This is a genomic window from Rouxiella chamberiensis, assembly GCF_026967475.1.
Lineage (GTDB): Bacteria > Pseudomonadota > Gammaproteobacteria > Enterobacterales > Enterobacteriaceae > Rouxiella > Rouxiella chamberiensis.
The window spans coordinates 3,456,193-3,571,535 of sequence record NZ_CP114058.1 but is presented as its reverse complement, the minus strand read 5'-3'; the positions used below and the strand labels follow the sequence as shown (position 1 = coordinate 3,571,535).

Sequence of the window (115,343 nt, the reverse complement as noted above, 5' to 3'; positions counted from 1 at the left end):
TTCACGCACACCATTCATCGCCTGAGTAAAGTCTTCGGCCGCCATGCGAATAATCTGGACGTTATCCATGTTATTGGCCGCGATGTTGAACTGCGCAGCGGCAACGGAAGGTTTGGCGATTTCTGTAGCCAGTACGCGATTGAAATTACGCGCCAGCGCCACGGAGAAATTGCCGTTTCCGCAATAAAGTTCCAGCAAATCGCCACGAGAACCTTCGGTCACTTCCAGCGCCCATTCAAGCATATGGATGTTCATCGCAGCGTTCGGCTGGGTAAAGCTGTTTTCAACCTGGCGATAAATCATGTCGCGGCCGGCGACCGGCAAGACTTCGTCGACGTAATCCTGGTCGAGCATGATTTTGGTTTTTGCCGCGCGGCCAATCAGCTGGATGTCGAAACCGTCTGCACGCAGCTGGTCGCGCAATGCGGTGGCGGCCTGCTGCCACACGTCATCGAGTTTGCGGTGATACAGCAGCGAGGCGATGATTTTGCCGCTACGCGTTGAGAGATAATCAATCTGGAACAGCTTGTGGCGCAGCGCAGGCTCGGCCTTGACGGCGGCGAGCAGCACCGGCATCAGTCGATTGATCAGTTCGCTTGCTGCAGGAAACCGATCGACGCGGATCCGCGCCTTGGTCTGCTGATCAAACATAATGTGGTACAGGTCGCCCTCGTCATGCCAGACGCGAAACTCGGCGCGCATGCGGTAGTGGCTGACAGGAGAACGGAAAACTTCGGCCGCCGGCGCATTAAATGGCGACATCAGCGCCGTGAGACGGGCGGTCTTTTCCGCCAGTTGGTCGTCGTATTGTTCAATGGGCAGGTTTTCAGGCGTCATCTATTTTCTCGTCTTACGTCTTGTCAGTGGGCGAACTTTACGGATTGTGGTGCATTTTGCCCGCTGATTGTAGGGAATGTCAGGATGATGTCCAGTTTTGTCGTATTTAGTTTGCTCGGGCGTGGTGGAAGTCTAGATTTCCAAATAAGTTGATCGTAGGATTCATCCCAGGCCTCCAACGTTGAGTTAAAAGGGAATCCGGTGTGAATCCGGAGCTGTCGCGCAGCGGTATGGGGAAAGCACGGCGTCCTCGTTATTAGGGTTCCTCCTCGAGCCAATAATGAAAACACTGTCCTTATATAAGGATGGGAAGTTGACGCCCGGTGTTATTTTCTTTTGATAACAAATCCCGAGCCCGAAGACCTGCCTGAAATACATCGCATTTTCATGATCGGCGCGAATAAACGATGATGATTCTCTGCGGTATCCTCCATTAGGTTTGGATGCGCGTTTACATGACAATTAAAAAGCATGCGCTGCTGACAGTTCTTTCTGTCACGGCATTTTCCGGCTGGGCGCAAGATAGCCATTCATCGACAGACAATAGCGACCAGCTGGTGGTCACCGCGAATCGTTTTCCGCAGCCGGTTTCGACAGTTTTGGCGCCGACAACGGTGGTGACTCGCCAGCAGATAGATCTCTGGCAATCTAAAAGCCTGATTGACGTCATGCGTCGTCTACCGGGCGTTGACGTTGCACAGAATGGCGGGCTGGGTCAGCAAAGCTCGCTGTTTATTCGCGGCACCAACTCCAGCCACGTGTTAATTCTTATCGACGGCATTCGTCTTAATCAGGCGGGCGTGTCGGGGTCTTCCGACCTAAGCCAGATCCCGATTTCGCTGGTGCAGAAAATCGAATATATCCGTGGGCCATCTTCGGCGGTTTATGGGTCCGATGCCATTGGCGGCGTGGTCAACATCATTACCACGCGCGACAAGCTGGGCACGACGCTCGGCGCGGGCCTGGGTTCGGACGGATATCAATCCTATGATGCCTCGACTCAGCAGCAGCTGGGCGATAACACCATCGGAACGCTGGCCGGTAATTACACCTATACCCACGGTTACGACGTTGTCGCCGATGGCAACACCGGCGCGCAGTCGCAGCAGGACCGCGACGGCTTCATGAGCAAAACGCTGTACGGCTCCCTCCTGCATAACTTCAATGAAAATATCAGCGGCTTTGTAAGAGGTTACGGGTTTGATAACCGCACCGCCTATGACGGCTATGATTCTCCGGGCAGCGCACTGCTCGACACCCAGCAGTTGTATAGCCAGACCTGGGATACAGGCCTGCGCTATCACGAGGGAATTTACGCCACCCAGTTGATAGGAAGCTACAGCCATACCAAGACCTATAACTACGATCCGCGTTATGGCCGATACGATGCTTCGGCCACGCTGGATGATATCGATCAGTATAATGTGCAGTGGGGCAATACCCTTCAGGCATGGCACGGTACGGTCAGCGGTGGCGTGGACTGGCAGAAGCAGACTACCGAACCGGGTACCAATTATCTGAGCGAAGGATATGAGCAGCGTAATACCGGCGTCTATGCCACGACGCAGCAGTTGTTTGGTCCGGTGACGGTCGAAGGCGCAGTACGCAGCGACGATAACTCGCAGTTTGGTCAGCACACCACCTGGCAGAGCAGCGCGGCGTGGGAGTTTATCGACGGTTACCGCTTTATCGCCTCCTATGGAACGGCTTACAAAGCGCCGAACCTCGGACAGGTGCACAGCGAGTTCTACGGCAATCCGAATCTGCGTCCTGAAGAGAGCAAGCAATGGGAAGGCGCTTTCGAAGGGTTGTCGGGTCCGGTTACCTGGCGCGTCAGTGGTTACAAGAACGAAATTACCGACCTGATTGACAGCGATCCTTCGACCTATCGTTACTACAATATCGGCGAAGCGAAAATCAAGGGCGTAGAAGCCACGGCATCTTTCGATACCGGTCCGTTGAGTCATCAGCTTTCCTATGACTATGTCGATGCGCGTAATGCATTGAGTAACACGCCGCTATTACGTCGCGCCAAACAGCAGGTGAAATACGAGCTGGACTGGCAGGTGGCGCAGATTGACTGGGCGGTGACCTATCACTATCTCGGCCAGCGCTATGATACCGACTACAACACTTATCAGACGGTGAAGCTGGGCGGTGTCAGTCTCTGGGATCTGGCCGCCGCTTATCCTGTTACGTCTCGTCTGACGGTTCGTGGTAGAATTGCCAACCTCTTTAATAAAGATTATGAGACGGCTTATGGCTACGAAACCCCAGGACGTCAGTACTACCTTTCTGGAAGCTATACCTTCTGATAGCGCAGTAGTCCCGGCTCGCCCGACGGCGCTGGTGTTTGACTCGGGCGTCGGCGGGTTATCGGTTTATCACGAGGTTCGGCAACTTCTGCCGGACCTGCACTATATCTATGCCTTCGATAATGTCGCTTTTCCGTATGGCGAGAAATCAGAAGCATTTATTGTCGAGCGCGTGCTGGAGATAGTCAGCGCCGTCGCCCGTCGTCATCCCCTTTCTATTATTATCATTGCCTGCAATACCGCGAGCACAGTTTCGCTTCCGGCATTGCGGGCACGATTTAGTTGTCCGGTGGTGGGCGTTGTCCCTGCCATTAAACCCGCCGCCAAGTTGACGCGTAACGGGATAGTCGGATTACTGGCTACGCGAGCGACCGTTCAGCGTCCTTATACTCACGACTTGATTGCGCGATTCGCCACAGACTGCAAGATTCTGATGCTGGGTTCGGCAGAGCTTGTGGAATTGGCCGAAGCCAAGCTGCATGGCGAAGACGTTTCTCTTCCTCTATTAAAGAAGATTCTGCATCCGTGGCTGAAATTGCGCGAACCGCCGGACACCGTTGTACTCGGATGTACCCATTTCCCGCTGTTAAGTGACGAACTGGCACAGGTTCTGCCCGACGGAACGCGACTAATTGACTCCGGATCGGCGATTGCACGTCGCGCGCACTGGTTAATCGAGACGGCTTTTACTTCTTTACCCGAGAAAAAAGCCGAAACGGAAATAGAAAGCATCGCCTATTGTATGAAGCTCGATGAACAGGCTGCAGGACTGCTGCCTGTTTTGCAGGCATATGGATTTAAAAGCATTCAAAATCTGGCGCTTTAAACCGCTATTGATTAAAGAATCAGCGGTCGGAAAAGTTTTTAAAAATAGGGGTTGCGGCCTTCCGAGAACTCCCTATAATGCGCCTCCACTGACCGGGAACAACGACTCCTCTAACGAGAACCAAGTCGCCGGGTCGGGAAGAGAAAAAGAAAGATTCGAAAGAAAAACTCTTGACTCTTCAGCGGGAAAGCGTATTATGCACCTCCCGCGCCGCATAAGATTCATTGCGAACAGCGGCACTGCTCTTTAACAATTTATCAGACAATCTGTGTGGGCACTCACAAGACGATATCCGCCACCTCGGTGGCAAAAAATATCAAGTCTTAGAGTGACCAAGCAGTAATTCATTATGAATGATGTGAAGTAACTTTGAGCATCGCTGAACTGGTTTCAGCAAATCGAACTTTTAATTGAAGAGTTTGATCATGGCTCAGATTGAACGCTGGCGGCAGGCCTAACACATGCAAGTCGAGCGGTAGCACGGGAGAGCTTGCTCTCTGGGTGACGAGCGGCGGACGGGTGAGTAATGTCTGGGAAACTGCCTGATGGAGGGGGATAACTACTGGAAACGGTAGCTAATACCGCATGATGTCGCAAGACCAAAGTGGGGGACCTTCGGGCCTCACGCCATCGGATGTGCCCAGATGGGATTAGCTAGTAGGTGGGGTAATGGCTCACCTAGGCGACGATCCCTAGCTGGTCTGAGAGGATGACCAGCCACACTGGAACTGAGACACGGTCCAGACTCCTACGGGAGGCAGCAGTGGGGAATATTGCACAATGGGCGCAAGCCTGATGCAGCCATGCCGCGTGTGTGAAGAAGGCCTTAGGGTTGTAAAGCACTTTCAGCGAGGAGGAAGGCGTTGTAGTTAATAGCTGCAGCGATTGACGTTACTCGCAGAAGAAGCACCGGCTAACTCCGTGCCAGCAGCCGCGGTAATACGGAGGGTGCAAGCGTTAATCGGAATTACTGGGCGTAAAGCGCACGCAGGCGGTTTGTTAAGTCAGATGTGAAATCCCCGAGCTTAACTTGGGAACTGCATTTGAAACTGGCAAGCTAGAGTCTTGTAGAGGGGGTAGAATTCCAGGTGTAGCGGTGAAATGCGTAGAGATCTGGAGGAATACCGGTGGCGAAGGCGGCCCCCTGGACAAAGACTGACGCTCAGGTGCGAAAGCGTGGGGAGCAAACAGGATTAGATACCCTGGTAGTCCACGCTGTAAACGATGTCGACTTGGAGGTTGTGCCCTTGAGGCGTGGCTTCCGGAGCTAACGCGTTAAGTCGACCGCCTGGGGAGTACGGCCGCAAGGTTAAAACTCAAATGAATTGACGGGGGCCCGCACAAGCGGTGGAGCATGTGGTTTAATTCGATGCAACGCGAAGAACCTTACCTACTCTTGACATCCAGAGAATTCGCTAGAGATAGCTTAGTGCCTTCGGGAACTCTGAGACAGGTGCTGCATGGCTGTCGTCAGCTCGTGTTGTGAAATGTTGGGTTAAGTCCCGCAACGAGCGCAACCCTTATCCTTTGTTGCCAGCGAGTAATGTCGGGAACTCAAAGGAGACTGCCGGTGATAAACCGGAGGAAGGTGGGGATGACGTCAAGTCATCATGGCCCTTACGAGTAGGGCTACACACGTGCTACAATGGCGCATACAAAGAGAAGCGAACTCGCGAGAGCAAGCGGACCTCATAAAGTGCGTCGTAGTCCGGATTGGAGTCTGCAACTCGACTCCATGAAGTCGGAATCGCTAGTAATCGTAGATCAGAATGCTACGGTGAATACGTTCCCGGGCCTTGTACACACCGCCCGTCACACCATGGGAGTGGGTTGCAAAAGAAGTAGGTAGCTTAACCTTCGGGAGGGCGCTTACCACTTTGTGATTCATGACTGGGGTGAAGTCGTAACAAGGTAACCGTAGGGGAACCTGCGGTTGGATCACCTCCTTACCTCAAGATACGCATTGTGCAGTGTCCACACAGATTGTCTGATGAAATAGTAACGAGCAGAAATACCTTTATAGGCTTGTAGCTCAGGTGGTTAGAGCGCACCCCTGATAAGGGTGAGGTCGGTGGTTCAAGTCCACTCAGGCCTACCAATTCTTTCTCATGCTGCGTTATGCACTCGGTCGTTTACCCAGGTAAACTTCCCTCGCACACGCCTTGCCTGAGTAAGAATAACTCTTTTACGAGTGGTAATCATAAAGGTATCTGTTAGTGACTGTATGGGGCTATAGCTCAGCTGGGAGAGCGCCTGCCTTGCACGCAGGAGGTCAGCGGTTCGATCCCGCTTAGCTCCACCATATCCATACGGTTCACGTAATACTTCAGAGTATACTGGCAACAGTGTGCTGCGAAGTATTTTGCTCTTTAACAATCTGGAACAAGCTGAAAAATTGAAACGCTGCAGCTGAAATCTGCCCCCGTAGAAGTATTGGGCAGTGAGTAACCTGCAGCAGAGTCTCTCAAATAATCACGGCTTCGAACGCGTCTGCAAAGACACCTTCGGGTTGTGAGGTTAAGCGACTAAGCGTACACGGTGGATGCCTAGGCAGTCAGAGGCGATGAAGGGCGTGCTAATCTGCGAAAAGCGTCGGTAAGGTGATATGAACCGTTATACCCGACGATACCCGAATGGGGAAACCCAGTGTGATACGTCACACTATCGCATGGTGAATACATAGCCATGCGAGGCGAACCGGGGGAACTGAAACATCTAAGTACCCCGAGGAAAAGAAATCAACCGAGATTCCCCCAGTAGCGGCGAGCGAACGGGGAACAGCCCAGAACCTGAATCAGTTTGTGCGTTAGTGGAAGCGTCTGGAAGGTCGCAGGGTACAGGGTGATACTCCCGTACACAAAAGCGCACAGATTGTGAGTTCGATGAGTAGGGCGGGACACGTGACATCCTGTCTGAATATGGGGGGACCATCCTCCAAGGCTAAATACTCCTGACTGACCGATAGTGAACCAGTACCGTGAGGGAAAGGCGAAAAGAACCCCGGCGAGGGGAGTGAAATAGAACCTGAAACCGTGTACGTACAAGCAGTGGGAGCACCTTCGTGGTGTGACTGCGTACCTTTTGTATAATGGGTCAGCGACTTATATTTTGTAGCAAGGTTAACCGTATAGGGGAGCCGTAGGGAAACCGAGTCTTAACTGGGCGTCAAGTTGCAAGGTATAGACCCGAAACCCGGTGATCTAGCCATGGGCAGGTTGAAGGTTGGGTAACACTAACTGGAGGACCGAACCGACTAATGTTGAAAAATTAGCGGATGACTTGTGGCTGGGGGTGAAAGGCCAATCAAACCGGGAGATAGCTGGTTCTCCCCGAAAGCTATTTAGGTAGCGCCTCGTGAACTCATCTTCGGGGGTAGAGCACTGTTTCGACTAGGGGGCCATCCCGGCTTACCAACTCGATGCAAACTGCGAATACCGAAGAATGTTATCACGGGAGACACACGGCGGGTGCTAACGTCCGTCGTGAAGAGGGAAACAACCCAGACCGCCAGCTAAGGTCCCAAAGTCATGGTTAAGTGGGAAACGATGTGGGAAGGCATAGACAGCCAGGATGTTGGCTTAGAAGCAGCCATCATTTAAAGAAAGCGTAATAGCTCACTGGTCGAGTCGGCCTGCGCGGAAGATGTAACGGGGCTAAACCATGCACCGAAGCTGCGGCAGCGACGCTTAGGCGTTGTTGGGTAGGGGAGCGTTCTGTAAGCCGTCGAAGGTGGACTGTGAGGTCTGCTGGAGGTATCAGAAGTGCGAATGCTGACATAAGTAACGATAATGCGGGTGAAAAACCCGCACGCCGGAAGACCAAGGGTTCCTGTCCAACGTTAATCGGGGCAGGGTGAGTCGACCCCTAAGGCGAGGCCGAAAGGCGTAGTCGATGGGAAACAGGTTAATATTCCTGTACTCGGTGTTACTGCGAAGGGGGGACGGAGAGGGCTAGGCTGGCCGGGCGACGGTTGTCCCGGTTTAAGCGTGTAGGGGGTGTTCCTGGTAAATCCGGTTCACCTTAACCCCGAGGCGTGATGACGAGTCACTACGGTGATGAAGCAGTTGATGCCGCACTTCCAGGAAAAGCCTCTAAGCATCAGGTAACATTGAATCGTACCCCAAACCGACACAGGTGGTCAGGTAGAGAATACTCAGGCGCTTGAGAGAACTCGGGTGAAGGAACTAGGCAAAATGGTGCCGTAACTTCGGGAGAAGGCACGCTGTCGCTAGGTGGAGGAACTTGCTTCCCGAGCCGAAGACAGTCGAAGATACCAGCTGGCTGCAACTGTTTAATAAAAACACAGCACTGTGCAAACACGAAAGTGGACGTATACGGTGTGACGCCTGCCCGGTGCCGGAAGGTTAATTGATGGGGTTATCCGCAAGGAGAAGCTCTTGATCGAAGCCCCGGTAAACGGCGGCCGTAACTATAACGGTCCTAAGGTAGCGAAATTCCTTGTCGGGTAAGTTCCGACCTGCACGAATGGCGTAATGATGGCCAGGCTGTCTCCACCCGAGACTCAGTGAAATTGAACTCGCTGTGAAGATGCAGTGTACCCGCGGCAAGACGGAAAGACCCCGTGAACCTTTACTATAGCTTGACACTGAACATTGAGCCTTGATGTGTAGGATAGGTGGGAGGCTTTGAAGCGTGGACGCCAGTCTGCGTGGAGCCAACCTTGAAATACCACCCTTTAATGTTTGATGTTCTAACTCGGCCCCGTAATCCGGGGTGAGGACAGTGTCTGGTGGGTAGTTTGACTGGGGCGGTCTCCTCCCAAAGAGTAACGGAGGAGCACGAAGGTTAGCTAATCACGGTCGGACATCGTGAGGTTAGTGCAATGGCATAAGCTAGCTTGACTGCGAGAGTGACGGCTCGAGCAGGTACGAAAGTAGGTCATAGTGATCCGGTGGTTCTGAATGGAAGGGCCATCGCTCAACGGATAAAAGGTACTCCGGGGATAACAGGCTGATACCGCCCAAGAGTTCATATCGACGGCGGTGTTTGGCACCTCGATGTCGGCTCATCACATCCTGGGGCTGAAGTAGGTCCCAAGGGTACGGCTGTTCGCCGTTTAAAGTGGTACGCGAGCTGGGTTTAGAACGTCGTGAGACAGTTCGGTCCCTATCTGCCGTGGGCGTTGGAAGATTGAGAGGGGCTGCTCCTAGTACGAGAGGACCGGAGTGGACGCATCACTGGTGTTCGGGTTGTCATGCCAATGGCATTGCCCGGTAGCTAAATGCGGAAAAGATAAGCGCTGAAAGCATCTAAGCGCGAAACTTGCCTCGAGATGAGTCTTCCCTGGGGCTATAAGCCCCCTGAAGGGACGTTTAAGACCAAGACGTTGATAGGCTGGGTGTGTAAGTGCAGCGATGCATTGAGCTAACCAGTACTAATGACCCGTGAGGCTTAACCTTACAACACCGAAGGTGTTTTGAAGAGACGCAGTTTTAACTATCAGCTTGTTCGAAGATTGGTTTTCATGGCCGGCCCGCAGTAGGGGAAGGCGGTGAAAATAAACAGAATTTGCCTGGCGGCAGTAGCGCGGTGGTCCCACCTGACCCCATGCCGAACTCAGAAGTGAAACGCCGTAGCGCCGATGGTAGTGTGGGGTCTCCCCATGCGAGAGTAGGGAACTGCCAGGCATCAAATTCGTTCTCCTTTCCCCTGACAAGGAAAAATAGCGAGAACAAACTGACAGCGGACCGATTGTCCGTCGTGAGTGAAAGAACCGGTGGAGCGGTAGTTCAGTTGGTTAGAATACCTGCCTGTCACGCAGGGGGTCGCGGGTTCGAGCCCCGTCCGTTCCGCCACTTATTAAAAATTATGCCTGCTAAAATTTAGCAGGCATAATAGTAAGCAGATTTAGGGGCGTAGCTCAGTTGGTAGAGCACCGGTCTCCAAAACCGGGTGTCGCGAGTTCGAGTCTCTCCGCCCCTGCCATATTAAGAACCCTTCGCGAAAGCGAGGGGTTTTTTTTCGTCTCGACATTGTCGCGCCTTCCTTCCTTGCTCATCTTTTCCGCTAAATGACGTAAAACTACGCGGTCGATCGTCAAATAATCCCTATTCGTGAGTCCATTAATGGCTCACCAACACGCATAACCCTAATCTCCCTCCTTTATTTCTCCTTTTTCATGACCGGTTTGTTGTGTTTTTTTAGCTGAATACATGCACGAATCGATTGTTAATCAGCTATGTGACCGTGCTCAAGATACCGTTTCTTCAAACGTCTAAAACTAAGTGTGCCTGGTGAAGCTCTGCTCACCCGTTAAACACGGTTTTAGTGTCTCTCTATGCCGCACCCTACAAGACTCAATTGAAAGTAGCTCAGACTACGCATGAGGAAATAACAATGTATAAACGTTTAATCCTGGCAGCAGCAGTGGCAACGGCATTTTGTGGAGCCGCACAGGCAGCGCCGTTAGTCGTCGGTTTTTCTCAAATCGGTTCTGAATCTGGTTGGCGTTTCTGCGGAAACCAAAGTCTCCAAACTCGAAGCACAAAAACGCGGCGTCACCCTGAAAATTGCCGATGCGCAACAGAAACAAGAGAACCAAATCAAGGCAATACGATCCTTTATTGCGCAGGGTGTCGATGCCATTTTCATCGCGCCTGTGGTCGCTACCGGCTGGGCTCCCGTTCTGACAGAAGCCAAAGAAGCCAAGATCCCCGTCTTCCTGCTGGACCGCACAATTGAAGTCAGCGATCCGTCTCTGTATACCGCCGCCGTAGCATCGGACAGCGTTCACGAAGGTAAGGTTGCAGGGGACTGGCTGGTCAAAGAAGTGGCCGGAAAACCGTGTAACGTCGTCGAACTGCAGGGAACAGTAGGTGCAAGCGTGGCACTGAACCGCAAAAAGGATTTGCCGATGCGCTGACTTCTGCCACCAACGTAAAAATCATTCGTTCGCAATCCGGTGACTTTACCCGCAGTAAAGGTAAAGAGGTCATGGAGAGCTTTATCAAGGCCGAGCAAAACGGCAAAAACATCTGCGCCGTTTATGCCCATAACGACGATATGGCGATCGGTGCCATTCAAGCCATCAAAGAAGCCGGGCTGAAGCCGGGATCGCAAATCAAGGTAGTGTCCATCGATGGCGTACCGGATATCTACAAGGCCATGCTCAATGGTGAAGCCAATGCCTCCGTAGAGTTGACGCCAAACATGGCGGGTCCGGCTCTCGATGCGCTCATCAAGATGAAAAAAGACGGCACACAACCTCCGAAATTTATCCAGACTGAGTCTACCCTCGTCCTGCCCGATATGGCGCAGAAAGAGTACGACATGAAAAAAGACATGGGCTACTAAGCGTATTACCGGCCTGGACCTGATGCCAGGCCGGTTCCATCATCCCATTTTGCACAGACAGCGGTCATGGTGCGGATGCAGTCGGGGTAAAGAATCACATGGATAATCTTCAAACAACTGCCTTACTCGAAGTCCGTGGCTTGTCCGTCGAATTTCCCGGCGTGAAAGCGCTGGAAAAAGTCGATTTCACTCTCAATCGTGGCGAGATAGTCGCCCTTCTCGGCGAGAACGGGGCGGGAAAATCTACGCTTATCAAAGCGTTGACCGGCGTTTATCAACGTTCCGAAGGTAGCGTCTTTTTAAACGGCGAGCCGATTGAGGCTAAAAGCACGGCCCACGCGCAGGCGCTCGGTATCGGAACGGTTTATCAGGAAGTAAACCTGCTGCCCAATATTTCGGTGGCCGCCAATCTGTTTATCGGCCGCGAACCCACCCGTTTCGGTCTGGTCAATCAACGCAAAATGGACCAGCAGGCACGCACTCTGCTGGCAGGTTATGGCCTGACACTTGATGTCAGCCAGCCGCTTTCTACTTATTCGATAGCCATTCAGCAGATTGTCGCCATTGCACGTGCCGTCGATCTCTCTGCTCAAGTGCTGATTCTCGATGAACCTACCGCCAGCCTCGACGCCAAAGAGGTCAGCATGCTGCTCGACATCCTGATGCAGCTCAAGGCCAGCGGCATGGGCATGGTGTTTGTCACCCACTTCCTCGATCAGGTCTATCGCATCAGCGATCGCATTACCGTATTGCGCAATGGCAAGCTGGTCGGCACTTCACTGACCCGCGATCTGCCACGCATCGATCTTGTGCCCATGATGCTGGGGCATAGTTTCGACGAAGCCCTGCTGAAACGCGGTGAACATCGTGCGGTCACCGGCGATCCGCTGGTCGATTTCAAAGACTACGGGCGGCGTGGGCTGGTCGAAAACTTTGATCTTAACGTCAGGCGCGGGGAAATCGTGGGTTTGGCCGGATTGCTCGGCTCGGGCCGTACCGAAACGGCGCAGCTTATTTTCGGCATCAAGAGCCATGATACGGGAACCGCCAAAGTCGATGGCAAAGCGGTCAGCATCCGTACCCCGCGCAAGGCGGCTCATCTCGGATTTGGCTACTGTCCCGAAGACCGCAAAACCGACGGGATTATCGGCGCGGCCACCGTGCGGGAAAATATCATTCTGGCGTTGCAGGCCCAGCGCGGCTGGCTTCGTCCGCTGTCGATGAAAGAGCAAAACCAGATTGCCGATAAATTTATCAAACTGCTGGGCATTCGCACGCCGAGCGCCGAGCAGGAAATTCAATATCTGTCCGGCGGCAATCAGCAGAAGGTATTGCTCTCGCGCTGGCTGGCGACGAATCCCCGTTTTCTTATTCTCGACGAACCTACGCGCGGCATTGACGTCGGCGCGCATGCCGAAATCATCCGCCTGATTGAAAAGCTGTGCGACGAAGGCCTGGCGCTGCTGGTTATCTCCTCCGAACTGGAAGAGCTGGCCGGTTATGCCGACAGAATTGTGGTGCTCCGCGACAGGAAGCACATCACGCAAATCGAGCAGGACCAGATCTCGGTTCCGGCCATCATGACTGCGATTGCGGTCCAATAGGGGGATATCCATGACGAACAGGAGTCTGCCGATGACGGGAAGACCGCGCAAGGTCCGCTGGGTATTCCCCAAAGGGGCCACACAGGTCGGGGCGTTTCTGGCTATTTTGGTAATTGATAGCCTGGTGGCCCCCGGTTTCTTCAACATTCATCTTCAGGACGGCCGACTGTTCGGCAGCCTGGTCGATATTTTCAATCGCGGTGCGCCTGTCGCGATTCTTGCGCTGGGCATGACGCTGGTGATTGCCACGGGCGGGATAGACCTCTCCGTCGGGGCGGTCATGGCGATTGCGGGCGCGACAGCGGCCACCATGACGGTTCACGGTTATCCGTTGACGACGGTGCTGCTAACGGCCGTTGCGGTCGGCGCGGCCTGCGGATTATGGAACGGTTTTCTGGTCGCCGTTCTGCAAATTCAGCCCATCGTCGCCACGCTGATGCTAATGGTGGCCGGTCGCGGTATCGCTCAGCTGATCACCGAAGGGCAAATCGTGACGTTCGAGCATAATGGCCTGTCACAGTTTGGCAGCGGTTCGCTGCTGACCTTGCCCATGCCGATTATTATCGCCGCCGCCATGCTGCTGCTGCTGTGGCTATTAACGCGTAAAACGGCGCTGGGGCTGTTTATCGAGTCGGTAGGCATCAACGTACGCTCATCTTACAACGCGGGTGTCAACGCGCGTCTGGTGCTGATTTCGGTGTATGTCATCTGCGGGATCTGCGCCGCCGTGGCCGGTGTCATCGTGACGGCCGATATTCGCGGAGCCGATGCCAACAACGCCGGTCTGTGGCTGGAGCTGGACGCCATTCTTGCCGTCGTCATCGGTGGCGGATCGTTGCTTGGTGGCCGTTTTAATCTGCTTTTGTCGCTGATTGGTGCGCTGATTATTCAGGGAATGAATACCGGCATTCTGCTTTCGGGCTTCAAGCCGGAGTTTAATCTGGTGCTCAAAGCCGTGGTGGTGTTGGCCGTGCTGGTTGTGCAGTCACCGCGCGTTTCCCTTGGCACGCTGTTTCGGAGAAAAGAATAATGCTTAAACGCAATCTCCCCTGCTCATCACCATTCTGGTTTTTCTGGCCGGTTATGGTTACTGCTTTACCCAGTTTCCGGGCTTCGCATCGACCCGAGTCCTGTTTGACCTGCTGACCGACAACGCCTTTTTGGGCATCGTCGCCGTCGGCATGACCTTTGTGATTCTGTCCGGCGGTATCGATCTCTCCGTGGGCTCGGTGATTGCCTTTACGGGGTTGGCACTGGCCAAGCTGATTGGCGTCTACGGCGTGCCGCCTTTTTACGCCTTCGCAATTGTCCTGGTCATGGGCGCGCTGTTTGGCGGGCTGATGGGCTGGATTATCGATACCTTGAAGCTGCCCGCGTTTATCATCACGCTGGCGGGCATGTTCTTTGTTCGCGGCATGAGTTTTATCGTCTCCGAAGAGTCACTGCCTATCAACCATCCGCTGTATACCACGCTCGCCAACTTTGCCTGGAAAGTGCCGGGCGGCGGACGCTTTACGTTACTGGCGCTGGTGATGCTCTGTGTCGTGTTGATAGGGATGGTGCTGGCGCACAGGACAAAGTTTGGTAACAACGTCTATGCCATTGGCGGCAATATGTTGTCTGCGGGACTCATGGGCGTGCCGGTCAGGAAAACCACGATTTCGATTTACATGCTGTCGAGCACGCTGGCGGTACTGTCGGGGATCGTCTTTTCGCTCTACACCTCGGCCGGTTATGCGCTGGCGGCAAGCGGCGTCGAGCTGGATGCCATTGCCGCCGTAGTCATTGGCGGAACCTTGTTGAGCGGCGGGGTAGGCACGGTGCTGGGTAGCCTGTTTGGGGTAATGATTCAGGGCCTGATTCAGACCTATATCACCTTCGACGGCACCCTGAGTTCATGGTGGACCAAGATTGTAATGGGGATTTTACTGTTTATCTTTATTGCGCTGCAAAAAGGCATGGGCTCCTACTGGACCACACGCCGAGCCCGCCATCCACAGCTGAAAACGACGTGAACTGCCGCGAAAATTCATCAACCTTCTGTTTCGAGGGGAGTTTTAAGCAGTTGACGGATTAATACCTGTTGATCGCTGTTTTGCAGCCAGACGGCATACAGCGGCCTGACCACCGGCGGCACATCGGGATATACCGACAAATGCGGGTAGTCTTTCTCCCAGTGGCTTGGCAGGAAGGCGCATCCGCCCGTCGTTTCAAGCAGCTGGCGTGTCAGATGGGCCGACGTGGTGGTTAATACCGGCTCCTGATCGCTTGCCTGCATTCTGCTCTCCTGCTGCGGAAAATCCGCGCCCCATTCCAGCCTGATGTAAGCACTCTGTGCGGTTTTATCCTGATTCTGCGAACAGTAGAGACGGAGCGAAAAATTACCCAGCAGCTGACTCGACAGTTCATCCATCTTTGGCGGTTCGGTGGTTATCAGTAAATCGAGTTGTCTTTCGTGCAGTTGCTTGACCAGCGAATGTCGTAATGCGACCCGCGCTTCAAGGCGCAATGCCTCGCGCTGCTGATACAAAGCCTGCAACCAGGGAGTGAGGTAGGATTCCCAAAGTGATGCCGTTGCACCAATCGACAATTCTGTGTGCTGGAGTGAACGCACAACCTCTTTTTTGGCAATTTGCCACGTCGACATCAGGTTTTCCGCATAGGGCAGCAGACGCTCTCCGGCGGGCGTCAAACGGATGTTATTTCTATGACGTGTAAACAAATTTGCCCCCAGCTGGGTCTCCAGCTGACGGATGCGAAAGCTCACTGCCGACTGCGTCAAATACAGAGATTCAGCCGCCCGACCAAAGTGACGAGTTCTACTGACCTCCAAAAAGGTTTTCAGTAATTCCGTGTCCACTACCATCTCCAAAATTTTTTGTCGTTAAGATTTAAATGTTTTGTTTTACAGATTGTCAAGCCTATCTAATACTCCGCGCCATAACAGCACGACCATGAGAGAATTAGGAGCGTGTCAGATGGCGGAAAGCTTCACCACGACAAATCGTTTTTTTGACAATAAACATTACCCTCGCGGGTTCTCCCGGCATGGCGATTTCACCATTAAAGAAGCGCAATTGCTAGAACGTCACGGCTATGCTTTCAACGAGCTGGACCTTGGAAAACGCGAACCGGTAACCGAAGAAGAAAAGCTGTTTCTGGATGTTTGCCGCGGGACCCGCGAGCCGGCAACCGACGCTGAAAAAGTGTGGAACAAGTACATCATCCGCACCCGTCGTCCGAAGAAATTCCATACGTTGTCAGGCGGTAAACCGCAGGCTGACGCGGTGGAAGATTACACCGACAGCGACGATTAACGAAACGGGGCTTGTCCCCGTTTTTTTATGCCAGATTTTTGTGCAACGTTAACAATAGCCGATCCATACAGCGATAGCTTAATGCTTCGGCTAATTGCGCCTTTCCAATACCCTCTTGTCCGTCGAGATCGGCCAGCGTTCTGGCGACTTTGAGGATCCGATGCCACGCCCGAACCGACAATCCCAGCTTTTGTAACACACTTTCCAGAAACTCCGCATCCTCTCGCGTCAATTTGCAGAATTGTTGCACCTCGCGGCTGCTCAAATGGGCATTCAACTTTCCGTTACGCACCCGTTGAACCTCACGAGCTGCCACTACCCGCGCTTTCACCTGTTGGCTGCTCTCCCGAGGCTTTTGCGTCTGTTGCCTGTGTTGCTGGCTCAGCAAACCGGGCGGCAACAGCGGGACTTCCAGCGAGAGATCAAAGCGGTCCAGAAAAGGCCCTGAAAGTCGACTGAGATAGCGCAGAATCTGCCGGGGCGGCGTTCTGTTGTGCGGGCCCTGATAATGCCCGGTCGGGCTGGGATTCATCGCCGCAATCAACTGCATTCGCGCCGGAAAATTTACCTTGGCACGGGTGCGCGAAATCGTGATTTCACCAGACTCCATCGGTTGTCGCAGGGCATCCAGCACCTTGCGTTCGAATTCAGGCAGCTCGTCTAGAAACAATACCCCGTTGTGTGCCAGCGAAATCTCGCCGGGACGCGGGATTGAACCCCCGCCTACCAGCGCCGTCAGCGAAACGCTGTGATGCGGCGCGCGAAAAGGGCGCTGCCGCGAGTAGGCCGCCTGATGGGCATCTTGCCCTTGTGGAGCATAAACCAGACTGACTATCGCCGCGGTTTCCAGCGCTTCCTGTTGTGTCAGCGGCGGCAGAATGCCGGGTAGACGACTCGCGAGCATGGTTTTGCCGGTGCCGGGCGGCCCAAGCAGCAACAGGTTGTGCCCGCCTGCCGCCGCCACCTCCAGCGCGCGTTTCGACTGCTCCTGACCGATAATCTCGCACAGGTCGCCAACCGGCGGTTCTGGAAAGGGGCCGGCGTCACGTTTTACCGCCTGCAATTCGCCTGCACCCTGCAAGAAGGCACACACTGCCAGCAGATGCTCGGCCACCCACACGGTGTCTTCTTCCAATAGCGCCATCTCGCGCTCATTATCCACAGGCAGAATCAGCCGCCTTCCGGCTTTCTGCGCCGCCATTGCCGCGGGAATAGCTCCGTTAACGCCGCGTAACGCGCCTGAAAGGCTTAACTCCCCAATAAACTCGTATTGCCCTAGCCTGTCCGTTACAAGCTGCTCAGAGGCCGCGAGAATGGCCAGTGCGATGGGCAGATCATAGCGGCCACCTTCTTTGGGAAGATCGGCAGGGGCGAGGTTCACCGTGATGCGTTTGGGCGGAAAGGTGAACCCGCAGTTGATAAGCGCGCTGCGCACTCTGTCACGCGCCTCCTTGACCGTAGTTTCAGGTAGGCCCACCAGGGTAAGCGCAGGCAGACCATTGCTGATATGCACCTCGATCGAGACACGCGGCGCGTCTATGCCCAGCGAGGCTCGAGTATTGACGACCGACAATGACATGCCGCTTTCCTGTTTGCCCGAAAAACGCAGTATGTCGGAGAAAGAGAGGGGAAAACGACGTCTAAATACTTTTTCTCCGCGAAATGCCGCAAACAATTCCTGCAAATCTCTACGGCATTGCAACGGGCTGCGAAGCCTCTCCACACGAGGCGAAACACAAACTAACACTTCGCCTTTTTTGGATACAAATTAGCCCGCTAATAATCTTGCTGCTTATTTCACCCGCATGTATTACTTAACGTGAGCAATTAACAAAAAATAAACAAAACATCTTCCCTGTCGCAGTTGTTTCCCTGCCTCTTCGAATAAGGTAAATCACATGTTTGGTTGGACCGCCCGACAACGTAATGTCGCCATTGCCAGTTTCCTGAGCTGGACGCTGGATGCCTTCGATTTTTTCCTGCTGGTATTTCTGCTGAGTGATATCGCAACCTCCTATCAGGTTGATATCAAAGAAGTGACCCTGGCTATTTTATTGACCCTTGCCGTCAGACCGATTGGCGCACTGCTGTTTGGTCGTGCCGCGGAAAGGTTTGGCCGCAAGCCTGTGCTGATGGTCAATATCCTGTTCTTTTCGTTTTTGAATTGTGTACGGCGGCCGCGCCGTCCCTCACCGTATTCCTCATCCTGCGCGTGATATACGGCGTGGCAATGGGCGGGGTGTGGGGAGTGGCTTCGTCGCTTGCCATGGAAACCATTCCTGACCGTTCGCGCGGCCTGATGTCCGGTATTTTTCAGGCGGGGTATCCGTTTGGTTATCTGCTGGCGGGCGTGGTTTACGGGTTGCTTTATAGCGTGGTGGGCTGGCGTGGCATGTTCGTGATTGGCGCCGTACCGATTTTCCTGCTGCCGTTTATCTATTACAAAGTGCAGGAATCGCCGGTCTGGCTGGCGGCGCGCGAGCGCAAGGAAAGCACCGCGTTGCTGCCGGTGCTGAAAACGCATTGGAAACTCTGTGTTTATCTGGTGGTGTTGATGGCGGCATTCAACTTCTTCAGCCACGGCACGCAGGATCTTTACCCGACGTTCCTTAAGGTCCAGCACGGCTTCGATGCCCATACCGTCAGCATTATCGCCATCTGCTACAACATTGCCTCCATCATCGGCGGTGTCACTTTCGGCACTCTTTCAGAACGGATTGGCCGCAAGAAGGCCATTATCATTGCCGCGCTGCTCTCTCTGCCGGTGTTGCCGCTGTGGGCGTTTGCGGGCGGTTCTGGACGCTGGGGCTGGGCGCTTTCCTGATGCAGTTCATGGTGCAGGGTGCCTGGGGCGTGATCCCGACCTACCTTACCGAACTTGTTCCTGCAGGAACCCGCGCCGTGCTGCCGGGCTTTGTGTATCAGCTGGGTAATCTGATTGCTTCGGTGAATGCGACCTTGCAGGCTTATATCGCCGAAAGTCATGGTCACAACTATGGCCTGGCGATGGCGATGGTCGCCGGTACGGTCGCGATTATTATTTCGGTACTGGTGTTCTTCGGACGCGATACTCAGGGCAAGGTTATAAATGCAGCATCAAATGCCAATGCCGCCGATGTCCGCTCCAGCGCCTGAAAACCCTGAGTTTTTCATGATTTTTTGTACGAAAACCTGAAATGATAACGCAAGAAAAGTGTTGTCATGCGATATCTAACTGTGATAACTCTGTAGGCAATCGTTCGAAAGAAGAATTTAAGAAACCTAAAAATGAAAGCCCTTCTCCAAGTACTAAGCCTAGTCGTGATTAGCGTGGTGGTGATTATTATCCCACCGTGCGGGGCTGCACTTGGACGAAGAAAGGCTTACTAAACAAGCCTGAACCTGAAAAGAACCCCCGCACCGAAAGGTCCGGGGGTTTTTTTTGGTCAGGTTATTTTCTAGCGGATTAAGGCGGGAGGAATTATGAACAACAGCATAAAATTCTGCGCTGGTAGCCAAAAGGCAGGAGAATAGAGATGAATGGAGCACAGTGGGTAGTACAAGCTTTGCGTTCACACGGGGTAGATAAGGTGTTTGGTTATCCGGGCGGAGCAATCATGCCGGTGTACGATGCACTTTATGACGGCGGCGTGGAACACCTACTGTGCCGCCACGAGCAGGGCGCGGCGATGGCTGCCATCGGCTACGCGCGTTCCACCGGCAAGGTCGGCGTCTGCATCGCCACCTCGGGTCCGGGCGCAACCAATCTGATCACGGGCCTGGCCGACGCCCTGATGGACTCTGTTCCGGTGGTCGCCATCACCGGTCAGGTAGGGTCTGCGATGATAGGCACCGATGCCTTCCAGGAGATTGACGTACTGGGGCTGTCTCTGGCCTGCACCAAACACAGCTTCCTGGTCGAATCTCTGGATGCCCTGCCGGAAATCATGGCCGAGGCTTTTGCCATCGCCACCAGCGGTCGTCCGGGTCCGGTGCTTATCGACATCCCCAAAGATATTCAGCTGGCTGCCGCCGATCTGGTTCCGCACCTGATGCCGGTGGAGCAGGAATTGCCGCATCCTACCGCGGATCTGGCGCAAGCTTATGAAATGATTGCCAACGCGCAGAAGCCGATGCTGTATGTCGGCGGCGGGGTTGGCATGGCTGGGGCTGTCTCCGAGCTGCGGGCGTTTATTCGCGCCACGGGAATCCCGTGCGTTGCTACACTTAAGGGATTGGGCGCACCTGATGCCAACGACCCGTGTTATCTGGGGATGTTGGGCATGCACGGCACCAAGGCCGCCAACATGGCCGTTCAGGCCTGTGACCTGCTGATTGCCGTCGGCGCGCGTTTCGATGACCGCGTGACCGGCAAGCTGAATACCTTCGCGCCACACGCCAGCGTTATCCACATGGATATCGACCCGGCCGAATTAAACAAACTGCGTCAGGCGCACGTCGCGTTGCAGGGATCCTTGTCTGCCATGCTGCCCGCGCTTGAACAGCCGTTGTCCATCAATGCCTGGCGCGACGACGTCATGACATTGAAAGCGGCAGGCGAGTGGCGCTATGACCACCCTGGCGAAGCCATCTATGCCCCGCTGCTGTTAAAACAAATTTCCGATCGCATGGACGCCAACACCGTGGTGACAACCGACGTGGGCCAGCATCAGATGTGGACCGCACAGCACATGACCTTCTCGCGTCCCGAGAATTTCATCACCTCGAGCGGTCTGGGAACGATGGGGTTCGGCGTTCCGGCTGCCGTAGGCGCACAGGTTGCTCGCCCCGATGACACGGTTATCTGTGTTTCTGGTGATGGTTCATTCATGATGAATGTTCAGGAGCTTGGCACCATCAAGCGAAAACAGCTGCCGGTGAAAATCCTGTTGCTGGACAATCAGCGACTGGGCATGGTTCGCCAGTGGCAGGAACTGTTTTTCGATGGACGCTACAGCGAAACCAACCTCTCGGATAACCCCGATTTCATTATGCTGGCCAAGGCATTCGATATTCCTGGCCAGTGTATCAGCCGTAAAGATCAAGTCGACGCTGCTCTGGACGCTTTCTTCAAGAGTGAAGGTCCCTATCTGCTTCAGGTCTCCATCGACGAAAACCAAAATGTCTGGCCGCTGGTGCCACCGGGCGCAGGCAACGAAACCATGTTGGAGAAAATGTCATGATGCAGCACAACGTCTCGATTCAGGCCCGTTTCCGTCCGGAAGTTCTGGAGCGCGTCCTGCGCGTTGTTCGCCACCGTGGATTTCAGGTCTGCGCCATGAACATGCGCTCCGGCGTCGATGACGGGAACATCAGTATCGAACTGACCGTTGCCAGCCAGAGGCCGGTCGATTTACTGTCGGTACAGTTAAGTAAACTCATGGACGTCGGCAGTGTCGAAGTTCAGCAGCAAACATCACAATCGATCAATCAACAAATCTGCGCCAACGCGTAAGTTAAGGAAGAGAACAATGTCTACGAAGAAAGCTGATTTTATTTGGTTCAACGGCGAGATGGTCAAGTGGGAAGACGCCAAAGTCAGCGTCATGTCTCACGCACTGCACTACGGTACCTCCGTTTTCGAAGGCGTCCGTTGCTACGACTCGCACAAGGGCCCGGTAGTTTTCCGCCATCGTGAACATATGCAGCGTCTGCATGATTCTGCAAAGATCTATCGATTCCCGGTAAAACAGTCAGTTGAAGAGTTGATGGAAGCCTGCCGCGACGTGTTGCGTAAAAACAACCTGAAAAGCGCATACATCCGTCCTCTGGTATTCGTAGGCGATGTCGGTCTGGGCGTGAACCCGCCAGACGGTTATGAAACCGACGTGATCATTGCGGCGTTCCCTTGGGGTGCCTACCTCGGCGCCGAAGCGCTGGAAAACGGTATCGATGCAATGGTCTCTTCCTGGAATCGCGTGGCTGCCAACACCATTCCAACGGCGGCAAAAGCCGGCGGTAACTACCTGTCCTCGCTGCTGGTGGGCAGTGAAGCACGTCGTCACGGCTATCAGGAAGGTATCGCGCTGGACGTCAACGGTTACGTTTCCGAAGGCGCAGGCGAGAACCTGTTCGAAGTGAAAGACGGCATTCTGTTTACGCCGCCATTCACCTCTTCCGCGCTGCCGGGCATCACCCGTGACGCTATCATCAAGCTGGCGAAAGACCTGGGTATCGAAGTGCGCGAGCAGGTATTGTCTCGTGAATCCCTGTATCTGGCCGACGAAGTGTTCATGTCCGGCACGGCGGCGGAAATCACCCCGGTTCGCAGCGTAGACGGCATTCAGGTGGGCGCGGGCAAACGCGGTCCGGTCACCGAGAAGATTCAGAGCGCCTTCTTCGGCCTGTTCACCGGCGAAACCGAAGACAAATATGGTTGGCTGGATCAGGTAAACCCACAGTAACGATAAGAATACGATGGGCGGCGGTTTCGCCGTCCACAAACCAGCATTAATTGGAGTGAATAGAGCATGCCTAAGTACCGTTCCGCAACCACGACTCAAGGCCGCAACATGGCCGGCGCCCGCGCATTATGGCGCGCAACCGGGATGACCGATGACGACTTCAACAAGCCTATCATCGCCGTCGTCAACTCCTTCACCCAGTTCGTTCCGGGTCACGTTCACCTGCGCGACATGGGGAAACTGGTCGCCGAGCAGATAGAGGCTTCCGGCGGTGTGGCGAAAGAGTTCAACACCATCGCCGTGGATGACGGGATAGCCATGGGCCATGGCGGCATGCTGTATTCACTGCCTTCGCGCGAGCTTATCGCCGACTCGGTGGAGTACATGGTCAACGCGCACTGCGCCGATGCCATGGTCTGTATCTCCAACTGCGACAAAATCACCCCGGGGATGCTGATGGCGTCCCTGCGTCTGAACATTCCGGTTATCTTCGTGTCCGGCGGTCCGATGGAAGCCGGTAAAACCAAGCTGTCCGACAAAATCATCAAGCTGGACCTGGTCGATGCGATGATTCAGGGCGCAAACCCGAAAGTCAGCGACGCCGACAGCGAGCAGATTGAACGTTCCGCCTGTCCGACCTGCGGTTCGTGTTCCGGGATGTTTACCGCCAACTCGATGAACTGCCTGACCGAAGTGCTGGGTCTGTCCCAGCCGGGCAACGGTTCCCTGCTGGCGACGCACGCCGATCGTAAAGAGCTGTTCCTGTCGGCCGGTACCCGCATCGTGAGTCTGGCAAAACGTTACTACGAGCAGGACGACGAAAGCGTGTTGCCGCGCAGCATCGCCAATAAATCGGCATTCGAAAACGCCATGACGCTGGATATCGCAATGGGCGGCTCGACCAACACCATTCTGCACCTGCTGGCCGCCGCGCAGGAAGGCGAAGTCGATTTCAACATGACCGACATCGACGCACTGTCCCGCAAAGTGCCGCACCTGTGTAAAGTTGCGCCGAGCACGCCGAAATATCATATGGAAGACGTGCACCGCGCCGGTGGCGTGTGGGGCATTCTGGGCGAACTCGACCGCGCAGGCCTGATGAACCGCGACGTAAGCAATGTGCTGGAGATGAAATTCCCGGAAACGCTGCAAAAGTACGACATCATGGTGACCGAAGACGAGAGCATCAAAAAGATGTTCCGCGCCGGTCCTGCCGGTATCCGCACCACCAAGGCGTTCTCGCAGGATTGCCGCTGGGACACGCTGGACGATGATCGCGCCGAAGGCTGTATCCGTTCCATCGACCATGCGTTCAGCACCGAAGGCGGTCTGGCCGTGCTGTACGGCAACATGGCGATTGACGGCAGTATCGTGAAAACGGCGGGCGTCGACAAAGACAACCTGATCTTCCGTGGTCCGGCCAAGGTTTACGAGAGCCAGGATGCGGCGGTTGAAGCCATTCTGGGCGGCAAAGTGGTGTCCGGCGATGTCGTGGTCATTCGCTACGAAGGGCCGAAGGGCGGGCCGGGCATGCAGGAAATGCTCTACCCGACCACCTATCTGAAATCGATGGGACTGGGCAAGGAGTGCGCGCTCATCACCGACGGCCGTTTCTCGGGCGGCACTTCGGGTCTGTCTATCGGCCACGTTTCTCCGGAAGCGGGCAGCGGCGGTCTGATTGCCCTGATTGAAGACGGCGACATGATTGCCATCGATATCCCAAACCGCTCAATGGAACTGGAAGTCGAGGACAGCGAACTGGCGCATCGTCGTGAAATCGAACTGGCTCGCGGCGAAAAGGCCTGGACGCCGAAAAACCGTGTACGTCAGGTCTCCTACGCGCTGCGCGCCTATGCGCTGTTGGCCACCAGTGCCGATAAAGGCGCAATCCGCGACAAGAGCAAGCTGGGAGGCTGAAGGCATGGCGGTATCACAACCTTTGCCCGACCAGCCCGGCGGCGCGGAATATCTGCGCGCGGTGCTGCGAGCGCCCGTTTACGAGGTGGCGCAGGTCACCCCGTTACAGGTCATGGAGAAAATCTCGAGCCGACTGGATAACGTGATTCTGGTTAAGCGAGAAGACCGTCAGGCAGTGCACAGTTTCAAACTGCGCGGTGCCTATGCAATGATTGCCGGACTGAACGAAGAGCAGGCGGCGCGCGGCGTGGTGACGGCTTCTGCCGGTAATCACGCGCAGGGCGTTGCCTTGTCGGCCAGCCGAAAAGGGATTAAGGCGCTGATTGTGATGCCGGTCGCGACCGCCGATATCAAGGTGGATGCCGTGCGTAATTTTGGCGGCGAAGTGCTGCTGCACGGCGCCAATTTTGACGAAGCCAAGGCGCGCGCCATTGAACTGTCGCACACGCAGGGCATGACCTTCGTGCCGCCGTTCGACCATCCGGCGGTGATTGCCGGACAAGGTACGCTGGCGATGGAACTGCTTCAGCAGGACGCGCACCTCGACCGGGTTTTCGTGCCGGTCGGCGGAGGCGGTCTGGCAGCGGGTGTCGCCGTGCTTATCAAACAGCTGATGCCGCAAATCAAGGTGATTGGCGTCGAAGCCGAAGATTCTGCCTGCCTGCGTGCCGCGCTGGACGCGGGTGAGCCGGTAGATCTGGCGCGCGTCGGGCTGTTTGCCGAAGGCGTGGCGGTCAAACGCATCGGTAACGAAACTTTCCGTCTGTGTCGCGAATATCTCGATGACGTGATAACGGTGGACAGCGACGCTATCTGCGCGGCGGTCAAGGATCTGTTCGAAGACGTGCGGGCCATAGCCGAACCTTCCGGTGCGCTGGCGCTGGCGGGATTAAAGAAGTATGTGCAGGAGCATAATATTCAGGGCGAGCGCCTGGCGCACGTGCTGTCGGGGGCGAACGTCAACTTCCACGGCCTGCGCTATGTGTCCGAACGCTGCGAACTGGGCGAACAGCGTGAAGCGCTGCTGGCCGTCACCATTCCCGAGCGCAAGGGCAGCTTCCTGAAATTCTGCCAGCTGCTTGGCGGCCGGTCGGTAACCGAATTCAACTACCGTTATGCGGATGCCGACAACGCCTGCATTTTTGTAGGAGTGCGGTTGACGCGCGGCCACGCGGAGCGCAAGGAAATTATCGACTTGCTGAGCGAAGGCGGTTATCAGGTGGTGGATTTGTCCGACGACGAAATGGCGAAGCTTCACGTGCGCTATATGGTCGGAGGGCGTCCAAGCAAACCGCTGCACGAACGTCTCTACAGCTTTGAATTCCCGGAATCGCCCGGCGCATTGCTGAAATTCCTGCACACGCTCGGCACCCACTGGAATATTTCGCTGTTCCATTATCGCAGTCACGGCACCGATTTTGGCCGCGTGCTGGCGGCTTTCGAATTGACAGAACAGGAACCCGAGTTCGAAAAAATCTTTCGGCGTTGGGCTACGACTGTCATAACGAATCCGATAACCCTGCCTTCCGCTTCTTCTTGCAGGGCTAACCTCTTCGGTCGATCCCGACGATCGTTATACTCGGGATCGATCTTTGTCAGCCTGCATTTCTGTGCAGCAATAACTGCCAGAACGCCTCAATCAGCGGCTCGTTGAGTCTCTTGCGCTGCACGCAAACGCCGAGCGGCAAAGGCACGCCCACCGTCACGTTGTCCAGCACCGAAATACGGTCGCGGATCAGGTCGGGACTGTTTTCCAGCACTACGCCCGGGATAAGCGCTACGCCGCAGCCCAGCGCAACCATTGACACAATCGCCTCATGCCCCGATACAGTGGCGTAAATCAGCGGATTATTCAGTCGATGATGGCGGAACCAGCCGTCGATACGCTTACGCGCGGGTCCGTGTTCCGGAATGATAAACGGAATTTCCGACCAGTTCGGCGAAGGCTGCATCACCTGCGTGCGCACGGCGCAGGGCAGCGAAGGAACAATCAGCACCATCGAAATCTCGCCTATCGGCGTAAAGTCTATACTGGTTGGCAGGGTTTCAGGATGGCCGGCAATGCCGAGATCCGCTTCCGTGGACTGGACTTTGGCGACCGCATCGGCGGCATCACCGGTTGTGAGTTTGATTTCAACCAGCGGATGCTGCGCGCGGAAACGGTCGAGTATCGGCGGCAGATGGCTGTACGCCGCCGTCACCGAGCAAAACAGCCGCAGTTCGCCGGAAAGCGTGGGGCCGTTCTGGCCCATTGCGTGACGCAACTGCTGGTATTGCAGCAGTGTCTGCTGGGCAAAGTCTTTCAGCTGATCGCCCGCCTGAGTCAGCTGCACCGTGCGGTTGTCCCGCTGAAACAGCGCCTGCCCGAGCTCTTCTTCAAGACGCTGGATTTGCCGCGAGAGGGTCGACGGGCTGACGTGCATCGCCTTGGCGGAACGGCCAAAATGGCGGCTTTCGGCCAGATTCAGAAACAGTTTCAGATCGCGTAGGTCCATAGGTTTTTCCAGCATTGTCATGCGCAGGGTAAGGATTCATCGACGTTGCATAAACTGCAATATCATCTTCTTAATATATCAATTTAAGCAATGAAACACTTGTCATATAGTGTCTAAACCAACTCGAAGTATCGGGTTAAACCATTTCTGAAGTACCTAACAACCGCGAACGGAGTTTTATCATGGCTAACTATTTCAACACATTGAACCTGCGTCAGCAGCTGGCGCAATTAGGCAAATGCCGCTTCATGAGCCGCGATGAATTCGCCGACGAAGCCAGCTTCCTAAAAGGTAAAAAAGTGGTGATCGTTGGTTGTGGCGCACAGGGCCTGAACCAGGGTCTGAACATGCGTGACTCCGGTCTGGACGTCTCCTACACCCTGCGTGCCGAAGCCATTGCCGAGAAGCGTGCTTCATGGCGCAAGGCGACCGAAAACGGCTTTAAAGTCGGCACCTACGAAGAACTGATCCCGCAGGCCGATCTGGTGGTTAACCTGACGCCGGACAAGCAGCACAGCGCGGTGGTCAAAGCGGTTCAGCCTCTGATGAAAGACGGCGCGGCGCTGGGTTACTCTCACGGTTTCAACATCGTTGAAGTGGGCGAAGAAATCCGTAAAGACATCACGGTCGTGATGGTGGCGCCAAAATGTCCGGGCACCGAAGTTCGCGAAGAGTACAAACGTGGTTTCGGCGTGCCGACGCTGATTGCGGTACACCCAGAAAACGATCCAAAAGGCGAAGGCATGGCGATTGCCAAAGCCTGGGCGGCAGCAACCGGCGGTCACCGTGCGGGCGTGCTGGAATCCTCTTTCGTTGCGGAAGTGAAATCCGACCTGATGGGCGAGCAGACAATTCTGTGCGGTATGCTGCAAGCCGGTTCTCTGCTGTGCTTCGACAAGCTGGTAGCGGAAGGTGTTGACGCGGCCTATGCAGAAAAACTGCTGCAATTCGGCTGGGAAACCATCACCGAAGCGCTGAAGCAGGGCGGTATCACCCTGATGATGGATCGCCTGTCCAACCCGGCGAAACTGCGTGCCTTCGCGCTGTCCGAAACCAGCTGAAAGAGATCATGGCACCGCTGTTCCAGAAACACATGGATGACATCATCTCCGGCGAGTTCTCAAGCGGCATGATGGCTGACTGGGCGGCGGACGACGTGAAACTGCTGACCTGGCGCGAAGAGACCGGCGCAACCGCATTTGAAAACGCGCCGCAGTTCGAAGGCAAAATCTCCGAGCAGGAGTACTTCGATCACGGCGTTGTCATGATTGCGATGGTGAAAGCAGGCGTTGAGCTGGCCTTCGAAACCATGGTGTCTTCCGGCATCATTGAAGAGTCTGCCTATTACGAATCACTGCACGAGCTGCCGCTGATTGCCAACACCATTGCCCGTAAGCGTCTGTACGAAATGAACGTGGTTATCTCCGATACCGCAGAATACGGTAACTACCTGTTCGCCAACGCCGCCGTGCCGTTGCTGAAAGAGTTCATGACGACGCTGCAAGCCGGTGACCTGGGTAAATCCGTTGCCGCGACAGAAGTCGACAACGCTCAACTGCGTGACGTGAACGAAGCCATTCGTGCCCACGCCATCGAAGCGGTGGGTCACAAACTGCGTGGCTACATGACCGACATGAAACGCATTGCGGTTGCCAGCTAACCGTTAATCCAAAGCAGGCTGTACCCGAGAATAAAAAGAAAACAAAAAGCACCGCGCAGGCGGTGCTTTTCTTTATTACGCAATGGATAATGTCGTAATACGGCTATCACGCGCAACGAGGCGTGATTAGTTGCGGTACAGCACTTTGATCAAGTGGTAACCAAACTGGGTTTTTACCGGGCCCAGCGGTTTCAGCAGTTCGCCGCTGAACACCACTTTATCGAACGCTGGCACCATGTCGCCTTTGCGGAATTCGCCGAGCGATCCGCCGTCACGCTTGGACGGACAGGTAGAGTGCTTGCGCGCCAGTTCCTGAAAATCCGCGCCTTTTTCCAGCTGCGCCAGCAGGTCGTTGGCTTTGCTTTCGTCAGCTACCAGGATGTGTAATGCAGATGCGGTATTCGCCATAATAGTAGAACCTTTATAGAGGATTAATTAAAAACTGCTCAGGCGCGTAATGTAACATCTGCAACGGCAGAAGTGGATTGCGCGATAACGCCCGGCGTTGAACTTGAAAGTTTTGACTGTCATTTCCAGCGAAAGTTTCTGCTACAATCCCCCTCCGCGTCTTTCAAGTGAGCAGAAATAACCCAATGCGATTAAATCCCAGCCAACAACATGCCGTCGAATTCGTTACCGGACCCTGCCTGGTTCTGGCCGGTGCCGGCTCGGGGAAAACGCGGGTCATCACCAATAAAATCGCTCACCTGATCCGCGAATGCGGCTATCAGCCGCGGCATATTGCCGCCGTGACCTTTACCAACAAGGCCGCGCGCGAGATGAAAGAGCGCGTGTCGCAAACGCTGGGCCGTAAAGAGTCGCGGGGATTACTGATTTCGACTTTCCACACGCTGGGTCTTGAAATCATCAAGCGCGAATACGCGGCGCTCGGCATGAAGTCCAACTTTTCGCTCTTTGACGATCAGGACCAGCTGGCGCTGCTCAAAGAGTTGAGTGAAAAGTGGCTGGAAAACGACAAGACGCTGTTGCAGCAGTTGATCTCGACGATCTCCAACTGGAAAAACGATCTGATTGACCCGAGCGGCGCCGCCAAGCTGGCGCGATCCGAACGTGATCAGATCTTCGCGCTGTGCTACGGCCTTTATCATGATCATATGCGTGCCTGTAATATTCTCGACTTCGACGACCTGATCCTCCTGCCGACGCTTCTGTTGCAACGCAATGAAGAAGTGCGCGAACGCTGGCAGAACAAGCTACGCTATCTGCTGGTGGATGAATATCAGGATACCAACACCAGTCAGTACATGATGGTGAAACTGCTGGTGGGCAATCGGGCGCGCTTTACCGTGGTGGGCGACGATGATCAGTCGATTTATTCGTGGCGCGGTGCGCGGCCGCAGAATCTGGTGTTATTGAAGGAAGATTTTCCGGCCTTGCAGGTTATCAAGCTGGAGCAGAATTACCGCTCTTCGCAGCGGATCCTGAAAGCCGCCAATATCCTGATCGCCAATAACCCGCACGTGTTTGAAAAACGGCTGTTTTCCGAGCTGGCTTACGGGCAGCCGCTAAAGGTGATTACGGCCAACAATGAAGACCACGAGGCCGAACGCGTGGTCGGTGAATTGATTGCTCACCGTTTCGTCAACAAGACGCAGCACGGCGATTACGCCATCTTGTATCGCGGAAATCACCAGTCGCGGCTGTTTGAAAAAATGCTGATGCAGAACCGCATTCCGTATCGTATTTCGGGCGGTACCTCGTTCTTCTCGCGTCCCGAGATTAAAGATCTACTGGCCTATCTGCGGGTATTGACCAATCCCGACGACGACAGCGCCTTTTTGCGTATCGTGAATACGCCGCGCCGTGAAATCGGTGCCGCCACGCTGCAAAAGCTCGGCGAGTGGGCCAATCAGCGCAATAAAGGTCTGTTCAAGGCCAGCTCCGATTTTGGGCTGAGCCAAACCCTGACCGGTCGCGGTCTGGAATCGCTGCAACGTTTTACTCACTGGATGGGCAGTATTGCCGAGCAGGTTGAACGCGAGCCAATCGCCGCCGTGCGCGACCTGATTCACGGCATGGATTACGAAAGCTGGTTGTTTGAAACCTCGCCCAGCCCGAAAGCGGCGGAAATGCGCATGAAAAACGTCAATCAGCTGTTTAGCTGGATGACGGAAATGCTGGAAGGCACCGATCTCGACGAGCCGATGACGCTGACGCAGGTCGTCACGCGTTTTACCCTGCGCGACATGATGGAGCGGGGCGAAAACGACGAAGAGCTGGATCAGGTTCAGCTGATGACGCTGCATGCCTCGAAGGGGCTGGAGTTTCCGTATGTCTTTCTGGTGGGCATGGAAGAAGGGCTGTTGCCGCATCAGAGCAGCATGGATGAAGACAACGTCGACGAAGAACGACGTCTGGCGTATGTGGGCATTACCCGCGCGCAGAAAGAGCTGTTTTTCACCCACTGCCGCGAACGCCGTCAATACGGAGAAATGCTGCGCCCCGAGGTGAGCCGATTCCTGCACGAACTGCCGCAGGACGACCTCGCGTGGGAAAGCGAGCGTAAAGTCGTGTCGCCGCAGGAGCGCATGGTGAAAGGGCAGAGCCACCTCGAGAAAATCCGTGCGCAGCTCGCCAGTGCCAAAGCCGCCGGGCAAAACAAGAGCTGATCTCTACGCCCGGCCCGTTTCACACAGCCAATAAAAAAGGGAGCCGATGGCTCCCTTGTTATTTTGCACCCTAAACACCAATTTATGGCGATTAGGCGACTATTTGCTGGCTTCTTCGATATACAGCGGCCAATGCACGTAACTTTGCCAATGGCTTTCCTGTTCCAGCTCTTCGGCCCGCAAAGGATGCTGCTCCAGCCATCCGGTCGGTACCAGCACGTTCAACTCGTCGTCGTTGGCGCGCAGCCGAACCGCAGGCAACGTGTCGTCGCGACGGCGGCTGGCAAAGATAATCGCCAGACGCATGATGCGACAAAGGCGCTCCGCCTGACGTGGCGGCAGCGCGTTTTGCTGATTCAGCAACGGCAAATCAAGATTGCTGCTCTGGTTTTGCAGCAGCGTGGCCAGCAGTTTTTTCTGCGCAGGCGTAAAGCCCGGCAAATCGAGATGGCGAATCAGGTAGGCGGCATGGTTCTGCGCCTGTTTGAAATCGACACTCAGCCCGATTTCATGAATCAGGCAGGCGCTGGTCAGCAACTCGCGGGCGCGAGCATCCAGTTGCCAGGTGCTCGAAACCTGCTGCGAAAAGTTTTCGGCCAGTGCCGCCACGCGGTTTGCCTGCTCGACGTCGAGCAGATAACGGCGTTGCAGATTGTGCAGCGTGCGTTGACGAATATCCTGTTCCACCGGCAGATGCAGCATGCCGTACACCAGACCTTCGCGCAGCGCGCCGCCTGCCAGCATCATCGATTCGATGTTCAGCGTCTTGAAGATGGCGATGAGAATCGACAGTCCGCTCGGGAAAACCAGCGCACGTTCCAGCGTCAGACCTTCGATTTCCAGCTCTTCGAGCTTGCCGCACTGAATGGCGCGCTGTTTAAGCTGTTGCAGTTTGGACAAGGTGATCCGCTCGTCCATGCCCTGCGCGACCATGATTTCCTGCAACGCCTGAACGGTGCCGGACGCGCCGACGCAAACCTGCCAACCCTTGGCAATCAGTTCGGGTGCAACGGGCAGAATCATCTCGATGGCGGCCTGCTCGGCCTGCTCGAAGTTCTCCCGGGCCAGACTGCGGTCGGAGAAATAACGTTCGAGCCAGGTGACACAGCCCATGGATAGGCTAAACAGCGAGTTGGCCTGCGCACCCGTGCCGGTTACCAGCTCGGTGCTGCCGCCGCCAATGTCGACGACCAGACGCTGATCGGGACCGCCGGTAGTATGAGCGACACCGTGGTAGATCAGCCGCGCTTCTTCTTCTCCGCTAATCACCTGAATTTCACAGCCCAGGATCTGTTCGGCCACTGCAAGAAACGCATCGGCATTTTTCGCCAGACGCAGCGTTGCCGTCGCCACCACGCGAATTTGTTCGCGCGGAATATCCTGTAAACGTTCGGAAAATAACTTCAGGCACTGCCATCCGCGCTGCATGGCTTCCGCAGAGAGATGACTGTTTTTATCCAGTCCGGCAGCCAGACGCACTTTACGTTTGATTCTGGCCAGCGTTTGAATACTGCCTGCCACCTCACGGACCACCAGCATATGAAAGCTGTTGGAGCCCAGATCGATCGCTGCATAAAGTGAGGTGGAACTCAGCATAGTTTTCAGCCCGAACGTTTGCGGTTGTTACGTGGTGCATTACCACCGCGTCGTGAAGAAGATGAGGAGGACGAATTACGGCGCGGGCCGTTGCCGTTGCGGGTACGTGCAAGACGTTTCGGCGCAGGCAGGCCGGTCAGCAGGGCATCGCTGTTGTATTTGCTGACAGGAATGCTGTGACCGGTATAGGTTTCGATAGCAGGCAGATTCAGCGCGTACTCTTCACAGGCCAGGCTAATCGAGTGACCGCTCAGGCCGGCACGACCGGTACGGCCGATGCGGTGAACATAGTCTTCGCAGTCGTCAGGCAGGTCATAGTTGAAGACGTGGGTTACTGCAGGAATGTGCAGACCACGGGCAGCGACGTCGGTCGCGACCAGAATGTCGAGATCACCCTTGGTGAAATCTTCCAGCACGCGCAGGCGTTTCTTCTGCGCCACGTCGCCGGTCAGCAGGCCCACGCGGTGTCCGTCGGCAGCCAGATGGCCCCAGACATCTTCACAGCGGTGCTTGGTGTTGGCGAAGATGATGCAGCGGTCTGGCCACTCTTCTTCTATAAGGGTTTGCAGAAGACGCATTTTCTCTTCATTCGAAGGATAGAAAAGTTCTTCCTGAATACGGTGACCCGTTTTCTGTTCCGGTTCGATTTCAATCGACTCGGCATTGTTCATGTTTTCGAACGCCAGCTCTTTAACGCGATATGAAAGCGTTGCGGAGAACCAGCATGTTGAGACGCTGGGTGGCAGGCGGCATCCGGCGGAACAGCCAGCGGATGTCTTTGATAAAGCCGAGATCGAACATGCGATCGGCTTCGTCCAGCACGACGACCTGGATGGCACCCAGATTAACGTGGTTCTGTTTTGCGTAATCGATTAAACGGCCAGTGGTGCCAATCAGGATATCAACGCCGCTTTCCAGCACTTTAAGCTGTTTGTCGTAGCCGTCGCCACCGTAGGCCAGACCGAGTTTCAGTCCGGTTGATTCAGAAAGCGCTTCGGCATCTGAATGAATTTGTACTGCCAATTCGCGCGTCGGTGCCATAATCAAGGCACGCGGCTGATTGGTCTGGCGACCTTCAGCAGGCGGGTTGGAAAGCAGATAATGGAAAGTAGACGCTAAAAAAGCCAGCGTCTTGCCGGTACCGGTTTGCGCCTGACCTGCAACATCACGTCCGGAGAGTGTGATGGGGAGTGCCAATGCCTGGATAGGCGTGCAGTAATGAAACCCTTTCTTTTCAAGGGCTTCGACTGCCAGCGGGTGCAGGGCGAAGTCGGAAAACTTCTGTTCGGTTAAGTGTGTTTTGCTCATAGTGTGGTAGAATATCAGCTAACTATTGCTTTACGAAAGCATATCCGTTGAAATAAACGTGGTGAAATAGAGTCAACCTACTGTTGGTTAATGCTACATCAACAAGGTAAAGATAATCCTTTGGAGTAGAACATGAGCGATAAAATTATTCACCTTTCTGATGACAGTTTCGATGCAGAAGTACTGAAAGCCGATGGACTGGTGCTGGTCGATTTCTGGGCAGAATGGTGTGGTCCTTGCAAGATGATTGCTCCGATCCTGGACGAGATCGCTGTCGAGTTCGAAGGCAAGCTGACTGTTGCCAAACTGAACATCGACGAAAACCCGGGCACCGCACCTAAATACGGTATCCGCGGCATCCCGACCCTGCTGTTGTTCAAGGACGGCGAAGTGGCGGCGACCAAGGTCGGCGCACTGTCCAAAGGTCAGTTGAAAGAGTTCCTCAACGCCAACCTGTAATCGATTGAATGACCAAAATCAGGCGTTTGGCGGGCAACGTGTGTTTTTCACACTGACCGCTAGACGCCTGCAAAGAAGCGTGCTAAGTTTACGCTTACTGCATATTTGAGCTTACCTGTAGTTTGATTCTAGCGTTTTACTCTGTGTCGAAACCATCTGCCTATTAAAGTTGCTTTGATAAAAACTGCTTACATAGAATAAGCCTCGTTGAAAAACAGGTGTAATGGCGATGTGCTTTGACAATCTAACGGTTTCAAAAAAATCGGCTTTGAGACACCTTCAATTTAAGTCTGCCCTCTTTCAAGAAATAGCTCGCGAGCCTCGCCCGTGACCTGTAATCAGAAGCTGCAAATTGAATGTCTTTACCCTAAGTTATTTAAGCTGGCACGGACCACCCTTGCCATCCTCATTCACGACAGTTTTTCGAGACATACCCCGAGTTTAAGAACCCACCATTATGAATCTTACCGAATTAAAGAATACGCCGGTCTCTGAGCTGATTGCCCTCGGCGAAAATATGGGGCTGGAAAACCAGGCCCGCATGCGTAAGCAAGACATCATCTTTTCAATCCTGAAGCAGCACGCCAAGAGCGGAGAAGATATCTTCGGTGACGGTGTTCTGGAGATACTGCAGGACGGATTCGGTTTCCTCCGCTCGGGTGACAGCTCCTACCTCGCCGGTCCAGATGATATCTACGTTTCTCCTAGTCAAATCCGCCGCTTCAACCTCCGTACCGGTGATACCATTTCAGGTAAAATCCGACCGCCAAAAGAAGGCGAGCGCTATTTCGCGCTGTTGAAAGTCAACGAAGTCAACTACGACAAACCAGAAAACGCCCGTAACAAAATCCTGTTTGAAAACCTTACCCCACTGCATGCCAACTCGCGTCTGCGCATGGAACGCGGTAACGGTTCTACCGAAGACCTCACCGCTCGCGTACTCGACCTGGCCTCGCCAATTGGTCGTGGTCAGCGTGGTCTGATTGTGGCACCGCCGAAAGCCGGTAAAACCATGCTGCTGCAAAACATCGCCCAGAGCATTGCCTACAATCACCCTGACTGCGTGCTGATGGTGCTGCTTATCGACGAACGTCCGGAAGAAGTGACCGAGATGCAGCGTCTGGTTAAAGGTGAAGTTATCGCTTCTACCTTCGACGAGCCGGCATCGCGTCACGTGCAGGTTGCCGAGATGGTTATCGAGAAAGCCAAGCGTCTGGTCGAGCACAAGAAAGACGTTATCATCCTTCTGGACTCCATCACTCGTCTGGCGCGTGCCTACAACACCGTTGTGCCTGCGTCGGGTAAAGTGCTGACCGGTGGTGTTGATGCCAACGCCCTGCACCGTCCAAAACGCTTCTTCGGTGCGGCACGTAACGTGGAAGAGGGCGGCAGCCTGACCATCATCGCTACGGCGCTGGTCGACACCGGCTCCAAAATGGATGAAGTCATCTACGAAGAGTTTAAAGGTACAGGTAACATGGAATTGCATCTGGCGCGTAAAATCGCCGAGAAGCGCGTATTCCCGGCTATCGACTACAACCGTTCCGGTACCCGAAAGGAAGAGTTGCTGACATCTTCCGAAGAACTGCAAAAAATGTGGATCCTGCGCAAGATTATTCACCCAATGGGCGAAATCGATGCGATGGAGTTCCTCATCAATAAATTGGCAATGACCAAAACTAATGACGAGTTCTTCGACATGATGAAACGTTCGTAAAGACGAATCGTTGCTTCCTATAAAAAACGCTGCGTGTAGACGTGGCGTTTTTTGCTTTTGGTCGCTACGATGTGTAGTGATACTGCCTCATTCAACTCACAATCAGATAACGCCGGATAGTCAGTGTTGGCAACATTCATTATTTTGTCGCTGTGCAATGGCGGGCAGGAAGGACGTTTCGACATCATCGATTAAAGCTACTATAAATTCGAATCGTCATCATAGGATATGGCATTTATACCGCAAGGTGGTAATGGCTGTTGCCAGATTCACGACCACGCTGCCCGAACAGTCGTGCAGTTTTACCATTAATGCAGAGACGTTTTAACTGTGAATTTACTCAATATGAGTACTGAACTTGTCGTTGTCTTCTTGTTTTCATTTCTCTTTTTATTTTTGGCGAGAAAAATTGCCAAGAAAATTGGATTAGTTGATAAACCGGATTTCCGTAAACGTCATCAAGGATTGATCCCCTTGGTGGGCGGCATTTCTGTTTATGTCGGCGTGTGCTTCGCCTTTCTGACCAGCAATCCCCAAATCCCGCATAAATTTCTCTATCTCGGCTGTGCCGGTTTACTGGTGCTGGTGGGCGCGCTGGACGATAAATTCGATATCAGCGTAAAAATTCGCGCCTGCGTTCAGGCGCTGGTCGCCGTATTGATGATGGTTTACGGGGATATGGTGCTGCATGACCTCGGGCGCATTATCGGTCCGTGGCAGATGGTGCTGGGTCCGTTCGGCTATCTGGTCACCCTGTTTGCGGTGTGGGCCGCCATCAATGCCTTCAATATGGTCGACGGCATCGACGGCCTGCTGGGCGGGTTGTCCTGCGTGACCTTCGGCTCGATGGGCGTTGTGATGCTCTATTCCGGCAACGACTCGCTGGCGCTGTGGTGTTTCGCCATGATAGCCGCCATCATTCCCTACATCATGCTCAACCTTGGCGTTTTTGGCCGCCGCTTCAAAGTCTTCATGGGCGACGCGGGCAGTACGCTTATCGGCTTTACCGTGATCTGGATCCTGCTGCAATGCACCCAGACGTCACGCACCTCGTTCCATCCGCCGATGACTCCCGTGACCGCGCTGTGGCTTATCGCCATTCCGTTGATGGACATGATTGCCATCATGTATCGCCGTTTGCGCAAGGGCATGAGCCCGTTTACCGCCGATCGTCAGCATATACACCATTTGATTATGCGCGCCGGTTTCACCTCGCGTCAGGCTTTCCTGCTTATCACACTCGCCGCGGCCGTACTGGCCTCGATCGGCGTGATAGGCGATCATCTCGGCCTACCCGAGTGGCTGATGCTGGGGCTGTTCCTTCTTGCCTTCATGCTGTACGGCTACTGTATCAAACGTGCCTGGCGTGTGGCGCGTCTGCTCAAGCGAATCAAACGAAGACTGCGTCGACCGGCTGCCTGAGGGCGTGTCCGTTCGAGTGAAAGATTCACCCGGTTATTTCGACAATTAATGAAAAGTTGGTGGGAACGATGAAGTCAGAGACGACGACAAGGAAAGAGCTCGCCCTTGATAACGAGCTGGATATTCGCGGGCTTTGCCGCACGCTGTGGCAGGGCAAGCTGTGGATTATCGGACTGGCGGCAGGTTTTGCCCTCGTTGCCCTGCTGATTTCGCTGTTGATGAAGCAGGCGTGGAGTACGACGGCGGTCACGGACAAGCCTACGGTAAACAATCTGGCGTCCTATTTCTCCCAGGAGCAGTTCCTGCGCAATCTTGATGCCAAAAATACCTTCACGCCCGCAGGCGATCAGGCCTCTATCTCGGACGATGCCTACAGCGAATTCGTCATGCAGCTGGCAGCCTATGACACTCGCCGCGACTTCTGGCTGAATAATCCTTATTACGTACAGCGCAAGCAAGGCGATGCCGCGGCCGATGCCGTGCTGCTCGACAAGCTGATAGCCGGTATCCAGTTCACGCCGCGTGACGACAAGAAGCTGCCGAACGACAGCGTGAAACTGACCGCCGAAACCGCCGCCGACGCCAATCAGCTGCTGCGTCAGTATGTCGATTTCGCGAGCGAGCGCGCATCGGCGCATCTCTATGATGAAATTCAGGGTGCATGGGCCGCGCGTGCGCAGTCGATGAAGGCGCAGGTAAAACGTCAGGAAGCGGTGGCTACCGCAATCTATAACCGCGAGCTGAACAATACCCGTCAGGCGCTGACCATCGCCCAGCAGCAGAATATCGACCATAGCATTACCGATGCCACGCCAGACCGTCTGCCCGATGCCGACATGTTCCTGCTCGGCACGCCGATGTTGCAGGCCCGTCTCAAGCTGCTGCAGGCTTCCGGTCCGAGTTTTGACATCGATTACGATCAGAATAAAGCGATGTTGGCTACGCTTAATGTGGGGCCGGTTTTGAACGCCAAATTCCAGACCTACCGCTATCTCCGCACGCCGGAAGAGCCGGTAAGTCGCGACAGTCCTCGCCGTGCATTGCTGATGGTAATGTGGGGCATTGTCGGGGATTACTGGGTGCAGGCGTTGCTCTGGCCCGTCGCCGCGTCGCGTCATAAAATAAAATAAAAAGCCATGCGTCTCTGACAAGGCGCCTGTTAAAAGAGAGTGCCTCTGTGAAAGTATTAACGATTTTCGGTACCAGGCCGGAAGCAATAAAAATGGCACCCCTGGTACATGCTTTGGCTCAGGATGATGCCTTTGAATCAAAAGTCTGTGTGACTGCCCAGCATCGCGAAATGCTGGATCAGGTATTGCATCTTTTCGCTATCAAGCCGGATTATGACCTCAATATCATGCAACCCGGCCAGGGGCTGAGTGAAATCACCAGCCGTATCCTGCTGGGTCTGCAACCGGTGCTCGAAGACTTCAGGCCCGATGTCGTGCTGGTTCACGGCGACACCACCACGGCGCTGTCGGCAAGCCTTGCCGCGTTCTATCAGCAGATCCCGATTGGTCACGTCGAGGCGGGGCTGCGCACCGGCGATCTGCTGTCGCCGTGGCCGGAAGAGGGCAATCGCCGTCTGACCGGGCATCTCGCAAAATGGCATTTTGCGCCGACCGACATCTCCCGCAGCAATCTGCTGCGCGAAGGCGTGGATGAAACCCGCGTCACCGTCACCGGCAATACGGTCATCGATGCGTTGCTGTGGGTGCGCAATCTGCTTCAGGCCTCGCCCGAACTCAATGCCGACATCGCCCGTCGCTATCATTTTATTCGCCCCGACAAAAAGCTGATTCTGGTCACCGGCCACCGTCGCGAGAGTTTTGGCGGCGGGTTCGAGCGCATTTGCGGCGCGCTGGCCGAAATTGCCACGCGTCACGACGACGTGCAGATCCTCTATCCGGTTCACCTCAATCCGCAGGTGCGGGAGCCGGTAAACCGTATTTTGCAGGGAATAGACAACGTCATCCTGATTGAACCGCAGGACTATCTACCTTTCGTTTATCTGATGGATAAAGCCTATCTGATTCTGACCGATTCCGGCGGAATACAGGAAGAGGCGCCGTCGCTCGGCAAACCGGTGCTGGTGATGCGCGATACCACCGAAAGGCCGGAAGCCGTCGCAGCCGGCACCGTCAAACTGGTCGGCACCGATACCGCCGCCATCGTCGGTGAAGTTTCCCGACTGCTTAACGACGCCGAGGCGTATCACGCCATGACACGGGCGCACAACCCTTACGGTGACGGCCACGCCTGTTGCCGCATCTTGAGTGCATTGAAGAATACTTGAGCAAAATCATGACCGTAACCACGACTTCCGAACAACATACGCCGTTTGCCACCCTTTCCGTCATCGGACTGGGCTACATCGGTCTGCCCACGGCGGCGGCCTTTGCGTCACGCCAGAAAAAGGTCATTGGCGTCGATATCAATCAGCGCGCGGTCGATATCATCAATCGCGGCGGCGTGCATATCGTCGAGCCGGAGCTGGACACGCTGGTGAAACAGGCGGTAGAGGCCGGTTTTCTTACCGCCGTGACAGCGCCACAGCCCGCCGATGCCTTTCTTATTGCCGTGCCGACGCCGTTCAAGGACGGTCATCAGCCGGACATGACTTACGTGCAGAAAGCCGTCACCTCGCTGGCTCCGGTGCTGAAAAAGGGCGACCTAATCATTCTCGAATCGACCTCGCCGGTTGGCGCAACGGAGCAGATGGCGCAGTGGCTGGCCGATCTGCGCCCCGATCTGCGTTTTCCACATCAGGACGCGGTCGCGCCCGACATCAATGTCGCCTATTGTCCCGAGCGCGTGTTGCCGGGCAAGGTGATGGTCGAGCTTATCAAGAACGACCGCGTGATTGGCGGCATGACCGAACAGTGTTCGCAGCGCGCCAGCGACCTGTACAATATTTTCCTGCAGGGTGAATGTGTGGTGACCAACAGCCGCACGGCGGAGATGTGCAAGCTCACCGAAAACAGCTTCCGCGACGTCAATATCGCCTTTGCCAACGAACTGTCGCTGATTTGCGATGCGCAGGGGATTAACGTCTGGGAGCTGATTCGCCTCGCCAACCGCCATCCGCGCGTGAATATCCTGCAACCGGGGCCGGGCGTCGGCGGACACTGTATCGCCGTCGATCCGTGGTTTATTGTGTCTCAGCATCCTGATCTCGCGCGCCTTATTCAAACTGCGCGTGAAGTGAATGACGGCAAGCCGTTCTGGGTGGTCGACAAGGTCAAGGCGGCGGTCGCCGATTGCCTGACCGCGACCGGCAAACGCGCCGCCGACGTTAACATTGCCTGTTTCGGGCTGGCGTTCAAACCGGATATCGATGACCTGCGCGAAAGCCCGGCGGTTCACGTCGCCGCGCTTATCGCCGACTGGCACGCGGGTGAAACCTGGGCCGTCGAGCCGCATGTCGAGCACCTGCCTGCCGCGCTGGAAAACAAGGCCACGCTCAAGACACTGGACACGGCGCTCGAGAAGGCCGACGTGCTGGTGATGCTGGTCGATCACAGCGCATTCAGGCAGAGAGCAGGCCAGCAGATTACGCAGCGTTGGGTCGTCGACACCAAAGGTGTGTGGCGCTAGGTCCATAACAGCACGATATTGGACGTGGAGGAAAAATGAACGACACACTTATCCGCGGGCGAGTTGACTATTTGCAGTGGGAAAGCGATTTTTTCTCCCGACCGAGCGCTAAACTGACCCTTGATTTGGCCGGACCGACTCTGACGCGCGAAGCGTTGAGCCGATATCCTCTGGTGCAGGCCAAGGTTCAGGCCGATGAAAGCGACACGCTGGACGCGCTCTACGCCCTTGGCTTCCGGTTGGTGGAAGGCGAAATCGACTTTACGCTGACCCTGCATGAAAACGCCCGGAACGACGTCGATTATCGACGGGCTTCCGAGGCCGACATTGCGGCAGTAAGGCAGCTTGCTGGCAGCGCCTTTCAGCTCAGCCGGTTTCGTGCGCCGTGGTATGAACGCCATGATTCTGGCCGTTTCTATGCGCTGTGGGCCGAAAAAGCCATTCTCGGCACCTTCGATACCCACTGTTTAACCCTGAACACGCAAGATGGTCAACTGTCTGGATTTGTAACGCTGCGCGGTATCGAACCCGGCGTTGCCCGTATCGGTCTGCTGGCCGTTCAGCCGCAGATGACGGGCCGTGGCATTGGCCGACAACTGCTCAATGCGGCCAAAAGCTGGTGCATCGCGCAAGGTTTCAGCCAGCTGAAAGTCGCAACGCAAACGGGCAACATGGCGGCATTGAATCTTTATCGCGCCAGCGGCGGCATTCTGTCTCATTCAGCCTATTGGCTGTACAGGTAACTTTATGATCCCATTTAACTCTCCTCCTGTCGTTGGCACCGAGCTTGACTATATTCAGGCCGCAATGGGCAGTGGCAAACTCTGTGGCGACGGCGGTTTTACCCGTCGCTGCCAGCAATGGCTGGAAAAAACTTCAACTGCCCGAAAGTGCTGCTGACGCCTTCCTGTACCGCGTCGCTTGAGATGGCCGCCATTCTGCTGGACATCAAGCCTGGTGATGAAGTGATCATGCCGAGCTATACCTTCGTCTCGACCGCCAACGCGTTTGTACTGCGCGGCGCGACCATCGTGTTCGTCGATATCCGGCCGGATACCATGAACATCGACGAAACACTGATTGAAGCGGCGATTACCGACAAGACGAAGGCCATCGTGCCGGTGCATTATGCGGGCGTGGCCTGCGAGATGGACACCATCATGGCGCTGGCCGACAAACATAAGCTGTTTGTGATTGAAGATGCGGCGCAGGGCGTCATGTCGACCTATAAAGGCCGCGCGCTCGGCACGATAGGTCATATCGGCTGTTTCAGTTTCCATGAAACCAAAAACTACACCGCCGGTGGCGAGGGTGGAGCAACGCTGATTAACTCCCAGGCACTGGTCGAACGCGCAGAAATTATCCGCGAGAAAGGCACCAACCGCAGCCAGTTCTTCCGGGGTCAGGTAGACAAATACACCTGGCGTGACATTGGCTCGAGCTACCTGATGGCCGATTTGCAGGCCGCCTATCTCTGGGCCCAGCTTGAAGCCGCGGAAAAAATCAACCAGCGTCGCCTCGAATTGTGGAACGCCTACCATCGCGCCCTCAAACCGCTGGAAGACAAAGGCGAGCTGGTGCTGCCGACAATTGCGCCCGGCTGCGTGCACAACGCCCATATGTTTTATATCAAGTTCAACAGCAGCGAACAGCGCGATGCGTTAATCGACTATATGAAAGAGGCCGAAATCCTGACCGTCTTCCATTACATTCCGCTGCACTCTTCCACGGCGGGCAAAAAGTTCGGCTATTTCTGCGGCGAAGACGTCTTCACCACGCAAGAGAGCAGCAAACTGGTGCGCCTGCCGCTGGTTCTACAACATGAGCAACGTCATGCAACAGGCGGTTATCTCTACGCTGCGGAGTTTCTTCGCCTGATATGTCTCTTGCAAAAGCTTCTCTGTGGACCGCCGGGTCGACGCTGATTAAAATCGGTGCCGGCCTGATTGTCATTAAACTGCTGGCCGTGGCCTTTGGCCCGAGCGGCGTCGGACAGGCGGGGAATTTCCGCCAGCTGATTACCGTACTCGGCGTGCTGTCCGGCGCAGGTATCTACAACGGCGTGACCAAATACGTTGCCGAGCATCAGCAGGATCCCGAGCGCCTCAAGGCTGTGCTGGGAACCGCCTCGGCACTCGTACTCGGCTTCTCGACCCTGCTGGCGCTGGTTTTTCTGTTTGCCGCCGAACCGGTCAGCGTGGCGCTGTTTGGTCATCCTGACTATCAATCGGTGGTGCGGGCCGTCGCGCTGATTCAAATGGGCATCGCCTACGCCAACCTGTTCCAGGCGATTCTCAAAGGGTATCGCGATGCGCAGGGCAATGCGCTGGCGGTCATCGGCGGCAGTCTCGTCGGGCTGCTGGCCTATTGGCTGTGCTTTACGCTGGGCGGTTATCGGGGCGCACTGACGGGTTTTGCGCTGGTGCCTGCGCTGGTCGTGATTCCTGCGGCCATCATGTTGCTGCGCCGCCGCGCGTTTACGCTCGATTTCTTGAAGCCCGCCTGGGACCGCGCCCTCGTGCGGCACTTTGCCAAGTTCACCGTCATGGCGTTGATAACTTCCGTGACACTGCCGGTGGCCTACGTGATGATGCGTAATCTGCTGGCCGAGCACGATGGCTGGCAGGCGGTCGGGATCTGGCAGGGCGTGAGCAGTATTTCGGATGCCTATCTGCAATTTATTACCGCCTCGTTCAGCGTCTATTTACTGCCGACGCTGGCGCGCTTGAAGAGCAAGGCGGAAATCAGCCGCGAAATTCTCAAGGCGCTGAAGTTTGTGATGCCGGTAGTGGCGGCGGTGAGCTTTAGCGTCTGGTTGCTGCGCGATTTTGCCATCTGGCTACTGTTTTCCTCCCAATTTACGGCCATGCGCGATCTTTTTGCCTGGCAACTGGTGGGAGATGTGTTAAAAGTCAGCGCCTATATCTTTGGTTATCTGGTGATTGCCAAGGCGTCGCTGCGGTTTTATCTGCTAACCGAAATCAGCCAGTTTTCGCTGCTGACGCTTTTCTCGCATTGGCTAATCCCGATGCATGGCGCCCTTGGTGCCGCGCAGGCCTACATGGCTACCTACATTCTCTATTTTGCGCTGTGCTGTACCTTTTTTGTTATCTATCGTAGACGAGCATGACAACGCTGATTCACGTTTTGGGATCTGATATCCCGCACCATAATTTAACCGTGCTGCGCTTCTTCAATGACGTGCTGCTGACGCACGTCCCACGGGAAAGGGCGCAACATTTCATGGTCGCCAGTCGCGATGCGGCATCGTGCGCCGAATTTACGTCGCTCGATATCGACGTGCACGGCGACAAGACATCGCTGGCGCAGGCGGTTATCGCCAGGGCGCAGGCCGACAGGCAGTGCCGCTTCTTCTTTCACGGCCAGTTCAATCCGCTGCTGTGGCTGGCGCTTATCAGCGGTAAAATCAAGCCGCATCAGGTTTGCTGGCACGTTTGGGGCGCGGACCTTTACGAGACCTCCACCCGTCTGAAATTCAGAATGTTTTATCTGCTGCGGCGAAGAGCGCAGGGGCGTCTCGGGCATGTTTTTGCGACCCGTGGCGACCTGAGTTATTACCGTCAACGGCACCCGCGCGTACCGGCCTCGCTGCTGTATTTTCCGACCCGAATGGACCCGGCACTCACGCTGCCCGCCGACACGCCTGCGCCCGAAGGGCTGCCTCGCGTGCTGGTCGGCAACTCCGGTGACCCGAGCAATCTGCATCTTGAGGCGCTGCATGCGTTGCATAAACAATGGGGACCCGATATCCAGCTGGTTATCCCGATGGGCTATCCCGCCAATAATCAGACCTATATCGAGCAGGTGCGCCGCGAAGCGCTGTCTCTGTTTCCTGCCGAAAATATCGCGCTGCTGACCGAGTCCATGGGCTTTGCCGACTATTTGCAGATGCTGAAAACCTGCTCGCTCGGTTACTTTATTTTCGAACGCCAGCAGGGGATTGGTACGCTTTGCCTGCTGATTCAGTTTGGCGTGCCGTTTGTGCTGAGTCGCAAGAATCCGTTCTGGCAGGATATGGCCGAGCAGAATCTGCCGGTGCTGTTCACCGACGATGCCCTGGATGCCGCGACGCTCGCCGAAGCGCGTCGTCAGTTGCTGACCGCCGACCGCCAGAAGATAGCCTTCTTTAACCCGAATTATATTCAGGGCTGGGTGCAGGCGCTGGACATCGCCGCAGGAGCTTCGTCATGACGCTGGCTGAGTGGGGCGGTCTGAGCCTCGTCTACGGGTTTTCGCTGCTGTTTATCCTGACCCTGACCTATCTCGAGTTTCGTCGGGTGCGCTTTAGTTTCAACCTGTTTTTTTCGGTGCTGTATCTGCTGACTTTTTATTTCGGATTCCCGCTGACCAGCCTGCTGGTGTTCGATTTCAACGTGACCGTGGTGCCGGTGCCTTATCTGTTGCAGGCCCTGCTGTCGGCGACCTGTTTCTACGCCATCTATTACGTGGTGTATAAAACGCGACTGCGCAAGCCGCGTGACGGGCCTGTGCGCGAAGTCTTCACCATGAATCGGGTGGAAACCAATCTGACCTGGATTCTGATGGCGCTGGTGGCGTTTGTCACCCTCGGGATTTTCTTTGCCCACAACGGCTTCCTGCTGTTCAAGCTGACGTCCTACAGCCAGATTTTCTCCAGCAATGTGTCAGGCGTGGCGCTCAAGCGTTTCTTCTATTTCTTTATTCCGGCGATGCTGGTGGTGTATTTCCTCAAGCAGACCGGCCGTCACTGGCTGCTGTTTCTGGCGAGCACTTTCGCGTTCGGGCTGCTGACCTATGTGATTGTCGGCGGCACGCGCGCCAATATCATTATCGCGGTGGCGCTGTTCCTGTTTATCGGCATCATTCGTGGCTGGATCACGCTGTGGATGCTGCTGATGGCCGGTGTCATGGCGGTGGTCGGCATGTTCTGGCTGGCGCTCAAGCGCTATAACCTCGACGTGAGCGGGCCGGAAGCGTTTTATACCTTCCTGTATCTGACGCGTGACACCTTCTCGCCGTGGGAGAATCTGGCGCTGCTCCTGCAAAACTACGACAAGATTCATTTTCAGGGCCTGATGCCTATCGTGCGTGATTTCTACGTGTTTATTCCGAGCTGGCTGTGGCACGGCAGGCCGTCGGCGGTACTGAATACCGGCAACTACTTTACCTGGGACGTGCTGGACAACCATTCGGGTCTGGCGATTTCGCCCACGCTGATAGGCTCTCTGGTGGTCATGGGCGGCGCAGCGTTTATTCCGCTGGGGGCAGTGGCGGTCGGGCTTATCATCAAATGGTTCGACTGGATCTACGCGCTGGGTAAAAACAATGCCAACCCGTACAAGGCGGCCATTTTGCAGAGCTTTTGTTTCGGCGCGGTATTCAATATGATTGTTTTGGCTCGCGAGGGAGTGGACTCTTTCTTCTCGCGCGTCATATTTTTCGCCGTCGTTTTCGGCCTTTGCCTGGTCGCCGCCAAGCTGCTGTATTGGCTGTTTGATTCGGCTGGATTGATAAGAGTGCGCACCGGACGGGTCGCCGACGGAAAGGCTGTGCCAGCCTCCGTGCCCCTCATGCGCGAAAAAGGATAATAATGAATTCGAACTCACTCGCCTCTTCCATTCCCAAATATCGTATTCGCGATATCGATCTGTGGGGATTTCGCGACATTACGCAGTTTCGCGATCATCTGCTTTCGGAAAAAGGGGTGAGAAAAGGGACGCTGGTCGCCATTAATGCCGAGAAAGTGCTGGCGACCGAGCGTGATGCCCAGCTGCGCGCGCTTATCAGGGAAGCCGATTACAAGTACGCCGACGGCGTCAGCATGGTGGCCTCGATTCGCCGCAAATATCCCGGTGCCCAGATTGAGCGCGTGCCGGGCGCGGATCTGTGGGAAGCCCTGATGCACCGCGCGGGCCAGCTTGGTACTCCCGTTTTCCTGATTGGCGGTCGTCAGGACGTGCTGTCAAAGACGCAGGACACGCTGCGCACACGCTGGAACGTCAATATTGTCGGCAGCCAGAACGGTTACTTTACTCCCGCCGAACGCGAGGCGCTGTTTGAGCGCATCAAGGCCAGCGGCGCGAAGATAGTGACGGTCGCCATGGGATCGCCGCGTCAGGAAATTCTGATGCGCGACTGCCGAAGGATTTATCCCGATGCGCTTTATATGGGCGTGGGCGGCACCTACGACGTCTTTATCGGTGCCGTAAAGCGTGCGCCAAAAGGCTGGCAAAAGCTGGGCCTCGAGTGGCTCTATCGACTGCTGACTCAACCCAGCCGCCTACCGCGCCAGCTCAAGCTTCTCCGCTTCGTTTACTATTACTACGCGCGTCGGTTATAAAATCCTGCTTTCCCGGTGGCCCCGCTTTTTGCGAGGCCCCCGCCTCCCGCTTGGCCACACTTCGCTGCAAATTCGACCTGCCCCGCTAATTTGTACAATCCTGTTTGCAACTGACTGCAAAATACGGAACCATACCGCCGTTTTTATCTGCCCTGACCTTGGGAAATAACAATAATAGTCCGGACCACCCGGAAAAAGAGCAAACACAACATTCGAGAAACAGAGGATTTATGGCGAGTAGCGAAGAGAAGCAAGGGCTTCATAGAGGGTTGGAAGCCCGTCACATCGAGTTGATAGCCCTCGGCGGCACTATCGGTGTGGGGTTGTTTATGGGGGCAGCGAGTACGCTCAAATGGGCAGGGCCTTCAGTGTTACTGGCCTATATTCTGGCTGGCGTGTTTGTGTTTTTCATCATGCGTTCGATGGGCGAAATGCTGCACCTCGAACCGGTTGCCGGCTCCTTTGCCGTCTATGCCCATAAATATCTGGGGCCTTACTTCGGCTATCTGACCGCCTGGGGCTACTGGTTCATGTGGATTGCCGTCGGCATCTCCGAGATAACTGCCATCGGCGTTTATGCGCAGTTCTGGTTCCCCGATTTGCCACAGTGGATCCCGGCACTGGCGGCAGTTGCCATCGTGGCGGCGGCCAATCTGGCGGCGGTCAAGCTGTACGGCGAAATGGAGTTCTGGTTCGCGCTTATCAAAATCACCACCATTATCGTGATGATCGTCGTGGGGCTTGCGGTTATCTTCTTCGGCTTCGGCAATCATGGTCAGGCTATCGGCTTTGACAATCTCACGGTACATGGCGGTTTCTTCGCAGGCGGCTGGAAGGGCTTCCTGTTTGCGCTCTGTATTGTGGTGGCCTCCTATCAGGGCGTCGAGCTGGTCGGTATTACTGCCGGTGAAGCCAAAAACCCGCAGGTTACCCTCAAACGTGCCATCAACAACATCCTGTGGCGTATCCTGATTTTCTACGTCGGCGCCATCTTTGTTGTCATCACCATTTTCCCGTGGAACGAGATGGGCACCCACGGCAGCCCGTTCGTATTGACCTTCGCCAAGGTCGGAATAACCGCCGCCGCCGGTATCATCAACTTCGTGGTACTGACCGCCGCGCTTTCCGGCTGCAACAGCGGCATGTACAGCTGTGGCCGTATGCTTTATGCCTTGTCGCAAAATCGTCAGTTACCGGCTTTCCTGTCGAAAGTCTCGAAGAGCGGCGTACCGGTTTACGGCATTGCGGTGACGATTATCTGTCTGCTGGTCGGTTCGGGCCTGAATTACCTGATCCCGAATCCGGAACAGGTGTTCGTGTATGTCTACAGCGCCAGTGTGCTGCCGGGCATGGTGCCGTGGTTTGTGGTGCTGGTCAGTCAGCTGCGTTTCCGTGAAGCGCATCGCGATGCGTTGAAGAGCCATCCGTTTAAATCGATTCTGTTCCCTTATACCAACTATCTGACGCTGGCTTTCCTGCTTTGTGTGCTGGTTGGCATGGCGATTAACCCGGATACACGCGTTTCTTTAATGGTTGGCGCAGTATTTATTGCCGCCGTGTCGCTGATTTATCTGGCGCTCGGCATGAACCGTAAAAGCCGATAACGACTTTTACGGTAAAAAAGCGGGGAGGGAGGCTGAAATGCTTACTTTTAGTGCGCAATGAACAAATCGTAATCAAACGAAACTTTTTCAAAAAAAGCACTAGACAGTATAGCGGTTTGGCCGTAGTATCCCTCCCGCAACGGCGCTAAGCGCCCGTAGCTCAGCTGGATAGAGCGCTGCCCTCCGGAGGCAGAGGTCTCAGGTTCGAATCCTGTCGGGCGCACCATTGACCTCGGTTGGTTTTGCGCAAAGAGTTGCGGTGTTAGTTTCGGACGTGAAGTAAAGATACAATGGTGGCTATAGCTCAGTTGGTAGAGCCCTGGATTGTGATTCCAGTTGTCGTGGGTTCGAGTCCCATTAGCCACCCCACTTCTTCCTCAATGAAGAATGTGTGAGTAGTAAAGCGTAAAGTTTGTGACAGTGCGAAGGTGGCGGAATTGGTAGACGCGCTAGCTTCAGGTGTTAGTGTTCTTACGGACGTGAGGGTTCAAGTCCCTCTCTTCGCACCACACAAAACTTTAACAGCGCTGTACCACGTTATCCGTAATACAGGTTGTCATAGTAAAGAATAAAGCAGTACATCGGCGAGTAGCGCAGCTTGGTAGCGCAACTGGTTTGGGACCAGTGGGTCGGAGGTTCGAATCCTCTCTCGCCGACCAATTCAAATAAAGAGCCCTGCAGAAATGCGGGGCTTTTTTGTTTTTGTCTTTCCGCTACACCTCTGCCTGTTCTGTCTCTTTTCTCCTGAGACGCTGTCGCCATAAAGCGACATTTAAATGACTGATATATAAAGTCATTAAATTAAAAGCAAAAATACTGTCACTGCCCGACGACAGGTTTTACCGCTAAAACGCCTTTTCTTACAGCCAGTTAGCACCGCCTATCGACCACGCTCAAATAAATTTTATAATTAATCTCTATTATTCAATAGGATAGATTGCATGGGTGATAAAAATTCCCTTCTAGATGCAGTTTGGCACGCGGCGTGCAATACCTCTTTCGTAGATGCTCATTCCACCCTCTTATGATTGCGTAGCTTCATAAACCTGGGAATGATGCAGAGCCAAATTACAGTGTCTCCTGTCTATCTGAACGATAACCCCGCGGTTATCACCCAGCAGGCAATACGTTGAGTGTGACACTACCCCTGTTGTCAAAGACCTGATTGTTTTCACACTTGTCTCTCCGGCAAGTGTTTTTTTTGCCTGTCGTTTGCCGACCGGTTTATTATCGACTGCCAAAAAAAACGGCCCGCCTAAGCGAGCCGTTGAGCGACAACCTAAAAACGCTATTGATCGGCGCTGTTGTTGATAGTCAGCATCAGGCCTTGATGACGCATCTCTGCGGCTTCGGCAGGTTTGTGCAGTTTATCGAGCGCATCGGCCAGCCACGCATAATCGTAGGCATCGGGGCGCTGTTTCAATGCATCCTTGAACGCTTCGCTCGCCTGCAACCATTCGCCGTGCTTCAACAGAAGCTGTCCGAGCGTGCTGTTCAGCAACGGCGTCGCGCCATTTTGCTTGATGGCGTTACGCAGGAACTTCTCCAGCTGTTCAGGATTACCCGAACGCAGTTTCGGCATCATCGCCACCAGACGCTCGTCATAATGACGTTTAAGACCGTCGAGGATCACGTCCTGTGCCAAATCATGGTCGTTGCACTGAATCAGATGCGCGGCCATCGCCACTTGCAGTGCAGGCTCGTGGCGCGTCTTGCGACTCTGGTTTTTCCACCAGCGCTTCAGACCTTCACTGCCTTCTTCCGACATCAGCTGATTCATCATGCCGACGTACGCCTGCTCCTGAATCAGTTGCAGCTGCTCTTCGTCATAGATATCGGCTTTCGCCATCGACGGCAGAATTTCCATCAGCGAGGCATAGGCACCCGTGCGCATATAAGCCTGGTTCGGCCAGACGCAGTATTTCGGGATGACGCGGCGACAGGGCAATCAGACGATCAACGCCATGGCGCGCCGCGTGGATTTCGCCCTGTGCCAGCTGAATGCGCACGCGGGTGATATCTACCGGCAGCTGATCGGTATCGGCCAGCTCGGCAGCACGCTCGAGATACTGATTGGTGCGGATCTCGTCGCCACGCTGGGAAGCGGCTTCGGCGGCCAGCAGGTAGTTCACCATCGGCTGCTCGGCGTGGTCGGCATTGCGCGCCAGCAGTTTTTCCATCTGACGATGGTCGCCTTCGGCAAGCTTTATCATCGCGCGTTGGGTTTGCTTACGCGCCTTGGACCGCTTGCGACCCACAAACCAGCCCCGCGTGCGTGCGCCGGTACGGAACAGACGGCGCAGCAGCCATTCGATGAAAAACAGCACCACAAACATCAGGATTGCCATGATGACCAGACCGGTCACGCTGGTTTCGATGTTGTAGTTGTCCGTCTGAATCAGCACATAGCCTTGATGGCCGGCCAGCATCGGCCCCACGACAATCCCGGCGATAACAATCAGAAACAGTATGAGAACACGTAGCATGCGTTATTCCCCCTGTTTGGCGGTAGTCGCGGCGGCGGGCTGCTGGAGCAGGTTACGCACGCGCGTCTGCATCAGTTTTTCAAGCATCGGCTGGCTTTTCAGCTGATCAGGCACATCCATCGAGACAGACTGCTGGCTCAGGTTATCCAGATCGTTCAGGAAAGCCTTGGTAGCAGGATCGGTGGTATCGAAATAGGCGCGAACCCAGGTCGAGACGGTTTCAAGCGACTGTTTGTAGATTTCGTTCTGATGGCGCGGCACGGCCTGTGCGGCAACCAGCAGACGCGAGCGGATGTTTTCGCGCAGATACACGTCCTGATTAGGTGCCAGCAGCGGTTCGGCGCTGGTATCACGGCGGCGGATGGTAATGAAATCCGTCATAAAGTTATGCCAGCTCTTGCTGAGATTCTGACGCCATTCGGTCAGGAACCGGAAAGCTCGGTGCTGTCGCTGTCCATCGGCGAATCGTCCGTGTCGTTATCCGCCAGACGCAGGTTATCGACCTGGTTGGACAACTGGTTCACTTTCAGAATAATGCCGTCGAAATCGACCTGCGTGACCGCAGAGAGGCTGCCCACGTCTTCGTTGATGGCCTTGCGAACGTCAATCAGACTCGGGTCATTCATGTCGGCCAGACTTGCATCGGCGCTTTTAAGCAAGGCCGCTGCGGTAGTAACGTCTTGATCGCTCCACAGTTTTCTTCCGGCCAGTTTGACCAGGAAATCAGCCTGCGACAGCATCCACGTTTTGGCATCGCTGCCGGAAATGCTGGCAACCTTGTCCTGCAACTCGCTCAGCTGACGGCTGAAAGAGGCCTGCTGACGCGAGGCTTCCTGCAACGATTTGTCCTGCTGGCCGAGAAGGGTGTCTATCTGCTGCTTGTCCCGGGACTGGCTGTTTTTCAGCTCGGCAAGCTGGGCCTGCAAAGCTTCATTGGTGGCGGTATCCGCCTGGGCCTGTTTGTGTCCGTGATAGTAAACACCTACGCCCAGCGCAATCACCAGCACAATGGCGATAGCACCCAGCACGGGTCCCGTACGTTTTTCCCTGGGTACGGTTTCACGAGGAGCAGCATCTGGCTGTTGGGGGCTCTCAACCGCAAGGTCTTGTTTTTCAAGCTCTGCGGAAGGATTTTTTTGTTCCGTCATCTGGGCACATCCCTTAGTCAGGTTATTTTAATGCACGGATCAGCGCATCATTATCTGCGTTTTCTGCGACCCTAATCGTATGCCAGCCAAGTTGACGGGCCAGGGTCGCCAAACGTTCGCTCACTACCACCAACGTGCAGCTCAAAAGCCAGCTTGTTCGATAGTAATCAGGAACTAACGTATATAACTGTTGTAACATTTCTCCGCTGGTGACCACCAGAGTATTAATTCCGGCGCGCTGCCAGCTGGAGCTCTGCTCACTGCCGTCATAATAAAGCGGGCTGCGTCGGTAACATTCGCAATAGCTCACGTCAACACCGCGCTCCCTTAGCGTGTCGGCCAGCAGCTCGCGACCGCCGTTGCCGCGCAGGATCAGGGCTTGACGCCCTTTGATGGCCTGCGGTTGCAACGCCGAAAGCGTCAGCAGCGTCTCGCTGGTTTCACCGTCCTGCGGATAGATTATCGGCAGGCTGTTTGCTTTATGCATCAGCAAACCGGTGGTTCTACCTATAGCATAATAGCTTACAAAATCAGGCCAGTGTTGGCCCTGCTGCACCAGTGCGCGGTCGGCATACTTCACGGCGTGCTGTGAAAGCACGAAAACCAGATCCTGGGGCATGAGGGCTGCGAGCTTGCCCGGCAGCTCGGCAAGCTGGTTGCCGGGAGCAAACTCGATTAAAGGAGAGTGATAGGCGACCCTGCCCAGCGTGCGAAGCCGGGCAACAAGCTGTTCTCCGGAAGGAGAGGGACGGGTCACCAGAATGGTCATCGCGGCAGATTACCCTGATAGACTTCCTGCAGGATTTCGCGCGCACCGGCTTCCAGCAACTCTTCTGCCAGGCTGATGCCCATGCTTTCGGCGTCGGACGTCGGCCCGCGACGCTCGCCGCGTACCATCTGGCTCCCATCCGGTGCGCCCACGAGCGCACGCAGCCACAGCGTATCGCCTTCCAGTTCGGCGTAACTGCCGATAGGAACCTGACAGCCGCCTTCAAGACGGGTATTCATTGCACGCTCGGCGAGCACGCGCAGGGTGGTTTCGCGATGCGCCAGCGGGGCCAGCAGTTCGCGGGTTCGGGTATCGTCAAGACGGCATTCGATCCCTACAGCGCCCTGACCGACGGCAGGAAGGCAGGCTTCCGGCGACAGCGCCGTGCGGATACGGGATTCCAGCCCCAGACGTTTCAGTCCGGCGCAGGCCAGAATAATGGCGTGATAATCGCCTTTATCTAATTTTGCCAGGCGGGTGCCGACATTGCCGCGCAAATCGCGGATAATCAGGTCAGGGCGCTGTTCGCGCAGCTGACACTGACGACGCAGGCTCGAGGTGCCGACAATGCTGCCCTGCGGCAGGTCGTCGAGGCTGGCAAAGTCATTGGACACAAAAGCGTCGCGCGGGTCTTCGCGTTCACAGATGGTGACCAGCCCGAGACCTTCGGGGAACTCGACCGGCACGTCTTTCATCGAGTGAACCGCGATATCGGCACGGCCTTCAAGCATGGCCAGTTCAAGTTCTTTCACGAACAGACCTTTACCGCCCACTTTGGCGAGCGGTGTGTCGAGGATGATGTCACCCTTGGTGACCATCGGCACCAGTTCCACCTGTAAATCGGGGTGGAAGGCTTTAAGTCGACTCTGAACAAATTGTGCCTGCCACAGAGCGAGCGGGCTCTGACGGGTGGCAATCCGAATGATTTTGTCTAACATGCTTGTTACCGTTTTTTTTAATTTCGCGGACCATCCTATCACCTACAGAGTAAAGGTGTCAGCGTTCAGGGGAGTTAGTGCGGGTAAACAGGGAAATTTGTGGCGTGACGGATAAGGAAGTAAAATGTATAAAGACGCAACAGTAATTGTGGTGCGTTACTTCCTTTACCGTCAAACGGCAAGGTGTTAAATTGATCACGTTTCCAGCAAAATTTCGCCAATTACTTAACATAAATTAAAGTTTTTTTAAAAACTACCGGCGAAGAGGGAAACGGGGTTGTTTCCAGACACTGAAAATCAGGCGAATCGTCTTGTACCTCTACATCGAGACATTAAAGCAAAGATTGGATGCAATAAATCAGCTACGCGTTGATCGCGCCGTTGTGGCTCAAGGTCCCGCTTTCCAGCAGGTCTACAGTCTGTTGCCCGTCTTGTTACATCATCATTATCCGCAGATGCCGGGCTACCTTGAAGGTAAAGTGCCCCACGGCGTCTGCATCTTTACGCCTGATGAATCCCAGCAAGCCTGGCTCGACGATCTGGTCGAAAAAGGCGGCCGTCCGATTGACCCCACCGTGGAAGGCGAATTGCCGATTACCGGCGTGTATTCCATGGGCAGCACCTCGTCCATTGGTCAAAGCCAGACTTCCGATCTCGATATCTGGGTCTGCCACCAGTCCTGGCTCGACAACGAAGAGCGCAACCGACTCCAGCAAAAATGCCTGCTGCTTGAAAAGTGGGCCGCGTCTCTGGGCGTGGAAGTCAGCTTCTTCCTGATCGACGAAAACCGTTTCCGTCATAATGAAAGCGGCAGTCTGGGCGGTGAGGACTGCGGTTCCACCCAGCACATCCTGTTGCTCGACGAATTTTACCGTACGGCGGTGCGCCTCGCGGGCAAGCGTATTCTGTGGAATATGGTGCCCGGCGAAGAAGAGCCGCATTACGACGAGTATGTGCTCTCTCTCTATTCACAGGGCGCGCTGACGCCGAACGAGTGGCTCGACCTCGGCGGCCTCAGCACGCTGTCTGCCGAAGAGTATTTCGGTGCCAGCCTGTGGCAGCTATATAAAAGTATCGATTCGCCTTACAAGGCGGTATTGAAAACGCTGCTGCTCGAAGCCTATTCGTGGGAATACCCCAATACCCAGTTGCTGGCGATGGACATCAAACAGCGTCTTCACCAGGGCGAAATCGTCTGCTTCGGACTCGATGCCTATTGCATGATGCTGGACCGCGTCACCCGTTACCTGACTCAAATCGAAGACACCACTCGTCTCGACCTCGTGCGCCGCTGCTTCTATCTCAAAGTCTGCGAGAAACTGTCGCGCGCACGCGCGTCCGTGGGCTGGCGTCGCGAAATCCTGACCCAGCTGGTCAGCGAGTGGGGCTGGAGCGAAGAACGTCTGGCGATCCTTGACAACCGCGCCAACTGGAAAATCGAGCGCGTGCGCGAAGCGCACAACGAACTGCTCGATGCAATGATGCAAAGCTACCGCAACCTGATTCGCTTTGCGCGCCGCAACAATCTCAGCGTCAGCGCCAGTCCGCAGGATATCGGCGTGCTGACCCGCAAGCTGTACGCGGCCTTTGAAGCGCTGCCGGGCAAGGTTACGCTGGTCAATCCGCAAATCTCGCCCGACCTGTCGGAAACTGATCTTACCTTTATTCATGTGCCGGTAGGCCGTGCCAATCGCACCGGCTGGTATCTCTACAACCAGTCGCCGTCGATGGACTCGATAATCAGCCATCAGCCGCTGGAATATAACCGCTACCTGAGCAAGCTGGTCGCGTGGGCCTATTTCAACGGTTTGCTGACACCGACCACGCGTCTGCACATCAAAAGCGGCAATCTGTGTGATATCGCCAAACTGCGCGAGCTGGTGGCCGATGTTTCGCACAACTTCCCGATTCGCCTGCCTGCGCCGACGCCAAAAGCGCTGTACAGCCCCTGCGAAATCCGCCATCTGTCGATTATCGTCAATCTCGAACACGATCCGACCGCGGCGTTTCGTAATCAGGTCGTGCATTTTGACTTCCGCAAACTCGATGTCTTCAGCTTTGGCGAACAGCAGCAGTGTCTGGTCGGCAGCATCGACTTGTTGTATCGCAACTCGTGGAATGAAGTGCGTACCCTGCATTTCAGCAGCGAACAGGCGGTGCTTGAAGCGCTGAAAACCATTCTCGGCAAGATGCATCAGGATGCCGCGCCGCCGGAGTCCGTCGAAGTTTTCTGCTACAGCCAGCATCTGCGCGGACTTATCCGTACCCGCATTCAGCAGCTGGTTTCCGAATGTATCGAACTGCGCCTGTCGAGCAAACGTCTCGAGCCGGGTCGTTTCAAGGCGGTGAGAGTCTCCGGGCAAACCTGGGGTCTGTTCTTCGAACGCCTGAGCGTGTCCGTGCAGAAACTCGAGAACGCCATCGAATTTTACGGGGCCATCTCCAATAACAAGCTGCATGGCCGCTCGGTGAAGGTCGATACGTCGCAGGTGCATCTGCCGTCGGTGGTGGATGGCTATGCCAGCGAAGGCATCATTCAGTTCTTCTTTGAAACCAGCAGCGACGAAGGCTTCACCATCTATATTCTGGATGAGTCGAACCGCGTCGAGGTGTATCACCATTGCGAAGGCAGCAAGGAAGATCTGGTTCGCGACGTCAGCCGTTTCTATTCGTCGTCGCATGACCGTTTCACCTACGGCTCAAGCTTTGTGAATTTCAATCTGCCGCAGTTTTACCAGATAGTGTCGCTGGAAGGCCGTACGCAGGTGATCCCTTTCCGCAGCAACGTGCTGTCTCCGCTCTGTGCGCCAGCCCCCGAAGTGGGCGCAGGCGCGGCCAGTCTGGCGCAGCAGTTTCAAATCCACTGATCCACCGCCTCTGCGCTGAATGCAGCCTCGGTTGTTCCCTGTTTTTGATAACCGATTCCTATTGCTTTTCATGATCCACCTGCGATTATAGAGAGCTTGGACGGTGAATCGCAGATCCTGATTAAAATGAAAACAAACAACATGAAAACGCTGAATATGAAAACCGCACTCCGCTGGTCAATGGCCTCGATGGTCCTGTTTGCGCTCTCCGGCTGTGGATTGAAAGGTCCGCTGTATTTCCCGCCTGCCGACAAGGCCGACGCGAAAAAAGTCGTGGTGACCAACGCACAATCGGGCTCCACGACGGGCGTTTCTCCCGACCGTAACGCGCAAAAGAGCGGCACAACGCAGTACTAATCATCAGGCTACAGGATCATTACGTCTGGCGATGGTCAGACGTCAAGCGGAGTAAGATATGCAGTTCGCTAAAATGCACGGATTGGGCAATGACTTTATGGTCGTTGACGCCGTCACCCAAAATGTTTACTTCTCTCCCGAATTGATCCGCCGACTTTCCGATCGTAACCGTGGCGTCGGCTTTGACCAGCTACTGGTCGTCGAGCCGCCTTACGATCCCGAACTGGATTTCCATTACCGCATCTTCAACGCCGACGGCAGCGAAGTGATGCAGTGCGGCAACGGCGCGCGCTGTTTCGCCCGTTTCGTGCGCATCAAGGGATTAACCAACAAGCGCGACATTCAGGTCAGCACCCAGAACCGGGCGCATGACGTTGACCGTAACGGAAGACGAGCTGGTGCAGGTGAATATGGGCGAGCCGATATTCGAACCCCAGCAAATTCCGTTTCGCGCCCCCAAACCCGAAAAAACCTATATTTTACGGGCGGAGGAACACACCGTGCTTTGCGGTGTTGTCTCCATGGGCAATCCCCACTGCGTGTTGCAGGTTGAAGATGTTACGACGGCCCTCGTTGAACAACTCGGCCCGCTGCTCGAAAGCCACGAGCGTTTTCCCGAGCGCGTCAATGTCGGCTTTATGCAGGTACTCGCGCCCCACAGCGTCAAGCTGCGGGTTTACGAGCGCGGCGCGGGCGAAACACAGGCCTGCGGCAGCGGCGCCTGTGCTGCGGTCGCGATTGGCATTCAGCAGGGCCTGCTTGCCGAAGAAGTCCAGGTAGAGCTGCCGGGAGGCAACCTCGACATTCGCTGGAAAGGTCCGGGGCATCCGCTGTATATGACCGGTCCCGCCACTCATGTTTATGACGGATTCATTCACCTATGAACAATCTCGATGACCAGATTGAAAGCGTAACCGAACTCGATGACGAGCTGGTCATGCAGTATCTTCTGCAAAATCCGGATTTCTTTATCCGAAACGCCCGCAGCGTCGAGCAGCTGCATGTTCCGCATCCGGTGAAAGGCAGCACCTCACTGGTCGAATGGCAGCTGGGTCGTCAGCGCCATCAGATAGCGCAACTCGAAGAAGAGATCACGCTTTTGATGGAACAGGCAACCCTCAACGAAACCCTGTTTGCGCGTCTGATTGAGCTACAGGCAACGCTTGCCGATGCCACGAGCTTGCAGGATATGCTCAATCGCCTTCAGCGCTGGGGGCGCGGCTTCGGACTGGCCGGGGCCAATATCCGCCTGTTCAGCGAGAGCTGGCGAATTGGCGCGCCATCCGATTTCACCCATCTGGCGCTGAACCGCAGCGCCTTTGAATCATTGCGTATTCAGCGGCTTGGCGACACCCAGCACTATCTCGGCAGCCTTAATGGTCCCGAACTGTTGCTGGTGCTTCCGCAGGCCAAGGCGGTCGGCTCCGTCGCGCTTTCCCTTATGGGTGACGACGGCGAGCTGGGCATGCTGATTTTCAGCAGCCGAGATCCTCAGCACTATCAGGCCGGCATGGGCACCGTGATGCTCGACCAGCTTGCCCGCATGTTGCCCGGCCTGATTTCGCGCTGGATAGAACGCGTATGACCCCCGTCGATTCGCCTCTGCAACCCGCCGTCGACGCCTTTTTGCGTTATCTGCGCGTCGAACGTCAGCTCAGTCCGCTGACGCAGAGCAGTTATCATCATCAGTTGCAGGCGCTTATCGGCATGGCATTTGATATTCATCTTTCCGACTGGCGCGACCTTGATGCCGCGAAGGTCAGAATGCTGGCGGCGCGCAGCAAGCGTGCCGGTCTGGGCGCGTCGAGTCTGGCGCTGCGGATGTCGGCGCTGCGCAGTTTTCTCGACTGGCAGGTGTCTCAGGGCGTGTTGAAGGCCAATCCTGCAAAGGGGATTTCCACTCCGCGTGCGCCGCGCCATCTGCCGAAAAATATTGATGTCGACGAGGTCGGCCAACTGCTGGATATTGACCTCAACGATCCTCTGGCCGTGCGCGACCGCGCGATGCTGGAAGTCATGTACGGCGCGGGTCTGCGTCTTTCCGAGCTGGTAGGCATCAACGTCGGTCACGTCGATTTACCTTCCGGCGAAGTCTGGGTGATGGGTAAGGGCAGCAAAGAACGCAAGTTGCCGATTGGCCGTACTGCCGTTACCTGGCTTGAAAACTGGCTGGCGCTGCGCGACCTGTTCGGCCCGGAAGACGACGCGATGTTTCTGTCGAGTCAGGGTCGCAGAATTTCTACCCGCAACGTGCAAAAACGTTTTGCCGAGTGGGGCATCAAGCAGGGGGTGAACAGCCATATTCATCCTCACAAGCTGCGCCACTCGTTTGCAACCCACGTTCTGGAGTCGAGCGGCGATCTGCGTGCGGTGCAGGAGTTGCTGGGTCATGCCAATCTGTCGACCACGCAGATCTATACCCACCTCGACTTCCAACATCTGGCGTCAGTTTACGATGCCGCGCATCCCCGCGCCAAACGAGGAAAATCCTGATGAAGTTTTACCGTCCCCTGCAGCAGATCGAGGCTATCACGTTCGACCTCGACGACACGCTTTACGACAACTATCCGGTCATCGTCCGCACCGAATCCGAAACCATGCAGTTTCTGCGGCAGTATCATCCGGCGACCGCCGATATCGAATCGGAAGAGTGGCGCGCGGTGCGGGCAGAATTGCTTCTACAGGATGCCGAAATTTATCACGACGTCACCGCGTGGCGTCACAAGGCGCTGCATCTCACCATGCTGCGTCGCGGCCTGAGTGAAGCCGAAGCGGCAGCCGGTGCCGAAGCCACCATGCAGAACTTCGCCCACTGGCGCAGCCGCATCGACGTGCCGCAGGAAACCCACGACACGCTCGAGGCGCTTGGCAAAAAATTCCCGCTGGTGGCGATAACCAACGGCAATGCCAATCCCGAGCTTTTCGGGCTGTCACAGTATTTTCAGTTCACGCTGGTGGCTGGTCGGGATGGCCGCTCAAAGCCGTGGAGCGACATGTATCACCTCGCCGCCGAGCGCCTTGATGTGCCGCTCGGCAGCATTCTTCACGTCGGCGATGATCTGACGACCGACGTCGCCGGATCCCTGCGCTGCGGCATGCAGGCGTGCTGGATAAACCTGCGCAAAGGCAATCTCATGACGGCCCGCGATGCGCGATTGCTGCCCCACATCGAGATCAACCAATTGGCATCCCTCACCACGCTGCTATAATCCGCAGGTAGCCATCTCGGCTAATATACTGTATATAACAGCAGTAAACCTCCTCGAGCCGTACGCGAATTCACCGTTACGCTCGGGGATGCATTTCTCTATCCGGACAAACGGTGCTTATGGACGTTTCTGACCTGCTCGACAGCCTGAATGAAAAACAACGCGAAGCCGTGGGCGCACCGCGCAGCAACCTATTGGTGCTGGCGGGCGCAGGCAGCGGGAAAACCCGCGTGCTGGTGCATCGTATCGCCTGGCTGCTGTCGGTTGAGAATTGCTCTCCGTATTCCATCATGGCGGTAACCTTTACCAACAAGGCCGCGGCCGAGATGCGCCACCGTATCGAACAGCTGATCGGCACCAGTCAGGGCGGCATGTGGATAGGCACTTTCCACGGACTGGCGCACCGTTTGCTGCGTGCGCACCATCTTGACGCCAACCTGCCGCAGGATTTCCAGATCCTCGACAGCGACGACCAGCTGCGTCTGCTCAAGCGCATCATCAAGGCGCTGAACATCGACGACAAACAGTGGCCGCCGCGTCAGGCGATGTGGTACATCAACGGTAAAAAAGACGAAGGCCTGCGTCCGCAACATATCGAAAGTTACAACAATCCGGTCGAGGCGACCTGGCTGCGCATTTATCAGGCCTATCAGGAAGCCTGCGACCGCGCCGGGCTGGTGGATTTCGCCGAGCTTTGCTGCGCGCGCACGAACTGTGGCTGAACAAGCCGCATATTCTGCAGCACTACCGCGAGCGTTTTACCAACCTGATGGTCGACGAATTCCAGGATACCAACAGCATTCAATATGCCTGGATCCGCCTGCTGGCCGGTGAAAATAACAATGTGATGATAGTCGGCGATGATGACCAGTCCATCTACGGCTGGCGAGGGGCGCAGGTCGAAAACATTCAGCGTTTCCTGAATGACTTCCCGGGGGCGGAAACCATTCGTCTCGAGCAGAACTATCGCTCCACCAGCACTATTTTGACCGCCGCCAACTCCCTTATCGCCAACAACAGCGGCCGCATGGGGAAAAACCTGTGGACCGAAGACGTCGAAGGCGAACCAATTTCGCTTTACTGCGCCTTCAACGAGCTGGACGAATCCCGTTTTGTGGTCAACCGCATCAAGGCGTGGCAGGAGAACGGCAACGCGCTGCAAGACTGCGCGATTCTCTATCGCAGCAACGCCCAGTCGCGTGTGCTGGAAGAGGCGCTGCTGCAAATGGCGATGCCTTATCGTATCTACGGCGGTCAACGATTCTTCGAACGTCAGGAGATCAAGGACGCGCTGGCCTATCTGCGTCTGATGGCCAACCGCAATGACGATGCCGCGTTCGAGCGCGTGGTCAATACCCCGACGCGCGGCGTGGGCGACAGAACACTCGATGTCGTGCGCCAGACGGCCCGCGATCGTCAGCTGACGATGTGGCAGGCGACGCGCGCACTGTTGCAGGAAAAAGCGCTGGCCGGACGTGCGGCTTCCGCACTTCAGCGTTTCACCGAACTGGTGGATGCGCTGGCGCACGAAACCTCCGATATGCCGCTGCACGTGCAAACCGACCGCGTTATCAAGGATTCCGGCCTGTTTATCATGTATGAGCAGGAAAAAGGCGAAAAGGGTCAGGCGCGAATCGAAAACCTTGAAGAGCTGGTGACGGCCACCCGTCAGTTCAGCTATCAGGATGAAGATATGGACATGATGCCGCTTCAGGCGTTTCTTTCCCACGCGTCTCTGGAAGCGGGCGAAGGTCAGGCCGATGCCTATCAGGACGCGGTACAGCTGATGACGCTGCACTCGGCCAAAGGTTTAGAGTTCCCGCAGGTGTTTATCGTCGGCATGGAAGAGGGCATGTTCCCGAGTCAGATGTCGCTCGATGAAGGCGGGCGTCTGGAAGAAGAGCGTCGTCTGGCCTATGTCGGCGTGACACGCGCCATGAAAAAACTGACGCTGACCTATGCCGAAACCCGCCGTCTTTACGGCAAAGAGGTGTATCACCGTCCGTCGCGCTTTGTCGGCGAACTGCCGGAAAACTGTGTCGAAGAAGTGCGCCTGCGGGCCAGTGTGACCCGCAAGGTCAATCACCGCAGCATGGGCACGCCGGTCGTGGCGGAAAACGACAGCGGCTTCAAGCTGGGCCAACGCGTGCGTCATCCAAAATTTGGCGAAGGCACGATAGTCAACATGGAAGGCAGCGGCGATCACTGCCGGTTGCAGGTGGCATTTCCGGGTGAAGGCATTAAATGGCTGGTGATGGCTTACGCCCGTCTGGACGCCGTCTAAACGGATGTGGCCAGAGCGGGCTAGCTTACTTGCTCAATCGAGATTGGGCAGTGCTCGAATACTCACAGACTCATGGCCGAAAAAATCAATAAATCAACGCCCTCTTCTGGGCGTTTTTTATGGGTCAAAAAATTAAATCAAAAACTGATTTTATCGCCGACCTTGGCGGTGGCGTACCAGGCCATGATGTCATTGGCGCGTTCGTCGCCCTCGGCGGGGCTGCCGGGGAAAGTGTCTTCTTCGGGAACGGGAACATAGGGGCCCTGTTTAAGTTCGAAAAAGGCGCTTCCGCTGTCGAGCGACAGGGCGCTATGCCAGATCCCGGCCGGGATTTCGACTACCTGCGCCTCCTCGCCAAGTACGACTCTTTCCGTGACTTCTCCCTCTGAATTGTAAATCAATACAACAAAACGACCCGCCAGAGAGGCGAGCACTTCCCAGGTATGCGGGTGGCGGTGAATGCGCACATAGCTCGCCGGCTCCATGGCAATGGCCAGGCGCTGAACGGGGTCGTTAACATCAGGATGCAGGTTGAGATTGCTGCGTAAACGGGGGATTCTGTAGCCTTGACGGCAAGCTGGGTCAGGTTTTCGCTGGAGATCTGCTTTATCATTTTCATTCCCGGGATGTGGTCTTGCAAGAAGAGAGAAGCGTCGTCGTTCGCCCTTCAGTGTAGTCAATTAATCCGCTCACGGGTATCGCTTTAGGCCCTTGATCACCGGTTGAAAATCGTGCCGAAATGTTGCGGAATTAGGCATGTTGGCGGTTGACAGTCTTTTTCTTCTCGGCGTAACATGCGCGCACTATTATCAATGAGGATTTTCGCCTTGGACGCACCCAGTAGATACTGGCTCAATAACCTTTTAAGCAGGTTCCACTAGCCGTCCGTCCTCATTATTGCTGACGGCCGGCTAAGCGAGGTTGAACAAGATTCAACTCGGCTTAAGGTGGTTGTCAGCGACTCAACCGTCGCTGTGAGTCAGACCTGAATCGGGTCTGAAACATAACGGTGAGCTTCACCCCGTGTTTCCCCCTGTGCTTCAAAGCGTTGTCTACACCTGTCACCATTAGGGAGAACGGGCACATGCTGAGTGCATTTAAATTAGATAACAGCCGCTTATCCCGTTTGGAACTGGATGAAACAGAGGCATCGCTGTCAGAGTCTCTGTGGGTCGATTTGGTTGAACCCGACGAGCTGGAGCGCGATCGCGTTCAAAACGAGCTGGGGCAAAGTCTGGCAACCCGACCAGAACTGGACGATATCGAAGCCTCGGCGCGTTTCTTTGAAGACGAAGACGGGCTGCATATTCACTCCTTCTTCTATTACGAAGACGCGGAAGATCACGCCGGTAACAGCACGGTCGCCTTCACCATTCGCGATGGGCGCCTGTATACGCTGCGCGAGCGCGAGCTGCCTGCGTTTCGTCTTTACCGTATGCGCGCCAGAAATCAGCAACTGACCGACGGCAATGCCTACGAGCTGCTGCTTGATCTGTTTGAAACCAAAATCGAGCAGTTGGCAGACGAAATCGAAAATATCTACAGTGACCTGGAAAAGCTCAGCCGTGTCATCATGGAAGGGCATCAGGGCGATGAATACGACGCGGCGCTTTCTACGCTGGCCGAGCTTGAAGATATCGGCTGGAAGGTTCGCCTGTGTCTGATGGATACCCAGCGCGCGCTGAACTTCCTGGTGCGTAAGGCTCGTCTGCCGGGCGGTCAGCTTGAGCAGGCGCGTGAAGTGCTGCGCGACATCGAATCGCTGTTGCCGCACAACGAATCGCTGTTCCAGAAGGTGAACTTCCTGATGCAGGCGGCGATGGGCTTTATCAATATCGAGCAGAACCGCATCATCAAGATCTTCTCGGTGGTCTCGGTCGTCTTCCTGCCGCCTACGCTTGTGGCCTCGAGCTACGGGATGAACTTCGAGTTCATGCCGGAGTTGAAACTGCACTTTGGTTATCCGGCGGCGCTGTTGCTGATGGTGCTGGCGGGGCTTGCGCCTTACCTGTATTTCAAGAGAAAAAACTGGCTGTAATCGTGCCCAATCCCCGGTTCGCCGGGGATAAATCCGCCCCTTAGTTCTCCCTTCGCCCGCGAAATATGCTAACAATATCCCCTATGTTTATTTAACGTAGATTTCCCTCATGTTTATGGAAAGCATGGCGCCTGCCGCACAATGGTGTGTTCTCGTTCTGGCGTCGTTAATTTTAGGCTTTATTTTTCAGTACTTTCACGTTCCTGCCGCGCTGCTTTTAGGCCCGATGATAGTCGGCGTGGTGATGGGTATTTTTGGCGCGACCGTGCGCATTCCCGGCATCTTCTTCAAAATCGCGCAGGGCGTGATTGGCTGCATGATTGCGCAGGCCCTGTCTCCGTCGATTCTTCCTCCTTTGCTGCATGACTGGTTTCTGGTGCTGATGGTGCTGATTTGCACGCTGCTCGCCAGCGGACTTTCAGGCTGGTTACTGGTGAAGTTCAGTGATTTGCCGGGCCCCACGGGCGCATGGGGATCGTCGCCCGGCGGTGCCAGCGCGATGGTGGCGATGGCCGGTGATTTCGGGGCCGACGTTCGTCTGGTGGCCTTTATGCAGTATCTGCGCGTGCTGTTTGTGGCGACCGCCGCGGCCTTTGTGGCGCGCTTGAGTCTGGGCGATGCCGCTTCGGGCGCGGCGGCTGTGGTGTGGTTTCCCCGCTGGACTGGCGCTTTCTGGCCACACCATTGCTGGCGCTGGCCGGTGTGTGGCTCGCCCCGATTTTGCGCATCCCTTCCGGCGCGCTGCTGATACCGGCTATCGTCGGCGCGGTAGTGCATTCCACCGGCACGCTGGCGTTGCAGGTGCCCGAATGGTTGCTGGCGCTGGCTTACACCTTTATCGGCTGGAGCGTGGGGCTGCGCTTTACGCGGCCTATCTTCAAACTGGCGCTGCGCACGCTGCCGCAGATGATAGCCTCGATTATCGGCCTGATGCTGCTGTGCGGCGCAATGGCGTGGGTGATTACCCGGGTACTGGACGTCGATCTGCTGACCGCCTATCTGGCGACCAGCCCGGGAGGACTGGATACGGTAGCGATTATCGCCGCAGGCAGCCACGTGGATATTTCGTTTATCATGGCGATGCAGACCTTGCGCCTGCTGACGATTATCGTAACGGGGCCGGCAATGGCGCGCTTTATCTCGCGCAGCGCCACGCCGTCTTCTTCCTAGCTCGACGCTTCGAGGCTTTTCGCCGTTATCGCGTCTGCGTTTCTTTGCAGGCGCTGATGACGCAGGGCATCGGCAATAAAGAACGCCAGTCCGCTCCAGATAAACGCGAAGGTCATCCATTGCGACGGCTTGATGGTTTCGCCGTAAAATACCACGGCCAGCAGGAACATCAGCGTCGGCCCGATGTACTGGAAAAAGCCCAGCGTCGAGAACTTCAGGCGCGAAGTTGCGGCGGTGAAGCACAGCAGCGGAATGGTGGTGATGATGCCCGCGGCGGCGAGCAGCAGGTCCAGCGACAGCGGGTTCGCCGCCAGATTGCTGGTTGCGCTGTGGGCAATAAAGAACAGATAAATTCCGGCGGCAGGCAGCAGCCACAGCGTCTCAATCAACATGCCGGATTGCGCATCGACCGCTATTTTCTTGCGCAGCAATCCGTAAAAGGCGAAGGTCAGCGAAATACCCATGCCGATAATCGGCAGCGAACCAAAGACCCACAGCTGCACCACCACCCCTGCCAGTGCCAGCACCACGGCGACCCATTGCAGGCGACGAAAGCGCTCGCCAAGAAACAGCATGCCGAGCAGGACATTCACCAGCGGATTGATGAAATACCCCAGGCTGGCTTCCAGAATGTGATTATGATTGATGGCCCAGATAAACAGCAGCCAGTTGCCGCCGACCAGCAGCGCGGTAATCAGCAGCATGCCGACCTTTTTCGGCGTCGCAAAGACGTTGCGCACATCGCCCCAGCTTCGGCTTAGCGACAACAGCAGGAGCATAAAGAAGAAAGACCAGATCACGCGGTGGGTAAGAATTTCCTCGGCGGGAACCTGTTTGAGCAGTTTGAAGTAGGCGGGCGCGATGCCCCAGATAAAGTAGGCAATAAAAGCAAAAATCACGCCCTGCCTTGTGCGTCTAGCGTCCATGTCGTTGTCCTGAAAAGTATGATGAGGTGGGAGAGGCGTTAACCGACCAGATAGGTCGCCGTCGCTGTTGCAATATGAACCTGGTGATCGTTGTGCAGATCCACTCTCGCGACTGACACCTTGTTACCCGCGCGGATAAGCGTGCTGCTGACCACAAACTGCTCGCCACGCCCGGGCCGCAGATAGTCAACGCGCAGGTCGATGGTGCCCATTTTCGACAGACGCTGGCGCAGTTCTGGCTCCAGAAGCGGATGCTCGGGCTTGTCGAAGCGGATCAATGCGGCGCTGACGCAGACCAGTCCGGCGGCAACATCCAGCACCGAGGCAATCACGCCGCCGTGCAAAATCTTCTGCACATCGTTGCCTACCAGACGAGGTTGATACTTGAAGTTCAGTTCGGCATAACCGCTGTCCAGATGCTGAAGTTCCAGCCCCAACTCGCGGTTGAAGGGCATGTCATAAATGAAAATCTCTCCGATCAGCCGGCGGGCTGCCTCGTGAGTCAACGGCGTTGCGGACATGAAAAATTCCTGATAACCAAAAAAGAGGGCGGTGAGTTGTAAATTAATTGTTGATTTTATGCCCTAAAATTATTGATTTCCAGCTTACTGATGCTAAACATAACGCGACTTGAAATTGTGTGTAGAATGTCCTGTTTTTTTAATAAAAATGAACCGGCAAACCTTGAGAATGCCGACGACTGACAAAACATGTTTATTTTGGGATGAAGAGAGAATGCGTAATTCTTGGGCTGTTGGCGCTGCCATGCTGGCCATACCGTTAGTTAGCCACGCTGATGAAGCAAAGATTCAGGACGTGCATGATACGCCGAGCGTACGTGGCAGCATTATCGCCAATATGCTGCAAAAGCACGATAACCCGTTTACGCTTTATCCTTATGAATCAAACTACATTCTTTATACCTATACCAACCACATCAACAAGGATGCTATCCAGTCCTACAACTGGGCCGACAACGCCAAAAAGGATGAAGTCGAGTTCCAGCTGAGTCTGGCCTTCCCGTTGTGGCGCGGTATTGCGGGCGACAACTCGGTATTGGGCGCGTCCTATACCCAGAAATCGTTCTGGCAGCTGTCGAACAGCGGCGAGTCTTCGCCTTTTCGCGAAACCAACTACGAACCGCAGCTGTTCCTTGCGTGGGCGACCGACTACGAAGTTCTGGGCTGGACGCTGCGTGAAGCGGAATATGGTGTGAATCACCAGTCCAACGGCCGCGCCGATCCGACTTCGCGCAGCTGGAACCGGGTGTATGCGCGTTTCATGGCGCAGAACCGGAAACTGGCAGGTTGACCTGAAACCCTGGTACCGCATTCCAGAAAACGAAAATAATGATGATAATCCGGACATGACCAAGTATATGGGTTATTACCGGCTTAAAATCGGTTATGCGCTGGGCGACAGCGTGATTAGCCTGACCACGCGCTATAACTGGAACACCGGTTACGGCGGCGGCGATGTGGCCTGGAGCTACCCAATCACGCCTCACGTTCGTTTCTACACCCAGGTGTTCAGCGGCTACGGGGAGTCATTGATTGACTACAACTACAAGCAGACTCGCGTCGGTGTTGGTATCATACTCAACGATATGATGTAAAAGATTCACCGGCACCAGCCAAACTCGACGCCTTATTGCTGTTAACTCAACAAGTTAATCCAAAATAGGGCGTTTGAGTGTCATAAAATTTGGGGAAGAGAGTGTCAACGGCGGCAGTAATAGATAAAGAAGTGCTGGCAGAACAGGTACTGCGCGATACCTTCGGCTACCAGCAGTTCCGACCCGGTCAGCAAACGATCATCAACACGGCCATCTCTGGTAGAGACTGCCTGGTGGTGATGCCAACAGGCGGCGGCAAGTCGCTGTGTTATCAGATACCTGCCCTGGTCATGGAAGGCCTGACGCTGGTGGTTTCTCCGCTTATCTCCCTGATGAAAGATCAGGTCGATCAGCTGATGGCCGCCGGTGTCGAAGCCGGTTGCCTGAACTCTACCCAAACCCGCGAGCAGCAACTCGAGGTGATGGCCGGCTGTCGTAGCGGGCGCATCAAGATGCTCTACATCGCGCCCGAACGTTTGACGATGGGCGATTTCCTGGAGCAGCTTCAGCAGTGGAATCCGGCGATGCTGGCGGTCGACGAAGCCCACTGTATTTCGCAGTGGGGTCACGACTTCCGCCCGGAATACCGCGCGCTGGGTCAGCTGAAACTGCGCTATCCGCAGTTGCCGGTGATTGCCCTGACCGCAACCGCCGACGAAGCCACCCGCAACGACATCGTCCGCCTGCTCGAACTCAATGACCCGCTGGTGCAGGTCAGCAGTTTTGACCGCCCCAATATTCGCTACACGCTGGTCGAAAAGTTCAAACCGCTGGATCAACTGCTGCGCTTTGTTCAGGATCAGCGCGGCAAGAGCGGCATCATTTATTGCGGTAGTCGCGCCAAAGTGGAAGACACCGCCGCGCGCCTGCAAAGTCGCGGCATCAGTGTGGGCGCTTACCACGCCGGTCTGGACAACGAAACCCGTTCGCGCGTGCAGGACGCCTTCCAGCGCGACGACGTGCAGATAGTGGTCGCAACCGTCGCCTTCGGCATGGGCATCAACAAGCCCAACGTGCGCTTTGTGGTGCACTTCGATATCCCTCGCAACATCGAGTCCTACTATCAGGAAACCGGTCGCGCCGGACGTGACGGCCTGCCCGCCGAAGCGCTGCTGCTCTACGACCCGGCCGATATGGCCTGGCTGCGCCGCTGTCTGGACGAAAAACCGCCCGGCCCGCAGCAGGACGTCGAACGCCACAAACTCAACGCAATGGGCGCGTTTGCCGAAGCGCAGACCTGTCGCCGTCTGGTGTTGCTCAACTACTTTGGCGAAGGCAAGCAGGAAGCGTGCGGCAACTGCGATATCTGTCTCGATCCGCCGAAACGCTACGACGGCCTGATGGACGCGCAGAAAGCGCTGTCGTGCGTTTACCGCGTCGGGCAACGTTTTGGTCTGGGTTATATCGTCGAAGTGCTGCGCGGTGCCAATAACCAGCGAATTCGCGAGTACGGCCACGACAAGCTGCCGATTTACGGCATGGGACGCGAGCAGAGCAACGAACACTGGATAAGCGTGGTGCGCCAGCTTATTCACCTCGGCCTGATTACCCAGAATATCGCCATGCACTCCGCGCTCCAGCTGACCGAGGCCGCAAGACCGGTGCTGCGCGGCGAAATTGCAATGCAGCTCGCGGTGCCGCGTCTGCAAACGCTCAAGATTCGCGGCAGCAATACGCAGAAAACCTACGGCGGCAACTACGATCGCAAGCTGTTTGCCAAGTTGCGCAAACTGCGCAAATCGCTTGCCGACGAGGGCAACGTTCCGCCTTACGTGGTGTTCAACGACACCTCCCTGCTGGAGATGGCGGAGCAACTGCCGGTCAGTCCGGGCGAAATGCTGAATATCACCGGCGTCGGACAGCGCAAACTCGAGAAATTTGGTCGCCCGTTTATGACATTGATCCGCGATCACATCGATAACGACGATGAATAGGTAAACTCGTTGCCGTTCACGGAAAATCAAAGGGAGCAGTAGAACATGTTGATTCTGTTTTTAACCGTCGCCGCCGTGCATCTTGTGGCGCTGATGTCACCCGGACCTGATTTCTTTTTCGTTTCGCAAACGGCAATGAGCCGCTCGCGCAAAGAGGCGATGATGGGCGCGTTCGGCATTACGCTCGGCGTGCTGGTCTGGGCGGCGGTGGCACTGATGGGGCTGCATCTGCTGCTGCAAAAAATGGCCTGGCTGCAACAGATTATTACCGTCGGCGGAGGGTTATATCTTTGCTGGATGGGCTGGCAGCTGCTGAAATCGGCACGTGCCCAAAAGGCCGCCGGTCATGCGATGCCTGATTCTCGACCCGTTGTCCTGCCCGCGCGCGGTAAAACCTTTATGCGCGGCCTGCTGACCAACCTGTCGAATCCGAAAGCGGTCATCTATTTCGGCAGTATCTTTTCTTTGTTCGTGGGCGACAGTGTCGGCAACGGCGAGCGCTGGGGGTTGTTCGCCCTGATAAGCCTCGAAACGCTGGTCTGGTTCTCCGTGGTCGTGATGGTCTTTGCGCTGCCGGTCATGCGCCGCGGCTACCAGCGACTCGCCAAATGGATAGACGGTGTAGCGGGCGTACTCTTCGCCGGCATCGGTATCCACCTGATTATCTCGCGCTGAGATCCCGATTTTTGATGATAAAAAAAGCCGCCCTCGAGGCGGCTTTTTCAGGCTTGAACAATCAGATTTTCCGCGCCGTAGCCAGCAGGAGTCCGACCATCATGAACAGCGAACCAAAGATGCGATTAAGCAAGGTCATCTGTTTGGGCGCTTTTATCCAGCTGGAGATACGTTGCGCAAGCGTTGCATAGCCAATCATCACCACGATATCGACTACCACGGTGGTCACGCCGAGCACCAGATACTGCGCCACCTGCGGCTCATGCGGAATGATGAACTGCGGAAACAGGGCCGCCAGAAACACGATGCTCTTCGGGTTGGTCAGATTGACCAGCACCGCGCGCCTGAACAATTTGCGGCGCGGCATGCTGCTCGCCAGCGCATTCATGTCGATGGCGCCCGCCGACCGCCACTGACAGATGCCCAGCCAGATAAGGTAGGCGGCACCGCACCATTTCAGAATTTCGAAAGCCAGCAGCGACTGCGACACCAGCGCGCCAAGGCCGATACCCACCAGCACGATGTGAATCGACAGGCCGAGTTGCAGGCCCGAAATCGAGGCAACCGCGCCGCGATAGCCGTGGCTGATGCCGGTACTCATGGTATTTATGGCGCCGGAACCCGGCGACAGGCTTAAAATCGAAGTTGTCAGCAGGTAGGTGAGCCACCAGTCCAAAGTCATTTTTTTACGGTTCCCTTATCGCGTCATGAGCATCTTGAAATCTATGGAGATGCGTCTTTTTGTGGCACAATACGCTATTGTTATTGATTGCGCTATGACCCCAAAATAACTTATTTCTCCACGCGGTATTTTTGTCCTGGAACAATCAATGTCATCAAATTACGATCGGTGGTTAACGCGAGAATATGGCTTTTCAGCCTTCGCAAACGGGCCGCTGCTGGACTTTTGGCGCACTCGGGAAGAGGCGGAGTTTATCGGGCTCGATAATGTCCCTATCCGCTATGTGCGTTTCTGCTCGCCTCGTCATGATAAAGTCATTTTTGTCTCAACCGGACGTATCGAAAGCTTCGTAAAATATCCCGAGCTGGCCTACGACCTTTTTCATTGCGGATACGACGTGATGATAGTCGACCACCGTGGGCAGGGGCGTTCGGGCCGTCTGCTGGATGACCCGCACCTCGGACACGTGCAGAATTTCGATGATTATGTCGCCGACCTGTCGACGTTCTATAAACTCGAAATTGCGCCGAGGCAGTACGCCAAAAAGTTCGCGCTGGCGCACTCGATGGGCGGCGCGATTCTGGCGCTGTTTCTGGCACGCGAACCCCAAAATTTCGACGGCGCAGCCCTGTGCGCACCCATGACCGGCATCTACCTGCGCATGCCGGGCTGGCTGACGCGCAATATCCTTAACTGGACCGAACGTCGTCCTCTTTACCGCAACGGCTATGCGCTCGGGACCGGCAGTTGGCGTCCTCTGCCTTTTGTGGTCAATCGACTGACGCACAGCCGCGAACGCTATCGCCGCAACCAGCGTTTTTACGCCGATTACCCCGAGTTGCGCGTCGGCGGGCCAACCTATCACTGGGTTCGGGAAAGTATCCAGGCCGGCATGCAGATTTTGCAGGAAGCCAAAAATATCACCACGCCCATGCTGTTATTACAGGCAGGTGAAGACCACGTTGTCGATAACCGGTCGCACACTGCTTTTTGTCAGGCCATGGCTATCGCCGGGCATCCCTGCGAGGGAGATGCACCGCTGGTCATTGAAGGCGCACGCCACGAGATCCTGTTCGAGCGGGACGATATGCGGGCACAGGCGCTCGACGCCATCATGCGCTTCTTTGCGCGACAAACTTAATCCGCGGTTTATCCCGCGCACAACTCCATCAGAGGTTAGAACCTAACGTTATGTATCATGTTGTTGCATCCGATTTAGACGGCACGCTGCTGTCACCCGACCATACTCTGAGCTCCTTCGCCAAAGAGACCCTGCAACTCCTGACCCAGCGGGATATTCACTTTGTCTTTGCCACCGGACGTCACCACATCGATGTCTCGCAGATGCGCGACAGCCTGGGTATCAGCGCCTACATGATAACGTCGAACGGCGCACGCGTGCACAATACCGAGGGCGAACTGATTTTCAGCCATAACCTCGACCTGGATATCGCCGAAGAGCTGTTTACCATCGCCCATGCCAATCCCGACATTCTGACCAACGTCTATCGCAACGATGACTGGTACATGAACCGCGATCGTCGCGATCAGGAAGACTTCTTCAAAGAGTCGGTGTTCAAGTACAAGGTCTACGAACCGGGCCTGCTGGAGTCGGACGGCATCGCCAAGGTCTATTTCACCTGCGACGACCACGAAAAGCTGATCCCGCTGGAACAGGCCATCATTGCGCGCTGGGGCGATCGCGTTAACGTCAGCTTCTCGCTGCCGGTCTGTCTGGAAGTCATGGCCGGGGGCGTGTCGAAAGGGCATGCGCTGGAACAGGTTTCCAGGCTGATGGGCCATTCGCTGAAAGACTGCATCGCCTTCGGCGATGGCATGAATGACCTCGAAATGCTGAATATGTCAGGCAAAGGCTGTCTGATGAGCGGCTCCCTGCCGCGTCTCAAAGCCGCGATGCCGGAGGCTGAAATCATTGGCTCCAACGCTGACGATGCGGTGCCGCACTACCTGCGCAGAATGTATCTGAACAACGATCGTTGATAAAAAAGCCCGCCGGTTCTGCAACCGGCGGGCTTCTCTTGCGTGAAAACCGCGAAGATTACAGGCGGTTGGCCAACTGCGCCTTGTGTTTCTTTTCGCTTATCATGGTGAGCAGCAACAGAATAACCGCCGCCACGCACCCGCCAATCATCACAATAAACCCGCCGTTCCAGCCAAAGGCATCGACCGTATACCCCACGATGGCACTCGCCGCGACCGAACCGCCCAGATAGCCGAACAGACCCGTGAAGCCTGCCGCCGTGCCTGCCGCCTTTTTAGGTGCCAACTCCAGCGCGTGCAGACCAATCAGCATCACCGGACCATAGATAAGAAAGCCGATAACAATCATGCAGGTCATGTCGACGCCCGGATTGCCGACCGGATTCAGCCAGTAAACCACGGTCGCGATAGTCACAAGCGTCATGAAGAACACGCCCGTTGCGCCGCGATTGCCTTTGAACACCTTGTCCGACATCCAGCCGCACAACAACGTGCCCGGAATACCGGCATATTCATACAGGAAATAGGTCCAGGAAGACTTATCCAGCGCGAAGTGTTTCACCTCTTTCAGATAGGTCGGCGACCAGTCGAGAATGCCGTAACGCAGCAGATAGACAAACACGTTGGCCAGCGCGATGTACCACAACAATTTGTTGGGCAGCACGTATTGCATGAAAATCTGTTTTGCCGTGAGTTCCTTTTCCGCAGACGCTTTATCGTAATCCGGCGGATAATCATTTTTATACTCTTCGATAGGCGGCAGACCGCAGGACTGCGGCGTGTCGCGCATCATGATAAAGGCGAAGACGGCGACGGCGATGGCCGCAAAGGCTGGCATATAGAGTGCCGCATGCCAGTCGTTGAACCATGCCATGCCGAGCAGGAACAGCAGGGGAGGAAGCCCGCCGCCGACGTTATGCGCACAGTTCCATACGGAAACCACGCCGCCGCGCTCCTTCTGCGACCACCAGTGAACCATGGTTCGGCCACACGGCGGCCAGCCCATGCCCTGGAACCAGCCGCAAATAAACAGCAGCACGAACATGATGGCAATGCTGGAGGTCGCCCACGGCACAAAGCCCATGAACAGCATCACGGCGGCGGAAAGAATCAGTCCCGCAGGCAGGAAGACGCGCGGGTTGGAGCGGTCGGAGACGGCGCCCATGATAAATTTCGAGAAACCGTAGGCGATGGAAATCCCCGACAGCGCAAGCCCGAGATCGCCGCGTGAAAAGCCCTGCTCAACCAGATAGGGCATGGCCAGCGTGAAGTTTTTGCGCACCAGATAATAGGCCGCATAACCAAAAAAGATGCCGAAGAAAATCTGCCAGCGCAGGCGGCGATAGGTAGGGTCGATATGAGTGTCATCTACCGGCGCAATGTGCGCGGCAGGCTTGAAGATACTTAGCATGGATGCCTCCGAGGCCGTTCCTTGGGTATTGAAAGTTCCATAACGCACGTCTTTGGGATCTGATGCGCGAAGATGAAGAGAGATTTATGACATTAATGTTACAGAATTATTAAACGCAGGCGGATTCTGCCGGATTTATTAACAATTTGAAATATTCATTAAGGTCAAAGGGCGGAGAGAGATCACGTTTTGAGAACTTTTATGCGCGAGTAAGCGCTAATGTGTTCGTTTTTGCGCGAATTAAGGCGGGAAAGTGTCGAATTCGAATGGCGATGGCGTCAACGCGGAGAAGGGCTCTCCGCGTCAGGAACGCAATTACTGTACTTTCAGCGTAGAAATAATGGCTTCTGCGTCTGTCTGTGCCTGCTGCTGGTTATCTGCCGGCATGGTGATTTGCATTGTCATCAGCTGATTGTCGATTTTAGCCAGCACGATAGACGAATAGGCTTTCTGACCTGCGGAATTAATTACACTGTCGTACTGCTGCAGGGTCTGGCCGTTAACCTGGATAGATTTGTTGGTGACCACCTGCAAGTTGGTGTCGCGTTCGCGCTGCTGCTGCTCCAGACGGTTGGCCACGGCTTCCAGCGTGTCGGAGGTGGTGTCGCCCAGAATCACGATAACCGCTTTCTGCCCGGATTTATCGGCATAGACATGCATGTTGTTGGCCTGTGTGCCCAGCTTGCCGCTCTGGTCGCTCATGCCCTGTGGCAGCGCGAAGGCCAGTTTGCCGTCGAGCAGGCTTATCTGCTGCGCAGAGGTTGCGGCGGCGGGCGTCGCACCTTTGTCGGCTGAAGCCGTCTTGTCATCCGTTTTGCCATCGCAGGCAGCCAAACCGGCAACCAGCAGCGTTATTCCCATAAACTTGGCTAATTTGTGCATAGGGCTTCCTTTTAGATTCACGCGCTCTACCTCTGACAACGCGATGGCAGAGGTAGATGATTGACTTCACGACCTTTATGGCAACCTATTCAAGGCCGAAAAGCAAGTCAGATATTGGCGGCTTTTGTGTCGTCCTGAAACAGCACGGCATCGCTTTTACCTGAGACAGCAAGGCGCTTGAGCAGGACGTTAAGCAGCATACCGTACATCGGCAGGAAGAAAATCAGACAAATGAGCAATTTGAAGCTGTAATCCACCAGCGCAATCTCGACCCAGTGCTGCGCCATAAAGGCGTCGCTGCTTTTGTAGAAGGCAATGAAGAAGAACGCCAGCGTATCACTGATATTGCCGAGGAACATGGCTGCCGTGGGCGCAACCCACCAGCTGTTACGCTGGCGCAGGCGGTTAAACACCTGCACATCAAGAATCTGACCTAACACATAGGCCATGAAACTCGCCGTGGCGATGCGCGCGACCATCACGTTGAGACTGCTCAGCGAGGCAAGCCCCTGCCAGCTTCCCTGATAAAACAGCGCAGAGATGAAGTAGGAGATGATGAGCGCCGGCACCATGACCGACAGGATTATGCGACGTGCCAGAGGCGCACCGAAAATCCGCACCGTCAGATCGGTCGCGAGAAAAATAAACGGAAAGGTGAACGCGCCCCACGTGGTCGTAAAGCCGAAGATAGAAACGGGCAGCTGCACCAGGTAGTTGCTGGAGGTAATGATGGCGATATGGAAAAGCGAAAGCCATACCAACGCGGAAAACCGCTGTCGAGAGGTAAACGAGTACATAAATTGTGACCTTTTTAGTGGTTGGGGTGAGGGAACCCAATACTTTTGTATACGCCCGCACAGGCTTTGATGCCTTGCAGCGGTCAGGATAAATTTTGTGCTAAAAACGACGATTTTGCTATCGCGGCGCGCATACTATCCTTTCCCGTCCCGTTTGCGCAACAAAATCCTCCTGCCGGTAAACGCTAACTGCGGCTTGCGTCGAATATCAGGCGGGGTAAACTGACGCGGTTTACATCACGGCGAAGCCAAAAGGGTAGAAATTCGATATGACCGATCAATTTGAAGGTGCAGACCACCAGTTGGACGCGCTCGGCCTGCGTTGCCCCGAGCCGGTGATGATGGTGCGCAAAACCGTACGCAAAATGAATGAGGGCGAAACGCTGCTGATTCTGGCCGATGACCCCGCCACCACCCGCGATATTCCGGGCTTTTGCCGGTTTATGGAACACCAGTTGCTGGCGGCCGATACCGAGCAGTTGCCGTACCGTTTTTTACTGAAGAAAGGTATGGCCGAGTAGCGATTCTCGGCGATTCAAGCCCGCCGTTTTTAAAGAATCAATCCGGTGCAACGAATTTTCCCTGATAATTTCCTGATTTCTTCTGAAATCATGGGTGCGCTACCCTGATTTTTTCATGATTTTTTCGCAGCAGCCGCAGTGCGTTGGCCGTCACCAGCGCCGTCGCCCCCGAATCGGCCAGCACCGCCAGCCACAGACCGGTAAGGCCGAGCAGCGTGGTTATCAGGAACACGCCTTTCAGCCCGAGTGCGAGGGTAATGTTCTGACGAATATTGGCGCGGGTCGCTCTCGACAGGCGAATCATCTCCGCCAGCCCCGTCAGGCGGTTGTGAGTAAGCGCAGCGTCCGCCGTCTCCAGCGCAACATCGGTGCCGCTGCCCATCGCGATACCTATCCGCGCCGCTTTCATGGCGGGCGCATCGTTGATGCCATCGCCTACCATCGCCGTAACGCGATGCTGCGCCAGTTCACCTACAGCCAGCACCTTGTCTGCCGGTAATAGACCCGCCTTGAAGTCTATGCCCAGCGTTGCCGCAATAGCGCTAGCGGCACGCGGGTTGTCACCGGTCAGCATTACGGTCTCGATACCCAGCTTTTTCAACTCGGCCAGCGCCTCGATGGCATCATCACGGAGTGTGTCCTGCATTGCCAGCAGGCCGATGGCCCGTTGCGCTTGCAGCACGACCACAACGGTTTTGCCCGCGTTTTCGAGCGCCGTGACTTGCGCAATCGCGGATGCAGAGAGCGTGTCGGCAGACAGATGATTCGGGGCCGCGACCCGAATATGTTGATTCTCGACCCACCCCTCGACGCCGACGCCCGCCAGCGCCTTGCGGCGTTCGGCCACTGCATTCGGGCCTGCGGCGCGGCGGCAATAATCGCTCTGGCGAGCGGGTGATGTGAACCCGCTTCGACGGCGGCGGCTAGTGAAAGCAGTCGTTCGACCGAGATCTCGCCCAGGGCAATGCTGTCGGTGACCCTGGGTTTGCCTTGCGTCAGCGTGCCGGTTTTATCCAGCGCGAGGGTTTCGATGAGCGCCAGCTGCTCCAGCGCAGCTCCACCCTTGATCAAGGCACCCTGACGGGTTGCCGCGGCCAGAGCAGAGGTAATCGCCGCAGGCGTCGAGATGACCAGCGCGCAAGGACAGCCTATCAGCAGCAGCGTCAGACCCCGATAGATCCAGGTTTCCCACGACAACCCCATCGCCAGCGGCGGCACAACGATAACCAGCAGCGCCATCAGCATAATGACGGGCGTGTAATAACGACTGAAAGTATCGATGAAACGCTCAATCGGTGCGCGGCGCTCTTCGGCCTCTTCAATCAGTTGCAATATCCGGTCGATAGCACTTTGACCCGGCGCGGAGGCGACTTTCAATTGCGCAACGGTATCCACACACAGACTGCCCGCCGGAACTTTCTCGCCGGGCTGGCGTTCAACCGGCACGGATTCCCCGTCAGCGCACTTTCATCAAAGCTGGCGGCTGCATTGAGCAGCACGGCATCCACCGGTAAACGGCCCCCGGCAGCGACTTCAATCACATCATCAAGCGCCAGTTCGGCAACCGGCACCGTATGAAGCGTGCCCTCTCTACGCCGTTGCGCACTTTCCGGCACCAGCGCCATCAGCGCTTTTACCCCGCTGCGCGCACGGCTCGCCGCAAAGGCTTCCAGCTTTTCGCCGACGGCAAAGAGCAGCAGCACCATTGCCGCTTCGGCCGTGGCACCGATAAACAGCGCGCCGATGGCGGCAATGCTCATCAAGGTTTCGATGGCAAAGGGCGTGCCGCTGCGAGTAAGACGCATCGCCTGTCGCAACACCGGCCACAGGCCGACCAGCGTCGTCGCGATAAAGGCCAGATTTCCCCATTGCGGATTCACCTGCGCCAGCGCGACGCTGAGCAACATCAGGACAATAAGCGCAAGGAGCGGCGCATTCTCTTTCAGACGGGTCGGAGCGGCATGAGGAAGTTCTGAAGAATTTCTGACAGAAGGCGTGAGAGTAAAGCCCGCGGACTCTACGGCCTGAGTAATTTGTGAGGAAATGCTGAGAGTCGAGGGGGACAATACCGCATCGACCACCAGCTTCTCGGTGGCAAACAGCACCTTTGCGCGGCTCACACCGTCGAGCCCACTCACGGCCTTTTCCACTTTGCGGGCGCAGCTTGGGCAGTCCATCCCACTGACTTTCCAGCTCATCCGCCGAGTATCTGGCGCAGCGGTTTCCGGTAAAGGGGAATCAACCACGGGGGCATCCGCAAGCTGAATGCGACTAATTTGCTTGAACGAGGGCGCGCGTGACACGGAGGTATGGCAGCTTGTACCACAACTTTTGGAATGCTGATGCTGCTTGATAGACATGAATCCTCCCGACGAGCGTCATTGCCCTCTACTGTTCAGGAGTGTACACCTTGGAGTTAACTCCAGGGTCAAGGCGAAATAGAGTATGCCGGGCAGGAGAGGTTTAGGGGGAAAATTTTACCGGGACTCAAGCACGCATTAACGCCTCTTTGAAACCAACGCTGTAGATATTCAAAGAGGCGCTGAAGGTTTTACACGTACAGCGAACGCACAATCAGGAAGTGTCCGCCGAAATAGCAGGCGGCGACAATGGCGTCGGCGGCGCGGAATTTGTAGCGATAGTGGCTGACCATCCAGATGATGTTGGCGACCAGCAGCAGAATCGAGCCGCACAGCAGCGAGAAGGCCAGATCGGTACTCCGGAAGAAATACTGCTCACCCGCGACCCACACCATAAGTAACGTCATGGCAATAAAGGTGATTACCGCCCAACGCATCTCCTCGAGTCGGCTCCATATTACTGCCAGAAGGATTGCGCCGATAACCAGCAGCACTACCGGCAGCGGCCAGAAGAAGGTGAAACTCATCTGACTGGCAAAACTCAGGGTATAGAGAAGATGAGAAAGGAAAAATGCGCCAATGGCGTAAAGATGGCGCTCCCTCGGCATCAGCAGCAGGGCATCGGCGACCAGCGTCGCCAGCAGGCCCAGCACAATCAGGTAGCCGTTGGTACTCATCACGGGAGCTTGCCAGGCCAGCAGCATCAGCAACAGCAGGGTAACGGGTTTGAATAGCCATCCCTGCCAGCGAGGGCCGCGATAGCGTGCGTCGACGTAAAGCCAACCAGAAAGCAATACTGCAATAAACGGCCAACTCATTGTTTGTCCTTATCTAATGAAAGAAAGCAAAGAACTGCCAAAACGGTAAAGCCCTCCGGCTCGACCTCATGAACTAAGTGTAGGAGAGGCAAAGGGGAGCCGACAATCTTAAAACAGGCTTAAAATTATGCGGGACGTGACAAAAGAGGCATTTTGAGAAACAAGAGGGGGATAAAAAACAAAACACCGCGCGGAAGGCGGTGTTTCTGGAAAGGGAATCGCGCTTACTTCTTCGGCAGGGGAGGCTGTTTTTTCTGCCAGGCCAGCAGTTCAAACACGCCAAACAGGAAAATACGCAACTGCAACCAGCCACCGATGGCGGGCTGATCCTTGGTCTGGGTCGCTTTTAACAGCATGACTTGCACGCCGTGCATGAAGAACATGAATACCATGGCGACGTCGAGGAAGTATCTCATCGGTTTCGGAAACGGATGAATGACGTTCGACAGCAGAAAAGCCCAGATGCAAAGCATCAACAAACGACCAATATTAATCAACATCTGACTGCTCCTGTGGCGAGGCGTCAGCAGGCGTGACGTCGCGGTGATAAAGGCGATAGGCGACTTGTCCGGCAATTTTTTCGCGATACAAACGCCAGCTGGCGGGCACCGGAATAGCGCCGTGTTCAACTTCTGATTCAATGTAAATCCAGGCTTCGTCCGCCAGCCAGCCCTGGCTGTCGAGCAGGCCTATCGTGTCTTGCAAAATCCCTTTGCGGAACGGCGGATCGAGGAAGATAACCTCGTGCGGCGTGCCATTTTTTGCCAGCCAGTTCAAGGTGTTGACGTTAACTACCTGTCCATTCTGGCTGTTGAGCAGCGCCAGATTGCGCTCTAGCTGCTGCGCCACCGGTTTTTCGAATTCCAGCAGCGTGGCGCTGCCTGCATAGCGGGACAGCGCTTCGATGCCCAGTGCGCCGCTGCCGGCAAAGCAGTCCAGACAGCGCGCGCCCTGAATGACCGGTGCCAGCCAGTTAAAGAGCGTCTCTCTGACCCTGTCGGTTGTAGGGCGCAGTCCGGGACTGTGCGGCACTGGCAGCTTGCGTCCACGCCATTGCCCGCCAATCAGGCGAATCTGGCCGGCTGGCTGGGTTTGCGGTTTTTTTGCCATAGTCTTTATGATGGTAACTTCTGGTTATAAATAGCTTCGTGGGTGTTCAGAACACGGTTTGGGAGGCTATTCTACCGGTGTGACGTCCCGTAGGCTACCGCGACATCACGGGCAAGGCGTATTAGACAGCGTAGTCGATTGTATGAGCTGTGGAAATCGTCACTCAGACGTGTTGCGTTTAAGGGAAAGTGATAGACTGCTAGGTTATTACCCTATCAATAATCCGGTTCGTCGGGAATTAACGGCGTGGAGTGAAGTTGTAAAATGGCAAAAGAGAAAAAACGCGGTTTTCTTTCCTGGTTTGGACGTGGTCGCAAGGAAGAAGAACAGCCGCAGGAAGTAGAAAAGGTTGAGCAATCCGTCGAGCCGGTAGAACAGGCCGAGGTAATAACTCCCGCCCATTCAGAAACCCATTCCGAAGCCGGGGCCGTTGAGGTTCACACGGCCGAGCCCGCTGAAGCGGAAAAGGTCGAGCCGGTTACAGAAACTGCGCAGTCCGCCGAAGCGCTGGCACAGGAAATCGTCGAAGTTACCGAAGATGTCGTCGCAAGACAGCATCCGGTTGAATCCGAGCCTGTGCGCGAGCCAGCGCCCGTCATCGATCCTGAACCTGTCGTCGAGCCGCAGCCGGTTATCGAACCCGAGCCGGAAATCCAGCCGGAGCCGGAGAAAGAACCTGAACCGGAAATCGAACCCGAACCCGAGAATGAGCCAGAGCCGTTGCCGGTGGCGCTCGAGCCATTGGTCAGCCTGCCTGCGCTTGAACAGCAGACCGAACAGGAACGTCCAACCAGAGAAGGCTTCTTCGCCCGCCTGAAACGCAGCCTGGTCAAGACCAGACAGAATCTGGGTTCCGGTTTTGTCGGCCTGTTCCGTGGCAAGAAAATCGACGACGATCTCTTTGACGAGCTGGAAGAACAGTTGCTTATCGCCGACGTTGGCGTTGAAACCACGCGCAAAATCATTACTTCGCTGACCGAACACGCCAGCCGCAAACAGTTGAAAGATGCGGAAGCGCTGTACGGCAAGCTGAAGGAAGAAATGTCCGAAATTTTGGCGAAAGTCGACAAGCCGCTGGATGTAGGCGGTAAAACCCCGTATGTCATCCTGATGGTAGGCGTCAACGGCGTCGGCAAAACCACCACCATCGGCAAGCTGGCGCGCCAGTTCGAGGCCGAAGGCAAGTCGGTGATGCTGGCTGCGGGCGACACCTTCCGCGCTGCGGCAGTCGAGCAGCTACAGGTTTGGGGTCAGCGCAACAATATTCCGGTGATTGCCCAGCATACCGGGGCCGATTCCGCGTCGGTGATTTTCGATGCGATTCAGGCCGCCAAGTCGCGCAAGATAGACGTGCTGATCGCCGATACGGCGGGCCGTTTGCAGAATAAATCTCATCTGATGGAAGAACTTAAGAAGATTGTCCGCGTTATGAAAAAGCTGGATGTCGACGCCCCTCATGAGGTTATGCTGACGCTGGATGCCAGCACCGGACAAAACGCGGTAAGTCAGGCAAAACTGTTTAACGAAGCGGTTGGCCTGACCGGTATTACCCTGACCAAACTTGACGGAACGGCCAAAGGCGGCGTGATCTTCGCCATCGCCGACCAGTTCGAGATCCCTATCCGTTATATCGGTGTAGGTGAAGGCATCGAAGATTTAAGGCCGTTTAAGGCAGACGATTTTATTGAGGCACTTTTTGCCCGAGAGGATTAATACGGATGATTCGCTTTGAACAGGTCAGTAAAGCTTATCTAGGCGGGCGACAGGCGCTGCAAGGCGTCGATTTCCATATTCAGCAGGGCGAGATGGCATTTCTGACCGGCCATTCCGGAGCCGGTAAAAGTACCCTGCTGAAGCTGATTTGCGGTATTGAACGCCCGAGTGCAGGACATATTCTATTTGGCGGCCATGATATTAGCCGTCTGAAAAGCCGCGAAGTCCCGTTTCTGCGTCGGCAGATTGGCATGATCTTTCAGGATCACCACCTGCTGCTCGACAGAACGGTTTATGACAACGTCGCTATGCCGCTGATTATCGCCGGTGCCAGCGGTGAAGACATTCGCCGCCGCGTTTCGGCTGCGCTGGACAAGGTCGGACTGCTGGACAAGGCGAAAAACTTTCCCATTCAGCTTTCCGGCGGTGAACAGCAGCGCGTCGGCATTGCCCGCGCCGTCGTCAACAAGCCGGCCGTGCTGCTGGCCGACGAACCTACGGGTAACCTGGATGAAGTGCTGTCGGAGGGGATTTTGCGGCTGTTTGAAGAGTTTAACCGCGTGGGCGTTACCGTCCTGATGGCAACGCACGATATGGGCCTTATCGCCAGCCGTCGTTACCGCACGCTGACGCTGAGTCAGGGAAGAATGGCAGGAGGCGCCTACCATGGCCAATAGTCCAAAACCTGCGGGCAATGCGAAACCGGCCAAGACGGCCAAAAGCGCACGCGAATCGAAAAGCAGGGCGCTGCAGGGCGGATTCCGCGAGCAGATGCGCTATGCGTGGAGCAACACCGTCCGCGATATGCTGCGTCAGCCGCTGGCCACTCTGTTGACCATCATGGTTATCGCCATTTCGCTGACGCTGCCGAGTGTCTGTTATCTGGTGTGGAAAAACGTCAGTCAGGCGGCGGAACAGTGGTATCCCACGCCACAGCTTACCGTCTATATCGACAAGTCGCTGGACGACGATGCCGCACTGAATGTGGTGAAAGCCCTGAAAGCGGAAGCGGGCGTCGACAAGGTCAACTACCTGTCTCGTCAGGAAGCGATGGGCGAATTCCGCAACTGGTCCGGCTTTGGCGGCGCAATGGATATGCTGGAGCAGAACCCGTTGCCTGCGGTGGCTATCGTGACGCCGAAGATGAATTTCCAGGGGTCGGATACGCTGAACACCTTGCGTGACCGCGTTGCGGCCGTTCAGGGTGTCGATGAAGTTCGTATGGATGACAGCTGGTTCGCCAGACTCGCCGCGCTGACCGGACTGGTCGGGCAAATTGCTGCGATGATAGGCATTCTGATGATTGTGGCGGTGTTCCTGGTCATCGGTAACAGTGTGCGTCTGAGCATCTTCAGTCGTCGCGACACCATTAACGTGATGAAGCTAATTGGCGCGACCGACGGCTTTATTCTGCGGCCGTTCCTCAACGGCGGCGCGATGCTCGGCTTCTGCGGCGCGGCGCTGTCGTTGCTGCTCTCCGAAGCGCTGGTTCTGCGTCTCGAAGCCGTCGTGACACAGGTGGCATCGGTATTCGGCACCACGTTCGACCTTCACGGCCTCGGCTGGGACGAAAGTCTGCTGCTGTTAATCGTAGCCGCAATGATCGGCTGGGTAGCGGCTTATCTGGCCACGGTGCAACATTTACGACGATTTACACCACAATAAGATTTTTTTGTTATACTCTTCCCTTGTAGCTGCGGGTTGTGCTGCAAGGGAAGATCCCCATATCAATTAACTGCACCAAAGGATCCCTGCGAATCAGGATCTTGAAACTCTTCTTCCCTCTTGAGCACAATTTCCCAATCTATTCCCTGTTACCTCGCATACAGTCTTTGGGCCGTAATGGCACGAAAGACTGAACTTTGAATGAGTGTCAGGGTCGAATTTGCAGCAAATGTGAGCGGTTCTTCGTTGTTGTTATCCGGTTACATCCGTCGGTACTCACTCCGCGGCAACGATGAGTAAAACCTTCTTACGTCACATTGGAGAGGCTTTAATGACCAAAGAAATGCAAACTTTAGCATTAGTACCCCAAGGTAGCCTGGAAGCCTATGTACGGGCAGCCAACACCTATCCTATGCTCACCGCAGAGGAAGAAAGGGCGCTGGCTGAACGGCTGCATTACGAAGGCGATCTGGACGCAGCAAAGCAGCTTATCCTATCTCACCTGCGCTTTGTCGCTCATATCGCCCGTAATTATTCAGGCTATGGTCTGCCGCAGGCTGACCTTATCCAGGAAGGTAATATCGGCCTGATGAAAGCGGTTCGCCGTTTTAATCCCGAAGTCGGTGTGCGTCTGGTTTCGTTCGCCGTGCACTGGATCAAGGCAGAAATCCACGAATACGTGCTGCGCAACTGGCGTATCGTAAAAGTGGCCACCACCAAGGCACAGCGCAAACTGTTCTTTAACCTGCGTAAAAACAAGCAGCGTCTGGGTTGGTTCAGCCATGAAGAAGTCGAACACGTGGCGCGCGAACTCGGCGTGACCAGTAAAGACGTGCTGGAAATGGAATCCCGCATGGCCGCACAGGACATGACTTTCGACCCAACGCCCGACGAAGAGCCGCGCGATGGTCAGGCCATGGCCCCTATGCTGTACCTGCAGGACAAAAGCTCTGACTTCGCCGAAAGCATCGAAGAAGACAACTGGGAATCCAGCGCGGCCGACAAACTGACCTTCGCGATGGAAGGCCTTGACGAGCGTAGCCAGGACATCATCCGTGCCCGCTGGCTCGACGACGACAACAAGTCGACGTTGCAGGAACTGGCCGACAAGTATGGCGTTTCCGCAGAAACGTGTTCGCCAGCTTGAAAAGAACGCAATGAAAAAACTGCGTATGGCTATCGAAGCCTGATGCCCGTCAGAAAAACGTGGGTTTGACAACGCGTTAAGTGAAAAAGCGACCTCCGGGGTCGCTTTTTTTATGCCTGCTCTTCAGCACACGCGGCGTTTTAGTTTCGTGATTTTCGCCATACGTTTTCTTCAAGTTTAAACCCGCAGGCGCGCATAAAGGCCGCAAGCCCCGCATCTTCGGCAATATCGTCCATCGTCAATTCCGCCACCTTCGGCAACTGCTGCTGGAGAATCTCGAGCAGATACAGCCCGACACCCCGCCTGCGTGTCACTTCCCGCACACATAAATCGTCGAGTTTCGCCTGCGAATCACGGACTGAAACTTTAACGGCCGCCAGCAGACGATCGTTGAAGCGTGCCGCGAATATCATCTGCTCCGGCGTCAGCCATTGCTGCCAGACGCCCGGCGATTGCCTAGGCCAGATTTTGGCGAGATCCAGCAGGTCCTGCGAGGAAAGGCTGTCGAGTTTTATTATGGTCAATTTCATGAGTGCGCCAGGGATTACCAGATAAAAGGGACTGAAACAGTGTAAGGGATCGCGAGCCAATCGTTGCGTAAGTTTTTTTGTACAGTAACAGGTCGAAAATATTTTTGGTGTTACCGTATAAAATATAAACGGCGGACTAATTAAATTTTGGCAGCGTTTACCGCTGACATTTTGCCCATTCGTCGCCTTTTTACCCAAATAAAATTCTGTTTACACCTCTTGTTTCTGGATGTGTGATTTGATTTACAGAAGAAAATACCTGTTTAATAACGTGATAAATAAGCGTTTTATTAGAGAATAAGACCAAAAAAACCTGCTAACTCATTATTACTATTGGCGAAAGCGGTAAGTGAGCATGTTTTAAGCAGGTGAATAGACAACATCACAACATAATCGAATGGGGTAGTCAGGATGAAATTATCAAAGGGTAAGCTCTGGTTGGCAGGCTGCGTTGCGTTGGCAATCGGGCATTCTGCCGTGGCGCAGGATATCAAGATAGCCATCGTCGGCGCGATGTCCGGTCCGGTCGCCCAATACGGCGACATGGAATTCACCGGCGCAAAACAGGCTATCGCGGACATCAATGCCAAGGGCGGCATCAAGGGCGACAAACTGGTTGGCGTTGAATACGACGACGCGTGCGATCCTAAACAGGCCGTTGCGGTCGCCAACAAAGTGATCAATGACGGTATTCGTTACGTGATTGGCCACCTTTGCTCATCCTCTACCCAGCCTGCATCGGACATTTATGAAGATGAAGGCGTGATAATGATTACCCCTGCGGCCACCAATGCCGACCTGACGACCCGTGGCTACAAGATGATCATGCGCACAACCGGTCTGGATTCCGATCAGGGGCCTACCGCCGCGAAATACATCCTCGATGTCGTGAAACCCCAGCGTATCGCGGTAATCCACGACAAGCAGCAGTATGGCGAAGGGCTGGCGCGTTCGGTGCAGGAAAGCCTGAAAAAATCCGGCGGCAATGTGGTGCTGTTTGAAGGGATCACGGCGGGCGACAAAGATTTCTCGACGCTGGTGGCGCGCCTCAAGAAAGAGAACGTCGACTTCGTGTACTTCGGCGGTTATTACCCGGAGATGGGCCAGATTCTGCGCCAGTCCAAACAGGCCGGCCTGAATGCCAAATTTATGGGGCCTGAAGGCGTGGGCAACTCTTCTCTGTCGAACATTGCCGGGGCGGCATCGGAAGGCATGCTGGTCACGCTGCCAAAACGTTATGACCAGGTGCCTGCCAACAAACCCGTCGTCGATGCGCTGAAAGCCAAAAAGCTCGACCCGACCGGTCCTTTTGTCTGGACCACCTATGCCGCGCTGCAATCGCTAACCACCGGCATGACCCGCAGCGGCAGCATGGAGCCGGAAGAGATTGTCAAAAACCTCAAATCCGCTCCGGTCGATACCGTGATGGGACCTCTAAGCTGGGACGCGAAGGGCGACCTCAAAGGCTTCGAGTTTGGCGTCTTCCAGTGGCATGCCGACGGCACGTCCACGCCAATCCAGTAATTTTTATTTCGCTTGCTGTAACAGGACTGCGGGGGCATGGGCCGCCGCAGCTCTAGTATCGCCGGGTTTCATTTAAGGTGTGTGGTATGTCCGAGCAGTTTCTCTATTTTATCCAGCAGATGTTCAACGGTGTCACCCTGGGCAGCACGTATGCGCTGATAGCCATTGGTTACACGATGGTCTACGGCATTATCGGCATGATCAACTTCGCGCACGGCGAGGTGTACATGATAGGCAGCTATGTCTCCTTTATCGTGATTGCCGCACTGATGATGGTAGGCATTGATGCAAGCTGGCTGCTGATTGGCGCCGGATTTATCGCCGCCATCGTCATTTCCAGCGCCTACGGCTGGAGCATCGAGCGCGTGGCCTATAAACCCGTGCGCAATTCCAAACGTCTGATTGCCCTGATTTCCGCCATCGGGATGTCTATCTTCCTGCAAAACTATGTCAGCCTCACGCAAGGCTCACGCGATCTTGCGCTGCCGAGTCTGGTCACCGGCCAGTGGACGCTGGGCGAAACCAACGGCTTTGCCGCCACCATCAGCACCATGCAGCTGATTATCTGGATAGTCACTTTTATCGCCATGCTGGGGCTTACGTTGTTTATTCGCTACTCGCGAATGGGACGCGCCTGCCGTGCCTGCGCCGAAGATCTGAAAATGGCCAGCCTGCTCGGTATCAATACCGATCGCGTTATCTCGCTGACCTTCGTGATTGGTGCGCTGATGGCGGCGGTCGCGGGCGTATTGCTGGGCCAGTTCTATGGCGTGATTAACCCGTATATCGGTTTTATGGCGGGTATGAAAGCCTTCACCGCCGCCGTTCTGGGGGCATCGGCAGCATTCCGGGCGCGATGATTGGCGGGCTTATCCTTGGCGTGGCCGAGGCGCTGACGTCTGCCTATTTAAGTACCGAATATAAAGATGTGGTGTCGTTTGCGCTGCTGATTGTCGTGTTGCTGGTTTTGCCGACCGGGATTCTGGGCCGTCCGGAGGTTGAGAAAGTATGAAGCACCTCAACCTGCTCAATGCGCTCGTCTCTACGTTGGTTCTTCTGGTCCTGGCCTCGTTTATCATGGGCTTGCAACTGAGTCTCGAAGGCACGCATCTGGTCGTTCACGGCGCGGATGCGGTGCGCTGGTACTGGATAGCCGCCGGATGTGCAGTTGTCTTCGTGTTTCAGTTGTTCCGGCCGCTGCTGCAAAAGGGGCTGAAAAAGGTTTCCGGCCCAAGCTTTGTTCTGCCGAGTTTCGATGGCTCGACGGCCAAACAGAAATGGCTCGCGGGGGTGATGATTATCGCCGCCATTGCCTGGCCGTTTATCGTGTCTCGCGGCACTGTGGATATCGCCACGCTGACGCTCATCTACATCATGCTGGGCCTCGGACTGAACGTGGTCGTCGGGCTTTCAGGGTTGCTGGTCCTGGGCTATGGCGGTTTCTATGCCGTGGGTGCCTACACCTACGCGCTGCTCAATCACTATTACGGCATCGGTTTCTGGGAGGCGCTGCCGCTGGCGGGGCTGGTCTCGGCGGCGTTCGGTTTTCTGCTCGGTTTTCCGGTATTGCGGCTGCGCGGCGACTATCTGGCCATCGTGACCCTCGGCTTCGGCGAAATCGTGCGTATTCTGCTGCTCAATAACACCGAGATCACCGGCGGCCCCAACGGCATCAGCCAGATCCCGAAACCCACGCTGTTCGGACTGGAGTTCAGCCGTACCGCACGCGAGGGCGGCTGGGATACCTTCAGCCATTTCTTCGGGCTACGCTATGATCCCGGCGATCGCATTATCTTTCTCTACATGGTCGCGTTGCTGCTGGTTATTCTGACGCTGTTCGTGATCAACCGCCTGTTGCGCATGCCGCTGGGCCGTGCATGGGAAGCGCTGCGCGAAGACGAGATAGCCTGTCGCTCGCTGGGGCTGAACCCGACCCGCATCAAACTGACCGCCTTTACCATCAGCGCCGCCTTTGCCGGTTTCGCCGGGACCTTGTTTGCCGCGCGTCAGGGCTTTGTCAGCCCCGAATCCTTTACCTTTGTCGAGTCGGCTTTTGTGCTCGCCATCGTGGTTCTGGGCGGCATGGGTTCGCAGTTTGCGGTAATTCTGGCGGCAATCCTGCTGGTGGTGTCCCGTGAACTGATGCGTGATCTGAATGAATACAGCATGTTGCTGCTCGGAGCGCTGATGGTCTTGATGATGATCTGGCGACCGCAGGGATTACTGCCGATGAAACGCCCGCAGCTCAAGCTGAAAGTGGCCGATAAAATCGCCGCAGACAAGGGAGAGCAGGCATGAGTACGCAACCTTTGTTACAGGTCGAAGGGCTGACGATGCGCTTCGGCGGCCTGCTGGCGGTCAATAATGTGGCCCTGCAACTGAATCAGGGAGAAATCGTGTCGCTAATCGGCCCGAACGGAGCCGGAAAAACAACGGTATTCAACTGCCTGACCGGTTTCTATCGTCCGAGCGGCGGCACCATCATGCTGCGCGAACACCATCTCGAAGGGCTGCCGGGCCAGAAGATAGCCCGCATGGGCGTTGTGCGCACTTTCCAGCACGTGCGGCTGTTCCGCGAAATGACCGTGATTGAAAACCTGCTGGTTGCGCAACATCGGCATTTAAAAAGCGGGGTACTGGCAGGCTTGTTCAAGACGCCGGGCTTTCGTCGCGCCGAGGCGGATGCGCTCGACCGCGCCGCGCAGTGGCTTGACCGCGTGGGACTTCTGGCGCTGGCAAACCGGCAGGCCGGGAATCTGGCCTATGGTCAGCAGCGTCGGCTGGAAATCGTGCGCTGCATGGTCACGCAGCCTGAAATCCTGATGCTCGACGAACCGGCCGCCGGACTCAACCCGCGCGAAACGGAAGAACTGAACCAGCTGATTGCCGAGTTGCGCAACCAGCACAAGGTTTCCGTGTTGCTGATTGAACACGATATGAAACTGGTGATGGGCATCTCCGACCGCATTTATGTGGTCAATCAGGGAACGCCGCTGGCACAGGGCACGCCACAGGAAATTCGTAATAATCCAGACGTCATTCGTGCGTATTTGGGCGAGGGATAAGCGATGTTGTCATTTAATCAGGTATCGGCCCAGTACGGCAAAATTCAGGCACTGCATCAGGTCAGTTTACATATCGACCAGGGCGAAATCGTTACTCTCATCGGGGCCAATGGCGCGGGTAAAACCACGCTGCTGGGTTCGCTTTGCGGCGAACCGCGTGCTTCGCAGGGCAGCATCGTCTTTGAAGGACAAGACATTACGCACTGGCCGACGGCCAAAATCATGCGCGGCGACATCGCCATCGTGCCCGAAGGACGCCGCGTATTTTCGCGTATGACGGTGGAGGAGAATCTGGCAATGGGCGGATTCTTCGCCGCCCGCGACCTGTTTCAGCAGCGCCTCGAGCGAGTGTTTACCCTGTTTCCGCGGCTGAAAGAACGCAGGGCGCAACGTTCGGGCACCATGTCCGGCGGCGAGCAGCAGATGCTGGCCATCGGCCGTGCATTGATGAGTCAGCCGCGTCTGCTGCTGCTGGATGAACCCTCGCTCGGGTTGGCACCTATCATCATTCAGCAGATTTTCGACACTATCCAGTTGCTGCGCGAAGAGGGCATGACCATCTTTCTGGTCGAGCAAAACGCCAATCAGGCGCTGAAACTGGCAGATCGCGGTTATGTGCTCGAGAACGGTCACGTGGTGCTGGAGGACACGGGGGCGGCGCTGCTGGCCAACGAAGCGGTGCGCGCGGCGTATCTCGGGGCCTGAAAACGCCCGATGCATAAAATGCGTTAATTCCACCACAAACTGTGTTAAATCTAATAAAACCGCACGGCAGGCGCCTGGCGGTCTTTTTTTTACGATAAATTGCTTTATCTATAAATTAGCTTTTCTTACATTCTAAAAATTTCGCACACTACCGGGAAGAAGAAATGAACACAGAAGGTTTGCTCGCCACGCGCATGGCCAGGCTGAAAAGCTCGGCTATCAGGGAATTGCTGAAACAAAGTCAAATGGAAGGCGTGATTTCACTGGCGGGAGGCATTCCTTCCTCAGCCCTTTTCGACTTTGAAGGGCTGGCGCAGGCGACGCAGAAGGCGATTACCGAAAAGCCGGAGCTGGCGTTTCAATACGGCCTGACCGAAGGCAGCTATGGCCTGCGTGCACGTATCGTCGAACTTTGCGAGACGCGCGGCATTCACGCGACGCCGGAAGATGTCGTGGTCACCGCCGGTTCCCAGCAGGCGCTGGATCTGGTGATGCGCGCCGTCGTTAATCCCGACGACGTATTCGTGGTTGAGCGTCCTACCTATCTGGCGGCGCTGCAAACGCTGGAACTGGCCGAGGCAAATCTGCTGTCCGTGGGCTCCGACGGTGACGGCATGAAAGTCGACGAACTGGCCGAGATGCTGAAAACGCGCAAAATCAAAGGCGTTTACGTGGTTCCGACCTTCGGCAACCCGAGCGGTGTGACGTTGAGCCAGGCTCGCCGTGAGCAGCTGGTCAAACTGGCCGCCGAGCATCAGTTCCTGATTGTTGAAGACGACCCGTATGGCGAAATCCGCTTTACCGATGAGCGTCTGCCGACGCTGTATGCGTTGTCCAAGTCGCTCTATGGCCATGCCGACAACATCATCTATACCTCGACCTTCTCCAAGATTCTGGCACCGGGCCTGCGTCTCGGCTGGGTTATCATGCCGCAATGGCTGCTGAACAAAGTAGCGATCATCAAGCAGGCGGCCGACCTGCACGCCAGTTCGCTGTCGCAGACCGTGGCCGAATACTATCTGGGTCTGGGCCGTCTGGACCAGCAGATTGAGACCATCCGCGCCGCCTACAAGAAGAAGTGCGCCGTGCTGGCCGAACTGCTGGAGCGTGAACTGGGCCACGTGCTGACCTTCGAATATCCAAAAGGCGGCATGTTCCTGTGGGCGCGTTTCCGCGAGCCGCGCAACTGCACCGAGTGGATGAAAGAGACGCTCAAGCAGGGTGTGGTCTTTGTGCCGGGCGAGTTCTTCTATGCCGATAATCCGGATCACTCGACCTTCCGTATTTCGTTCGCCACCGCGACCGAAGCGCAGTTGCACGAGGCCGTTGCCCGTCTGAAACGCGCACTGTAAGTTTATTGCCGTCACATTAAAGGGTGCATCGCGAAGGCGTTGCGCCCTTTTTTGCCATCATATCGTCATGCGCGTTTCATGCTGCTGTCACGCCATCGTCATTTAACGGTTATTTTTCTGTCATTTAGCCGTGTCATGTTACCTCCCGAATAAAAAAGTTATTTCACTTCCAAACTTTCACTGCGACAGCTCCCCCGCAGAATTCAGGAGACAGGCATGTTTATTACTTTACAGAAATCGGCGCTTTGCGCGGCACTGATGCTGGCTTTCAGCGCGAATGCACTGGCCGTCACGGAAATCCCTTTCTGGCACTCGATGGACGGCGAACTGGGCAAAGAGGTTAACTCTCTGGCCGACCGCTTCAACCAGTCGCATTCCGACGTGAAAATCGTGCCGGTGTATAAAGGTAAATATGACCAGAACCTGGCGGCGGGCATTGCAGCGTATCGCACCGGCAATGCACCGGCGATTTTGCAGGTCTATGAAGTCGGCACCGCGACCATGATGGCGAGCAAGGCAATCAAGCCCGTGTACCAGGTATTTGCCGATGCGGGTCTGAAAGAAGACGTTTCCCAGTTTGTACCGACCGTGGCGGGCTATTACTCCGACTCGCAGGGCCGCCTGTTGTCACAGCCGTTCAACAGCTCCACGCCGGTGCTGTATTACAACAAGGACGCGTTTAAAAAAGCCGGTTTGAACCCCGACCAGCCGCCGAAGACCTGGCAGGAGCTGGAGCAGGATACCGCCAAACTCAAAGCCGCGGGCATGAAGTGTGGCTACGCCAGCGGCTGGCAGGGCTGGATCCAGATTGAAAACTTCAGCGCCTGGCACGGCCTGCCGGTCGCCACCAAAAACAACGGCTTCGACGGCACCGATGCAGAACTGGAGTTCAACAAGCCCGAGCAAATCAAACACATCCAATTCCTTGAAGACATGAACAAGAAAGGGGAATTCACCTATTTCGGCCGACAGGATGAATCTACCGCCAAGTTCTATAACGGCGATTGCGCCATCACCACGGCATCCTCCGGTTCACTGGCCGATATTCGCCAGCATGCCAAATTCGAATACGGCGTCGGGATGATGCCATTCGATGCCGACAACAAGAACGCGCCACAAAATGCCATTATCGGCGGCGCGAGTCTGTGGGTGATGAAAGGCAAGGATGACGCCACCTACAAGGGCGTAGCCGAATTCCTGCAATTCCTGACCACGCCGGAAATTGCCGCCGAATGGCACCAGAAAACCGGTTATCTTCCGGTCACGACCGCCGCGTATGATTTAACCAAGCAGCAAGGTTTCTATGACAAGAATCCGGGGTCGGACGTCGCCACGCGTCAGATGATGAACAAGCCGCCATTGCCTTTCACCAAGGGAATGCGTCTGGGCAACATGCCGCAGATTCGCACGATTGTCGATGAAGAGCTGGAAGGCGTGTGGAGCGGTCAGAAGAGCGCCAAGCAGGCGCTGGACGAATCCGTACAGCGCGGCAATCTGCTGCTGCGTCGCTTTGAAGCTTCCGTGAAATAATGCTCTCCGTGACCGGGCAGGGCGTCGCGCGCTGCGCCGGTCATCCGTTTTCCGGTTCTGACGAGTTATTCCTATGAGTTCTCACCGTCCCGGATTTCGCTGCAGCTGGTTGCCTTATGCGCTGGTTTTGCCGCAACTGCTTATTACCGCGATCTTTTTTCTCTGGCCCGCCGGTCAGGCGCTGTGGTATTCGGTGCAGACGATGGATCCGTTCGGCGTTTCCAGCACTTTTGCCGGCCTGAGCAATTTTCGGCAGCTGTTTGCGGATCCCTACTATCTCGCGTCGTTTTATACCACGCTGAAATTCAGCGCATTGGTGGCGTTTTTTGGTCTGGCTATCTCCCTGCTGCTTGCCGCGATGGTTGACCACGTGATCCGCGCCAGTCGCCTTTATCAGACTCTGTTAATTTTGCCTTACGCCGTGGCGCCCGCCGTGGCCGCCGTGCTGTGGATGTTTCTGTTCAGCCCCGGCCTCGGGCTCATCACCCATTTTCTCGCCATACTCGGCTACAGCTGGAACCATGCGCAAAACAGCGGGCAGGCGATGTTTCTCGTGGTGCTGGCCTCAATCTGGCAGCAGGTAAGCTACAACTTCCTGTTCTTTCTGGCCGCGTTGCAGTCGATTCCCCGATCGCTTGTGGAAGCCGCCGCCATTGACGGTGCCGGGCCAATCCGCCGGTTCTTCAATCTGGTGCTGCCGCTGATTTCGCCGGTCAGCTTTTTCCTGCTGGTGGTGAATCTGGTTTACGCCTTCTTCGATACCTTCCCGGTGATAGATGCCGCGACGCAGGGCGGCCCGGTTCAGGCGACCACCACGCTGATTTACAAGGTTTATCGCGAAGGATTTACCGGTCTGGATCTTTCAAGCTCCGCCGCGCAGTCCGTGGTGCTGATGGTGATGGTCATCGCGCTGACATTTATTCAATTCCGCTTTATCGAGCGTAAGGTGCGCTACCAATGATTGAAAATCGAAGAGGGCTGGATATTTTCTGTCACGCCGTGCTGATTACTGGCGTGCTGATGGTGCTGTTCCCGCTGTATGTGGCGTTTGTCGCCGCGACGCTGGACAACAAACAGATTTTTGACGTGCCGATGACGCTGGTGCCGGGTGGCCATCTGTTCGACAACATCCGCGCTATCTGGACGCAGGGCGCAGGCGGCAACAGCCCGGCGTTTGGTCCCTTGCTGCTGAACAGTTTCATCATGGCGCTGGCCATTACCGTCGGCAAGATTTCCATCTTGATGCTGTCGGCCTACGCGATTGTCTATTTCCGTTTCCCGCTGCGTAACCTGTTCTTCTGGCTGATTTTTATCACCCTGATGCTGCCGGTCGAGGTGCGTATTTTTCCAACCGTCCAGGTGATTGCCAATCTGCATCTGCTCGACAGCTACACCGGCCTCACTCTGCCGTTGATGGCTTCGGCGACCGCGACCTTTCTGTTCCGTCAGTTCTTTATGACGCTGCCGGATGAACTGCTGGAGGCCGCGCGTATTGACGGCGCAGGCGCGATGCGCTTCTTCTGGGACATCGTGCTGCCGCTGTCGAAAACCAATCTGGCGGCGCTGTTTGTCATCACTTTTATCTACGGCTGGAACCAGTATCTGTGGCCGATTCTTGTCACAAGCGATGCCTCGATGGGCACGGCGGTGGCGGGCATCAAAAGCATGATCTCGTCGGGCGATGGCTCGACCCAGTGGAATCAGGTGATGGCGGCGATGATTCTGACGTTACTGCCGCCCCTGGCCGTCGTACTGCTCATGCAGCGCTGGTTTGTGCGCGGCCTGGTAGACAGTGAAAAATGATCAACATGGCAGACAATCAGCATGGCTAATTTAAAATTACAGGCAGTGACCAAGTCCTACGATGGACAGAATCAAATCATTAAAAGCATCGATCTGGATGTCGCCGACGGCGAGTTTATCGTGATGGTCGGGCCTTCCGGCTGTGGAAAATCGACGCTGTTGCGCATGGTGGCCGGGCTTGAGCGCACCACTCAGGGCGACATTTATATCGATGACGTGCGCGTGACGGAGCTGGAGCCCAAAGATCGCGGCATCGCGATGGTGTTTCAGAACTACGCGCTTTACCCGCACATGAGCGTCTATGACAACATGGCGTATGGCCTGAAGATTCGGGGATTCGGCAAGGCGCAGATTCAGGCGCGCGTAGAAGAAGCCGCACGTATTCTCGAGCTGGGCCCGTTGTTGAAGCGCAAGCCGCGCGAGCTTTCCGGCGGTCAGCGCCAGCGGGTCGCGATGGGGCGTGCAATCGTGCGTGAACCGGCGGTCTTCCTGTTTGATGAACCGCTCTCCAACCTCGACGCCAAGCTGCGGGTGCAGATGCGCCTTGAGCTGCAACAGTTGCATCGCCGACTGCGCACCACCAGCTTGTATGTTACGCACGATCAGGTCGAGGCGATGACGCTGGCCGAGCGCGTTATCGTCATGAACAAAGACGTTGCCGAGCAGATTGGCACGCCGTCGGAGGTGTATCAGCGTCCGGCCAGCCTGTTTGTCGCAAGCTTTATCGGTTCGCCAGCCATGAACCTGCTGCCGGGGCAACTCTCGACCGACGGCACCTCGCTGGTCATGGAAGGTGGCTACGAACTGCCGCTGCCCGTCGCCAGACCCGAGTGGGGCGGGCGCGAATTGACGCTGGGCATTCGCCCTGAACATATTCAACTTACCGACGACGCAACGCGCGGCGTGGCGCTCGAACTGAAAACGCTCGAACTGCTGGGTGCCGACAATCTGGCGTACGGCGTCTGGGCCGGTAGCGGCGTTGTGGTCAGGCTCTCCCATGAAAATTGTCCCGCCGTTGGCAGCTATTTACGTTTGGTTTTGCCTGCGCACGCGCTACACTTTTTGATTCTAAAAGCGGATTACGGATGGAATGAACATGACAGCCTGGCCTTATCCACGCATTGTGGCCCATCGCGGCGGCGGTTCGCTGGCCCCTGAAAATACGCTGGCGGCGATTGATACCGGCGCGCGACTGGGTCACAGCATGATAGAATTTGACGTCAAACTGGCGCAGGGTGGCGAAATCTTTCTGCTGCACGACGACACGCTAAACCGCACCAGCAACGGGTGGGGCGTCGCGGGCGACTTAAGCTGGGACAAGCTGGTTCAGCTTGATGCCGGAAGCTGGTACGGCGCGGCCTTCAACGGTGAAAAACTGCCGCTGCTCTCCGAGGTCGCGGCGCGCTGCGCGCAATATCATCTGATGGCAAACATCGAGATCAAGGGCACCACCGGTCTGGCCTATGAAACCGGCGAACAGGTGGCGCTGGCGGCACGGGCGCTGTGGAAGGACATGGCGGTTCCGCCGCTGCTCTCTTCCTTTGACGTCGCCTCGCTGGAGGCCGCGCAGGCGGCAGCCCCGAGTTGCCACGCGGGTTACTGCTGGGTAAATGGGATGAAAACTGGCAGGCGCTGACCACGCGTCTTGGCTGCGTCTCGCTGCATATCCATCATAAAGAATTAAACGAACAGCGCGTAAACAGCCTCAAGCAGGCCGGTTTACGCATTCTGGTGTACACCGTGAACAGCCCCGAACGCGCGCAGCTGCTGCTGAACTGGGGCGTGGATTGCATCTGCACCGATCGCATCGATCTTATCGGTCCGGATTTTGGGGTCTGATCTCTCTCCTTGACCCTGAGTCGGCGGCTCGGGGTCTGTTCATCACGGCATTTGTCTTAACTTCTGCTGTTGCTGCTGGTTATTTTTGTTGAGCTGATTTTGCTGCAAACGCTGCTGGTCGTTGAGCGACTGCGCGCGAAGACGCTGCTGTTGCTGCTGCTGGCTAAAGCGCTGATCCTGTTCCAGCTGGCGCTGATGCAGTTGCTGACCGCTCTGCATGCGCTGCTGCATCCGCTCCTGCGAAGGATTGTTCAGTAACTGCTGCTGCCTTTCGATGGGCGTTTGGGGGGCGCGGCCAGTGTACTCGCGCTACTGAGCGCAATGCCGAGAGCCAGAATTAAGGCTTGAGCTGTTTTCATGAATGTCACTCCTGCGGAAGGTTTCCTGCTTTAAGTCTACTTCATCCGTGAAGGTTCGGGGCCTTTTTCAGCCCGCCCCTGATCATTGGCCATTTAACGGGTTTTCGGCAAAATATTCCGCAAGATAGTCAATAAATGCCCGAAGTTTGGGGGTAACGTGTTTACTTGCGGGCCACAAGGCCCAATAGCCGTTCCCGGCGGCAGGTTGATGGGCTAGCACCTGCGTCAACGTGCCCTCCAGCAATGCCTGGCGCACCTGATACTCGGGCAGACAGGCGATGCCCAACCCGTTTAATGCGGCGTCGATGATGACCCGATTGGTGTTGCAGACCATCGCTGCGGGCAGTTCGGCCGCATCGTTGACGCCTGTCCAGGCCTCGATTCGCCCCGTGCCGGGATATTTATGCAACAGACAGGCATGCTGCGCCAAATCGGCCGGCTGCTGCGGCACGGTTCTCTGCGAAAGATAGGACGGGGCGGCGACCACCACGCGCTGATAACCGCCAAGAAAGCGCGATTTCAGGCGCGAGTCGAGCGGCGTGCCGGTGCGAATGACCGCATCAAACCCTTCCTCGATGATGTCTACCATGCGGTCGGTCATATCGATATCCAGCATGATGTCGGGATATCGGCGCATAAATCCGCTGACCAGCGGCAGGACAATCACATCGACCAGCGGCAAACTGATCTTGAGTTGGCCCTGCGGCGCGCGATGGCTTTCCAGCAGCTCACGCTCGGCGCTTTCGACTTCGGCAAGAATGCGGCGACATCGCTCAAGGTAGTGCGCGCCCTCGGTCGTCAGCGTAATGCTGCGGGTGCTGCGATAAAACAGTTGCGCCGACAAACGCGACTCGAGACGGGCAATGCTTTTCCCGACCGCAGACGAGGAAACGCCCCGCTGCTTTGCCGTTTCAGAGAAGCTGCGCGTTTCTGCGACCTGCACGAAAATTTCGATACCGCTAAGTTTGCCCATGACCTGAATTTCCAATTAAAGACATTTTTGTCCGCTATGTTCAGAATTCTAGCCTATTTTTCTTTTATGTCGTTGCCTATATCCTGCGTGCCAGGCTGAGCAAGGTATTCAGCCCTCTTATTACAGGAAAAAAGCATGTCACAATCTTTATCGTCCGAAAGCACAGTTTCGTCGTCTCCATCTGCGCTTTCGACCTATTCTCCCGCGCGTCTTTTGCAGACGGCGTGGCTCGTCGTTGCCGTCTTTATGCTCTCCAATGCGCCCACGCCTTTGTATATTCATTGGAAACAGCAGTTTGGTTTTACTTCGGGCACCATGACGCTGATTTTTGCCTGTTATATTCTGGCGCTGGTCATTACTCTGCTGGTAGCCGGTCAGCTTGCCGATCGTCTGGGCAGAAAAAAGTGATTATCCCGGGACTGATGGCCTCGCTTCTGGCGTGCGTCTGCTTTATCACCGCCGATTCGGTTTATGCGCTGCTGGTTGCGCGATTTCTGACGGGGATTGCGGTCGGGATTACCGTGACTGCCAGCATGGCGGCGGTCGTCGATGCCGGAGGGGAAAGCCGTAAACGTCAGGCGGCGCTGGTGGCATCTATCGCGATGGTGACGGGCGCAGGGCTTGGGCCTGTCATGAGTGGGGCTATCGTGCGTTTTGTGCCGCATCCGGTATTGACCGTGTTTGCCGTGGAACTCATCGTGCAGTTAAGCGCAATGCTGATTGCGCTGCGCCTGCCTGCCACGCCAACGCGTGTTTTGACGCCGCGTCCGTTACGTTTGCCGACCCTCGCACGCGCGAATATTTTTCATCTGCTGCTCGGCATCTTGTTCTTCGCGCCCGGACTGACCTCGACCTCGCTGATGCTCTCGCTGGGCCCGGTCTTACTGAATAACTATTCTGCGCTTGGCAGCCCGGTTGTCGCCGGTATCATGGCCTGTCTGATGTTTGCGGTCGCGGTAGGTACGCAGCTTTTGTGTCGCCAGTTACCGATTGCCCGGATATTCTCCCTGAGCGGTGCGGCGCTGCTGGTCACTATGCTGGCTGTGGTTATGACGCTGCATGGTGGAGGCGTGAAGACTATCTTTCTTGCCGCGCTGGCTGCCGGGGCGGCGCAGGGGCTGGGGCAGTTGGGCGGATTGACCTTGTTGTCGCTCAATATCGCCGCCGACAGGCGTGCGGAAGCCAATGCCCTGCTCAATATCGGCGCCTATATTCCGGCGGGATTGCTGCCCGTGGCGACAGGTTATCTGATTGATATTACAGGCATGACCTTAAGCTTTACCCTGCTGGCGGCGACGTTGACCGCGATCTGCGTCTTCGCGCTCGGCCTGCTGTTTTCACAGCGAAAAGTCAGTCTGTAAATGCCGGAGGGCGCGCGCCATTGCGTGCTAAAAAAGCTATCAAGACAATGACTTGGCCGCCGTTGCGACGCCCGGACGCGAGGCGTCGCGCACAAACGGCAGATGATCGCAGGCATGTTGCCGTGCCGAACGGATAAAGGCTTCGGTTACCGCCTGACGCTGCTCGCCATCGCGCACTGCGGCGTACAGGCGACTCCACAGGCCGTCGCCCAGCGTTTTCGTCACCACCAGTCCCTGCTTCTCGAAACTCTCCACGACCCAGTGCGGCAGGGCGGCTATCCCCATACGCGCCGACACCATCTGTATCAGCAACAACGTGTTGTCTACGCTTTTCAGCGCAGGACTGACGCCCGCCGGTTGCAGAAAATGACGCCAGATATCCAGACGTTGGCGCTGCACCGGATAGATCATCAGGATCTCGCTGCTCAGGTCTTCCGGCGTAATAACGGCTTTCGAGGCCAGCGGATGATCCGGCGCAAGCACCAGTCTCACCTCGAAATCAAACATCGGCGAATAATGCAGACCGCTGCGCGGCAGAATGTCGGAGGTCAGCACCAGATCCAGCTCACCTTGTTGCAGCGCAGGCTGCGGGTCAAAGGTGACGCCGGATTTAAAGTCCATCAGCACCTGTGGCCAGGTCTGGTGAAAGGCGTTCAGCGCAGGAGTCAGCCACTGAATACAGCTATGACATTCGATGGCGATGCGCAGAGACGTTTGTTGCGGCTCATGACACGCCTGTAAAGCCTGCTGAATCTGGGGCAGGACCTGTTCGGCGAGTTGAAGCATGATTTCACCCTGCGGCGTGAAGCGCAGCGGCTGGCTTTTACGCACAAACAGTCTGAAACCAAGACGCTGCTCGAGATCGCTGAACTGATGCGACAGGGCAGATTGTGTCTGGTGCAGCTGTGCCGCTGCGGCAGCAAGTGAGCCGGTGTTATGCAGAGCTTGCAGCGTCCGCAGGTGTTTCAGTTCGATCATGAGAGTCCTTCACTGTCGCTGTGAATAATGTGCGCGTAGGAAGGATACAGTACCTGCGGATTATGGATGTGTAAACATCTGGACGGCCAAATGAGGGTTTAAAGATGACGATAATTCATCTTCATTGAATTTTCTGCCGGGGAAATTGCCGCAGGCTCTCAATAAAAGCCCGTCGGCGCTCTGTTTGATGACGATGCAGATTTCTGGCACGTATACCTGGCCATTCAAATTTTGTAACCTCTTTGCCACTCCTCCTGCTGCCCCGCCATGCCTTGCCCGAGAGCCGTTGCTGCGGCCGTTTTTCAGTTTGTCGCCTCGACTTTGCGCTATTTTGACTAGGCTTAAGACAGTGAAAACGGTTTGGACCGACAATTTCAGTCACTGTAAGGAGACAAAGATGAGCCGATTTAAAGATAAAGTGGTCGTGGTGACAGGTGCAGGTTCGGGTATGGGTGCCGCCACCGCACGTCGTTTCTCGAAAGAGGGCGCGATTGTTGTGCTGGTCGGGCGTACCGAAATCAAGTTGGCCAAGGTTGCCAATACGCTTGAATCCACCAACTATTATGTTCACGTCGCAGATATGTCGAATCCACAGGACGTAGAGCGTCTGGCAGAAGTCGTACTGGACAAGTTTGGCCGCGTCGACGTGCTGGTGAATAACGCCGGTGTTGCAGTTCAGGGGCAAGTCAATGAGGCAAGCATCGAAGACTGGAAAAAAGTCTTTGATATCGACGTGAGCGGCGTGTTTTACGCCACGCGTTTCTTCATCGAGGCCCTGAAGAAAAGCAAAGGGAATATCGTCAATGTGTCGTCCGTGTCGGGCCTCGGCGGCGACTGGGGCATGAGCTTCTATAATGCGGCGAAAGGCGCGGTGAGCAACTTTACCCGATCGCTTGCGATGGACCACGGTGCCGACGGCGTGCGTGTGAATGCCGTCTGTCCTAGCCTGACCATTACGGATATGGCCGAAGACATCAAGAATAACGAAGCGTTACTGGCGAAATTTGCCGAGCGAATTCCGCTGGGCCGTGCCGCCGAGCCGGAAGAGATTGCCGATGTTATTGCGTTTCTGGCAAGTGATGACGCGCGCTTTGTGACGGGTGTCAACCTGCCGGTCGATGGCGGTCTTAGCGCCTCCAATGGTCAGCCGCGTCAGGCTTGATACGTAAATCGGGGTGAATCCCGATTTTGATAGCGCCACAGAAAACAAAAAGCCCCGCCGGTGTTTGCCTGCGGGGCTTTTTTATAGAGGGGCTTTATTTCACGCCGTATTTCGCAAACCATGCCAGCATGCGTTGCCAGCCATCGGCGGCGGCTTCGGCATTGTAGCTTGGGCGATAATCGGCATTGAACGCATGGCCTGCCTCGGGATACACCACGATATCGGCGTTGGCATTCGCCGCGCGAATCGCCTGACGCATGCTCTCGATGGACTCCTGCGGGATCCCTGTATCCTGCCCGCCGTAAAGACCCAGCACCGGCGCTGTCAGATCTACTGCTTCATCAACCGGATGCGTCGGGGTTGCCAGCGTCTTGTTGCCCACCAGCTTGCCATACCAGGCCACACCGGCTTTCAACTGCGGGCTGTGCGCGGCATACAGCCAGGCAATTCGCCCCCCAGCAGAAACCGGTGATCGCCAGTTTGGTCGCGTCCCCGCCGTGCTGCGCCGCCCAGTGCGCCGTATGGTCGAGGTCGGCCAGCACCTGCTGGTCAGGCACCTTGCTGACCAGTTTTTCCAGCAGTTCGCCGATGTCGTTGTAATCGGAAGGATCGCCCTGACGGAAATAGAGTTCCGGCGCGATGGCGAGATAGCCCTCTTTGGCCAGACGACGGCAGAGGTCACGAATATGCTCGTGCACGCCGAAAATCTCCTGCACCACTAAAACCACAGGCAGCTTGCCCGTGTAGTCGGCCGGGCGGGCCAGATAGGCGGGCAGATTCTCCCCTTGCGAAGGAATAGTCGTCTCGCCCGCATGCAGACCTTCGGTATCGGTATGCACGGTACTGGCAGAGACAGGTGTAACGGCAGGAGAGAAACTGTCAGGGGCTTGTTTTAATTCGAGTAGGTTATCTTTCTTCATTGCAGTCTCCATGCAGGGTAAGTACTTTTCTTGTCAGTAAGAAAGACTCGAGAGTAGGTAACGGGAAAAATTTATTTTAAAACTATAAGCCAAATAGTCATCACATCAACCACCATAGCCTGTCACTCAGTCGGGACCTATGTAAAAAATGCTGACCCGCGTAAAAAATAACCGTTTTGTCGGGCGTACAATGAAATTCAGCGGCTTAAAGGGCATTTTTGGTACGCATTTGTGTGATTTTAATCACAATAATTATGCAATTAATGGTAATTGTAGTGTTGCTTAGCGATTGCGTTCACAAAATTAACTCACAATGAACGATAGAGTAAGGGAATAGACAGTCTGTTCCGTTTTGTCCGAAAAGTTATCGGGCGAACGCGTTTCAAGACAAATCGACAATGACCGAATTAAAAGGAGTTCAATGATGTCTCAGTCCGACGTTTTTCATCTTGGCCTGACAAAAAGCAGCTTGCAGGGCGCGACGCTGGCGATTGTTCCCGGCGACCCCGAGCGGGTCGAGAAGATAGCGAGACTGATGGACAATCCGGTCCGCCTGGCTTCCCATCGTGAATTTACCTCCTGGCGCGCAGAGCTGGACGGCAAGGCCGTGATCGTCTGTTCAACGGGTATTGGCGGGCCTTCGACGTCTATCGCCGTGGAAGAGCTGGCGCAGCTCGGGATCCGCACCTTCCTGCGGATCGGCACCACGGGCGCTATCCAGCCACATATCAATGTCGGCGATGTGCTGGTCACCACCGCCGCCGTGCGTCTTGATGGCGCGAGCCTGCATTTTGCGCCTATGGAGTTCCCGGCGGTCGCCGATTTTGCCTGTACCACCGCGCTGGTAGAAGCCTCGAAAGCCGTAGGCGCCAACATTCATATCGGCGTGACGGCTTCTTCCGACACTTTCTATCCGGGGCAGGAGCGTTACGACACCTATTCCGGCCGCGTGGTTCGCCGCTTCAAGGCGTCGATGCAGGAATGGCAGGAGATGGGCGTGATGAACTATGAAATGGAGTCCGCTACGCTGCTGACCATGTGTGCCAGTCAAGGTCTTCGCGCCGGCATGGTGGCGGGCGTCATCGTCAACCGCACCCAGCAGGAGATCCCGAATGCCGAAACCATGAAGCAGACGGAAAGCCATGCGGTGAAAATTGTCGTGGAAGCCGCGCGTCGTCTGATTTAATCCTGATTTTTTCCTGAAATATTCGTGTCATGTTCATGAGTTATTTCTGAAGTCACCAGGATGACAACCTGAGTATGCACAGAAACGGGTCGCCAGTGAGGCGGCCCTTTTTTATCTTCGGGATGCTATCTGTTATGGTCGTAGAACGAATTTATGGCGACGGCTCGCCAGACACCCTATTTGCAAAGAGGCACTATGACGGCAACGATTTTACTTCATCCTTCTCTCATGCCTCTTGAAGGCGGCATCAATTTTCGCGATCTCGGCGGCAACACGGTGGCCGATGGCCGTCGTATCAAGCGCGGGTGGCTTTATCGTTCAGGCGCGCTCGACACCCTGACCGAACAGGATCAACAGTTTCTGAGCGCCATTCCGGTAAAGCATATTCTCGACTACCGCGATGCCGACGAGGTTGCGGCCAAGCCGGATATCCTGTGGCCCGGTTGCGAATATCATAATGTACCGGCGAATCCGTTGAGCAACGAGGTCAACGCCAATCTGGAAAGACTGACGGCGGAAACCCTCGCCGCGTTTGATCCCCAGGCATTCATGTTGAAGCTTTATCAAAAATTGCCGTTCGACAACGCCGCCTACCGCAAGCTTGCCAGTCTGCTTGGCCAGCCGAATGGAGGCGCACTGGTGCAGCACTGTGCCGTGGGCAAAGACCGCACGGGCATGGGGTCGCTGATTATTCTGCTGGCGCTCGGCGCAGACTGGAACACCATAAAGGAAGATTACCTGCTGACCGAAACGACGCTGGCAGGCTTTCGTGAAAACATGCTCGACAGACTGTCCATCACGCTCCCGCCCGAAGCGCTGGAAAAATTCGCCTATGTGCTTTCCGTGCAGGAGCTGTTTATCGATACGGCGCTACAGGCCATTGTCGATACCTACGGCACCACGGACAACTGGCTGGAAAAAGAGTACGGCATCGATGCGCAAATGCGCGAAGCTTTACGCGATCGTTATCTGGAATAACGGCTTCGTTAAGCTAAGGTTGTCCTGGTTTGGTTTTAAATGTCTGTAAAAGACAAAACCTTTTTTGATAGTCAACGAGGGCACTTTTCATTGAGCATTAACGAAGTGATTCATTACGTGACGGAGTTTGTCCGTCAGCATCAGGCATGGGCCGCCCCCATCGTGTTCTTTCTGGCCTTTGGCGAGTCGCTGGCGTTTCTTTCTTTGCTGCTGCCAGCCACCGTGATTCTGCTGGGGCTTGGCGCACTGATTGGCGAGGCCGGGATTCCGTTCTGGCCGATTTTTGCGGGCGCGGCGCTGGGCGGCTTTTTCGGCGACTGGCTCTCTTACTGGATTGGCGCGCATTACAGCGACAGGGTTCCGCACATCTGGCCTTTCAGGCGTCATCCCCAGATGCTCGAACGCGGACACGCCTTCTTCGACCGCTGGGGTATGCCGGGTGCGTTTATCGGGCGTTTCTTCGGCCCGTTACGCGCCGTCGTGCCTTTGGTCGCCGGTATTTGCGGCATGCCGCAGCGCTATTTCCAGTTGGCGAACGCCTCCTCGGCGCTGGTCTGGGCTTTCGGCATTCTTGCGCCCGGCGCCTTTGGCATCAAATGGTTGAGCCAGTTTTTTTAAATTTTCGCGGCGACTGAAAATCAGGCAAGCAGTGACCGTTTTTCTGGAAGACGTCTCGCAAAGTGTGGGCGCGATTTAAAAGCATCTGGACATCCATACAGCATGCCTTTACCTTGACTCACAGAGACGTATTCAGAGGAAAAACCGGTGGATTTCAGCATACTTTACGCGGTAGGTGCAGCCCTTGTCGGCCTTTTACTGGGTTGGCTGATTGCCAGTCTGCGCCAGCAGCAGGTTCAGGCCGACCATGACACCCGCTATAAATTGCTGGAACAGGCACAACGCCAGCTCACCGTCGAAAAAGAGACATTGCAGCGCGAAATCCAGCTCGCCAGACAGCAGCAGCGCGACGGCGAAATCGAGTTGAGAAAGCTGCACAGTGCACAGGCCGCAAGCGGTGAAAAGTTGCAGCTTCTGGCGCACTGGCAAAGTGAGTGTGAACAACTGAATCAGGAGTTGCGGGCTCAGCGTGAAATCAATAGCTCGCAGGAAGCCGAGTTGCGTGAAGTCTCGACCCGGCTTGATGAAACACGGATGGCCGCCGAAGAAAAGCAGCGGCTGCTCATCAACAGTGAGCAGCGGCTCAACAGCCAGTTCGAAAACCTCGCCAATCGCATTTTCGAACAGACCGGTCGCCGTGCCGACGAACAGAACAAGCAAAGCATGGACAAACTGCTGTTGCCGCTGCGCGAGCAGCTTGACGGTTTTCGTCGGCAGGTTCAGGACAGCTTTGGGCAGGAAGCGCGCGAGCGCCATACGCTGACCCACGAGATCCGCAGTCTGCAACAGCTCAATGCGCAGATGGCGCGTGAGGCGCTGAACCTGACCCGTGCACTCAAAGGCGACAACAAGACGCAGGGCAACTGGGGCGAAGTGGTGCTGAGCCGCGTGCTCGAAGCTTCGGGCCTGCGCGAAGGCTATGAATATCAAACCCAGGTCAGTGTGCAAACGGAAAACAACAGCCGCATGCAGCCCGACGTGGTGGTGCGTCTGCCGCAGAGTAAAGACGTGGTTATCGATGCCAAAATGTCGCTGGTCGCCTACGAGCGGTATTTCAACGGGGAAGACGACCTCGAGCGCGAATCGGCGCTGAGTGAACATATTACCTCCATCCGCGGTCATATACGTTTGCTGGGCCGCAAGGACTACCAGCAACTGCCCGGCTTGCGCAGTCTTGATTATGTGCTGATGTTTATTCCGGTAGAACCGGCGTTTCTGGTCGCTATCGACCGCGAACCCGAGCTTATCAGCGAGGCGCTCAATCACAACATCATGCTGGTCAGCCCAACCACGCTGCTGGTGGCGCTGCGTACCATCAGCAATCTCTGGCGCTATGAGCATCAAAGCCAGAATGCCAAGCAAATAGCCGACCGCGCCGCGCGACTCTACGACAAACTCAGACTCTTTGTCGACGACATGCAGTCGATGGGGCAAAGCCTTGATAAGGCGCAGACAAGTTATCGACTCGCGATGAACAAACTTTCTCAGGGCCGTGGTAATCTTGTCGGCCAGGTCGAAGGCTTCAGGGCGATGGGTGTCGAGGTCAAAAGGCCTATCAGTCCGGCTCTTGCCGAGCAGGCCAGCGCCGAAGACGATCCCGAGTTTCAGACTTCGCTCGACGACCTGGGTTAATGAGTGAACGATAATTCCACGGCTTGATCACCGCGTGCGGCGCAAATCGCATCGGAGATGGGGCTTTCCTCGGGGTTCTGATACACTTTCCCCAGGCGATATACTGATTAAGCAGGCAGAAACATGGAAAAGCAGACGCAGGAAAATGTAGATTCTCAAGAAACTACACACTTTGGATTTCGTACCGTAGCCAAAAACAACAAAGCAGAGATGGTCGCTGAAGTCTTTCACTCTGTGGCCGCGAAATATGATCTGATGAATGACCTGATGTCATTCGGTATTCATCGTATCTGGAAGCGTTATGCTATCGACTGCAGCGGCGTGCGCCGTGGGCAGCGCGTGCTGGATCTGGCCGGCGGGACCGGCGATCTGACCGCCAAGTTTTCCCGTCTGGTGGGAGAGCAGGGCGAAGTGGTGCTGGCCGACATCAACGATTCAATGTTGAAGATGGGCCGCGAGAAACTGCGTAACAACGGAATTGTCGGCAACGTGAGCTATGTGCAGGCCAACGCCGAAGCCTTGCCGTTCCCCGACAACTATTTTGACTGCATTACCATCTCCTTTGGTCTTCGCAACGTGACCGAAAAAGAGAAGGCCCTGCGTTCAATGTTCCGCGTGTTGAAGCCGGGTGGCCGTTTGCTGGTGCTCGAGTTCTCCAAGCCGCTGATCGCACCGTTGAGCAAGGCATACGACACCTATTCCTTCCACATCCTGCCGCGAATCGGCGAGCTGGTGGCACAAGATGCTGAAAGCTACCGCTATCTGGCTGAATCCATCCGTATGCATCCCGATCAGGAAACACTGAAAGGCATGATGGGCGATGCAGGCTTCGAGAACGTGACTTACAGCAACCTCACCGGCGGCATTGTCGCGCTGCACCGAGGTTTCAAGTTCTGATATGGAAATGCCGATGTTGTTAACTCCGTTATTGACTGCCGCCATCGAAACCGCCCTTAATCACCTGTTGTTTAAGGATCGCAGTATGAAAGCCGCAAGGCTGCGACTGGCGGGCAAAGTTTTACGTATTGAGCTACAGGAACTGAGTTCACCGCTGACGCTAATCTTTAGTGAACAAAAAGTCGATGTAGTCGGGCAGTGGGACGGCGCGGCAGACTGTACCGTTATCTCGCGCCTCTCAACCCTGCGAAAACTGCGTGACCGCCAGCAGCTGGCACCGCTAATCCGCAGCGGCGAACTCAACGTCGAAGGCGACATTCAGGTGGTGCAGCAGTTTTCGGCCCTGATGGATATGTCCGAATGGGAACCGGCCGAATTGCTGGCTCCCTACCTTGGCGATATCGCTGCGCAAGGTATCAGTCAGGCCATCAGCGGCGGCTTCCGCTTTCTGACGGCGGGCGTCAAAAAACATCAGGGTCAGGTTGCCCAGGTCATTACCGAAGAGTGGAAACTCGCTCCGGGTGCGCTTGAAGCCGCCTGGTTCAGCGATGAAGTTTCCGCTCTTGAGCAGCAGGCCAATGCGCTGGAAGCGCGCTTAAACAAACTACTGGGAGGGAATCGATGACTCCAGGTGAAATGCGTCGCCTGTATCTGATTATTCGGGTATTTCTCACTTACGGCCTTGATGAACTTATTCCCAGAATCAAACTGACTCTGCCGCTGAGACTCGGGCGTCATCTGTTTTTCTGGGTGCCTTTTCGTCATAAAGACAAACAGCTTGGCACGCGTCTGCGTCTTGCACTCGAAGAGCTGGGTCCCGTCTGGATAAAGTTTGGTCAGATGCTGTCGACCCGCCGCGACCTGTTTCCACCGGTTGTCGCCGATCAGCTTGCGTTGTTGCAGGACCACGTTGCACCTTTCGATGGCGCGCTGGCCCGTAAACATATCGAATTGGCGCTCGGTGGCCCCATCGAGACCTGGTTTGACGATTTCGACCAGAATGCGCTGGCTTCGGCGTCCATTGCACAGGTGCACACCGCTGTTCTGAAAGAGAACGGCAAAAAAGTGGTGCTCAAGGTAATTCGTCCCGACATCATGCCGATTATCAAGGCCGATACTCGCCTTATGGCGCGTCTGGCGGGCTGGGTGTCGAAATGGCTGCCCGACGGCCGTCGTCTTCGTCCGCGTGAAGTGGTACGTGAATACGAAAAGACGCTGCTGGATGAACTGAACCTGCTGCGTGAAGCGGCAAACGCCATTCAGCTGCGCAGAAACTTTGAAAACAGCCCTGTGCTGTATGTTCCTGAAGTGTATCCTGATTACTGCCGCGAACGTCTTCTGGTCATGGAGCGCATCTACGGCATTCCTATCTCGGACGTCGCAGCGCTTGAAAAGCAGGGTACCAACATGAAAGTGTTGGCCGAACGCGGTGTGCAGGTATTCTTCACTCAGGTCTTTCGCGACAGCTTCTTCCATGCCGACATGCATCCGGGTAACATTTTTGTCAGTTATGAAACACCGGAAGATCCTTGCTACATCGCTATCGATTGCGGCATAGTTGGATCGCTTAACAAAGAAGACAAACGTTATCTGGCCGAGAACTTTATTGCCTTCTTCAACCGCGATTATCGCAAGGTTGCCGAATTGCATGTCGATTCCGGCTGGGTGCCGCGCGATACCAACGTCGAAGAGTTCGAGTTCGCCATTCGTACCGTTTGTGAACCCATTTTCGAAAAGCCGCTGGCAGAAATCTCCTTTGGTAACGTATTGTTGAATCTGTTCAATACCGCCAGACGCTTCAACATGCAGGTTCAGCCGCAGCTGGTGCTGTTGCAGAAGACGCTGTTGTACGTCGAAGGTCTCGGCAGACAACTCTATCCACAGCTTGATCTCTGGACGACCGCAAAACCGTTCCTGGAAAGCTGGATCAAGGACCAGATTGGATTACCGGCTATGGTTCGTGCCTTTAAAGAGCGCGCACCGTTCTGGATTGAAAAACTGCCCGAGCTACCCGAACTGGTCTACGACAGCCTCAAGCAGCAGCAACTGATGTCCTACAATCTCGAAAAATTGACCCAGCAGTTAGAGAAACAGTCTACCCGCGAAGGTCAGTCCCAGTACCTTCTTGGCGTGGGAGCAACCTTGTTGATTGGCGGTACGGTGCTGATGCTGGGCAAGGTCGAGGTATACCCCGTATGGCTGATGGCCGCGGGTCTGGTCGCCTGGATTGTCGGATGGAAACGAACCAGCAAGACCGAGTAAGTGTTTATAATTCTTATAAATTGTAATTATGCGTCGTATAACGGCAACGATTAATTCTTGTTTATCGAGGTAAATACCATGGGTGCATTTAGTCTTACGCACTGGCTCGTCATTGCGGTAATCGTGGTGCTGCTGTTTGGTACCAAAAAGCTGCGTGGTCTGGGCAGCGATCTTGGCGCTTCCATCAAAGGCTTCAAAAAAGCCATGAATGACGATGATAAAACCAAGACGCATACACCAACTGAAACAACCGGGTCTGATGCAGAGTTTACGGCCAAGTCTCTCGAAGGCACCAAGCCGGAAATCAAAGCAGAAGAAACTAAGAGTCAAAACAAAGAGCAGGTATAAGCCGTGTTTGACATTGGGTTTAGTGAACTGTTGCTGGTATTCGTGATTGGTCTGGTCGTACTCGGACCCGAGCGTCTACCCGTTGCGGTAAGAAGTGTGGCGGGCTGGATCCGTACACTCCGTGCGATGGCCGCATCGGTACAAAACGAGCTGAATCAGGAGCTGAAACTGCAGGAATTGCAAGACAGCCTGAAGAAGGCGGAAGAAGCCGGTCTGAAGAATCTGTCGCCTGAAATCAAATCTTCCATCGATGATTTGAAAGAGGCGGCGTCTTCAATGAAGCGCTCGATTCACGAGAATCTGAGCCCTGCCGATCAGGCGATTGCCGACGCGCAAGACGGAAACACCATTCATAATCCTGTGCTGAAAGATCCCGAAGCACATTACGATGAAGGGATTTCGCCAGCCTCGGCCGATCACCAGTCGGGTTCACCTGCGGCGAAACCGGCCAGTGAACCGGCCATTGATCTCGCGAAGGCGCAGCCTGTCGACGTCGAAAATGCAGCTGCGGTTACGCTTGATAAACCACAGACTGTCGACCTGGCTAAACCGCAGAAACGTCGCGTCAGCACCTGCGACCAAACCGGTTGAACATGCCAGCGCTGGCGCTCAAAGCCCGTCTGCGCCCCAGCCTGCTCCTTCTTCACAAACCACGGGTGAACGCTAAACATGGCAGTTGAAGATACTCAGCCGCTTATCAGTCATCTGATTGAACTGCGTAAGCGCCTGCTGAATTCCATTATTTGCGTGATTGTAGTGTTTTTGGCACTGGTCTATTTTGCCAATGATATTTACTACCTGGTGTCTGCGCCGCTGATTAAAGTCATGCCTTTGGGCGCGAGCATGATAGCGACAGACGTTGCCTCGCCTTTCTTTACGCCTATCAAGCTGACGATGATCGTTTCGGTATTCGTCTCTGCGCCGTTTATTCTGTATCAGGTGTGGGGCTTCGTTGCGCCTGCACTGTACAAGCATGAACGTCGCCTGATGATGCCATTGCTGTTCTCAAGCTCTGCGCTGTTCTACCTCGGCATGGCGTTTGCGTACTTCATCGTGTTCCCGCTGGCGTTTGCCTTCTTTGCGAAAACGGCACCGGCCGGTGTGCAGATTGCGACGGACATCAACAACTATCTCGACTTTGTCATGGCTATCTTCATGGCGTTCGGGGTGTCGTTCGAGGTGCCTATCGCCATCATTTTGCTGTGCTGGACCGGCGTTACCACGCCTGAAGACTTGCGCAAAAAACGTCCTTATGTGCTGGTGGGGGCCTTTGTGGTCGCCATGCTGCTCACTCCGCCCGACGTATTTTCGCAGACGCTGCTGGCTATTCCGATGTATTGCCTGTTTGAAATCGGCATGTTCTTTGCCCGCTACTATGTCGGCAAAGGGCGTCGTGATGAAGAAGACGAAGCAGACAGCGAGTCTGACGCGTCTTGAGCCGCAAAAAATGATGATTAAAACCGCCTCTCGGGGCGGTTTCTTTTTTGAGAGACAATATGTTTGAAATAGGCCTCAACCTCACCAGCAACCAATTCGACAAAGATCGCGCCGATGTTGTCGAGCGCGCCAGACAGGCGGGCCTCGGCGGTATGCTGATAACCGGTACCTCGCTCGAAGAGAGCAGTGAAGCGCAGCGCCTTGCCGCGCAGTATGCCGATTTTTGCTGGTCAACGGCGGGCGTGCATCCTCATCAGGCCAGTGGCTGGAACAAAGAGGTTGAAGACGCGCTGCGCAAGCTTGCCGCCGAGCCAAAAGTGGTGGCGATAGGCGAATGTGGTCTGGACTTCAACCGCAATTTCTCCACGCCCGAGGATCAGGAAATCGCCTTCAGCGCGCAGTTGGCGCTGGCTGCCGAGCTGGGTTTACCGGTATTTTTGCACTGCCGCGATGCTCATCCGCGTTTCGCGCAGTTGCTCGAACCCTGGCTGCCACGACTTTCAGGTGCCGTGGTTCACTGCTTTACGGGCAGTCGCGAAGAGCTGGAACACTATCTGGCGCTGGGATTGTCGATTGGCATCACCGGCTGGGTATGCGACGAAGCGTCGCGGGCTTGACCTGCGCGAGATGCTACCGTTGATTCCGGTAGACAAGTTGCTGCTGGAAACCGACGCGCCTTATCTGTTGCCAAGAGACATGCCGAACAAGCCGAAGAATCGTCGTAACGAACCTTCATTTCTGCCGCATATCGTCAGTCAGGTCGCGCTGTGGCGTGGCAAGGGAGAATCGGCGGAGTGGCTGGCGAAGGCAACCGACGACAATGCGCGCCGGTTATTTGGACTTGGAGAATAGGAGCGGCAACGCCCGGGGGAGCATTACATTTTCTGGAATTCGGTATTGCAGAGGCTTTGTCTAACCTGTTTGTTGAGCAGATTCAGCAGCAGGTGAGAACGCCGCTCGCCGTCCGGTTCGGTATAGATGGCCTGTAATCCCTCGAATACGCCCTCGGTTATCAACACA

General features: G+C 55.5%; 77 protein-coding genes, 8 tRNA genes, 3 rRNA genes, 23 pseudogenes and 1 riboswitch (2 of these 112 only partly in view). Of the genes and pseudogenes, 83 read left to right on the top strand and 28 right to left on the bottom strand.

Translation table 11 applies throughout. From position 1 onward, the window contains the following. Positions 1-837, bottom strand: the 5' portion of a protein-coding gene (gene trmA, locus O1V66_RS16560; protein WP_269127907.1) for a tRNA (uridine(54)-C5)-methyltransferase TrmA. It extends 255 nt beyond the left edge of the window; 837 of the gene's 1,092 nt are visible here — the first part of the coding sequence; it begins with the start codon at positions 835-837; its stop codon lies beyond the left edge, outside the window. Positions 838-989: 152 nt separating this feature from the next. Next, positions 990-1,222: riboswitch (cobalamin riboswitch) on the top strand. A 70-nt stretch (positions 1,223-1,292) separates the two neighbouring features. On the opposite strand from trmA, the gene btuB reads away from it, so the two are divergent. The 13 genes and pseudogenes from btuB (at position 1,293) to yjfF (ending at position 14,911) form a co-directional block, all read left to right on the top strand. Beyond that, the gene (btuB, locus tag O1V66_RS16555; RefSeq protein WP_045049708.1) at positions 1,293-3,152 is read left to right on the top strand and encodes a TonB-dependent vitamin B12 receptor BtuB; all 1,860 of its coding nucleotides are present in this window, start codon (positions 1,293-1,295) and stop codon (positions 3,150-3,152) included. After that, a complete protein-coding gene (gene murI / locus O1V66_RS16550; protein ID WP_045049610.1) occupies positions 3,097-3,978 on the top strand; it encodes a glutamate racemase in 882 nt (293 codons plus the stop codon). Before btuB ends, murI begins: the two co-directional genes overlap by 56 nt. A gap of 407 nt (positions 3,979-4,385) precedes the next feature. Then, positions 4,386-5,927 (top strand): 16S ribosomal RNA (locus O1V66_RS16545). 72 nt (positions 5,928-5,999) lie between these two features. Beyond that, positions 6,000-6,076, top strand: a tRNA-Ile gene (locus tag O1V66_RS16540). 128 nt (positions 6,077-6,204) lie between these two features. Next, positions 6,205-6,280 (top strand) — tRNA-Ala (locus tag O1V66_RS16535). A 213-nt stretch (positions 6,281-6,493) separates the two neighbouring features. Continuing rightward, positions 6,494-9,398: ribosomal RNA gene (locus O1V66_RS16530) — 23S ribosomal RNA — on the top strand. Between the two features lie 112 nt (positions 9,399-9,510). Beyond that, positions 9,511-9,626, top strand: a 5S ribosomal RNA gene (rrf, locus tag O1V66_RS16525). Together the 16S, 23S and 5S rRNA genes with 4 tRNA genes alongside form the textbook arrangement of a ribosomal RNA operon. Positions 9,627-9,717: 91 nt before the next feature. Beyond that, positions 9,718-9,794: transfer RNA gene (locus O1V66_RS16520), tRNA-Asp, on the top strand. A gap of 54 nt (positions 9,795-9,848) precedes the next feature. Further along, positions 9,849-9,924: transfer RNA gene (locus O1V66_RS16515), tRNA-Trp, on the top strand. A gap of 411 nt (positions 9,925-10,335) precedes the next feature. Next, a pseudogene (gene ytfQ / locus O1V66_RS16510) lies at positions 10,336-11,292 on the top strand (galactofuranose ABC transporter, galactofuranose-binding protein YtfQ). A gap of 98 nt (positions 11,293-11,390) precedes the next feature. Then, complete coding sequence (gene ytfR / locus O1V66_RS16505) at positions 11,391-12,896, top strand: galactofuranose ABC transporter, ATP-binding protein YtfR (RefSeq protein ID WP_045049814.1); 1,506 nt, start codon at positions 11,391-11,393, stop codon at positions 12,894-12,896. Positions 12,897-12,906: 10 nt separating this feature from the next. Continuing rightward, complete coding sequence (ytfT, locus tag O1V66_RS16500; RefSeq protein WP_152623673.1) at positions 12,907-13,926, top strand: galactofuranose ABC transporter, ATP-binding protein YtfT; 1,020 nt, start codon at positions 12,907-12,909, stop codon at positions 13,924-13,926. Further along, positions 13,926-14,911: pseudogene (yjfF, locus tag O1V66_RS16495) on the top strand (galactofuranose ABC transporter, permease protein YjfF). Before ytfT ends, yjfF begins: the two are co-directional and overlap by 1 nt. Positions 14,912-14,928: 17 nt before the next feature. Here the strand turns inward: yjfF and hdfR are convergent. Beyond that, a complete protein-coding gene (hdfR, locus tag O1V66_RS16490; protein WP_045049811.1) occupies positions 14,929-15,756 on the bottom strand; it encodes an HTH-type transcriptional regulator HdfR in 828 nt (275 codons plus the stop codon). A gap of 118 nt (positions 15,757-15,874) precedes the next feature. Here hdfR and O1V66_RS16485 point away from each other — a divergent pair, with 118 nt between their 5' ends. Further along, positions 15,875-16,213 (top strand): MaoP family protein, encoded by a 339-nt coding sequence (locus O1V66_RS16485; RefSeq protein ID WP_045049810.1) that lies wholly within the window; start codon positions 15,875-15,877, stop codon positions 16,211-16,213. A gap of 25 nt (positions 16,214-16,238) precedes the next feature. Here O1V66_RS16485 and O1V66_RS16480 read toward each other — a convergent pair whose 3' ends face one another. Continuing rightward, a complete protein-coding gene (locus O1V66_RS16480) occupies positions 16,239-17,792 on the bottom strand; it encodes a YifB family Mg chelatase-like AAA ATPase (RefSeq protein WP_045049820.1) in 1,554 nt (517 codons plus the stop codon). 319 nt (positions 17,793-18,111) lie between these two features. Here O1V66_RS16480 and O1V66_RS16475 point away from each other — a divergent pair. From O1V66_RS16475 to ilvA, 7 genes and pseudogenes are all read left to right on the top strand, one after another. Then, positions 18,112-19,348 (top strand): annotated as a pseudogene (locus O1V66_RS16475) (MFS transporter). 132 nt (positions 19,349-19,480) lie between these two features. Beyond that, complete coding sequence (ilvL, locus tag O1V66_RS16470) at positions 19,481-19,582, top strand: ilv operon leader peptide (RefSeq protein ID WP_072045129.1); 102 nt, start codon at positions 19,481-19,483, stop codon at positions 19,580-19,582. 146 nt (positions 19,583-19,728) lie between these two features. Next, positions 19,729-21,375: an acetolactate synthase 2 catalytic subunit gene (gene ilvG, locus O1V66_RS16465; protein ID WP_045049808.1), complete on the top strand. Its 1,647-nt coding sequence runs from the start codon at positions 19,729-19,731 to the stop codon at positions 21,373-21,375. Continuing rightward, positions 21,372-21,647 (top strand): acetolactate synthase 2 small subunit, encoded by a 276-nt coding sequence (ilvM, locus tag O1V66_RS16460; protein WP_045049807.1) that lies wholly within the window; start codon positions 21,372-21,374, stop codon positions 21,645-21,647. Before ilvG ends, ilvM begins: the two co-directional genes overlap by 4 nt. A 16-nt stretch (positions 21,648-21,663) precedes the next feature. After that, on the top strand, positions 21,664-22,596 hold the full coding sequence (locus O1V66_RS16455) for a branched-chain amino acid transaminase (protein WP_045049806.1): 933 nt from the start codon (positions 21,664-21,666) through the stop codon (positions 22,594-22,596). A gap of 66 nt (positions 22,597-22,662) precedes the next feature. After that, entirely contained in the window at positions 22,663-24,513 is a 1,851-nt protein-coding gene (gene ilvD, locus O1V66_RS16450) for a dihydroxy-acid dehydratase (RefSeq protein ID WP_045049805.1), read from the top strand. Between the two features lie 4 nt (positions 24,514-24,517). After that, a pseudogene (ilvA, locus tag O1V66_RS16445) lies at positions 24,518-26,061 on the top strand (threonine ammonia-lyase, biosynthetic). A 47-nt stretch (positions 26,062-26,108) separates the two neighbouring features. On the opposite strand, the gene ilvY reads toward ilvA, so the two are convergent. Further along, positions 26,109-27,008, bottom strand: coding sequence for an HTH-type transcriptional activator IlvY (gene ilvY / locus O1V66_RS16440; RefSeq protein ID WP_045049803.1), 900 nt, complete (start codon positions 27,006-27,008; stop codon positions 26,109-26,111). A gap of 182 nt (positions 27,009-27,190) precedes the next feature. On the opposite strand from ilvY, the pseudogene ilvC reads away from it, so the two are divergent. After that, positions 27,191-28,668: pseudogene (ilvC, locus tag O1V66_RS16435) on the top strand (ketol-acid reductoisomerase). Positions 28,669-28,794: 126 nt separating this feature from the next. Here ilvC and ppiC read toward each other — a convergent pair. Beyond that, positions 28,795-29,076, bottom strand: a complete 282-nt coding sequence (gene ppiC / locus O1V66_RS16430; protein ID WP_045049801.1) for a peptidylprolyl isomerase PpiC — start codon at positions 29,074-29,076, stop codon at positions 28,795-28,797. Positions 29,077-29,261: 185 nt separating this feature from the next. Between ppiC and rep the strand changes: the two genes are divergently transcribed. Further along, complete coding sequence (gene rep, locus O1V66_RS16425; RefSeq protein ID WP_045049800.1) at positions 29,262-31,298, top strand: DNA helicase Rep; 2,037 nt, start codon at positions 29,262-29,264, stop codon at positions 31,296-31,298. A gap of 99 nt (positions 31,299-31,397) precedes the next feature. On the opposite strand, the gene gppA is transcribed toward rep, so the two are convergent. Both gppA and rhlB read right to left on the bottom strand, forming a co-directional pair. Next, positions 31,398-32,894, bottom strand: coding sequence for a guanosine-5'-triphosphate,3'-diphosphate diphosphatase (gene gppA / locus O1V66_RS16420; RefSeq protein WP_045049799.1), 1,497 nt, complete (start codon positions 32,892-32,894; stop codon positions 31,398-31,400). A 5-nt stretch (positions 32,895-32,899) separates the two neighbouring features. Next, a pseudogene (rhlB, locus tag O1V66_RS16415) lies at positions 32,900-34,202 on the bottom strand (ATP-dependent RNA helicase RhlB). Positions 34,203-34,334: 132 nt separating this feature from the next. Here rhlB and trxA point away from each other — a divergent pair. The 17 genes and pseudogenes from trxA (at position 34,335) to O1V66_RS16330 (ending at position 50,000) form a co-directional block, all read left to right on the top strand. Continuing rightward, positions 34,335-34,661 carry a thioredoxin TrxA gene (trxA, locus tag O1V66_RS16410; RefSeq protein ID WP_045049797.1) on the top strand — a complete coding sequence of 109 codons (327 nt, stop codon included), beginning with the start codon at positions 34,335-34,337 and terminating at the stop codon, positions 34,659-34,661. A gap of 457 nt (positions 34,662-35,118) precedes the next feature. Then, a complete protein-coding gene (rho, locus tag O1V66_RS16405; protein WP_045049796.1) occupies positions 35,119-36,378 on the top strand; it encodes a transcription termination factor Rho in 1,260 nt (419 codons plus the stop codon). Positions 36,379-36,708: 330 nt separating this feature from the next. Beyond that, the gene (gene wecA, locus O1V66_RS16400) at positions 36,709-37,800 is read left to right on the top strand and encodes a UDP-N-acetylglucosamine--undecaprenyl-phosphate N-acetylglucosaminephosphotransferase (RefSeq protein WP_045049795.1); all 1,092 of its coding nucleotides are present in this window, start codon (positions 36,709-36,711) and stop codon (positions 37,798-37,800) included. A gap of 68 nt (positions 37,801-37,868) precedes the next feature. Continuing rightward, positions 37,869-38,920, top strand: a pseudogene (gene wzzE / locus O1V66_RS16395) (ECA polysaccharide chain length modulation protein). Positions 38,921-38,977: 57 nt separating this feature from the next. Then, positions 38,978-40,096: a non-hydrolyzing UDP-N-acetylglucosamine 2-epimerase gene (wecB, locus tag O1V66_RS16390; protein ID WP_045049793.1), complete on the top strand. Its 1,119-nt coding sequence runs from the start codon at positions 38,978-38,980 to the stop codon at positions 40,094-40,096. An 8-nt stretch (positions 40,097-40,104) separates the two neighbouring features. Then, positions 40,105-41,397 (top strand): UDP-N-acetyl-D-mannosamine dehydrogenase, encoded by a 1,293-nt coding sequence (wecC, locus tag O1V66_RS16385; RefSeq protein WP_045049819.1) that lies wholly within the window; start codon positions 40,105-40,107, stop codon positions 41,395-41,397. Positions 41,398-41,432: 35 nt separating this feature from the next. After that, a complete protein-coding gene (rffC, locus tag O1V66_RS16380) occupies positions 41,433-42,140 on the top strand; it encodes a dTDP-4-amino-4,6-dideoxy-D-galactose acyltransferase (RefSeq protein ID WP_045049792.1) in 708 nt (235 codons plus the stop codon). A gap of 4 nt (positions 42,141-42,144) precedes the next feature. Further along, positions 42,145-43,275, top strand: a pseudogene (gene rffA / locus O1V66_RS16375) (dTDP-4-amino-4,6-dideoxygalactose transaminase). Position 43,276: 1 nt separating this feature from the next. After that, entirely contained in the window at positions 43,277-44,527 is a 1,251-nt protein-coding gene (wzxE, locus tag O1V66_RS16370; RefSeq protein WP_045049790.1) for a lipid III flippase WzxE, read from the top strand. Then, positions 44,524-45,609, top strand: coding sequence for a TDP-N-acetylfucosamine:lipid II N-acetylfucosaminyltransferase (locus O1V66_RS16365; protein WP_045049789.1), 1,086 nt, complete (start codon positions 44,524-44,526; stop codon positions 45,607-45,609). The genes wzxE and O1V66_RS16365 overlap by 4 nt, the downstream gene beginning before the upstream one ends. Further along, a complete protein-coding gene (gene wzyE / locus O1V66_RS16360) occupies positions 45,606-46,985 on the top strand; it encodes an ECA oligosaccharide polymerase (RefSeq protein WP_045049788.1) in 1,380 nt (459 codons plus the stop codon). Before O1V66_RS16365 ends, wzyE begins: the two co-directional genes overlap by 4 nt. Before the next feature lie 2 nt (positions 46,986-46,987). Further along, complete coding sequence (wecG, locus tag O1V66_RS16355; RefSeq protein WP_045049787.1) at positions 46,988-47,737, top strand: lipopolysaccharide N-acetylmannosaminouronosyltransferase; 750 nt, start codon at positions 46,988-46,990, stop codon at positions 47,735-47,737. A 230-nt stretch (positions 47,738-47,967) separates the two neighbouring features. After that, positions 47,968-49,341, top strand: coding sequence for a bifunctional threonine/serine APC transporter ThrP (gene thrP / locus O1V66_RS16350; RefSeq protein ID WP_045049786.1), 1,374 nt, complete (start codon positions 47,968-47,970; stop codon positions 49,339-49,341). Positions 49,342-49,490: 149 nt separating this feature from the next. Further along, positions 49,491-49,567 (top strand) — tRNA-Arg (locus O1V66_RS16345). Positions 49,568-49,634: 67 nt separating this feature from the next. After that, positions 49,635-49,710: transfer RNA gene (locus O1V66_RS16340), tRNA-His, on the top strand. Positions 49,711-49,763: 53 nt separating this feature from the next. Further along, positions 49,764-49,850: transfer RNA gene (locus tag O1V66_RS16335), tRNA-Leu, on the top strand. A 73-nt stretch (positions 49,851-49,923) separates the two neighbouring features. Then, a tRNA-Pro gene (locus O1V66_RS16330) sits at positions 49,924-50,000 on the top strand. A gap of 629 nt (positions 50,001-50,629) precedes the next feature. Here O1V66_RS16330 and hemY read toward each other — a convergent pair. From hemY to hemC, 4 genes and pseudogenes are all read right to left on the bottom strand, one after another. Beyond that, positions 50,630-51,827 (bottom strand): annotated as a pseudogene (gene hemY, locus O1V66_RS16325) (protoheme IX biogenesis protein HemY). A gap of 3 nt (positions 51,828-51,830) precedes the next feature. Then, positions 51,831-52,975: pseudogene (gene hemX, locus O1V66_RS16320) on the bottom strand (uroporphyrinogen-III C-methyltransferase). Between the two features lie 22 nt (positions 52,976-52,997). Then, on the bottom strand, positions 52,998-53,744 hold the full coding sequence (gene hemD, locus O1V66_RS16315) for a uroporphyrinogen-III synthase (protein WP_045049783.1): 747 nt from the start codon (positions 53,742-53,744) through the stop codon (positions 52,998-53,000). Next, positions 53,741-54,682 (bottom strand): hydroxymethylbilane synthase, encoded by a 942-nt coding sequence (gene hemC / locus O1V66_RS16310; protein ID WP_045049782.1) that lies wholly within the window; start codon positions 54,680-54,682, stop codon positions 53,741-53,743. Before hemC ends, hemD begins: the two co-directional genes overlap by 4 nt. A gap of 311 nt (positions 54,683-54,993) precedes the next feature. On the opposite strand from hemC, the gene O1V66_RS16305 reads away from it, so the two are divergent. The 7 genes and pseudogenes from O1V66_RS16305 (at position 54,994) to uvrD (ending at position 63,399) form a co-directional block, all read left to right on the top strand. Beyond that, entirely contained in the window at positions 54,994-57,549 is a 2,556-nt protein-coding gene (locus O1V66_RS16305) for a class I adenylate cyclase (protein WP_045049781.1), read from the top strand. Between the two features lie 156 nt (positions 57,550-57,705). Beyond that, complete coding sequence (gene lptM, locus O1V66_RS21800) at positions 57,706-57,906, top strand: LPS translocon maturation chaperone LptM (RefSeq protein WP_045049818.1); 201 nt, start codon at positions 57,706-57,708, stop codon at positions 57,904-57,906. 58 nt (positions 57,907-57,964) lie between these two features. After that, a pseudogene (dapF, locus tag O1V66_RS16295) lies at positions 57,965-58,790 on the top strand (diaminopimelate epimerase). After that, positions 58,787-59,491 (top strand): DUF484 domain-containing protein, encoded by a 705-nt coding sequence (locus O1V66_RS16290; RefSeq protein WP_045049779.1) that lies wholly within the window; start codon positions 58,787-58,789, stop codon positions 59,489-59,491. The pseudogene dapF and the gene O1V66_RS16290 overlap by 4 nt, the downstream one beginning before the upstream one ends. Further along, entirely contained in the window at positions 59,488-60,399 is a 912-nt protein-coding gene (gene xerC, locus O1V66_RS16285) for a tyrosine recombinase XerC (RefSeq protein ID WP_045049778.1), read from the top strand. The genes O1V66_RS16290 and xerC overlap by 4 nt, the downstream gene beginning before the upstream one ends. Beyond that, positions 60,399-61,115 (top strand): 5-amino-6-(5-phospho-D-ribitylamino)uracil phosphatase YigB, encoded by a 717-nt coding sequence (gene yigB / locus O1V66_RS16280; protein WP_045049777.1) that lies wholly within the window; start codon positions 60,399-60,401, stop codon positions 61,113-61,115. Before xerC ends, yigB begins: the two co-directional genes overlap by 1 nt. A gap of 119 nt (positions 61,116-61,234) precedes the next feature. Further along, positions 61,235-63,399, top strand: a pseudogene (gene uvrD, locus O1V66_RS16275) (DNA helicase II). Positions 63,400-63,536: 137 nt separating this feature from the next. Here the strand turns inward: uvrD and O1V66_RS16270 are convergent. Next, positions 63,537-64,079, bottom strand: coding sequence for a WbuC family cupin fold metalloprotein (locus O1V66_RS16270; protein WP_414058398.1), 543 nt, complete (start codon positions 64,077-64,079; stop codon positions 63,537-63,539). Between the two features lie 404 nt (positions 64,080-64,483). Between O1V66_RS16270 and corA the strand changes: the two genes are divergently transcribed. Both corA and O1V66_RS16260 read left to right on the top strand, forming a co-directional pair. Continuing rightward, the gene (gene corA / locus O1V66_RS16265; protein WP_045049774.1) at positions 64,484-65,437 is read left to right on the top strand and encodes a magnesium/cobalt transporter CorA; all 954 of its coding nucleotides are present in this window, start codon (positions 64,484-64,486) and stop codon (positions 65,435-65,437) included. A gap of 115 nt (positions 65,438-65,552) precedes the next feature. Further along, positions 65,553-66,607: pseudogene (locus tag O1V66_RS16260) on the top strand (AbrB family transcriptional regulator). Here the strand turns inward: O1V66_RS16260 and rarD are convergent. Together rarD and O1V66_RS16250 are read right to left on the bottom strand one after the other, a co-directional pair. Next, the gene (rarD, locus tag O1V66_RS16255; protein ID WP_045049773.1) at positions 66,604-67,533 is read right to left on the bottom strand and encodes an EamA family transporter RarD; all 930 of its coding nucleotides are present in this window, start codon (positions 67,531-67,533) and stop codon (positions 66,604-66,606) included. The pseudogene O1V66_RS16260 and the gene rarD sit on opposite strands and share 4 nt — an antisense overlap. Before the next feature lie 38 nt (positions 67,534-67,571). Continuing rightward, the gene (locus O1V66_RS16250) at positions 67,572-68,054 is read right to left on the bottom strand and encodes a thioesterase family protein (protein ID WP_045049772.1); all 483 of its coding nucleotides are present in this window, start codon (positions 68,052-68,054) and stop codon (positions 67,572-67,574) included. A gap of 244 nt (positions 68,055-68,298) precedes the next feature. On the opposite strand from O1V66_RS16250, the pseudogene pldA reads away from it, so the two are divergent. The 3 genes and pseudogenes from pldA (at position 68,299) to rhtC (ending at position 71,757) form a co-directional block, all read left to right on the top strand. Next, positions 68,299-69,148 (top strand): annotated as a pseudogene (gene pldA, locus O1V66_RS16245) (phospholipase A). Between the two features lie 101 nt (positions 69,149-69,249). Beyond that, on the top strand, positions 69,250-71,082 hold the full coding sequence (recQ, locus tag O1V66_RS16240) for an ATP-dependent DNA helicase RecQ (protein ID WP_045049770.1): 1,833 nt from the start codon (positions 69,250-69,252) through the stop codon (positions 71,080-71,082). A gap of 45 nt (positions 71,083-71,127) precedes the next feature. Then, entirely contained in the window at positions 71,128-71,757 is a 630-nt protein-coding gene (gene rhtC, locus O1V66_RS16235) for a threonine export protein RhtC (protein WP_045049769.1), read from the top strand. 61 nt (positions 71,758-71,818) lie between these two features. Here rhtC and rhtB read toward each other — a convergent pair whose 3' ends face one another. Further along, complete coding sequence (gene rhtB, locus O1V66_RS16230) at positions 71,819-72,439, bottom strand: homoserine/homoserine lactone efflux protein (protein ID WP_045049768.1); 621 nt, start codon at positions 72,437-72,439, stop codon at positions 71,819-71,821. 148 nt (positions 72,440-72,587) lie between these two features. Here rhtB and pldB point away from each other — a divergent pair, with 148 nt between their 5' ends. Next, complete coding sequence (gene pldB / locus O1V66_RS16225) at positions 72,588-73,580, top strand: lysophospholipase L2 (RefSeq protein WP_045049767.1); 993 nt, start codon at positions 72,588-72,590, stop codon at positions 73,578-73,580. A 50-nt stretch (positions 73,581-73,630) separates the two neighbouring features. Next, positions 73,631-74,440 carry a sugar/pyridoxal phosphate phosphatase YigL gene (gene yigL / locus O1V66_RS16220; RefSeq protein WP_045049766.1) on the top strand — a complete coding sequence of 270 codons (810 nt, stop codon included), beginning with the start codon at positions 73,631-73,633 and terminating at the stop codon, positions 74,438-74,440. A gap of 58 nt (positions 74,441-74,498) precedes the next feature. On the opposite strand, the gene glpT is transcribed toward yigL, so the two are convergent. From glpT to O1V66_RS16205, 3 genes are all read right to left on the bottom strand, one after another. After that, a complete protein-coding gene (gene glpT, locus O1V66_RS16215; RefSeq protein WP_045049765.1) occupies positions 74,499-75,851 on the bottom strand; it encodes a glycerol-3-phosphate transporter in 1,353 nt (450 codons plus the stop codon). Between the two features lie 315 nt (positions 75,852-76,166). Beyond that, entirely contained in the window at positions 76,167-76,733 is a 567-nt protein-coding gene (locus O1V66_RS16210) for a DcrB family lipoprotein (RefSeq protein ID WP_045049764.1), read from the bottom strand. Positions 76,734-76,840: 107 nt separating this feature from the next. Beyond that, positions 76,841-77,530 (bottom strand): 7-cyano-7-deazaguanine/7-aminomethyl-7-deazaguanine transporter, encoded by a 690-nt coding sequence (locus tag O1V66_RS16205; protein ID WP_045049763.1) that lies wholly within the window; start codon positions 77,528-77,530, stop codon positions 76,841-76,843. A gap of 269 nt (positions 77,531-77,799) precedes the next feature. Here O1V66_RS16205 and tusA point away from each other — a divergent pair, with 269 nt between their 5' ends. After that, positions 77,800-78,051, top strand: coding sequence for a sulfurtransferase TusA (tusA, locus tag O1V66_RS16200; RefSeq protein ID WP_045049762.1), 252 nt, complete (start codon positions 77,800-77,802; stop codon positions 78,049-78,051). 88 nt (positions 78,052-78,139) lie between these two features. On the opposite strand, the pseudogene O1V66_RS16195 reads toward tusA, so the two are convergent. The 4 genes and pseudogenes from O1V66_RS16195 to rsmD form a co-directional block, all read right to left on the bottom strand. Further along, positions 78,140-80,411: pseudogene (locus O1V66_RS16195) on the bottom strand (zinc/cadmium/mercury/lead-transporting ATPase). Between the two features lie 191 nt (positions 80,412-80,602). Further along, on the bottom strand, positions 80,603-81,229 hold the full coding sequence (locus O1V66_RS16190; RefSeq protein ID WP_045049760.1) for a lysoplasmalogenase: 627 nt from the start codon (positions 81,227-81,229) through the stop codon (positions 80,603-80,605). 224 nt (positions 81,230-81,453) lie between these two features. Continuing rightward, positions 81,454-81,729 carry a DUF1145 family protein gene (locus tag O1V66_RS16185; RefSeq protein ID WP_045049759.1) on the bottom strand — a complete coding sequence of 92 codons (276 nt, stop codon included), beginning with the start codon at positions 81,727-81,729 and terminating at the stop codon, positions 81,454-81,456. Further along, entirely contained in the window at positions 81,719-82,339 is a 621-nt protein-coding gene (gene rsmD / locus O1V66_RS16180) for a 16S rRNA (guanine(966)-N(2))-methyltransferase (RefSeq protein WP_045049758.1), read from the bottom strand. The genes O1V66_RS16185 and rsmD overlap by 11 nt, the downstream gene beginning before the upstream one ends. 264 nt (positions 82,340-82,603) lie before the next feature. On the opposite strand from rsmD, the gene ftsY reads away from it, so the two are divergent. The 4 genes and pseudogenes from ftsY to rpoH all read left to right on the top strand — a co-directional run bounded on the left by ftsY (position 82,604) and on the right by rpoH (position 86,907). Further along, on the top strand, positions 82,604-84,052 hold the full coding sequence (ftsY, locus tag O1V66_RS16175) for a signal recognition particle-docking protein FtsY (RefSeq protein WP_045049757.1): 1,449 nt from the start codon (positions 82,604-82,606) through the stop codon (positions 84,050-84,052). A gap of 5 nt (positions 84,053-84,057) precedes the next feature. Beyond that, the gene (gene ftsE / locus O1V66_RS16170) at positions 84,058-84,729 is read left to right on the top strand and encodes a cell division ATP-binding protein FtsE (protein ID WP_045049756.1); all 672 of its coding nucleotides are present in this window, start codon (positions 84,058-84,060) and stop codon (positions 84,727-84,729) included. 94 nt (positions 84,730-84,823) lie between these two features. Then, the gene (gene ftsX, locus O1V66_RS16165; protein WP_330873493.1) at positions 84,824-85,717 is read left to right on the top strand and encodes a permease-like cell division protein FtsX; all 894 of its coding nucleotides are present in this window, start codon (positions 84,824-84,826) and stop codon (positions 85,715-85,717) included. A 331-nt stretch (positions 85,718-86,048) separates the two neighbouring features. Further along, a pseudogene (rpoH, locus tag O1V66_RS16160) lies at positions 86,049-86,907 on the top strand (RNA polymerase sigma factor RpoH). A 97-nt stretch (positions 86,908-87,004) separates the two neighbouring features. Here the strand turns inward: rpoH and panM are convergent. Continuing rightward, positions 87,005-87,394, bottom strand: coding sequence for an aspartate 1-decarboxylase autocleavage activator PanM (gene panM / locus O1V66_RS16155; protein WP_045049753.1), 390 nt, complete (start codon positions 87,392-87,394; stop codon positions 87,005-87,007). Between the two features lie 411 nt (positions 87,395-87,805). Here panM and O1V66_RS16150 point away from each other — a divergent pair, with 411 nt between their 5' ends. The 11 genes and pseudogenes from O1V66_RS16150 to ugpQ all read left to right on the top strand — a co-directional run bounded on the left by O1V66_RS16150 (position 87,806) and on the right by ugpQ (position 99,212). Then, positions 87,806-88,918 carry a branched-chain amino acid ABC transporter substrate-binding protein gene (locus O1V66_RS16150; RefSeq protein WP_045049752.1) on the top strand — a complete coding sequence of 371 codons (1,113 nt, stop codon included), beginning with the start codon at positions 87,806-87,808 and terminating at the stop codon, positions 88,916-88,918. A gap of 86 nt (positions 88,919-89,004) precedes the next feature. Further along, a pseudogene (gene livH, locus O1V66_RS16145) lies at positions 89,005-89,930 on the top strand (high-affinity branched-chain amino acid ABC transporter permease LivH). Then, a complete protein-coding gene (locus O1V66_RS16140; RefSeq protein ID WP_045049750.1) occupies positions 89,927-91,216 on the top strand; it encodes a high-affinity branched-chain amino acid ABC transporter permease LivM in 1,290 nt (429 codons plus the stop codon). Before livH ends, O1V66_RS16140 begins: the two are co-directional and overlap by 4 nt. Next, positions 91,213-91,983: a high-affinity branched-chain amino acid ABC transporter ATP-binding protein LivG gene (gene livG, locus O1V66_RS16135; RefSeq protein WP_045049749.1), complete on the top strand. Its 771-nt coding sequence runs from the start codon at positions 91,213-91,215 to the stop codon at positions 91,981-91,983. Before O1V66_RS16140 ends, livG begins: the two co-directional genes overlap by 4 nt. A gap of 3 nt (positions 91,984-91,986) precedes the next feature. Beyond that, complete coding sequence (livF, locus tag O1V66_RS16130) at positions 91,987-92,688, top strand: high-affinity branched-chain amino acid ABC transporter ATP-binding protein LivF (protein ID WP_045049748.1); 702 nt, start codon at positions 91,987-91,989, stop codon at positions 92,686-92,688. 164 nt (positions 92,689-92,852) lie between these two features. Further along, entirely contained in the window at positions 92,853-94,040 is a 1,188-nt protein-coding gene (locus O1V66_RS16125) for an aminotransferase-like domain-containing protein (protein WP_045049747.1), read from the top strand. A gap of 216 nt (positions 94,041-94,256) precedes the next feature. Then, positions 94,257-95,570, top strand: coding sequence for a sn-glycerol-3-phosphate ABC transporter substrate-binding protein UgpB (gene ugpB, locus O1V66_RS16120; protein ID WP_045049746.1), 1,314 nt, complete (start codon positions 94,257-94,259; stop codon positions 95,568-95,570). Between the two features lie 73 nt (positions 95,571-95,643). Next, positions 95,644-96,531, top strand: a complete 888-nt coding sequence (gene ugpA / locus O1V66_RS16115; RefSeq protein ID WP_045049745.1) for a sn-glycerol-3-phosphate ABC transporter permease UgpA — start codon at positions 95,644-95,646, stop codon at positions 96,529-96,531. Then, complete coding sequence (ugpE, locus tag O1V66_RS16110) at positions 96,528-97,373, top strand: sn-glycerol-3-phosphate ABC transporter permease UgpE (RefSeq protein ID WP_045049744.1); 846 nt, start codon at positions 96,528-96,530, stop codon at positions 97,371-97,373. Before ugpA ends, ugpE begins: the two co-directional genes overlap by 4 nt. A 21-nt stretch (positions 97,374-97,394) precedes the next feature. After that, positions 97,395-98,467, top strand: a pseudogene (locus tag O1V66_RS16105) (sn-glycerol-3-phosphate import ATP-binding protein UgpC). A 2-nt stretch (positions 98,468-98,469) separates the two neighbouring features. Beyond that, positions 98,470-99,212: pseudogene (gene ugpQ / locus O1V66_RS16100) on the top strand (glycerophosphodiester phosphodiesterase). A 42-nt stretch (positions 99,213-99,254) separates the two neighbouring features. On the opposite strand, the gene O1V66_RS16095 reads toward ugpQ, so the two are convergent. Together O1V66_RS16095 and O1V66_RS16090 are read right to left on the bottom strand one after the other, a co-directional pair. After that, the gene (locus tag O1V66_RS16095) at positions 99,255-99,443 is read right to left on the bottom strand and encodes a hypothetical protein (protein WP_269127906.1); all 189 of its coding nucleotides are present in this window, start codon (positions 99,441-99,443) and stop codon (positions 99,255-99,257) included. Between the two features lie 210 nt (positions 99,444-99,653). Beyond that, the gene (locus O1V66_RS16090; RefSeq protein WP_045049740.1) at positions 99,654-100,544 is read right to left on the bottom strand and encodes a LysR family transcriptional regulator; all 891 of its coding nucleotides are present in this window, start codon (positions 100,542-100,544) and stop codon (positions 99,654-99,656) included. Between the two features lie 135 nt (positions 100,545-100,679). Between O1V66_RS16090 and O1V66_RS16080 the strand changes: the two are divergent. Next, positions 100,680-101,905: pseudogene (locus tag O1V66_RS16080) on the top strand (MFS transporter). A 39-nt stretch (positions 101,906-101,944) separates the two neighbouring features. Here O1V66_RS16080 and metR read toward each other — a convergent pair. Beyond that, positions 101,945-102,883 carry an HTH-type transcriptional regulator MetR gene (gene metR / locus O1V66_RS16075; protein ID WP_045049738.1) on the bottom strand — a complete coding sequence of 313 codons (939 nt, stop codon included), beginning with the start codon at positions 102,881-102,883 and terminating at the stop codon, positions 101,945-101,947. Between the two features lie 397 nt (positions 102,884-103,280). Here metR and budC point away from each other — a divergent pair, with 397 nt between their 5' ends. Then, positions 103,281-104,045, top strand: coding sequence for a meso-2,3-butanediol dehydrogenase (gene budC / locus O1V66_RS16070; protein WP_045049737.1), 765 nt, complete (start codon positions 103,281-103,283; stop codon positions 104,043-104,045). Between the two features lie 94 nt (positions 104,046-104,139). On the opposite strand, the pseudogene O1V66_RS16065 reads toward budC, so the two are convergent. After that, positions 104,140-104,965: pseudogene (locus O1V66_RS16065) on the bottom strand (dienelactone hydrolase family protein). 424 nt (positions 104,966-105,389) lie between these two features. On the opposite strand from O1V66_RS16065, the gene udp reads away from it, so the two are divergent. The 11 genes and pseudogenes from udp (at position 105,390) to tatD (ending at position 115,175) form a co-directional block, all read left to right on the top strand. After that, complete coding sequence (gene udp / locus O1V66_RS16060) at positions 105,390-106,151, top strand: uridine phosphorylase (protein WP_045049735.1); 762 nt, start codon at positions 105,390-105,392, stop codon at positions 106,149-106,151. Between the two features lie 195 nt (positions 106,152-106,346). Then, entirely contained in the window at positions 106,347-107,129 is a 783-nt protein-coding gene (locus O1V66_RS16055; protein WP_045049734.1) for a tyrosine-protein phosphatase, read from the top strand. A 90-nt stretch (positions 107,130-107,219) separates the two neighbouring features. Next, positions 107,220-107,747 (top strand): DedA family protein, encoded by a 528-nt coding sequence (locus tag O1V66_RS16050; protein WP_045049733.1) that lies wholly within the window; start codon positions 107,220-107,222, stop codon positions 107,745-107,747. A gap of 147 nt (positions 107,748-107,894) precedes the next feature. After that, positions 107,895-109,379, top strand: coding sequence for a DNA recombination protein RmuC (gene rmuC, locus O1V66_RS16045; RefSeq protein ID WP_045049732.1), 1,485 nt, complete (start codon positions 107,895-107,897; stop codon positions 109,377-109,379). A gap of 123 nt (positions 109,380-109,502) precedes the next feature. After that, on the top strand, positions 109,503-110,276 hold the full coding sequence (ubiE, locus tag O1V66_RS16040; RefSeq protein WP_045049731.1) for a bifunctional demethylmenaquinone methyltransferase/2-methoxy-6-polyprenyl-1,4-benzoquinol methylase UbiE: 774 nt from the start codon (positions 109,503-109,505) through the stop codon (positions 110,274-110,276). 13 nt (positions 110,277-110,289) lie between these two features. Then, the gene (ubiJ, locus tag O1V66_RS16035) at positions 110,290-110,901 is read left to right on the top strand and encodes a ubiquinone biosynthesis protein UbiJ (RefSeq protein ID WP_045049816.1); all 612 of its coding nucleotides are present in this window, start codon (positions 110,290-110,292) and stop codon (positions 110,899-110,901) included. Continuing rightward, positions 110,898-112,538, top strand: coding sequence for a ubiquinone biosynthesis regulatory protein kinase UbiB (ubiB, locus tag O1V66_RS16030; RefSeq protein ID WP_045049730.1), 1,641 nt, complete (start codon positions 110,898-110,900; stop codon positions 112,536-112,538). Before ubiJ ends, ubiB begins: the two co-directional genes overlap by 4 nt. Positions 112,539-112,616: 78 nt before the next feature. Further along, on the top strand, positions 112,617-112,886 hold the full coding sequence (tatA, locus tag O1V66_RS16025; protein WP_045049729.1) for a Sec-independent protein translocase subunit TatA: 270 nt from the start codon (positions 112,617-112,619) through the stop codon (positions 112,884-112,886). A gap of 3 nt (positions 112,887-112,889) precedes the next feature. Then, on the top strand, positions 112,890-113,477 hold the full coding sequence (gene tatB, locus O1V66_RS16020) for a Sec-independent protein translocase protein TatB (RefSeq protein WP_269127903.1): 588 nt from the start codon (positions 112,890-112,892) through the stop codon (positions 113,475-113,477). A 78-nt stretch (positions 113,478-113,555) separates the two neighbouring features. Then, positions 113,556-114,323 (top strand): Sec-independent protein translocase subunit TatC, encoded by a 768-nt coding sequence (tatC, locus tag O1V66_RS16015; protein WP_045049727.1) that lies wholly within the window; start codon positions 113,556-113,558, stop codon positions 114,321-114,323. Between the two features lie 59 nt (positions 114,324-114,382). Then, positions 114,383-115,175: pseudogene (gene tatD / locus O1V66_RS16010) on the top strand (3'-5' ssDNA/RNA exonuclease TatD). A gap of 23 nt (positions 115,176-115,198) precedes the next feature. Here the strand turns inward: tatD and rfaH are convergent. Then, positions 115,199-115,343: pseudogene (rfaH, locus tag O1V66_RS16005) on the bottom strand (transcription/translation regulatory transformer protein RfaH) (it continues 343 nt past the right edge of the window).

Excerpts from the sequence above, each read along its gene's own strand:
- btuB (WP_045049708.1), top strand. The coding sequence starts at position 1,293 with ATGACAATTAAAAAGCATGCGCTGCTGACAGTTCTTTCTGTCACGGCA.
- murI (WP_045049610.1), top strand. The coding sequence starts at position 3,097 with ATGGCTACGAAACCCCAGGACGTCAGTACTACCTTTCTGGAAGCTATA.
- ytfR (WP_045049814.1), top strand. The coding sequence starts at position 11,391 with ATGGATAATCTTCAAACAACTGCCTTACTCGAAGTCCGTGGCTTGTCC.
- ytfT (WP_152623673.1), top strand. The coding sequence starts at position 12,907 with ATGACGAACAGGAGTCTGCCGATGACGGGAAGACCGCGCAAGGTCCGC.
- O1V66_RS16485 (WP_045049810.1), top strand. The coding sequence starts at position 15,875 with ATGGCGGAAAGCTTCACCACGACAAATCGTTTTTTTGACAATAAACAT.
- O1V66_RS16480 (WP_045049820.1), bottom strand. The coding sequence starts at position 17,792 with ATGTCATTGTCGGTCGTCAATACTCGAGCCTCGCTGGGCATAGACGCG.
- ilvL (WP_072045129.1), top strand. The coding sequence starts at position 19,481 with ATGAAAGCCCTTCTCCAAGTACTAAGCCTAGTCGTGATTAGCGTGGTG.
- ilvG (WP_045049808.1), top strand. The coding sequence starts at position 19,729 with ATGAATGGAGCACAGTGGGTAGTACAAGCTTTGCGTTCACACGGGGTA.
- ilvM (WP_045049807.1), top strand. The coding sequence starts at position 21,372 with ATGATGCAGCACAACGTCTCGATTCAGGCCCGTTTCCGTCCGGAAGTT.
- O1V66_RS16455 (WP_045049806.1), top strand. The coding sequence starts at position 21,664 with ATGTCTACGAAGAAAGCTGATTTTATTTGGTTCAACGGCGAGATGGTC.
- ilvD (WP_045049805.1), top strand. The coding sequence starts at position 22,663 with ATGCCTAAGTACCGTTCCGCAACCACGACTCAAGGCCGCAACATGGCC.
- ilvY (WP_045049803.1), bottom strand. The coding sequence starts at position 27,008 with ATGGACCTACGCGATCTGAAACTGTTTCTGAATCTGGCCGAAAGCCGC.
- ppiC (WP_045049801.1), bottom strand. The coding sequence starts at position 29,076 with ATGGCGAATACCGCATCTGCATTACACATCCTGGTAGCTGACGAAAGC.
- rep (WP_045049800.1), top strand. The coding sequence starts at position 29,262 with ATGCGATTAAATCCCAGCCAACAACATGCCGTCGAATTCGTTACCGGA.
- gppA (WP_045049799.1), bottom strand. The coding sequence starts at position 32,894 with ATGCTGAGTTCCACCTCACTTTATGCAGCGATCGATCTGGGCTCCAAC.
- trxA (WP_045049797.1), top strand. The coding sequence starts at position 34,335 with ATGAGCGATAAAATTATTCACCTTTCTGATGACAGTTTCGATGCAGAA.
- rho (WP_045049796.1), top strand. The coding sequence starts at position 35,119 with ATGAATCTTACCGAATTAAAGAATACGCCGGTCTCTGAGCTGATTGCC.
- wecC (WP_045049819.1), top strand. The coding sequence starts at position 40,105 with ATGACCGTAACCACGACTTCCGAACAACATACGCCGTTTGCCACCCTT.
- rffC (WP_045049792.1), top strand. The coding sequence starts at position 41,433 with ATGAACGACACACTTATCCGCGGGCGAGTTGACTATTTGCAGTGGGAA.
- wzxE (WP_045049790.1), top strand. The coding sequence starts at position 43,277 with ATGTCTCTTGCAAAAGCTTCTCTGTGGACCGCCGGGTCGACGCTGATT.
- O1V66_RS16365 (WP_045049789.1), top strand. The coding sequence starts at position 44,524 with ATGACAACGCTGATTCACGTTTTGGGATCTGATATCCCGCACCATAAT.
- wzyE (WP_045049788.1), top strand. The coding sequence starts at position 45,606 with ATGACGCTGGCTGAGTGGGGCGGTCTGAGCCTCGTCTACGGGTTTTCG.
- wecG (WP_045049787.1), top strand. The coding sequence starts at position 46,988 with ATGAATTCGAACTCACTCGCCTCTTCCATTCCCAAATATCGTATTCGC.
- thrP (WP_045049786.1), top strand. The coding sequence starts at position 47,968 with ATGGCGAGTAGCGAAGAGAAGCAAGGGCTTCATAGAGGGTTGGAAGCC.
- hemD (WP_045049783.1), bottom strand. The coding sequence starts at position 53,744 with ATGACCATTCTGGTGACCCGTCCCTCTCCTTCCGGAGAACAGCTTGTT.
- hemC (WP_045049782.1), bottom strand. The coding sequence starts at position 54,682 with ATGTTAGACAAAATCATTCGGATTGCCACCCGTCAGAGCCCGCTCGCT.
- lptM (WP_045049818.1), top strand. The coding sequence starts at position 57,706 with ATGAAAACCGCACTCCGCTGGTCAATGGCCTCGATGGTCCTGTTTGCG.
- O1V66_RS16290 (WP_045049779.1), top strand. The coding sequence starts at position 58,787 with ATGAACAATCTCGATGACCAGATTGAAAGCGTAACCGAACTCGATGAC.
- xerC (WP_045049778.1), top strand. The coding sequence starts at position 59,488 with ATGACCCCCGTCGATTCGCCTCTGCAACCCGCCGTCGACGCCTTTTTG.
- yigB (WP_045049777.1), top strand. The coding sequence starts at position 60,399 with ATGAAGTTTTACCGTCCCCTGCAGCAGATCGAGGCTATCACGTTCGAC.
- corA (WP_045049774.1), top strand. The coding sequence starts at position 64,484 with ATGCTGAGTGCATTTAAATTAGATAACAGCCGCTTATCCCGTTTGGAA.
- rarD (WP_045049773.1), bottom strand. The coding sequence starts at position 67,533 with ATGGACGCTAGACGCACAAGGCAGGGCGTGATTTTTGCTTTTATTGCC.
- O1V66_RS16250 (WP_045049772.1), bottom strand. The coding sequence starts at position 68,054 with ATGTCCGCAACGCCGTTGACTCACGAGGCAGCCCGCCGGCTGATCGGA.
- rhtC (WP_045049769.1), top strand. The coding sequence starts at position 71,128 with ATGTTGATTCTGTTTTTAACCGTCGCCGCCGTGCATCTTGTGGCGCTG.
- rhtB (WP_045049768.1), bottom strand. The coding sequence starts at position 72,439 with ATGACTTTGGACTGGTGGCTCACCTACCTGCTGACAACTTCGATTTTA.
- pldB (WP_045049767.1), top strand. The coding sequence starts at position 72,588 with ATGTCATCAAATTACGATCGGTGGTTAACGCGAGAATATGGCTTTTCA.
- yigL (WP_045049766.1), top strand. The coding sequence starts at position 73,631 with ATGTATCATGTTGTTGCATCCGATTTAGACGGCACGCTGCTGTCACCC.
- glpT (WP_045049765.1), bottom strand. The coding sequence starts at position 75,851 with ATGCTAAGTATCTTCAAGCCTGCCGCGCACATTGCGCCGGTAGATGAC.
- O1V66_RS16210 (WP_045049764.1), bottom strand. The coding sequence starts at position 76,733 with ATGCACAAATTAGCCAAGTTTATGGGAATAACGCTGCTGGTTGCCGGT.
- O1V66_RS16205 (WP_045049763.1), bottom strand. The coding sequence starts at position 77,530 with ATGTACTCGTTTACCTCTCGACAGCGGTTTTCCGCGTTGGTATGGCTT.
- tusA (WP_045049762.1), top strand. The coding sequence starts at position 77,800 with ATGACCGATCAATTTGAAGGTGCAGACCACCAGTTGGACGCGCTCGGC.
- O1V66_RS16190 (WP_045049760.1), bottom strand. The coding sequence starts at position 81,229 with ATGAGTTGGCCGTTTATTGCAGTATTGCTTTCTGGTTGGCTTTACGTC.
- O1V66_RS16185 (WP_045049759.1), bottom strand. The coding sequence starts at position 81,729 with ATGTTGATTAATATTGGTCGTTTGTTGATGCTTTGCATCTGGGCTTTT.
- rsmD (WP_045049758.1), bottom strand. The coding sequence starts at position 82,339 with ATGGCAAAAAAACCGCAAACCCAGCCAGCCGGCCAGATTCGCCTGATT.
- ftsY (WP_045049757.1), top strand. The coding sequence starts at position 82,604 with ATGGCAAAAGAGAAAAAACGCGGTTTTCTTTCCTGGTTTGGACGTGGT.
- ftsE (WP_045049756.1), top strand. The coding sequence starts at position 84,058 with ATGATTCGCTTTGAACAGGTCAGTAAAGCTTATCTAGGCGGGCGACAG.
- ftsX (WP_330873493.1), top strand. The coding sequence starts at position 84,824 with ATGCGCTATGCGTGGAGCAACACCGTCCGCGATATGCTGCGTCAGCCG.
- panM (WP_045049753.1), bottom strand. The coding sequence starts at position 87,394 with ATGAAATTGACCATAATAAAACTCGACAGCCTTTCCTCGCAGGACCTG.
- O1V66_RS16150 (WP_045049752.1), top strand. The coding sequence starts at position 87,806 with ATGAAATTATCAAAGGGTAAGCTCTGGTTGGCAGGCTGCGTTGCGTTG.
- O1V66_RS16140 (WP_045049750.1), top strand. The coding sequence starts at position 89,927 with ATGAAGCACCTCAACCTGCTCAATGCGCTCGTCTCTACGTTGGTTCTT.
- livG (WP_045049749.1), top strand. The coding sequence starts at position 91,213 with ATGAGTACGCAACCTTTGTTACAGGTCGAAGGGCTGACGATGCGCTTC.
- livF (WP_045049748.1), top strand. The coding sequence starts at position 91,987 with ATGTTGTCATTTAATCAGGTATCGGCCCAGTACGGCAAAATTCAGGCA.
- O1V66_RS16125 (WP_045049747.1), top strand. The coding sequence starts at position 92,853 with ATGAACACAGAAGGTTTGCTCGCCACGCGCATGGCCAGGCTGAAAAGC.
- ugpB (WP_045049746.1), top strand. The coding sequence starts at position 94,257 with ATGTTTATTACTTTACAGAAATCGGCGCTTTGCGCGGCACTGATGCTG.
- ugpA (WP_045049745.1), top strand. The coding sequence starts at position 95,644 with ATGAGTTCTCACCGTCCCGGATTTCGCTGCAGCTGGTTGCCTTATGCG.
- ugpE (WP_045049744.1), top strand. The coding sequence starts at position 96,528 with ATGATTGAAAATCGAAGAGGGCTGGATATTTTCTGTCACGCCGTGCTG.
- O1V66_RS16095 (WP_269127906.1), bottom strand. The coding sequence starts at position 99,443 with ATGCAGCAGCGCATGCAGAGCGGTCAGCAACTGCATCAGCGCCAGCTG.
- O1V66_RS16090 (WP_045049740.1), bottom strand. The coding sequence starts at position 100,544 with ATGGGCAAACTTAGCGGTATCGAAATTTTCGTGCAGGTCGCAGAAACG.
- metR (WP_045049738.1), bottom strand. The coding sequence starts at position 102,883 with ATGATCGAACTGAAACACCTGCGGACGCTGCAAGCTCTGCATAACACC.
- budC (WP_045049737.1), top strand. The coding sequence starts at position 103,281 with ATGAGCCGATTTAAAGATAAAGTGGTCGTGGTGACAGGTGCAGGTTCG.
- udp (WP_045049735.1), top strand. The coding sequence starts at position 105,390 with ATGTCTCAGTCCGACGTTTTTCATCTTGGCCTGACAAAAAGCAGCTTG.
- O1V66_RS16055 (WP_045049734.1), top strand. The coding sequence starts at position 106,347 with ATGACGGCAACGATTTTACTTCATCCTTCTCTCATGCCTCTTGAAGGC.
- ubiE (WP_045049731.1), top strand. The coding sequence starts at position 109,503 with ATGGAAAAGCAGACGCAGGAAAATGTAGATTCTCAAGAAACTACACAC.
- ubiJ (WP_045049816.1), top strand. The coding sequence starts at position 110,290 with ATGTTGTTAACTCCGTTATTGACTGCCGCCATCGAAACCGCCCTTAAT.
- ubiB (WP_045049730.1), top strand. The coding sequence starts at position 110,898 with ATGACTCCAGGTGAAATGCGTCGCCTGTATCTGATTATTCGGGTATTT.
- tatA (WP_045049729.1), top strand. The coding sequence starts at position 112,617 with ATGGGTGCATTTAGTCTTACGCACTGGCTCGTCATTGCGGTAATCGTG.
- tatC (WP_045049727.1), top strand. The coding sequence starts at position 113,556 with ATGGCAGTTGAAGATACTCAGCCGCTTATCAGTCATCTGATTGAACTG.